The organism is Paenacidovorax caeni (assembly GCF_001298675.1).
Classification (GTDB): domain Bacteria; phylum Pseudomonadota; class Gammaproteobacteria; order Burkholderiales; family Burkholderiaceae_C; genus Paenacidovorax; species Paenacidovorax caeni.
In genome coordinates this window covers 1-111,404 of sequence record NZ_CYIG01000030.1, presented here as the reverse complement: position 1 = coordinate 111,404, position 111,404 = coordinate 1, and the positions used below count along the sequence as shown (strand labels likewise).

Annotated in this window: 92 protein-coding genes, 2 rRNA genes and 2 pseudogenes; 58 read left to right on the top strand and 38 right to left on the bottom strand. The window is 63.3% G+C overall.

Features of this window, described 5'->3' with window-relative positions:
- The 3 genes from BN2503_RS12875 to BN2503_RS12865 all read left to right on the top strand — a co-directional run.
- Window positions 1-77 (top strand): 23S ribosomal RNA (locus BN2503_RS12875); the annotation flags it as partial.
- 108 nt (window positions 78-185) lie between these two features.
- Window positions 186-298 (top strand): 5S ribosomal RNA (gene rrf / locus BN2503_RS12870).
- A gap of 83 nt (window positions 299-381) precedes the next feature.
- Complete coding sequence (locus tag BN2503_RS12865; protein ID WP_054257067.1) at window positions 382-1,050, top strand: MarC family protein; 669 nt, start codon at window positions 382-384, stop codon at window positions 1,048-1,050.
- 53 nt (window positions 1,051-1,103) lie between these two features.
- On the opposite strand, the gene BN2503_RS12860 is transcribed toward BN2503_RS12865, so the two are convergent.
- The 4 genes from BN2503_RS12860 to BN2503_RS12845 are packed head-to-tail and all read right to left on the bottom strand — an operon-like array spanning window position 1,104 to window position 5,913.
- The gene (locus BN2503_RS12860; protein ID WP_054257057.1) at window positions 1,104-2,678 is read right to left on the bottom strand and encodes a DHA2 family efflux MFS transporter permease subunit; all 1,575 of its coding nucleotides are present in this window, start codon (window positions 2,676-2,678) and stop codon (window positions 1,104-1,106) included.
- Between the two features lie 23 nt (window positions 2,679-2,701).
- Window positions 2,702-3,937 carry an HlyD family secretion protein gene (locus BN2503_RS12855; protein ID WP_054257056.1) on the bottom strand — a complete coding sequence of 412 codons (1,236 nt, stop codon included), beginning with the start codon at window positions 3,935-3,937 and terminating at the stop codon, window positions 2,702-2,704.
- Window positions 3,938-3,955: 18 nt separating this feature from the next.
- Window positions 3,956-5,410 (bottom strand): efflux transporter outer membrane subunit, encoded by a 1,455-nt coding sequence (locus tag BN2503_RS12850; RefSeq protein ID WP_054257055.1) that lies wholly within the window; start codon window positions 5,408-5,410, stop codon window positions 3,956-3,958.
- Between the two features lie 11 nt (window positions 5,411-5,421).
- The gene (locus tag BN2503_RS12845; RefSeq protein WP_054257054.1) at window positions 5,422-5,913 is read right to left on the bottom strand and encodes a MarR family winged helix-turn-helix transcriptional regulator; all 492 of its coding nucleotides are present in this window, start codon (window positions 5,911-5,913) and stop codon (window positions 5,422-5,424) included.
- Window positions 5,914-6,066: 153 nt separating this feature from the next.
- On the opposite strand from BN2503_RS12845, the gene BN2503_RS12840 reads away from it, so the two are divergent.
- Window positions 6,067-6,726, top strand: a complete 660-nt coding sequence (locus tag BN2503_RS12840) for a DsbA family oxidoreductase (RefSeq protein WP_054257053.1) — start codon at window positions 6,067-6,069, stop codon at window positions 6,724-6,726.
- Window positions 6,727-6,787: 61 nt separating this feature from the next.
- Here BN2503_RS12840 and BN2503_RS12835 read toward each other — a convergent pair whose 3' ends face one another.
- The 3 genes from BN2503_RS12835 to BN2503_RS12825 all read right to left on the bottom strand — a co-directional run bounded on the left by BN2503_RS12835 (window position 6,788) and on the right by BN2503_RS12825 (window position 12,259).
- A complete protein-coding gene (locus BN2503_RS12835; RefSeq protein ID WP_054257052.1) occupies window positions 6,788-7,270 on the bottom strand; it encodes a CreA family protein in 483 nt (160 codons plus the stop codon).
- Complete coding sequence (gene cphA / locus BN2503_RS12830) at window positions 7,270-9,843, bottom strand: cyanophycin synthetase (RefSeq protein ID WP_054257051.1); 2,574 nt, start codon at window positions 9,841-9,843, stop codon at window positions 7,270-7,272. Before cphA ends, BN2503_RS12835 begins: the two co-directional genes overlap by 1 nt.
- Window positions 9,844-10,093: 250 nt before the next feature.
- Complete coding sequence (locus BN2503_RS12825; RefSeq protein ID WP_054257050.1) at window positions 10,094-12,259, bottom strand: cyanophycin synthetase; 2,166 nt, start codon at window positions 12,257-12,259, stop codon at window positions 10,094-10,096.
- 146 nt (window positions 12,260-12,405) lie between these two features.
- Here BN2503_RS12825 and BN2503_RS12820 point away from each other — a divergent pair, with 146 nt between their 5' ends.
- The 3 genes from BN2503_RS12820 to BN2503_RS12810 all read left to right on the top strand — a co-directional run bounded on the left by BN2503_RS12820 (window position 12,406) and on the right by BN2503_RS12810 (window position 16,066).
- Window positions 12,406-14,724 carry a cyanophycin metabolism-associated ABC transporter gene (locus BN2503_RS12820; protein ID WP_054257049.1) on the top strand — a complete coding sequence of 773 codons (2,319 nt, stop codon included), beginning with the start codon at window positions 12,406-12,408 and terminating at the stop codon, window positions 14,722-14,724.
- An 8-nt stretch (window positions 14,725-14,732) separates the two neighbouring features.
- Window positions 14,733-15,209, top strand: a complete 477-nt coding sequence (locus BN2503_RS12815) for a cyanophycin metabolism-associated DUF1854 family protein (RefSeq protein WP_054257048.1) — start codon at window positions 14,733-14,735, stop codon at window positions 15,207-15,209.
- A 413-nt stretch (window positions 15,210-15,622) separates the two neighbouring features.
- Complete coding sequence (locus BN2503_RS12810; protein WP_054257047.1) at window positions 15,623-16,066, top strand: hypothetical protein; 444 nt, start codon at window positions 15,623-15,625, stop codon at window positions 16,064-16,066.
- 91 nt (window positions 16,067-16,157) lie between these two features.
- On the opposite strand, the gene BN2503_RS12805 is transcribed toward BN2503_RS12810, so the two are convergent.
- The 3 genes from BN2503_RS12805 to BN2503_RS12795 all read right to left on the bottom strand — a co-directional run bounded on the left by BN2503_RS12805 (window position 16,158) and on the right by BN2503_RS12795 (window position 19,838).
- The gene (locus tag BN2503_RS12805) at window positions 16,158-17,360 is read right to left on the bottom strand and encodes an ammonium transporter (RefSeq protein ID WP_054257046.1); all 1,203 of its coding nucleotides are present in this window, start codon (window positions 17,358-17,360) and stop codon (window positions 16,158-16,160) included.
- Between the two features lie 196 nt (window positions 17,361-17,556).
- Window positions 17,557-18,783 (bottom strand): type II secretion system inner membrane protein GspF, encoded by a 1,227-nt coding sequence (gspF, locus tag BN2503_RS12800; protein WP_054257045.1) that lies wholly within the window; start codon window positions 18,781-18,783, stop codon window positions 17,557-17,559.
- Between the two features lie 56 nt (window positions 18,784-18,839).
- Window positions 18,840-19,838 carry an LLM class flavin-dependent oxidoreductase gene (locus tag BN2503_RS12795; RefSeq protein WP_054257044.1) on the bottom strand — a complete coding sequence of 333 codons (999 nt, stop codon included), beginning with the start codon at window positions 19,836-19,838 and terminating at the stop codon, window positions 18,840-18,842.
- Window positions 19,839-20,028: 190 nt separating this feature from the next.
- On the opposite strand from BN2503_RS12795, the gene BN2503_RS12790 reads away from it, so the two are divergent.
- A complete protein-coding gene (locus BN2503_RS12790) occupies window positions 20,029-20,547 on the top strand; it encodes a CZB domain-containing protein (RefSeq protein WP_054257066.1) in 519 nt (172 codons plus the stop codon).
- Here BN2503_RS12790 and BN2503_RS12785 read toward each other — a convergent pair.
- The 10 genes from BN2503_RS12785 to gspG form a co-directional block, all read right to left on the bottom strand.
- Window positions 20,534-21,931 carry a GspE/PulE family protein gene (locus BN2503_RS12785; RefSeq protein WP_054257043.1) on the bottom strand — a complete coding sequence of 466 codons (1,398 nt, stop codon included), beginning with the start codon at window positions 21,929-21,931 and terminating at the stop codon, window positions 20,534-20,536. The genes BN2503_RS12790 and BN2503_RS12785 overlap by 14 nt on opposite strands.
- Window positions 21,932-21,940: 9 nt before the next feature.
- On the bottom strand, window positions 21,941-24,310 hold the full coding sequence (gene gspD / locus BN2503_RS12780; RefSeq protein WP_054257042.1) for a type II secretion system secretin GspD: 2,370 nt from the start codon (window positions 24,308-24,310) through the stop codon (window positions 21,941-21,943).
- 6 nt (window positions 24,311-24,316) lie between these two features.
- A complete protein-coding gene (gene gspN, locus BN2503_RS12775; RefSeq protein WP_082366592.1) occupies window positions 24,317-25,060 on the bottom strand; it encodes a type II secretion system protein N in 744 nt (247 codons plus the stop codon).
- 59 nt (window positions 25,061-25,119) lie between these two features.
- Entirely contained in the window at window positions 25,120-25,668 is a 549-nt protein-coding gene (locus tag BN2503_RS12770; RefSeq protein WP_054257040.1) for a type II secretion system protein M, read from the bottom strand.
- Window positions 25,665-26,900: a type II secretion system protein GspL gene (gene gspL, locus BN2503_RS12765; RefSeq protein WP_054257039.1), complete on the bottom strand. Its 1,236-nt coding sequence runs from the start codon at window positions 26,898-26,900 to the stop codon at window positions 25,665-25,667. The genes BN2503_RS12770 and gspL overlap by 4 nt, the downstream gene beginning before the upstream one ends.
- Window positions 26,901-26,919: 19 nt before the next feature.
- Window positions 26,920-27,915 (bottom strand): type II secretion system minor pseudopilin GspK, encoded by a 996-nt coding sequence (gspK, locus tag BN2503_RS12760; RefSeq protein WP_054257038.1) that lies wholly within the window; start codon window positions 27,913-27,915, stop codon window positions 26,920-26,922.
- On the bottom strand, window positions 27,912-28,577 hold the full coding sequence (locus BN2503_RS12755) for a PulJ/GspJ family protein (protein WP_054257037.1): 666 nt from the start codon (window positions 28,575-28,577) through the stop codon (window positions 27,912-27,914). The genes gspK and BN2503_RS12755 overlap by 4 nt, the downstream gene beginning before the upstream one ends.
- A gap of 162 nt (window positions 28,578-28,739) precedes the next feature.
- Window positions 28,740-29,099, bottom strand: a complete 360-nt coding sequence (gspI, locus tag BN2503_RS12750; protein WP_054257036.1) for a type II secretion system minor pseudopilin GspI — start codon at window positions 29,097-29,099, stop codon at window positions 28,740-28,742.
- Complete coding sequence (locus BN2503_RS12745) at window positions 29,096-29,509, bottom strand: prepilin-type N-terminal cleavage/methylation domain-containing protein (protein ID WP_054257035.1); 414 nt, start codon at window positions 29,507-29,509, stop codon at window positions 29,096-29,098. The genes gspI and BN2503_RS12745 overlap by 4 nt, the downstream gene beginning before the upstream one ends.
- Before the next feature lie 101 nt (window positions 29,510-29,610).
- On the bottom strand, window positions 29,611-30,057 hold the full coding sequence (gene gspG, locus BN2503_RS12740; RefSeq protein WP_280522188.1) for a type II secretion system major pseudopilin GspG: 447 nt from the start codon (window positions 30,055-30,057) through the stop codon (window positions 29,611-29,613).
- 114 nt (window positions 30,058-30,171) lie between these two features.
- On the opposite strand from gspG, the gene BN2503_RS12735 reads away from it, so the two are divergent.
- Window positions 30,172-30,669, top strand: coding sequence for a type II secretion system protein N (locus tag BN2503_RS12735; RefSeq protein WP_054257034.1), 498 nt, complete (start codon window positions 30,172-30,174; stop codon window positions 30,667-30,669).
- Between the two features lie 7 nt (window positions 30,670-30,676).
- On the opposite strand, the gene BN2503_RS12730 is transcribed toward BN2503_RS12735, so the two are convergent.
- Genes BN2503_RS12730 through ilvA form a run of 3 tightly spaced genes read right to left on the bottom strand, consistent with a single transcriptional unit; the run spans window position 30,677 to window position 33,635 of the window.
- A complete protein-coding gene (locus tag BN2503_RS12730) occupies window positions 30,677-31,225 on the bottom strand; it encodes a histidine phosphatase family protein (RefSeq protein WP_054257033.1) in 549 nt (182 codons plus the stop codon).
- Entirely contained in the window at window positions 31,222-32,028 is an 807-nt protein-coding gene (locus BN2503_RS12725) for an adenosylcobinamide-GDP ribazoletransferase (protein WP_054257032.1), read from the bottom strand. Before BN2503_RS12725 ends, BN2503_RS12730 begins: the two co-directional genes overlap by 4 nt.
- A gap of 47 nt (window positions 32,029-32,075) precedes the next feature.
- On the bottom strand, window positions 32,076-33,635 hold the full coding sequence (gene ilvA / locus BN2503_RS12720) for a threonine ammonia-lyase, biosynthetic (RefSeq protein WP_054257064.1): 1,560 nt from the start codon (window positions 33,633-33,635) through the stop codon (window positions 32,076-32,078).
- A 253-nt stretch (window positions 33,636-33,888) separates the two neighbouring features.
- On the opposite strand from ilvA, the gene BN2503_RS12715 reads away from it, so the two are divergent.
- The 10 genes from BN2503_RS12715 (at window position 33,889) to BN2503_RS12670 (ending at window position 45,296) form a co-directional block, all read left to right on the top strand.
- The gene (locus tag BN2503_RS12715) at window positions 33,889-34,338 is read left to right on the top strand and encodes an OsmC family protein (protein ID WP_054257031.1); all 450 of its coding nucleotides are present in this window, start codon (window positions 33,889-33,891) and stop codon (window positions 34,336-34,338) included.
- A 292-nt stretch (window positions 34,339-34,630) separates the two neighbouring features.
- A complete protein-coding gene (locus BN2503_RS12710; RefSeq protein ID WP_054257030.1) occupies window positions 34,631-35,731 on the top strand; it encodes a porin in 1,101 nt (366 codons plus the stop codon).
- 331 nt (window positions 35,732-36,062) lie between these two features.
- On the top strand, window positions 36,063-37,283 hold the full coding sequence (locus BN2503_RS12705) for a porin (RefSeq protein WP_054257029.1): 1,221 nt from the start codon (window positions 36,063-36,065) through the stop codon (window positions 37,281-37,283).
- A 142-nt stretch (window positions 37,284-37,425) separates the two neighbouring features.
- The gene (locus BN2503_RS12700) at window positions 37,426-38,406 is read left to right on the top strand and encodes an ABC transporter permease (RefSeq protein WP_054257028.1); all 981 of its coding nucleotides are present in this window, start codon (window positions 37,426-37,428) and stop codon (window positions 38,404-38,406) included.
- 1 nt (window position 38,407) lies between these two features.
- On the top strand, window positions 38,408-39,625 hold the full coding sequence (locus BN2503_RS12695; protein ID WP_054257027.1) for a M20 aminoacylase family protein: 1,218 nt from the start codon (window positions 38,408-38,410) through the stop codon (window positions 39,623-39,625).
- 94 nt (window positions 39,626-39,719) lie between these two features.
- Window positions 39,720-40,640, top strand: a complete 921-nt coding sequence (locus tag BN2503_RS12690) for an ABC transporter permease (RefSeq protein WP_054257026.1) — start codon at window positions 39,720-39,722, stop codon at window positions 40,638-40,640.
- 1 nt (window position 40,641) lies between these two features.
- A complete protein-coding gene (locus BN2503_RS12685) occupies window positions 40,642-41,622 on the top strand; it encodes an ABC transporter ATP-binding protein (RefSeq protein WP_054257025.1) in 981 nt (326 codons plus the stop codon).
- The gene (locus BN2503_RS12680; RefSeq protein WP_054257024.1) at window positions 41,619-42,650 is read left to right on the top strand and encodes an ABC transporter ATP-binding protein; all 1,032 of its coding nucleotides are present in this window, start codon (window positions 41,619-41,621) and stop codon (window positions 42,648-42,650) included. The genes BN2503_RS12685 and BN2503_RS12680 overlap by 4 nt, the downstream gene beginning before the upstream one ends.
- A gap of 102 nt (window positions 42,651-42,752) precedes the next feature.
- Entirely contained in the window at window positions 42,753-43,250 is a 498-nt protein-coding gene (locus tag BN2503_RS12675; protein WP_054257023.1) for a YbhB/YbcL family Raf kinase inhibitor-like protein, read from the top strand.
- 453 nt (window positions 43,251-43,703) lie between these two features.
- Window positions 43,704-45,296 (top strand): methyl-accepting chemotaxis protein, encoded by a 1,593-nt coding sequence (locus BN2503_RS12670; protein WP_054257022.1) that lies wholly within the window; start codon window positions 43,704-43,706, stop codon window positions 45,294-45,296.
- Window positions 45,297-45,487: 191 nt separating this feature from the next.
- On the opposite strand, the gene BN2503_RS12665 is transcribed toward BN2503_RS12670, so the two are convergent.
- Window positions 45,488-46,333, bottom strand: a complete 846-nt coding sequence (locus BN2503_RS12665; protein WP_054257021.1) for a MurR/RpiR family transcriptional regulator — start codon at window positions 46,331-46,333, stop codon at window positions 45,488-45,490.
- Between the two features lie 104 nt (window positions 46,334-46,437).
- Between BN2503_RS12665 and tal the strand changes: the two genes are divergently transcribed.
- The 3 genes from tal (at window position 46,438) to pgi (ending at window position 50,298) form a co-directional block, all read left to right on the top strand.
- The gene (tal, locus tag BN2503_RS12660; protein WP_054257020.1) at window positions 46,438-47,385 is read left to right on the top strand and encodes a transaldolase; all 948 of its coding nucleotides are present in this window, start codon (window positions 46,438-46,440) and stop codon (window positions 47,383-47,385) included.
- 57 nt (window positions 47,386-47,442) lie between these two features.
- Complete coding sequence (locus tag BN2503_RS12655; RefSeq protein ID WP_054257019.1) at window positions 47,443-48,561, top strand: beta-ketoacyl-ACP synthase III; 1,119 nt, start codon at window positions 47,443-47,445, stop codon at window positions 48,559-48,561.
- A 177-nt stretch (window positions 48,562-48,738) separates the two neighbouring features.
- Entirely contained in the window at window positions 48,739-50,298 is a 1,560-nt protein-coding gene (pgi, locus tag BN2503_RS12650; RefSeq protein ID WP_054257018.1) for a glucose-6-phosphate isomerase, read from the top strand.
- Between the two features lie 137 nt (window positions 50,299-50,435).
- Here the strand turns inward: pgi and groL are convergent, their stop codons facing one another.
- Together groL and groES are read right to left on the bottom strand one after the other, a co-directional pair.
- On the bottom strand, window positions 50,436-52,073 hold the full coding sequence (gene groL / locus BN2503_RS12645; protein ID WP_054257017.1) for a chaperonin GroEL: 1,638 nt from the start codon (window positions 52,071-52,073) through the stop codon (window positions 50,436-50,438).
- Window positions 52,074-52,157: 84 nt separating this feature from the next.
- Window positions 52,158-52,448 carry a co-chaperone GroES gene (gene groES / locus BN2503_RS12640; protein ID WP_054257016.1) on the bottom strand — a complete coding sequence of 97 codons (291 nt, stop codon included), beginning with the start codon at window positions 52,446-52,448 and terminating at the stop codon, window positions 52,158-52,160.
- 341 nt (window positions 52,449-52,789) lie between these two features.
- Here groES and BN2503_RS12635 point away from each other — a divergent pair, with 341 nt between their 5' ends.
- From BN2503_RS12635 to BN2503_RS12595, 13 genes and pseudogenes are all read left to right on the top strand, one after another.
- Window positions 52,790-53,158 (top strand): DUF2304 domain-containing protein, encoded by a 369-nt coding sequence (locus BN2503_RS12635; RefSeq protein ID WP_054257015.1) that lies wholly within the window; start codon window positions 52,790-52,792, stop codon window positions 53,156-53,158.
- Window positions 53,155-54,627, top strand: a complete 1,473-nt coding sequence (locus BN2503_RS12630) for a mannose-1-phosphate guanylyltransferase/mannose-6-phosphate isomerase (RefSeq protein ID WP_054257014.1) — start codon at window positions 53,155-53,157, stop codon at window positions 54,625-54,627. The genes BN2503_RS12635 and BN2503_RS12630 overlap by 4 nt, the downstream gene beginning before the upstream one ends.
- Before the next feature lie 53 nt (window positions 54,628-54,680).
- Window positions 54,681-55,772 carry a GDP-mannose 4,6-dehydratase gene (gene gmd, locus BN2503_RS12625; protein ID WP_054257063.1) on the top strand — a complete coding sequence of 364 codons (1,092 nt, stop codon included), beginning with the start codon at window positions 54,681-54,683 and terminating at the stop codon, window positions 55,770-55,772.
- Between the two features lie 9 nt (window positions 55,773-55,781).
- Window positions 55,782-56,876: a DegT/DnrJ/EryC1/StrS family aminotransferase gene (locus tag BN2503_RS12620; RefSeq protein ID WP_054257013.1), complete on the top strand. Its 1,095-nt coding sequence runs from the start codon at window positions 55,782-55,784 to the stop codon at window positions 56,874-56,876.
- Window positions 56,873-58,330 carry a hypothetical protein gene (locus tag BN2503_RS20080; protein ID WP_139235431.1) on the top strand — a complete coding sequence of 486 codons (1,458 nt, stop codon included), beginning with the start codon at window positions 56,873-56,875 and terminating at the stop codon, window positions 58,328-58,330. Before BN2503_RS12620 ends, BN2503_RS20080 begins: the two co-directional genes overlap by 4 nt.
- Window positions 58,288-59,109 carry an ABC transporter permease gene (locus BN2503_RS12615; protein ID WP_139235430.1) on the top strand — a complete coding sequence of 274 codons (822 nt, stop codon included), beginning with the start codon at window positions 58,288-58,290 and terminating at the stop codon, window positions 59,107-59,109. The genes BN2503_RS20080 and BN2503_RS12615 overlap by 43 nt, the downstream gene beginning before the upstream one ends.
- Window positions 59,106-59,867 carry an ABC transporter ATP-binding protein gene (locus tag BN2503_RS12610; protein ID WP_054257012.1) on the top strand — a complete coding sequence of 254 codons (762 nt, stop codon included), beginning with the start codon at window positions 59,106-59,108 and terminating at the stop codon, window positions 59,865-59,867. Before BN2503_RS12615 ends, BN2503_RS12610 begins: the two co-directional genes overlap by 4 nt.
- On the top strand, window positions 59,864-60,994 hold the full coding sequence (locus tag BN2503_RS19440; protein ID WP_074930270.1) for an acyltransferase family protein: 1,131 nt from the start codon (window positions 59,864-59,866) through the stop codon (window positions 60,992-60,994). The genes BN2503_RS12610 and BN2503_RS19440 overlap by 4 nt, the downstream gene beginning before the upstream one ends.
- Window positions 60,994-63,288, top strand: a complete 2,295-nt coding sequence (locus BN2503_RS12605; protein ID WP_199445256.1) for a glycosyltransferase — start codon at window positions 60,994-60,996, stop codon at window positions 63,286-63,288. Before BN2503_RS19440 ends, BN2503_RS12605 begins: the two co-directional genes overlap by 1 nt.
- Complete coding sequence (locus BN2503_RS19435) at window positions 63,285-64,934, top strand: glycosyltransferase (RefSeq protein WP_074930268.1); 1,650 nt, start codon at window positions 63,285-63,287, stop codon at window positions 64,932-64,934. Before BN2503_RS12605 ends, BN2503_RS19435 begins: the two co-directional genes overlap by 4 nt.
- A complete protein-coding gene (locus tag BN2503_RS19430; RefSeq protein WP_074930266.1) occupies window positions 64,931-65,566 on the top strand; it encodes a NeuD/PglB/VioB family sugar acetyltransferase in 636 nt (211 codons plus the stop codon). The genes BN2503_RS19435 and BN2503_RS19430 overlap by 4 nt, the downstream gene beginning before the upstream one ends.
- 219 nt (window positions 65,567-65,785) lie before the next feature.
- A pseudogene (locus BN2503_RS12600) lies at window positions 65,786-66,145 on the top strand (IS66 family transposase); the annotation flags it as partial.
- Window positions 66,146-66,186: 41 nt separating this feature from the next.
- Window positions 66,187-66,840 (top strand): annotated as a pseudogene (locus tag BN2503_RS12595) (transposase); the annotation flags it as partial.
- Between the two features lie 348 nt (window positions 66,841-67,188).
- On the opposite strand, the gene BN2503_RS20075 reads toward BN2503_RS12595, so the two are convergent.
- From BN2503_RS20075 to metK, 6 genes are all read right to left on the bottom strand, one after another.
- Window positions 67,189-67,515 (bottom strand): hypothetical protein, encoded by a 327-nt coding sequence (locus BN2503_RS20075; protein WP_139235476.1) that lies wholly within the window; start codon window positions 67,513-67,515, stop codon window positions 67,189-67,191.
- A gap of 12 nt (window positions 67,516-67,527) precedes the next feature.
- The gene (locus tag BN2503_RS19425; protein ID WP_074930358.1) at window positions 67,528-69,825 is read right to left on the bottom strand and encodes a S8 family serine peptidase; all 2,298 of its coding nucleotides are present in this window, start codon (window positions 69,823-69,825) and stop codon (window positions 67,528-67,530) included.
- A gap of 318 nt (window positions 69,826-70,143) precedes the next feature.
- Window positions 70,144-71,982, bottom strand: coding sequence for a glycosyltransferase (locus tag BN2503_RS12590; protein ID WP_054257009.1), 1,839 nt, complete (start codon window positions 71,980-71,982; stop codon window positions 70,144-70,146).
- Between the two features lie 15 nt (window positions 71,983-71,997).
- Window positions 71,998-74,004: a tetratricopeptide repeat protein gene (locus tag BN2503_RS12585; RefSeq protein ID WP_054257008.1), complete on the bottom strand. Its 2,007-nt coding sequence runs from the start codon at window positions 74,002-74,004 to the stop codon at window positions 71,998-72,000.
- A complete protein-coding gene (locus BN2503_RS12580) occupies window positions 74,001-75,101 on the bottom strand; it encodes a bifunctional nicotinamide-nucleotide adenylyltransferase/Nudix hydroxylase (RefSeq protein WP_054257007.1) in 1,101 nt (366 codons plus the stop codon). The genes BN2503_RS12585 and BN2503_RS12580 overlap by 4 nt, the downstream gene beginning before the upstream one ends.
- Before the next feature lie 71 nt (window positions 75,102-75,172).
- The gene (gene metK, locus BN2503_RS12575; protein ID WP_054257006.1) at window positions 75,173-76,354 is read right to left on the bottom strand and encodes a methionine adenosyltransferase; all 1,182 of its coding nucleotides are present in this window, start codon (window positions 76,352-76,354) and stop codon (window positions 75,173-75,175) included.
- Window positions 76,355-76,487: 133 nt separating this feature from the next.
- Here metK and BN2503_RS12570 point away from each other — a divergent pair, with 133 nt between their 5' ends.
- Both BN2503_RS12570 and BN2503_RS12565 read left to right on the top strand, forming a co-directional pair.
- Entirely contained in the window at window positions 76,488-77,324 is an 837-nt protein-coding gene (locus BN2503_RS12570; protein WP_054257005.1) for a lysophospholipid acyltransferase family protein, read from the top strand.
- Complete coding sequence (locus BN2503_RS12565; protein ID WP_054257004.1) at window positions 77,321-78,187, top strand: lysophospholipid acyltransferase family protein; 867 nt, start codon at window positions 77,321-77,323, stop codon at window positions 78,185-78,187. Before BN2503_RS12570 ends, BN2503_RS12565 begins: the two co-directional genes overlap by 4 nt.
- Before the next feature lie 40 nt (window positions 78,188-78,227).
- Here the strand turns inward: BN2503_RS12565 and BN2503_RS12560 are convergent, their stop codons facing one another.
- Window positions 78,228-79,136, bottom strand: coding sequence for an alpha/beta fold hydrolase (locus BN2503_RS12560; protein ID WP_054257003.1), 909 nt, complete (start codon window positions 79,134-79,136; stop codon window positions 78,228-78,230).
- A gap of 44 nt (window positions 79,137-79,180) precedes the next feature.
- Window positions 79,181-79,939, bottom strand: coding sequence for a ribosome biogenesis GTP-binding protein YihA/YsxC (yihA, locus tag BN2503_RS12555; protein ID WP_054257002.1), 759 nt, complete (start codon window positions 79,937-79,939; stop codon window positions 79,181-79,183).
- Between the two features lie 75 nt (window positions 79,940-80,014).
- Here yihA and BN2503_RS12550 point away from each other — a divergent pair, with 75 nt between their 5' ends.
- The 3 genes from BN2503_RS12550 (at window position 80,015) to ccsB (ending at window position 84,262) form a co-directional block, all read left to right on the top strand.
- Window positions 80,015-80,638 carry a c-type cytochrome gene (locus BN2503_RS12550; RefSeq protein ID WP_054257001.1) on the top strand — a complete coding sequence of 208 codons (624 nt, stop codon included), beginning with the start codon at window positions 80,015-80,017 and terminating at the stop codon, window positions 80,636-80,638.
- Window positions 80,639-80,762: 124 nt separating this feature from the next.
- A complete protein-coding gene (locus BN2503_RS12545) occupies window positions 80,763-82,913 on the top strand; it encodes a cytochrome c biogenesis protein ResB (protein ID WP_054257000.1) in 2,151 nt (716 codons plus the stop codon).
- Window positions 82,910-84,262, top strand: coding sequence for a c-type cytochrome biogenesis protein CcsB (gene ccsB, locus BN2503_RS12540; RefSeq protein ID WP_054256999.1), 1,353 nt, complete (start codon window positions 82,910-82,912; stop codon window positions 84,260-84,262). Before BN2503_RS12545 ends, ccsB begins: the two co-directional genes overlap by 4 nt.
- 127 nt (window positions 84,263-84,389) lie before the next feature.
- On the opposite strand, the gene BN2503_RS12535 is transcribed toward ccsB, so the two are convergent.
- From BN2503_RS12535 to lptM, 3 genes are all read right to left on the bottom strand, one after another.
- Complete coding sequence (locus BN2503_RS12535; protein ID WP_054256998.1) at window positions 84,390-85,223, bottom strand: oxygen-binding di-iron domain-containing protein; 834 nt, start codon at window positions 85,221-85,223, stop codon at window positions 84,390-84,392.
- A 96-nt stretch (window positions 85,224-85,319) separates the two neighbouring features.
- The gene (gene lysA, locus BN2503_RS12530) at window positions 85,320-86,597 is read right to left on the bottom strand and encodes a diaminopimelate decarboxylase (RefSeq protein ID WP_054256997.1); all 1,278 of its coding nucleotides are present in this window, start codon (window positions 86,595-86,597) and stop codon (window positions 85,320-85,322) included.
- On the bottom strand, window positions 86,594-86,797 hold the full coding sequence (gene lptM, locus BN2503_RS19420) for an LPS translocon maturation chaperone LptM (protein ID WP_074930356.1): 204 nt from the start codon (window positions 86,795-86,797) through the stop codon (window positions 86,594-86,596). The genes lysA and lptM overlap by 4 nt, the downstream gene beginning before the upstream one ends.
- 11 nt (window positions 86,798-86,808) lie before the next feature.
- On the opposite strand from lptM, the gene cyaY reads away from it, so the two are divergent.
- The gene (gene cyaY, locus BN2503_RS12525) at window positions 86,809-87,138 is read left to right on the top strand and encodes an iron donor protein CyaY (protein ID WP_054256996.1); all 330 of its coding nucleotides are present in this window, start codon (window positions 86,809-86,811) and stop codon (window positions 87,136-87,138) included.
- A 38-nt stretch (window positions 87,139-87,176) separates the two neighbouring features.
- Here cyaY and BN2503_RS12520 read toward each other — a convergent pair whose 3' ends face one another.
- Complete coding sequence (locus BN2503_RS12520; protein ID WP_082366586.1) at window positions 87,177-89,573, bottom strand: penicillin-binding protein 1A; 2,397 nt, start codon at window positions 89,571-89,573, stop codon at window positions 87,177-87,179.
- A gap of 252 nt (window positions 89,574-89,825) precedes the next feature.
- Between BN2503_RS12520 and BN2503_RS12515 the strand changes: the two genes are divergently transcribed.
- The 17 genes from BN2503_RS12515 to BN2503_RS12435 all read left to right on the top strand — a co-directional run bounded on the left by BN2503_RS12515 (window position 89,826) and on the right by BN2503_RS12435 (window position 111,182).
- On the top strand, window positions 89,826-90,896 hold the full coding sequence (locus BN2503_RS12515; protein ID WP_411914296.1) for a pilus assembly protein PilM: 1,071 nt from the start codon (window positions 89,826-89,828) through the stop codon (window positions 90,894-90,896).
- On the top strand, window positions 90,893-91,504 hold the full coding sequence (locus BN2503_RS12510; protein ID WP_054256994.1) for a PilN domain-containing protein: 612 nt from the start codon (window positions 90,893-90,895) through the stop codon (window positions 91,502-91,504). The genes BN2503_RS12515 and BN2503_RS12510 overlap by 4 nt, the downstream gene beginning before the upstream one ends.
- A gap of 8 nt (window positions 91,505-91,512) precedes the next feature.
- Window positions 91,513-92,193 (top strand): type IV pilus inner membrane component PilO, encoded by a 681-nt coding sequence (locus BN2503_RS12505; protein ID WP_054256993.1) that lies wholly within the window; start codon window positions 91,513-91,515, stop codon window positions 92,191-92,193.
- Entirely contained in the window at window positions 92,190-92,735 is a 546-nt protein-coding gene (locus BN2503_RS12500) for a pilus assembly protein PilP (protein WP_054256992.1), read from the top strand. The genes BN2503_RS12505 and BN2503_RS12500 overlap by 4 nt, the downstream gene beginning before the upstream one ends.
- Window positions 92,732-94,882 (top strand): type IV pilus secretin PilQ, encoded by a 2,151-nt coding sequence (locus BN2503_RS12495; protein WP_054256991.1) that lies wholly within the window; start codon window positions 92,732-92,734, stop codon window positions 94,880-94,882. The genes BN2503_RS12500 and BN2503_RS12495 overlap by 4 nt, the downstream gene beginning before the upstream one ends.
- Before the next feature lie 22 nt (window positions 94,883-94,904).
- Window positions 94,905-96,461, top strand: coding sequence for an Ig domain-containing protein (locus BN2503_RS12490; protein ID WP_054256990.1), 1,557 nt, complete (start codon window positions 94,905-94,907; stop codon window positions 96,459-96,461).
- A 93-nt stretch (window positions 96,462-96,554) separates the two neighbouring features.
- Window positions 96,555-97,100 (top strand): shikimate kinase, encoded by a 546-nt coding sequence (locus BN2503_RS12485; RefSeq protein ID WP_054256989.1) that lies wholly within the window; start codon window positions 96,555-96,557, stop codon window positions 97,098-97,100.
- 20 nt (window positions 97,101-97,120) lie between these two features.
- Complete coding sequence (gene aroB, locus BN2503_RS12480) at window positions 97,121-98,227, top strand: 3-dehydroquinate synthase (protein WP_054256988.1); 1,107 nt, start codon at window positions 97,121-97,123, stop codon at window positions 98,225-98,227.
- 49 nt (window positions 98,228-98,276) lie between these two features.
- Window positions 98,277-99,437 (top strand): deoxyguanosinetriphosphate triphosphohydrolase, encoded by a 1,161-nt coding sequence (locus BN2503_RS12475; RefSeq protein ID WP_054256987.1) that lies wholly within the window; start codon window positions 98,277-98,279, stop codon window positions 99,435-99,437.
- Between the two features lie 70 nt (window positions 99,438-99,507).
- Entirely contained in the window at window positions 99,508-100,104 is a 597-nt protein-coding gene (locus BN2503_RS12470) for a DUF1415 domain-containing protein (protein ID WP_054256986.1), read from the top strand.
- 50 nt (window positions 100,105-100,154) lie between these two features.
- On the top strand, window positions 100,155-100,991 hold the full coding sequence (locus BN2503_RS12465; RefSeq protein ID WP_054257060.1) for a class I SAM-dependent methyltransferase: 837 nt from the start codon (window positions 100,155-100,157) through the stop codon (window positions 100,989-100,991).
- Between the two features lie 99 nt (window positions 100,992-101,090).
- A complete protein-coding gene (gene msrP, locus BN2503_RS12460; RefSeq protein ID WP_054256985.1) occupies window positions 101,091-102,086 on the top strand; it encodes a protein-methionine-sulfoxide reductase catalytic subunit MsrP in 996 nt (331 codons plus the stop codon).
- Complete coding sequence (msrQ, locus tag BN2503_RS12455; protein WP_074930354.1) at window positions 102,087-102,713, top strand: protein-methionine-sulfoxide reductase heme-binding subunit MsrQ; 627 nt, start codon at window positions 102,087-102,089, stop codon at window positions 102,711-102,713.
- 130 nt (window positions 102,714-102,843) lie between these two features.
- A complete protein-coding gene (locus BN2503_RS12450) occupies window positions 102,844-103,557 on the top strand; it encodes a transposase (RefSeq protein WP_054256984.1) in 714 nt (237 codons plus the stop codon).
- 175 nt (window positions 103,558-103,732) lie between these two features.
- A complete protein-coding gene (locus tag BN2503_RS12445; RefSeq protein ID WP_054256983.1) occupies window positions 103,733-108,466 on the top strand; it encodes a glutamate synthase-related protein in 4,734 nt (1,577 codons plus the stop codon).
- Window positions 108,467-108,502: 36 nt separating this feature from the next.
- Complete coding sequence (locus tag BN2503_RS12440) at window positions 108,503-109,981, top strand: glutamate synthase subunit beta (RefSeq protein WP_054256982.1); 1,479 nt, start codon at window positions 108,503-108,505, stop codon at window positions 109,979-109,981.
- 112 nt (window positions 109,982-110,093) lie between these two features.
- Entirely contained in the window at window positions 110,094-111,182 is a 1,089-nt protein-coding gene (locus tag BN2503_RS12435) for a lipid A deacylase LpxR family protein (RefSeq protein WP_082366585.1), read from the top strand.
- Window positions 111,183-111,404 lie beyond the last annotated feature (222 nt).

Below are 111,404 nucleotides of genomic sequence, written 5' to 3'. Positions count from 1 at the left end.
GACGTTGATAGGCTGGGTGTGGAAGCGCAGTAATGCGTTAAGCTAACCAGTACTAATTGCTCGTGCGGCTTGACCCTATAACTTTGACATACCGTCAAATTGTTATGCCAAGCACGCAATCAAATTAATGATTCGTCTCTATGAATTCGCTTGTATGGCTAAAACCATCCAAGCAAAAGTTTAAGCCTGATGACCATAGCAAGTTGGAACCACTCCTTCCCATCCCGAACAGGACAGTGAAACGACTTCGCGCCGATGATAGTGCGGATTCCCGTGTGAAAGTAGGTCATCGTCAGGCTAATATTGTGAAACCCCCGTAGCTAACAAGCTGCGGGGGTTTTCGTTTTGGAAGAAAATATTCCTGCTGAAATCAAGGGGCGTATGCAAGTTGTGATCGATTTCTTTCAGGCTTTCATCATCGTTCCGCTGACGTTGTTGCCAATCATTAATCCATTGGGTACGGCACCGATCTTCACGGCAACGGCCGGGGGCAACCCGCTGGTGACGCAACGCTTGGCACGCCAAGTCGCCATCAATGGCTGGATCATCCTGATCGTCTCGATGCTGGTGGGCACTTATGTGCTCGAGCTTTTCGGCATTTCGCTGCCAATCGTGCGTATCGGCGGCGGCTTGCTGGTGGCGGCGACTGGCTGGCGGATGTTGAACAGCAGTGCAGAGGATGATGTGACAGCCGCCGTAGCCCGTGAATCTTTGCCGCTGTCGGACGAGGAGATCGTACGGCGCAGTTTTTTTCCGTTGTCTTTTCCATTGACTACAGGCCCGGGCGCCATTGCTGCATCGATTGCACTAGGCGCCAAGCTTCCTAAAACCCCGGCGCTGTATCTGCTGGGTGCCGTCGTCGCAGTGCTGGGGGCCACGCTCACGATGGCCGTGGTGTATCTGATTTACCGTAACGCCTCGACCTTGCTGCGGCGCCTTGGGCCCGTGGGCACATTGGTCATGATGCGCCTGGTGGCGTTCATTCTCTTTTGTATTGGCATTGAAATTCTCTGGACGGGCTGGTCCGAGCTGAATGCGCACGCATCATGAAAAAGCCCCGGCGGTGCCGGGGCGGAGCGGTGGAAAGTCTGGGAGGGTGGCGCTCAGTGTGCGCCACCCGCGTCGGGGGGAGCTGCGCCCGTGACCTTCGAGGGCCGCTGCGTCAGCCAGATCAAACTGATCAGTGCGATGAAGAGGTAAGCGGAGCCGAGAAAAATATCGTCCACAGCGCGCGTGTACGCTTGCTGGTCGATCAGCCGGTTGATCTGCGCCAGCGCTTGCTCCGCACTCAGGCCAGCAGCCCGCAGGCTGTCGAGAGCCAAGGCGAAAGGGCCTTGTCCCTGTACAAGCGGTTCGGTCATATGCGCGTGGTGCATTGCTGCACGGTCATCCCACAGGGTCGTTGCGACGGACGTGCCCATGGCACCTGCAGTGATGCGGGTGAAATTGCTCAGGCCTGCTGCGGCGGGGATGCGATGAGGCGTCAGCCCTGCCAAGGTGATGGTGGTGAGTGGAATAAAGAAAAATGCCATCGCCGCACCTTGAATGAGTGTGGGGATCAGCACATGCATGAAATCCGTCTGCACCGTGAATTGAGAGCGAAGCCAAAGCACCAGGGCAAACACCAGGAAGGCACCCGTGGCCATGCGGCGCGGATCCCATTGGCCGACCTTGCGGCCAACCAGCGGCGTGAGAAGAATGGCGAACAACCCGACGGGCGCGAGGGCCATGCCGGCCGATGTCGCGGTGTAACCCATCCACTGCTGCAGCCACAGTGGCATGAGGACCACGTTGCCAAAAAACAGTGCATAGGCCACGGACAACGCTAACGCACCAAAGGCGAAATTGCGGCGCTTGAAAAGGCGCAAATCCACCACGGGATGCTCCTCCGTCAGCTCCCACACCAGGAACACCGCGAAAGCTACGACAGCCACAACAGCCAGGGCAATGATTTCGCCAGACGCGAACCAGTCCAGCTCCTTGCCCTTGTCGAGCATCAGCTGCAACGCCCCCACCCAGAGTACCAGCAGGGTGAGTCCCACGGTGTCGATGGGCAGCTTGCGTGTGGGCGTTTCCCGGTGGCGGTATATGCTCCAGGTCAGCAGCGCAGCTACCAAGCCGATGGGTACGTTGATGTAGAAGATCCACGGCCAAGAAATGTTGTCGGTGATCCAGCCGCCCAGCAGGGGGCCAACCACGGGCGCTACCAAAGTGGTAACCCCCCAGAGTGCCAGGGCTGTGCCGGCCTTGGCCCGTGGGTAGCTGGCAAGCAGCAGGGTTTGCGACAGTGGAATCATCGGCCCGGCGACCAGGCCCTGCAGCACCCGAAAGAACACCAGCATGTCCAGCGAGGGGGCGAAGCCGCACAGCCAGGAGGTCAGCACGAAAAGCAGAACGCTCAGGGTGAACAAGCGTACCGCGCCGAAGCGTTGGGTCAGCCATCCCGTCAGCGGGACCGAGATGGCGTTGGCCACGCCAAAGCTGGTGATCACCCAGGTGCCCTGGTTAGGGCTGACGCCCAGATCCCCGGCGATTGCTGGCAGGGACACGTTGGCGATAGAGGAGTCGAGCACGTTCATGAACGTGGCCAGGGACAGCGACAGGGTGCCCAGCAGCAGCTGTGCGCCATGCAGCGGCGTGGGCTCCGTGTGCGGGCTCGCCGTGGTGGAGTTAGACATCGTATGCGGCTTCCTGCACGCGCTCAGTGCAACTGCGTGCCGGTTGGGGCTGCTGCGATTTGTCTGCGGCCCAGGTTGGCGCTGATGATCTTGGAAACGTAAGCGTCGGCGTCGCGCATCTGGTCATCGAACACCGTCGTAGCGGCGACCGGTGTGGTACGCGGTATGTCCGACAGGCTCTTGCCCTCCTGGTCGCGAATATCCACGGTGGCTTCCATCGACAGGCCCACGCGTAGCGGGTGGCTGGCCAGTTCCTGTGCGTCAAGGGCGATGCGCACGGGCACGCGCTGTACCACCTTGATCCAGTTGCCTGTGGCATTTTGTGCTGGTAGCAGCGCGAAGGCAGCACCGGTGCCTGCCCCCAGGCCAACGACGGTGCCGTGGTAGATCACCTTGGTACCGTACACGTCGGCGTGCAGCTCGGCCTTTTGCCCGATGCGGAGCTGCTGCAGTTGGCTTTCCTTGAAATTGGCGTCCACCCAGAGCTGGTCCAGCGCCACCAGGGTCATCAGCGGCGCCCCGGCCGCGATGCGCTGGCCAATCTGCACGCCGCGCTTCGCCACATGGCCATCCAGCGGCGCGAGCAGCGTGGCCCGCTGCAGGGCCAGATAGGCTTCGTGGACTTTGGCTGCAGCGCGTAGGACGTTGGGGTGTGCCTCTACCGTGGTGCCTTCGGTCTGCGTTTGGCTGGCGGCCAGCTGTTCGCGCGCAGCCTGCACAGCGGCTTGGGCGGCGGCTTGGGCGCTGCGCGCCGCCGCCAGTTGGGACTGGGTGTGCTGGAACTCTTCCTTGCCGACGGCCCCGGTGCTTACCAAGGGTGCGCGCCGGTTCACGTCATCCTGTGCGCGTGCCAAATCCGATTGCAGGCGCGCCAGGTCGGCTTCGCGCAGGCTGACTTGCGCCTTCAGTGCCGCGTTGTTGGCGAACAGCGTGCGCACCTCGCGCACGGTCTGCGCCAGCTGGGCGCTGGCCTGCTCGAGTGCCACCTGCATGTCCGCCGTGTCCAACCGCACCAGGGGCTGCCCAGCCTTGACGAAGTCAGTGTCGTCGGCGGCAATGGCCACGACCGTCCCTCCGATCTGTGGGGTGATCTGCACCACGTTCCCGGCCACGTAGGCGTTGTCCGTGGTTTCGAAGTGGCGCGCATGCATCCAGTGCCAGCCGCCCCAGGCCAGGCTTGCCACGGCGACGGCGGTAGCGATCACAGAGAGACCACGGCGGCGCGTGGTGGCGGGGGTGTGCTTGGGGGTATCGCTCATAGTGGTGGGTGTCCAGAGTTACTCGGCGGCAAGGGCGTGCGGTTGCAGGGCGGTGTCGTTCCAGCCGCCCCCGAGGGCTTTCATCAAAGCCAGATAGGTATCGAACTGGCGTGCGCGCAGATCCGCCGCCAGCCGGCGCTGGGCCAGCACCTGGGATTCGGCGTTGAGCACGACCAGATAGCTGTCCAGGCCCGCGCGGTAGCGCTGCAGCGCCAGCGCGTAGGCTTGCTCCGCGCCGTCCAGTGCTTGCCCCTGTTCGGCATGTTGGCGTTCCAGCGATTGGCCCGAGGCAATGGCGTCGCCTGCTTCCTTCACCGCGTCGAGCACCGTGGCGTTGTACTGGGCGATGGCCACGTCCAGGTCGGCGCGCTTGCCGCCCAGCTGTGCGCGTAGCCGGCCGCCGTCAAACAGCGGCAAGCGCAGTGCCGGGCTTACGCCAATCTGGCGGCTGCTGGCTTGCAGCAACTGGTCCATGCCCAGCGCGTTCAGGCCGATGAAGGCACTGAGGTTGACGTTGGGGTAAAACTGCGTACGCGCCACGGCCACATCCTGCGTGGCAGCCTCCACCCGCCAGCGGGCGGCCACCACGTCGGGGCGCCGGCCCAGCAGGTCCGCGCCCAGGGCCTGCGGTGGCGTTTGTAGGGTCAGCGCCGCCAGCCGTGGCGCCAGGGCACGGAGTGCATCCGGGGGCTGGCCTGCCAGCACGGCCAGCTGGCGCCGGGTCAGCACCGCCTGTTCCTGCAGGGCTTCGATTTGCGCGCGCATGTCGGGCAGGGCTGCGGCGGCCTGGGTGTCTTGCACGCGGCTGTCCAGGCCAGCGCCCAGGCGCTGGTGCGTGATGTCGCGGATTTCCTGGCGCTGCGCCAAGGTGCGGCGGGCCAAGTCTTGTTGCGCCAGCGTGCGCGCCAGTGCCACGTAGCCACGGGCCACCTGCAGCGCCAGCAGCGTTTCGGCGGCGGCGGCGTCGGCCTGCGCGGCCTGGGCTTGGCCCAGGGCCGAGGCCTGTTCAGCGGCGTGCTGGCCAAAAAAGTCGGGCGACCACGCCAAGCCCGCCTGCACCGAGGCGCTGTTCCACCAATGGCCTGCCACGGGCGGTGGCACCAGCCCGTTGGCGGTGTAGCGCTGGCGCGAGGCGTCCCCCCCCAGGGTGGCCTGCGGGCCGTTGGCGGCTTGGAGTGCCTGGGCCAGGGCCTGTGCGCGCTGGGTGCGCGCGCGGGCCACGGCCAGGTTCGGACTGCCTTGCAGGGCCTGGGCCACCAGCGTGTCAAGCTGGGCGTCGCCCAGGGAGCGCCACCACTGCGGCTGTATGTCAGGGCTGGGCTGCGTGGTCAGCGCCAGCTGTGCTGGCGTCAGCGCGTCCAGCGGCCGGGTATCGGCCCCGGGGCTGGCGCAGGCCCCGAGCAGAAGGGCCGTGGCCAGGGCCGCAGCCAGCGGGCGCAAACGGGCGCCCCGGACGGTAGGGGATGAAGGCATGGTTTTGGGGCTCAGTCGGTGGGGGCTTGGCGCAGGGCCTCGCCGTTGGCCTGCATGCGCTGCAACAGGTGCAGCAGCTGGCGCCATTCAGCGTCGGAAAAGCCGTGCAGGTGGGCGTTGAGCACCTCGGACAGCACGGCCGGCACGCGCTGCGCTGCGCTGCGGCCCTCGGCGGTCAATTCCAGGTGCACGACGCGCCGGTCCTGCTGCGAACGTTCGCGCCGCACCAGCCCCTTGGCGACTAACCGATCCACCGAGCGCGTCATGGCACCGGGGTCGATGGCCAGCTCGCGCGCCAGGCTGGCCGTGGTCGCGCCTTCCTGCAGCATCAGCTTGTACAGCGGCAACCACTGCACGTAGGTCATGTCGCAAGAGGCCAGGCGCGCATCCGCCTGGGAGCGGATCGAGTTCAGCACCTGGCGCATCAGGTAGCCCACGCTCTGGTCGGGTGTGAATGTGCCGGCTGCGTAGGGGCCGGAGGATATGGCGGGGTTGTCGTTCACGCAGTGTAATTTAATTGACTAGGCAACTATTGTCTGGTCATGTATGTGACTCCCCTGAGCCCGTCAGGGCTATGTGGGCAGGGCCTGGCCTGCGCGGCACGTGTGGGCATGCCGGGCTACCATGGGGCTTTTCCTGCCCGGTGGGCTGCTGCCATGACTTCTTCCGCACTCTCGATTGATTTCGTCTCCGATGTGTCGTGCCCCTGGTGCGCGATTGGTCTGCAGTCGCTGGACCAGGCACTGCAGCGCCTGCCTGCGGACGTGGCGGTGACGCTGCGCTTTCAGCCCTTCGAGCTGAATCCGCGCATGGCTGCTGCTGGACAGGACATTGGCGAACACTTGCAAGAGAAGTACGGCCTGACGCCAGAGCAGGTGCGCCAGAATCACGACGCCATCGCGGCGCGGGGCGCTGCGCTGGGTTTCGTCTTCGGCAGCGCGCGCCGCCGCATCTACAACACGTTCGATGCGCACCGCCTGCTGCACTGGGCTGCGGTGTGTGGCGTGCCGGGCGCGCAGAAGGCGCTGAAGCAGGCCTTGTTCAAGGCCTACTTCACCGACGGCCTGAACCCGTCCGACCATGAGGTGCTGGTGCGTCTTGCGGCCGATGCGGGGCTGGATGGCGACCAGGCCCGCCAGGTGCTGGACAGCGACGCCTACGCCGACGAGGTGCGCACGCAGGCGCAGTTCTGGCAGGCCAACGGGATCCGCTCGGTGCCCTCGATCATCGCCAACGGGCGCCACCTGATCCAGGGTGGCCAGCCGCCCGAGGTATTCGAGCAGGCGCTGCGCCAGATTCTTGCAGAGCCGGCTTGAATGCTCTTCTTTTAATAGCTGCCAGCGCTTGCTGAATAAGCGCCAGCAGCTGTTTTTGTTACTAATTCTTCACGGGGATCGGCGTGCCCCGGTCCACCGGCACGGCGGTGACGCTGTTCTGCGGCGATCCGTCGATGAGTTTGTCTGAGTAGGTCAGGTAGACCAGTGTGTTGCGCTGCACGTCCACCATGCGCACGATGCGCAGGCGCTTGAACAGCAGGGACATGCGCTCGCTGAACACTTCCTCCTGCTGCTTCACCGGGGGCTTCGGAAAGCTGATGGCACCGACCTGGCGGCAGGCGATCGAGGCCTCGGCCCGGTCCTCGGCCAGGCCCAGCGTGCCCTTGATACCGCCCTTGCGTGCGCGCGAGACGTAGCAAGTCACGCCCTGCACGGCCGGGTCGTCGTAGGCCTCGACGATGATGTCGTGGTCGCGGCCAATCCACTGGAAGGCCGTGTCCACGGTGCCGATCTTCTCGCCCGCAGCCCACGCGCCGTGGGCGGCCAGTAGCAGTGCGGCGGCAGCGGCGCGTGGGCTGCGCATTACGCGGCCTCCGCGCAGCGCCGGGCCAGATGGGCCAGCGCTTCTTCCACCTGGTCCACCAGCACCAGGCACAGGTCGCCGGGTGCGAGGCGGGCCAGTGCGTGGTCAATGGCCAGGAACTCGCCGTGGATCTCCGTGACGTAGCGCGTGCGTGGCGCGCCCTCCAGGCCTTGGCGTAGCAGCGCCAGCACCTCGCCGTCGGCACGGCCACGCTGGCAGGCGTCCTGGTAGAGGATGACGTCGTCAAACGCTTCCCCCAGGATGCGCGTCTGCTCGGTGATGTCCTGGTCGCGCCGGTCCCCCGCGCCACTGATGACCACGCTGCGTTTCTCCCCGGGCATGGCCTGGACGGCCTGCACCAGGGCACGGATGGCGTCGGGGTTGTGGCCGTAGTCGGCAATCAGGGTGGCGCCGCGGTAGTCCATCACGTTGAAGCGGCCGGGTGCGTTGTCGCTGTCGTTCACAAAGCCGGCCAGGCCGCGGCGGATGGTGTCCCACGGCAGGCCAATCGCCCAGGCCGCGCCAATCGAAGCCATGGCGTTTTCCACCTGGAAGCCGATGGTGCCATTGCGCGTGAGGGGAATGTCGCGCAGCGCGATCTGCTCGCGCCAGGAGTCTTCCGCCGCCACGATGTGCTCGCCGTCCACGTACACCACGCGCTGCCCCTGAGCGCGGTGCGTGGCCATCACCGGGTGGTGGCGGTCGAGTGCGAAGAAGATCACCTTGCCGGGGCAGGCGCTGGCCATGGCGGCCACGTGCGGGTCGGCCGCGTTGAGCACGGCGTAGCCGTCATTGGCCACGTTTTGCACGATGACGCGCTTGAGCACGGCCACGTCATGCACCGTGGTGATGAAGTTCAGGCCCAGGTGGTCGCCTTCGCCCACGTTGGTGACCACGGCCACCTGGCAGCGGTCAAAACCCAGGCCTTCGCGCAGCAGGCCGCCGCGCGCGCATTCGAGCACGGCGGCGTCGGTCTCGGGGTGGGCCAGCGCATTGCGTGCGCTGCGCGGGCCGGAGCAGTCGCCGCTGTCGATCTGGCGGCCGTTTACGTACACGCCGTCGGTGTTGGTCATGGCCGTGCGCCAGCCGTGCGCGGTGAACAGGTGCGCGATCAGGCGCGTAGTGGTGGTCTTGCCGTTGGTGCCGGTGACCGCCACCAGGGGCACGCGGCCATCTTCGCCGGGCGGGAACAGTGCATCGGCCATGGGCACGCCCACGGCGCGCGGGCGGCCGAACGAGGGCGCCAGGTGCATGCGCAGGCCGGGTGCGGCGTTGACTTCAACGATGCCGCCGTTTTGCTCCTCCAGTGGGCGCAGGATGCTTTCGCAAATCACGTCCACGCCGCAGATGTGCAGGCCAATGGTTTGCGCCGCCTCAATGGCGCGTGCCGCCACCTCGGGGTGCACGTCGTCGGTCACGTCGGTGGCGCTGCCGCCGGTGGAGAGGTTGGCGTTGTTGCGCAGCACCACGCGCTGGCCCTGGGCCGGCACGGAGTCGGGGGTGAGCCCCTCGGCGGCAATGCGCGCGATGGCGATGTCGTCCAGCCGGATCTTGGTCAGTGCCGTGCCGTGGCCGCTGCCGCGGCGCGGGTCCTGGTTGACGATGTCCACCAGCTGCGCGATGGTGTGCACGCCATCGCCCAGCACCTGCGGCGGCTCGCGCCGTGCGGCGGCCACAAGCTGGTTGCCCACGACCAGCAGGCGGAAGTCGTGCCCGGGCAGAAAGCGCTCCACCATCACCTCGTCGCTGTAGCTTTGCGCGGTGGCGTAGGCGGCTTCAAGCTGGGCGCGCGTGGTGATGTTCACCGTCACGCCCTTGCCCTGGTTGCCGTCTTGCGGCTTGACCACCACGGGCAGGCCCACTTCCTCGGCCACCTTCCAGGCGTCCTCGACGTCCGTCACGGGGCGGCCCAGCGGCACGGGCACGCCGGCGGCGTGCAGCAGGCGCTTGGTCAGATCCTTGTCTTGCGCGATGGACTCGGCCACGGCGCTGGTGGTGTCCAGTTCAGCGGCCTGGATACGGCGTGCCTTCGAGCCCCAGCCGAGCTGCACCAGCGAGCCGCTGGTCAGGCGCCGCACCGGAATGCCGCGTGCCACGGCGGCGTCGACGATGGCGCCGGTGGAGGGGCCGATGCGCTCGTCCTCGTCCAGCTCGCGCAGCTGGGCGATCACGGCGTCAGCGTCGAACGGGGTGTCGGCCAGCGCGGCCTGCACCAGCCTGTCGGCCTGCTCCATGGCCTGCAGGCCCACGGCCTCCTCGGTGTACTCGACGACGACCTGGTACGTGCCTTGCTCCACGGTGGCATGGCTGCGGCTGAAGGTGACGGGGCAGCCGGCCAGCGCCTGCAGCGACAGCGCCGCAGCCTCCAGCACATCGGCCAGCGCCACGGGCTGGCCCGCGCCTTCGGGGCGCAGCGCGCCGATGCGCGGGAAGCGTGCACGCAGGCGGTCTTCAAAACCGGGCAGCAGGCTGATGTCGCGCTCTGCGGCATCGCATTGCACGATGGCCTCGACAGCGGTGCTGCGGGTCCAGATGTTGGGGCCGCGCAGGGCGCGGATACGGGTGATCTGCATGGGGTGTTCTTTCAGCAAATTTCACGCCAAATTGGCATCTAAGGCTTATCTGGCAAGCGCTTGTAGCTATTGTTTTTGAATCGGTTATCCATGATGCTGCGCGCCACCCACAGCACCTAAAACTGGCGCGTCCCAAGTCAGGCAGCCGCGCAAGGGCCGCCCCGCAGCGCTGGCTGCGTCCCCCTCCCGGAGCGCGCAGCGCGCAGAGAGAGGGGGAAGGCGCCGCAGGCGACTCAGGGGGGGCTTCATTTCAATACTCGAAGGTCTTGATGCCCGCGGCAATGAGGTCGGGCGTAATGTCCATGGCCCAGGCCGCGGCGATGGCGGCCAGCAGTGCCGCCGTGTCCGGCTGCGTGCCGCCCGCCAGGCTCAGGCTGGACAGGCGGCCCAGCACGCGTTCCTTGGCGCCGGTGGCCAGCACCACCTGGCCGTCGCGCACAAACACGGCGCGGCCATCCTTTTCGGCGCGGTGCGCGGCCACGAACGGGTTGTCGCCGGCCAGGCTGTAGAACAGCACCTCGCCGTCGCACAGGCGCGCCAGGTCGGCCACCTGGGCGTCGTCGGCGTTGAGTACACCCGCGCCTTCGTCCAGCACCACGTCGATCTGGGTGCGCAGCACGCGCGTCATTTGCTTGGCTTCACGCACGTCGTGGTCGGCCAGGTCTTCCCAGCCCTGCATGTCGGTCACGACGCCGACCAGGCAGCGGTCGTAGGCCAGGCCTTCCTCCAGGATGGAGCGTGCCGTGGTCTGCACCACGGCGGCCTGCGCCAGGCGGTTGGTCAGCAGGCGGTGCGCGCCGGCCCAGTGGGCGGCGTTGGTCTTTTGTGTCTGGCGGTTGGCCAGGAACATACCCTCGCTGCTGGCCACGCCCGTGAGCTTGCCCGACAGCTGCAGCAGCCAGCCCACCAGGCGCGCGATGAAGGCGTTGCCCTGCGTGCCCACAATGCCCACCAGCGGAATGCGGCCCGCGCCGGTACCCTCTTCGGTGCGCGGAAACAGGTGGTCCACGATGGCCATGCCCACCGGGCGCGGCGTGCCGCTGGTCGGCTTGAGGTGCATCAGCAGGCCCGGGCCGGCATTCACTTCGAGGATGGCGCCGCCTTGCTCCTTCATGGGGCGCGACACGTCCTGGAGGATCATGTCCATCCCGGCGATGTCCAGACCGACGATCTTGGCCGCCAGCTGGGCGTAGTAGGCCACGTCGGGGTGCACGTCCTCGGTGCAGTCGATGGCCATGTTGCCGTTGCGCTGCAGCAAGATGCTCTGGCCCTGCGGGATCACGCTGTCGGGCGTGACGTGCTGGCGCTTCAGCTCCAGCTGCACGGCGCCGGATTCGAGGTTGATCCAGTCCAGCGGGTATTCCTGCTCGGGGCCGCGGCGCGGGTCCTGGTTCAGCACCGCCACCAGTTCGCGCAGCGTGGCTTTGCCGTTGCCGTGCACGCTGACCGTTTCGCCCTTGGTGGCGGCCACCACCTTGCCGCCCACCACCAGCAGGCGGTGTTCCACGCCGTCGATGAATTTCTCGACGATGACCTCCGAGCCCTCGGGTTCTGCCAGCGCGAAGGCTGCCTTGATTTCAGCCTCGCCCGTGAGCTCCAGCGTCACGCCGCGCGCGTGGTTGCCGTCCGAGGGCTTGACGGTGACGGGGCCACCGATGTCCTGGGCCACTTCCCAGGCTTCCTCGGCATTGGCCACCACGCGGCCCTCGGGCACAGGCACGCCGCAGGCCGCGAGCAGGCGCTTGGTGAAGTCCTTGTCCTGTGCAATCCCTTCGGCGATGGCGCTGGTCTGGTCGCTTTCTGCCGTCCAGATGCGGCGCTGCGCTGCGCCGTAGCCCAACTGCACCAGGTTGCCGTCGTTCAGGCGAATGTGCGGAATGCGCCGCTCACCCGCGGCGTCGACGATGCAGCCCGTGCTGGGGCCCAGATACCGGTCGTTGATGCTGGTTTTGATGGCCTGGATGGCGGGCTTGAGGTCAAACGGCTCGTCGTTGATGGCGGCCATGAGCAGTTTGTGGCCCCAGGCCAGCGCGGTGCGCGCCACGTCCTCCTCGGGGCAGCGGAACACCATGCGGTACACGCCGCGCTGCGAGATTTCGCGTGTCTGGCCGAACTCGGCCGGCATGCCAGCGAGGTTCAGCAACTCGATGATGACGTGCTCCAGCACATGGCCCATCCAGGTACCGCCTTCCAGGCGCTGGATGAAGCCGCCGCGCTCGCCCACGCCGCAGTGGTGCTCGACCAGCGCGGGCAGCCAGGCGGTGAGGCGCTCGTTAAAGCCGGGGAGCTTGTTCGAGGGCCAGTCTTCCAGCTCGCCCAGATCCAGCCAGACTTCGAGGATGGGACGGTAGGTCCAGACGCTGGGGCCGCGCAGGTAGGTGGTGCGCAGCAGTTGGATGTCGTTGAATTTCGCCATGGATTAAAGCGGTTGAGGAAGAGGTCGGCTCGAATGCTTCATTGTGCGCCCAGCCGGGTGGCTGCGCGCCGTGTCAGCGCGTCGGCGGGTTGCGGCGTTAAGCTGGGAGCAGGCCCGCCTGCTGCCGCACACGAATACCAAACACAATGCAACATCACCATTCAGTGGACGCCTCGGGTGTCTTTCAGGGGCTGTCGGAAACCGGGCTGGGCGCCGAATTGCGCGCCCAACTCGCTACCCAGGAGAACGTCCAGGCCGCCCTGGCGGTTGACCTCTCCGACACGCTGCAGTTCGGCAGCGGCCTGGTGGCCCTTACGTCGGAGCGTTTGCTGGCACGTGCGCCAGGGGCGTTGGCATGGCAGAGCTGGCCCCTGCAGCCTGGCATGGTGCTGCGCATGCTCGACCATGGCGGCGTTGGCACGCTGGAGCTGCACGACGCCAGCCGGCGCCTGCAGCTGTGGCGCTTCACGCTGGGCGCACAGGCCCAGGCGCTGCGGTTGGTGCAGCGCTTCGAGCAGCACGTGGAGCGCCTGGGCAGCGCCAGCGCGGCGCCGGTGGCGCCGGAGGAAGAGGCCCTGTGCCCCGTCTGCCACGCGTCCCTGCCACCTGACAGCGAGGAATGCCCGGCCTGCGCCCGCGCGCAGCAGCCGCACACCTCCACCTGGGTGCTGCTGCGCCTGTGGCGCTTCGCGCGGCCGTACAAGAAGCAGCTGGCAGCGGGTTTTGCGCTCACGCTGGCCTCCACGGCGGCCTCGCTGGTGCCGCCGTACATGACGATCCCGCTCATGGACGACATCCTTATCCCGTACCAGAGCGGCCAGCAGATTTCGGCCTCCCTGGTGGCCATGTACCTTGGCGGGCTGCTGCTGTCGGCGCTGCTGGCCTGGGGCCTGGGCTGGGCACGCACCTACATTCTGGCGCTGGTGTCCGAGCGCATTGGTGCCGACCTGCGCACCACCACCTATGAGCACCTGATGCGCCTGTCGCTGGACTACTTTGGCAGCAAGCGCACGGGTGACCTGATGGCGCGCATCGGCTCTGAAACCGACCGTATCAACGTCTTTCTCTCGCTCAACGCGCTCGATTTTGCGACCGACGTGCTCATGATCTGCATGACCGCGGCGATCCTGTTCTCTATCAATCCGTGGCTGGCGCTGGTGACGTTGGTGCCGTTGCCGTTCATCGCCTGGCTGATCCATAACGTGCGCGACCGCCTGCGCACCGGCTTCGAGCGCATCGACCGCGTGTGGAGCGAGGTGACCAACGTGCTCGCCGACACCATTCCTGGCATCCGCGTGGTCAAGGCCTTTGCGCAGGAAAAGCGCGAGGCGCAGCGCTTTCGCGCGGCCAACCAGCACAACCTGGAGGTGAACGACCGCCTGAACAAAACCTGGAGCCTGTTCTCGCCCACCGTTTCGCTGATGACGGAAATCGGCCTGCTGGTGGTGTGGGGCTTCGGCATTTGGCTGGTGGCGCACAACCAGATCACCGTGGGTGTGCTGGCCGCCTTCATTGCCTACATCGGGCGCTTTTACACACGGCTCGACTCCATGAGCCGCATCGTCTCGGTCACGCAAAAGGCCGCAGCCGGCGCCAAGCGCATCTTCGACATCCTGGACCACGTGAGCAACGTGCCCGACCCGGCCCATCCGGTGAAGGTCGATGACGTGCGCGGCGCCATCGAGATGCGCGACATCGGCTTCCGTTACGGCAGCCGCACGGTGGTGCGCAACCTGTCCTTGCAGATTCGCCCCGGCGAGATGATCGGCCTGGTGGGCCACAGCGGCTCGGGCAAAAGCACGTTGGTCAACCTTATCAGCCGCTTCTACGACGTGAGCGATGGCGCCATCCTGGTCGATGGCGTGGACATCCGCCGCATGGCCGTGGCCGACTTCCGGCGCCACATCGGCCTGGTGCTACAGGAGCCGTTCCTGTTCTTTGGCACCGTGGCCGAGAACATCGCCTACGGCAAGCCCGACGCCACGCGCGAGGAAATCGTCGCCGCCGCGCGTGCTGCGCACGCGCACGAATTCATCCTGCGTCTGCCGCACGGCTACGACTCGCTGGTGGGCGAGCGCGGCCAGGGCCTGTCGGGCGGCGAGCGCCAGCGCATCAGCATCGCGCGCGCGCTGCTCATCGACCCGCGCATCCTGATCCTGGACGAAGCCACCTCGGCCGTCGATACCGAGACGGAGAAGGAAATCCAGAAGGCGCTGGACAACCTCGTGAAAGGCCGCACCACCATCGCCATCGCCCACCGCCTGTCCACGCTGCGCAAGGCCGACCGGCTGGTGGTCATGGACCGCGGCGAGATCGTCGAAGTCGGCCCCCACGATGAATTGATGGCACAACAGGGCGCCTACTGGCGCTTGTACGAGGCCCAGGCCCGGCGCGCCGAGGAAGACGCACAGGCGGCCGGCATTCTGCCGTCGCCCCATTCCGCCCACCCGGCAGGCAAACTTTAAGGGCAGCCATGCATACTCCTTCCCAATTCACCTTGCAACGCAATGCCCACGGGCGCCTGGAGCTTGTACTGGAGGGTAGTACCCAGCCCGAGGAAGTGACGCCGGTGCGTGCCTTTCCTATCGCGGCGCCAGACGAGGGGCTGTCCCTGGTCGGCGGCGACGGCCACGAGCTGCTGTGGGTGCCGCGTCTCGCGCAGTTGCCCTCCGAGGCCCGCGCCCTGGTCGAGGAAGAACTGGCAGTGCGCGAATTCGTGCCGGTGATCGAGAAGATTCACGGTGTGTCGAGCTTCTCGGTGCCCAGCACCTGGGAGCTGCTGACTGACCGCGGGCCCGCGCGCTTGCAGCTCAAGGCCGAGGAAGATATCCGCCGCCTGCAGGGGCGCACGCACCTGCTCATCGCCAGTGCCGACGGCGTGCAGTACCGCGTGCGCGATGTCTCGGCCCTGGACAAGCATTCACGCAAGTTGCTGGAGCGTTTCCTGTAAGAGCCTGTTCACGATCTTTTCATAGTGCCCGCAAGGCAGCAAAAAGCCGCAATCCAGGCGCGCGCCGCAGGCCATGCTGGCGGCCTGGTCAAGGTGCGCAACGCCGAGTGCGGCTTTTTGCTGCCTTGCCCTTCGGGTTGCCCCGCACAAGTGGCATCTGCGGCGTTGCAAAGGCTCACCGGGCCACCAGCCCGGCTGCGCTTTGCGCCTTGCATCTGCCACTTGTGCGGGGCAACGGGCACTATGAAAAGATCGTGAACAGGCTCTAAGTCGGTAGTGGCAAATCAGGGTTAACCCTCAGTTTGCGTGTGATCGCGTAAAAAGGCCTAAATTCCCCCTTCTTTTTGCCGTTATGGCATACGAGAGGGGTGGAATGCCACCCTGCTGTCCCACCAACACCAAGGGCCACTGCCATGCAATTGCCACCCGTAGACCGATCGCCGTATTGGCGTCCTCAGGGCGCCGATTTGTATTCCACGGGCGCCTCGGGGGCTGTGCCTGTGCGACCCGTCAATGCGCCCAACCCGGTCGAGTCCATGGACCGTCTGGGTGAGGGCGCCATTGTGCGTGAGCCTGACAAGCCGTCCAACGCCGACAACACCAACCGCGACTGGACCATTCCCGAGGCCCAGAAAAAGAAAGACGCCAAGAGCGAGGAAGAGGCCCAGCCGCCGAAGGAGCCTTTGTACAAGCAGTTGCTGGAAGTCATTCATTCCATGTGGCGGGCCAGCACCATGGCGGTCGACATGGCTGACAAGGTGACCAAAGATGGTCTGCAGGAACGCATGGCGCAAGAGATTCCGAAAGAGTCCCCGACCTACTCGGACCCGAAGGTCAAGCGCACCGGTGGTCCGTAGCAGGGATTGAGGGCTAAAAGTGCCCTCAGCCCTTTGCAGGCAAGCGCAAGCAGCTATCGAATAAAGAGCGCTCGTACCGCCTGCGTCTGGCTCACCAGTTGGCCTCGCGCTCTGGCGTGGCGCTGATGCGGTGAATCGACAAATCCGCGCCGTCGAACTCCTCTTCCTGGCTCAGGCGCAGCCCCACGGTGGCTTTGAGCGCACCGTAGACCATGAGCCCGCCCGCTGCAGCCCAAAGCACGCCCATCGCTGTGCCTATGAGCTGGGCGCCCAGGCTCACCCCGCCCAGCCCGCCCAGGGCCTGGCTGCCAAAGATGCCGGCGGCTACGCCACCCCAGGCGCCGCACAGACCGTGCAGCGGCCACACGCCCAGCACGTCGTCGATCTTCCACTTGTTTTGCGTCAGGGTGAACATGGCCACGAAGATTGCGCCCGCCACGGCCCCCACCACCAGTGCCCCCAGCGGATGCATCAGGTCTGAACCTGCGCACACCGCCACCAGACCGGCCAGCGGGCCGTTGTGCACGAAGCCTGGGTCGTTCTTGCCCAGCAGCAGGGCGGCGAGCGTACCGCCCACCATGGCCATCAGCGAATTCACTGCCACCAGGCCGGAGATCTTGTCCAGCGTCTGCGCACTCATCACGTTGAAGCCAAACCAGCCCACGGTGAGAATCCAGGCGCCCAGCGCCAGGAAGGGGATGCTGGACGGCGGGTGGGCCGAAATGGTGCCACCCTGCCGGTAACGGTTGCGGCGCGCGCCCAGCAGCAGCACGGCACCCAGGGCGATCCAGCCGCCGACGGCATGCACTACCACGCTCCCCGCGAAGTCGTGGAACTCCGCACCCGTGAGCGCCTGGATGCCGGCCTGCACACCAAAGTGCTGGTTCCAGGCAATGCCCTCGAAGAACGGATAGACGAAGCCGACGATGACCGCCGTGGCCACCAGCTGGGGCCAGAACTTGGCCCGTTCGGCAATGCCGCCGGAGATGATGGCCGGGATGGCGGCGGCAAAGGTCAGCAGAAAGAAGAACTTGACCAGCGCATAGCCGTTGTGTGCCGCCAGCTGCCCTGCGCCCACGAAGAACCCCGTGCCGTAGGCTACGGCGTAACCCACCGTGAAGTACACGATGGTGGAGACCGAGAAATCGACCAGGATCTTCACCAGTGCGTTGACCTGGTTTTTGCGCCGCACGGTGCCCAGTTCCAGGAAGGCAAAGCCCGCATGCATGGCCAGAACCATTACGGCCCCTAACAAAATGAACAGGGCGTCCATGCCCTGTTTCAGTGCTTCCATAAGAGCGCTCCCACTGAATTTGCCTTGGTTTGGTGCGAAATTGCAAGCCACAGGCGATGCACCAGATAGAAGCAAAAAATGCGCCAAAGACGAGGGGTGGCCGCTAGGGTGTCCGTTTCCCGTGCATCACGGGCGGCGCGGGGGGCTCCCGGCGGTGTCTGCCGCGCCATGCTGGTGCATGGGCGCCGGGCCGTGCTTACTTCACCAACTGGTTTAGCTGAATGATGGGCAGCAGCACTGCCAGCACGATGAGCATGACCACCAAGCCCATGGTGACGATGAGCAGGGGCTCCAGGAGCGTGGCCAGCTGCAGGGCGCGACGCTGCACTTCGGTGCTGAGCTGGTTGGCGGCACGCTGCAGCATCAGGGGCAGCTGGCCCGTCTGTTCGCCCAGCCGGGCAAACATGGCGACCAGGCCGGGAAAGCGTTTCTTTTGCGCCAGCGCCGAAGCCAGGGGCGCGCCCTCGCGCACCAGCACCAGCGCATCCAGCGCGTCGGCGCGCAGCGCGCGGTTGTTCAGCGTCTCCGCGGCAGATTGCAGCGCCTTGAGGATAGGCACCCCGGCGCCCGCAAGCATGGCCAGGGTGCCAGCGAAGCGCGCGGCGTTGTAGCTGCGCGCCAGGCGCCCGATCAGCGGCAGACGCAGCCAGGCAGCGTCGAACCTCAGGCGTACATGCGGCTGGGACAGTGCCAGCCGTGCGCCAACAGCTATCAATACCAGAGCGATGAGCATCAGCCAGCCGTAGTGGCGCACGGTGTCGCTCACAGCCATCATGGCCACGGTGAGGAAGGGCAGGGCGCGCTTGGTACCTGCGAACACGCCGGCCACCTGCGGCACCACGTAGCCCACCAGGAACAGCACGATGACCACCGCCACCACCGTGACAATGGCCGGGTACAGCGCAGCACCGATAATTTTGGCGCGCAACTGCTGGCGTTCCTCCAGGTCGTCGGCCAGGCGCTCCAGCACCAGGCCCAGGCTGCCGCTGGCTTCGCCTGCACCGATCACGGCGCAGTAGATATCAGAGAACTCGCGCGGGTGCTGCGTCAGCGCACGTGCGAAGGTGGAGCCGGCGTTCACCTCGGCACGCAGCGCGGCCACCAGATGGTGCTGGCGCTCGTCCTCGGCTTCGTCGGCCAGCGCGGTGAGCGCACGCTCCAGCGGCAGGCCCGATGCCACCAGGCCCGCGAGCTGGCGCGTCCACACCGCCAGGCCCGTGGCATTGAACACCGGGCGCGTGAACAGGCGCTGCCCCCAGGCCGATGCGCCGCCCGCAGGCGGGACGGCCACGGGCTCCACCGCCAGCGGCACCAGCGCCTGGGCGCGCAGCAGGCTGCGGGCGGCGCGGGCTGTGTCGGCCTCGATGGTGCCCTTGCGGGACTGGCCCTGGGCGTCCAGGGCTTCAAACGAAAACGCGGGCATGCAGATAGGGGCGGCGCGGCCGCCGCAGGGAATTCAACCCGCCATGGTAGCGGTTCTTACGCCCATGCCTGGGCCGTGATGTCGAGCGAGCGCAGGCGCAACTGCGGGTCGAACACGTCGCTCACCAGCATGAACTCGTCGGCCTGCGTGGCGTCGGCCAGGGCTTGCAGGCCCGCGCGTACCGTGGCCGGGCCGCCGACCACACCGGCCGCGAGGAAGTCGGTGATGGCCGCGCGCTCGTGTGGCTGGAGCTGCGCCATGTAGTCCGCGGCCGGTGGGCGCAGCAGCCCGCGCTGGCCCGTGAGAATGCCCAGCACGCGCTGGTAGGTGCTGCTGGCGAGGAACTGCGCCTCCTCGTCCGTGGGCGCTGCGACCACGGGCACGCCGACGATGGCGTAGGGCCGCGCCAGCCGTGCCGAGGGTTGGAACAGGCGGCGGTAGATGTCCAGTGCCTGGTGCAGCATGCGCGGTGCGAAGTGCGAGGCGAACGCATAGGGCAGCCCCATGTGCGCGGCCAGCTGGGCTGAGAACAGGCTGGAGCCCAGCAGCCAGATGGGCACGTTGGTGCCCGCGCCGGGCACGGCCACGATACGTGCGCCCGGCTGGGCTGGGCCCAGCAGGCGCTGCAGTTCAGCCACGTCGCGCGGAAAGTCCTCCTCGGTCTCTGCGCGGTCACGGCGCAGCGCACGCATGGTTGGCCCGTCGGTGCCGGGTGCGCGGCCCAGGCCCAGGTCGATGCGGCCCGGATACAGCTCGGCCAGCGTACCGAAGGCCTCGGCCACCACCAGCGGTGCGTGGTTGGGCAGCATGATGCCGCCCGAACCGACGCGGATGGTGGAGGTGCCTCCGGCGATGTGGCCCACCAGCACCGCCGTGGCAGAGCTGGCGATGCCGGGCATGTTGTGGTGCTCCGCCAGCCAGTAGCGTGTGAAGCCGAGTGCTTCGGCGTGGCGGGCAGTGGCCAGGGCGGTGGCGAGCGCGTCGGCGACGCTGCCGCCTTCGCGCACGGCCACCAGATCGAGCATGGACAGGAGGGGACGGCGTGGTGTGGTCATGCGTTCATTGTGAGCGGAGGGGCAAGTCCGTGCAGGGTCCTGACAAATCATTGTTGACACTATCGTGAGCGCGCGTGAATGATGCAGGGGCGAAGCCTTCAGATAATCGTTGCAACGACACAAGAAGCACATGAAGGCTGCGTTTGCCCACAGTTCCGCTGTGGCAGTACCGTTGCCGATGGAGGTAAGCATGGGATTTTTTAGCCGCCTGTTCCAGCCCAGGGCCGATGGGCAGCCCGTCACGGACGATTGGACCTCGCTGCCCGACAGCCAGGCCAGCGAACTCGTCCTGATGGACGAGGAGGCGGTGCGTCTCATGGCGGAGTTCGACATCGACTCCGCCATCGCCAGCCACGAGCGCTGGCTGCCCTGGCTCTCCCAGGCGCTGCAGGGTGTGCACGATGAGCGCCTGCGTCCCGAGGTGGTACGTGACGACAGCTGCTCCGAACTTGGCCAGTGGCTGCATGGCAATGGCCGCATTGCGCTCGGGCATTTTCCCGCTTTCGACATGCTGATGCGGCGCAACCGCTATTTCCATCAGCAGGCGGCCATGATGCTGCTGCATGCCGAGGCGGGCGAGATGCAACTGGCCGAGCAGGCCTTCAAGGGCTGCCAGCACGCCTCGCGCCAAGTGCTGCTACTGCTCAAGGAACTCAAGCGCGGCCTGGCAGCGAGCCGCCGCCGACCGGCGACCCTCAATCGCGCGTAACGCGCAGCACTTCCTCGCGGCTGGTGATGCCAGCGGCAATCAGGCGCTCGGCATCCTGGCGCATCAGCGCCATGCCCCCCGCCATGGCCTGGGCGCGAATGTCGGCCTCCGGCGCCTGGTTGTGGATCTGCGCGCGAATGGCGTCGTCCACCACCAGCAGCTCGAACACCCCGGTGCGCCCGGCATAGCCGGTGTGGCTGCACTGCGCGCAGCCTGCGCCACGGCACGCGCCGCAGTACTTGCGCACCAGGCGCTGTGCCAGCACCCCGAGCAGCGATGAGGACAGCAGAAACGGCTCTACGCCCATGTCCGTCAGGCGCGTAATGGCGCTGGTGGCGTCGTTGGTGTGCAGCGTGGCCAGCACCAGGTGGCCAGTGAGCGATGCCTGGATGGCGATCTGCGCGGTCTCGAAGTCGCGTATTTCGCCGATCATGATCACGTCCGGGTCCTGGCGCAGGATGGCGCGCAGCGCCTTGGCGAAGGTCAGGTCGATCTTGGCGTTCACCTGCGTCTGGCCGACGCCGGGCAGTTCGTACTCAATCGGGTCTTCCACCGTCATGATGTTGCCCTGGGTCGCGTCCATGCGCTGCAGCGCAGCGTACAACGTGGTGGTCTTGCCCGAGCCCGTGGGGCCGGTCACCAGGATGATGCCGTGCGGCTGTACCACCAGTTGCTCGAAACGCGCCAGCGTCTCGCCCTGCATGCCCACCGATTCAAGCGTGAGCTTGCTCTCGCTCTTGTCCAGCAGGCGCAGCACGGCGCGCTCGCCGTGCGCGCTGGGCAGGGTGGAGACGCGCACATCAATGGCGCGTGTGCCCAGGCGCAGGCTGATGCGGCCGTCCTGCGGCAGGCGCTTTTCGGCGATGTCCAGGTCGGCCATGATCTTCAGGCGCGAGATCAGCGCCGCGTGCAGCGCGCGGTTGGGCTGCACCACCTCGCGCAGCGTGCCATCGACGCGAAAGCGCACGCTCGAATGCCGTTCGTAGGGCTCGATGTGGATGTCGCTGGCGCCGTCGCGCGCTGCCTGGGTCAGCAGCGCATTGAGCATGCGGATGATGGGTGCGTCGTCCGCGGTTTCCAGCAGATCCTCCACGGCAGGGAGCTCCTGCATCATGCGCGAGAGGTCGGCGTCGCTCTCGACCTCGCTCACCACCATGGCCGCGCTCGACTCGCCCTGCGCATAGGCCGCGCTGATGCGCTGCGCCAGTGAGGGCGCGTCCAGCGCCTGGAACTGGTGCACCGGGTACTTGCGCAGCACCTCGGAGAGCGCCTGCAGCGACTCTGTGCCGGGCTGCGTGCCGTGCCAGAGCAGAAGCTGCTGGCCATCGTCCTCCAGCAGCAGTTGCGCGCCGCGCGCGAAGGCATAGGGCAGGGGGTAGCGCATGGGCGGGGCTTAGTTCGGGGGCAGTGGTGCCTGCACGTCCGTAGTGAAGGGTGCTGCTGGGGCAGGCGCGGGGGCGAGCGCCGGCGCGGTGCCTGCTTGGGGCTGCGAGGTCAGCATCCGGGGCTGTGCGCCAGCGTCGCCGCGTATGGCGGGCAGCACCGGGGCTTCGGAGACGCCGCGCAGCATCACGCGGTCTTCCGGCTGCGTGTTTTGCTGCAGCGCACGGATGGCCTCGTAGCGGTCCAGCATGAGAGCGTCGCTGACCTGCGTGTCACGCACGACGATGGGGCGCAGGAACACCATCAGGTTGGTTTTGGTGCGCTTGCGGTTCTCACTGCGGAACAGGTTGCCAAACACGGGGATGTCTCCCATCACCGGCACCTTGTCCTCGCCCTGGGAATAGTCGTCTTCCAGCAGACCGCCGATGACGATGATGCCGCCGTCCTCGACCAGCACGTTCGACTCGATGGAGCGCTTGCTGGTGGTCGCGCCGTTGGGATCGTTGCGTGTGGAGTCGTCGATTTTCGATACCTCCTGGTACACGGCGAGCTTGACGGTGCCGTTCTCATTGATCTGCGGGCGCACCTTGAGCACCAGGCCCACGTCCTTGCGCTCAACGGTATTGAACGGGTTCACCGTGCCGCTGGTGCTGGTGGCATTGGCGTACGAGCCGCTCAGGAAGGGCACGTTGCTGCCGATGAGGATCTTTGCTTCCTCGTTGTCCAGGGTCAGCAGGTTGGGGGTCGAGAGCACGTTGGCCTCGCCGCTGTTTTGCAGGAAGTTGGCCAGTGCGCCCAGGTAGTACTGGCCGTTGATGCGCGGCGCCAGCCCGATGTTCAGGCCGCCGCCGATGGTGCTCAGCGGGTTGGTGGCGGTGGTGCCAGTGCCGGTGCCGGTGGCCACGCCGGCCAGGGCCCCCGTCAGGGTAATGATGTTGCCTCCGGCTGCGCCGGAGTTGGTGCCGATGGCACCGAGCACACCGTCATTCTTGCTGCCGAAGGCGCCCTGCCATTGCACGCCGAACTGCGCCAGCTTGTTTGACTTGACCTCGACGATCATGCTTTCCACCAGCACCTGCGCACGGCGGCCGTCCAGCTTGTCGATCACGGCGCGCAGCTGGCGGTACAGCGGATCGGGCGCGGTGATGATGAGCGAGTTCGTCGATGGGTCGGCCTGGATGAAGCCACCGGTGGACGGTTGGTTGCTGGCGTTGGCGCTGGTCACCGTGGCACCGCTGCCCAGCCCTGCCGAACTGCTGCCGCCGAGCGCGCTGCCGCTGTTCGAGAGCCCCATTCCCTGGCTCGCAGGGGTGCTGGTCTGCAGCGCCGAGGCCAGGCCGCTGGCACTGCTGGCGCCGCCGCCCCCCACGTTGCCGCCGCCCATGGCGCCCACGGCGGCGCGCAAGGTCACGGCCAGCTTCACCGCGTCGGCGTTCTTCAGGTACACCACGTGGATGTTGCCGGTGGCCGCGCTGCTGCCGGGCGCGGCAGGCTGGTCGAGCCGGGCCACCAGCGAGCGGATCTGCGCCACGCGCGCCGGGTTGGCGGCGCGCACCACGATGGCGTTGCTGCGCGGTTCGGCCAGCAGCGTGGTCTTGAACGAGGTGTCGCTCTGGCCTGGTACAGCAGCGCTGCCAGTGCCCCCGGCCGTGGCGGTGCCGCCCTCCACCAGGCGCGTGAGCAGCGGCAGCAGGTCACTGGCCACGGCGTGGTGCAGCGGGATGATTTCCACGTCGGTCGCGTTGGCCACGTCCATGGCCGCGACGATGCGGGCGATGCGCTGCAGGTTGTCGGCGTAGTCGGTGATGACCAGCGAGTTGTTGCCCGGGTTGACGTTGATGGTGTTGTTCGGGCTGATGAGCGGGCGCAGCACCGGCACCAGGTTGTTGGCGTTCTCGAAGTTGAGCTTGAAGATCTGCGTGGCGATCTGCCCGCCCTGCAGCGTGGTGCCCGTGCCGCCCTGCGACACGCCCACGCTGGCCGCCTGCAGCTTGGCATCGGCTTCGGGGACGACCTTGTACAGCCCGGCCGCCTCGACCACGGTGAAGCCCTGCAGGCGCAGCGCCGCCAGGAACTGGTCGAACGCCACAGCCGGCGGCACGGGGCGCTCGGCCACCAGGTTGATCTGGCCCTTGACGCGCGGGTCCACCACCACGTTGCGCCCGGTGATGGTGGCCATGGTGCGCGCCACGGCCTCGATCTCGGCGTTGGCGAAGTTCAGGGTCACCGGCTCGGCGGTGGCTGTGGCCGGCGCGGTGGCGGCTTTCTTGGCCTTCTTCGCGGGTTGTGCATGAATTTGGCCGCTAGCGCTTGCCAGTAAAGCGCCAGCAGCTATCGAATGCAGAGCGAATCGGAGAATGCGCGGGGTCTTGGAGAACATGTGGAATCAACCCAGGGAGATGACGGAGCGCGATCCCGCGCGCCGTCCGATGATGTTGAGCAGGTTGGACAGCTGCGCCTCGTGGTCGGGTGCGGCGCTGGCCTCGCCCGTGAAGCGCAGGCGCTGGCCCACCCACTGGCCGCTGCCACTGAGCAGCAGCAACCCTTCGAGGGTTTGCAGCGTGAGCGTGGGCGCGGCGCCGCCCGTGAGTTGCAGCCGGTAGCTGCCCATGGGGCGCAGCGTGGACAGGCGCGAGGACATGGCCAGCATGTCGAGTTGTGCCTGCCCGGTCATTTGCAGGCGTCCTGCGGCCCACTGCAGCGCCAGGGCCTGCGTGTGCAGGGCCAGGCGCCCTTGGGGCTGCAGGGTGTTCCAGGGCGTACCCAGGCCGGTGAGCACGCTGGCCGGCCATTGGCTCTGGCTGTCGGCCACGGCCACCGTGGCACCGCCCCAGCGTGGGGCGATGGTCAGCTGCAGCGGTGTGCGCGTGCAGCAGTCGGCCTGCAGGGCCACCCCCAGACCCGCGCCCGCGGGGCGCAGGCGCCATTGCAGCCGCCCGGGCAGGGCGATGCGATCCTGGCTTTGCGCGCCGCCTGTGAGTACGAGCTGGGCCGAGCCGGTCCACACTGTGCCGCGAGCCTGTGCCAGCAGTACCTGCCCACCGCTGGCACGTGCCAGGCCAGATGCGAGCCATTGCGCCGGGGCAAAGGCCACGAGTGCACCCAGCGCGCCCAGCAGTGCGCCCGCCATGGCCCAGCCGCGCGGCGAGCGCGGCGCCTGGGGGCGCGGGCGGGGGGCGGTGCGTGCGATCACGGCGCGCGGCCCTGGTCAGAAGGTTTGTCGGCAGGGGCTGGCAGCGACAGCACCAGCGTGCCATTCCAGCGCGCCTCGCCCGCCGGCGCTGCGCGGGCAGCGTCGGCGCTTTGTGCCAGGCGGGCTTCAAGTGGCGCGGCGTGGGCATTGCTGCGGGCCTGTGCCAGCCACTGCGCCAGCACCGAGGCGCTGGCGCCCTTCAGTGTGACGGTGGCGCGGTCGCCGGTGAACTGAATTTGTGCCGTGTCGCCGAGCTGCTGCGCCAGCGTGTTTTGCAGGCTGCGGCGCGCATCGGCCGGGCGCATCGGGGGCGCGTCGCGCAGCTGTTGGGCTTCGGCCTGCAGCGCCTGCAGGCGCTGCAGCTGGGCGTCGAGCGCGGCGTGGCGCGCCGGGGCGCTGCGCAGGGTCTGCAGCGCCGGTGCCAGTGCCAGCCACCACAGCAGCGCGATGGCCAGCAGTGCGCCGGCCGCCAGCACCAGGTTCTGCTCGCGCGCTGCCAGCGCTTTCCAGCGCACCTGCAGCGGGGCCAGGGTATCGGTGCTCATTGTCCGTCCTCCACACGCACCACAAGGGCGCTGTCATCGGCCTGTGCCCGGTAGCCCGCCGTGGCCAGGCGCTCTTGCAGGGTGGCCAGGGCGTCGTCCGCGGGGTCGATACCGCGCAGGCGCAATTCGTTATTGGCGTATTCCAGGGCCTGCGGGCGTACGCCCGGCAGGGCCGCCTGCAGTGCCTGGCCGGTGGCGGCCATCATGGGCTCCAGGTCGCCAGGCCCGAGGCTGCCGGCGCTCTGGCGCAGCGCGGCCAGTTCGCGTTCCATTTGCACCGGGGCATCCACCACCACTTTGACCTGGGGGAAGGTCTGCGTGAGTACGCCGCGCACGCTGGCCTGTTTGGCCGCCAGGGACTGGCGCTCTTGCCAGGCCCAGGCGTTCAGCCCCACCAGGTGCACTGCCGCCAGCAGGCCCACGGCCCAGCGCGCGGCGCGCCACTGCGGTGCGCGCAGCAAGGCGCCTGCCAGGCTGCCCGATTTGCGCATCAGCCGTGCGCGTCCCCGGCTGGCCAGGTCGAGCTGCGCCAGATCCCAGGTGCCGCGTGCAGCGCGCAGCGCACGCTCGCCCGCGGTGGCCAGGGCCACGGTGCGGCCCAGCGTCTGTTCGGCCAGCGCCGCTACGGCGGGGTCGGCCAGCACGGGGGGCGGCTCTTCGTCCGCCGCCGTGGGCGGGAGCAGTGCAGGCGCGGCCGCCAGCGGCAGCAGCGCCACGCCCTGCCCGGCGCCAAAGTTGGTCGTCAGCAGCCAGGCGGCATCGGGCGTGCCCAATGCGCAGTAGGTGGTGCTGTCCGCGAGCGGTGCGAATTCGGGCACCACGCGCGCGACCGGGCGGCCCGCGGCCTCCAGCAACTGCAGGTGTTGCTGCAGCCAGGCACGGTCGCACACGGCAACCCAGGCAGCCTCGCCAGCGCGGGCGCCGGGCTGCAGCGCGAAGTGCAACTGCGCCGGGTCATCCAGCAGGCGGTCTTCCAGCAGGCCTTCGAGGACGGCACGCAGGCGTGGGGTGTTCCCCAGGGGCAGGTTTTGCGGCAGCGTGACGCGCTGCCACGACAGCGCCTGCACGGGCACCACGGCCACGGTTTCGCCCGCGCGCCCGGGCGTGGGCAGCAACGCGGGCGCGGCGTTGCCCTGGCGCTCGATCTGGTGGCCGTCGGGGCTGACCAGGTAGCCAAAGGAGGTATGGGGCCCCGGCGGCGTGGGGGGCAGGATCAGGAGGAGGGTGCTCATGGGCGGTGTGCGGGCGATTCTAGGGGAGCACCTTGACAGTGGCAGCCTGGGCCATGCCCAGGGCACTGCCGGGCGTGGCGGGCGGCAGCGCGCTGCGCTGGCGCCACAGCACGAAGACCTGGCCGTTGCGGCGCTGCACCAGCGAACGCTCTTCCACGGTGGTGTTGTCCAGGCGCAGGCGCCCGCGCACCTCGAAGAAGCTGGTTCTGGTGTCGATGGCGTTGTTGTCCCGGAACTCCCAGTTGGCCCCGAGCGCCTGTTTGACGTCTTCCACGGTGCGGAAGTAGCGCGACTCGCGTGCCTGCACCAGGCGCAGCGCGCCGGCCTGGTCCAGCCCTTCGATGGCGGCCCACAGCACGTCGGCGCTGGCGGTGTTGGCGTTCACCGGCGTGGCCGTGGGCAGCAGGGCGACATGCGGCGCCAGCCGGGCGACGGTTAGGGGCGAGAGGCCGAGCCAGCCGAGCTGTTCGGGCGTGGGGGGCAGCAGCGGGGCGTTGTTGCCCGTGCCTTTGTATGCGCTGCGCAAGCCATCCACCAGCAGGCTCAGTTCTTGCGCGGGCAGGCCCAGGCGCTCGAACAGGCGGGCGAGCTGGCGTTGCGCCGCCTTGCCCTGGGTGTCATCGCCCAGCAGGTTGCGCAGGTTCAGGCGTGCCTGCATGTCGGTGATCTGGCCCGAGAGGAAGGCGTTGGTGGTGTCCACGCTGGCGTCGTCGAACTGCGCCACGTTCTTGTCGGCGGCCAGGAAAGTGGACAGGCGCGCTTCCTCCAGCGGCACGGCCCAGGGCTCTGCCAGGTGGTCGGCGCTGCTGCCGCGTCCGTCTTCCACCAGGATGAGACGCGACCAGTCAAGCGCACCCAGCAGCAGCCAGCCCGATTGCACGCGCGTGCGCTCGGCACTTTCGACCTCGACGGCGCGCCACTGCTGCCACAGCGCGGCGGCGGCGAACCCCGCCACCAGGGTGACGGTGAGCATGGCCGCGAGCAGCGCGGCACCACGTTGGCGCAGCGCGGTCATGGTTGCCGGTCCCTTACCACGGGGTTGACCCAGTCGCGCGCCAGCGGACCGGCCACGCCGGCCCCCGGGGGCAGCGTGATTTCGAGGCGGATGCCCTCAGGCAGCGCTGCGCCAGGGTCGCTGGCCGTGCTGGCCTTGTCCTGGCCGCTGCTGGACTGGGGGTTGGTCCAGGCGCCGTCGCGGTAGAACAGCAGGCGCCATTGCGCCAGCGGCAGCAGCGCCACTTCGCCGCGGCGCTCGGCGTCGCCGGGGTTGCGCGCCCATTGGGAGGCGGTCTGCCAGGCCTGCTGCCACTGCGCCAGGGTGCGCAGCGGGGGCGATTGCCAGCGCAGCCACAGGTCGGTGCCGTCGACGTTGCGCCGCGTCCAGGCCACCACCAGGGCGCCCGGGTCGGGCCAGAGGCTGGCGCGGCGCGTCATCCGTAGCACCTGGCCGTCCCAGTCGATGGGGGTGGTGTGCAGCAGCGGCTGCAGGGCGTCCAGGTCGGCGTCCCATTGCGCCAGGGTGGTTTGCAGCACCAGATGGGCTTCGGCGCGCGCGCGGGTCTGCTCCTGTGCGCGCACCATGCCGTCGAGGCCGCGCCAGCTCAGGATGGCGATCAGCGCCATTACGGCAATCGCCACAAGCAGTTCGATGAGCGTGAAGCCACGGTGGGTTTTCATCACACGCACCCGCGGCGCGCGCCACGGCCTGTGAAACTGGCGCGCCCCAGTCCAGCGGACGCCGCGCAAGGGCCGCCCCGCCGCGCTGGCGTCGTTCCCCTGCCCGCGCGAAGCGCGAGAGCGGGAGGAAGCGGCGCAGCCGCTCAGGGGGGTGTACTCCATTCAGCGGCCCTGGATGGTGGAGATGCGCAGCACCGGGTAGCCTTCGGCGAACACCTGGGCATCGACGCGCCGAAACAGCGGATTGGGCGTGGGCCGCACGTGGATCTCCAGCGCGAACGCCTGCCCGGCCTGCGTGCAGGTCTGCGCGGTATCGCCGATGGCGGGCAGCTGGCGCAGCAGACGCAGTTGCGCCAGCGCGTTATCGGCGCACAGCTGGGCCAGCAGCACGTCGCTCTGGCGCGTGGCGTTGCGCGTCAGGGCGCCCGTGGCCTGCAGTCCGGCCATGAGGGCGATGGCCGTGATGGCCAGGGCCACCATGACCTCGATGAGCGTGAAGCCGTGGGGGCGGCGCACGGTCATTGCAGCGCCTCGGCGGTGAAGGGGCGCAGCCCGTCGGTGGCCACGCGCAGCTGCCGCCCTGGCAGATCGGCCAGAGTGAGCACCACCTGCTGTGGAGCAATCAGCGGCTCGGGCCCGAGCACCAGCACCGGCGTGCCCAGCGTTTGCGCCGCGGGGTCGAGCCAGTCCTGCGGCAGCTGGCCGGGCTGCAGCCCTTCAAAGCGAAAGCCCTGCGCCTGCACGCGCCAGCGCACGGGTATGCCGCTGGCGCGCGAGTGGGCGCGGGCCGCTTCCAGCAGGGCGGCCAGGCGCTCGCCCTCGCGCTCCAGGCGGCTGGCGCCACTGTCGCGCAGCGCCAGACCGACGCCCGCCGTGGCCAGGGCGATGATGCTGAGCACCACGAGCAGCTCCAGCAGCGTGAAGCCCCGCATCGCCTGGGCGGCAAAAGGCGATGGGGTGCGAATTTTGTAGCTGCCAGCGCTTACTGGACAAGGGCTGGAGGCAGATTGGGCTTGTATTCGCTTTGCCGCTGTCACTGCCAGCTGCCGATGTCGCTGTCCTTGCCTTCGCCGCCGGACTGGCCGTCCGCGCCGAAGGACATCACGTCCACGGCGCCCTTGATGCCCGGGTTCAGGTACTGGTACGGGCGGCCCCAGGGGTCGTTGGGGAGCTTCTCCAGATAAGGTTTCCAGTTGCTGGGGATGGGGCCGCTGGTGGGTTTGGCCACCAGCGCCTGCAGGCCCTGCTCGGGCGTGGGGTAGCGCTGGTTGTCCAGGCGGTACAGCTTGAGCGCCTGCATGATGTTGGTGATGTCGGTGCGCGCGGCGGTCATGCGGGCATCGTCGGTGCGCTCCAGCACGTTGGGCACGATGAGCGCCGCCAGCACGCCGATGATGACCAGCACCACCATCAGCTCGATCAGGGTGAAGCCGGCGGCAAGGCGCGCGCGCAGCGTGGGCGCGGTGCGCGCGGTGGCCAGGAGGCGTTGGGCCGTCGTGTGCGCAATGGTGTGGGCGGGGGGGCGAAGGAAGAAGGTCACGGCAGGGTTGGGGGTGTGGTGGTCGGCGTATCCGGTCAATCATAATCGCGCGCTATGGCAACCGCTTTGCTTCCTTCTTCCCCGCAGTCCGGCGCGTCCTGGGGCCTGCGCCTGGCCACTTTCGCGCTGTGGGTGCTGGCGGGCGCCAGCCTGGTCTACTGGGGCCTGCGCCTGACGCAGCGGCCCTTGCCGCCGGCGGCGGCCGTTGCCCCTCCCGCTGTGCCCGCGCCGGACGCGCAGGCGTTGGGCGTGCTGCTGGGCGTACCCAGCGCCGTGGCGGTAACGTCGGCTGCCGCGCCCGAGGCCGTGCCCGGCAGCCGCTTCGCCCTGGTCGGCGTGGTGGCTGGACGCCACAGCGGAGGCGGTGCGGCGCTCATCGCCGTGGACGGCAAGCCGCCCAAACCGTACCGGGTGGGCATGCAGGTGGAGCCGGGGCTGGTGCTGCAGAGCGTGGGCGCGCGCGAGGCGCGTCTGGGTGCAGCGCTGGGCGGGGCGAGTGCGCATGTCTTGTCCATGCCGGTGCCGCCGGGCGGCATGGCGGCGCAGCGCTAACGCAGCGCTAAATTTCCCAGGACTGCCACGCACCAAAAGAGGGCGCGGGCATGCTCCAATCCGAGGCGCTGGGCCAGGTGCCGGTTGGCGTCTGCAGCAGCCAGTGCACGCAACGTGCCACGCCCGCGTGGGTGATCCAGGCTTCTTCTGCGCCGCCGCTGCGCGCGGCGGCCAGCGCATCCTGCACGCGCTCCAGCAGCGCGGCCAGGCTTTCGCCGCCACCGGGGCGGTAGTGGGCGAAGTCCGCCGTCCAGGCGTCGTAGGCGGCGGGGGCAATGGCGTCCCAGCGCAGCCCTTCCCAGGCGCCAAAGTCCAGTTCTGCCAGCCGCGCATCGGTGGTGCAGGCCAAATCAGGCCGCAGCCCTTGCAGCGAGAGCGCGAGCTGCTCGCATCTTCGTAGCGGCGAGGCGCGCAGCCGCACCCCCGCGGGCAGTGCCGCGGCCAGGGCTTGCGCGGCGGTGGCGGTGGCGCTGGCGTCGGCCGCCACATCCAGGTGGCCGTAGCAGGTGCCGGGGGGCACCAGGGGCGTGGCGTGGCGGACCAGCCAGAGCTTCACCGCGGCCCCAGTGCCAGGGCGGCGCCGAGGTAGAAGGCGATTTCGCCCACCTGCTGGGTGGCGCCCAGGCAGTCGCCGGTAAAGCCGCCCAGGCGGCGCGCGAACAGGCGCCACATGCGCCAGGCGGCGAACAGGCTGGCGGCCATGCCTGCTCCTAAAAAAAGAGCTGATGGCGCTTGCTGCATAAGCGCAAGAGCCGGAAAACACCACAAAAATGCCGCAGCCAGCGCGGCGCCGCTGATTTGGTCGGCCAGCGGCTTGCTCTTGGAGCGCGCGGTGTCGCCCACGTGCGGCAGGGTGCGCACGATGCACAGCGGCCACAGGCGCGAGAGCACATGCGCGGCCGCCAGTGCCGTCAGCGCTGCTGCCAGGCTGTGCGTGCCCAGCAGCGCCAGCAGCGTGCATTTGGCCAGCAGCGCCAGCACCAGCGCCAGCGTGCCGTAGGCGCCGATGCGCGAGTCTTTCATGATGTCGAGCGCGCGCTCGGTGTCGGCGCTGCCGCCCAGGCCGTCGGCCACGTCGGCCAGGCCGTCCTCATGGAAGCCGCCGGTGAGCAGCACCGTGGCCACCGTGCAGCCCACGGCCGCCACGGCGCTGGCCCAGGGGCTGGGCGCGAGCAGCAGTGCCAGCGCGGCGTAGCTGGCCGTGGCCACGGCAGCGGCAATCCAGCCCACGCCGGGGAAGTGCGCACTGCTGGCGCGCAGCATGGCCGGGCTGTAGCCCACCCAGTCGGCCAGCCGCCCGGTGATGGGGATGCGCGTGAAGAACTGCACGGCCAGCAGGTAGTGGCGCAGGGCTTGCATGCTCTTTATTTGATAGCTGCTGGCGCTTGTTCAGTAAGGCCTGAAGGCTATTTTGTCTGTAGAAAAAGGCGGTACGCCGGGTTCTGCGTTTCCTCGGCATAGGGGTAGCCGAGGGTGGCGAGGAAGGCGTCGAACGCGGCCGAGTCCTCGGGCGGCACCTGGATGCCGACGAGGATGCGGCCGTAGTCGGCGCCCTGGTTGCGGTAGTGGAACAGCGAGATGTTCCAGCTCGGCTGCATCAGGCTCAGGAACTTGAGCAGCGCGCCGGGGCGCTCGGGGAACTCGAAGCGCAGCAGGCGTTCGTCCTGCGCCAGCGGCGAGCGCCCGCCCACGAGGTGGCGCAGGTGCTCCTTGGCCAGTTCGTCGTGCGTCAGGTCCAGCGCCTCGAAGCCCTGGCGCTGGAAGGTCTTGGCGAGCTTTTCCGACTCGCCCTTGCCGTGGGTCGTCATGCCCACGAACACATGGGCGCGCGCGCTGTCGCCGATGCGGTAGTTGAACTCGGTGACGTTGCGCGGGCCGCCGGGCAACTGGCCAATGAGCTCGCAAAAGCGCCGGAAGCTGCCGCGCTCCTCGGGGATGGTGACGGCCAGCAGCGCCTCACGTTCCTCGCCCACCTCGGCGCGCTCGGCAACGAAGCGCAGGCGGTCGAAGTTCATGTTGGCGCCGCACAGGATGGCGGCGTAGGTCTCGCCCTTGGTCTTGTGCTGCGCTACGTATTGCTTGATGGCCGCCACGGCCAGCGCGCCTGCGGGCTCGACGATGCTGCGCGTGTCCACGAAGATGTCCTTGATCGCGGCGCACACGGCGTCGGTGTTGACGGTGACGTAGTCGTCCACCAGTCCCTGGGCGATGCGGAAGGTTTCCTCGCCCACGAGCTTGACGGCGGTGCCGTCGGAGAACAGGCCTACGTCTTGCAGCGTCACGCGCGCGCCGGCCTGCACGGACTGGACCATGGCGTCGGAGTCGCTCATCTGCACGCCGATCACCTTGATCTCGGGGCGCACGGCCTTGATGTAATTGGCCACGCCGCTGATCAGCCCGCCACCGCCGATGGCGACGAATACCGCGTCGAGCCGCTGGCTGCCCAGGCTTTGCAGCTGGCGCAGTATCTCCATGGCAATGGTGCCCTGGCCGGCTATCACATCCGGATCGTCAAAGGGGTGTACAAAAGTGAGCCCCTGCTCCTGTTGCAGCTTCAGCGAGTGCTGGTAGGCATCGGTGAAGCTCTCGCCGGCCAGCACCACCTCGCCGCCCAGCGCCTGCACGGCGTCGATCTTGACCTGCGGGGTGGTCGTGGGCATCACGATCACGGCGCGCACGCCGAGCTTGCGCGCGCTCATGGCCACGCCCTGTGCGTGGTTGCCGGCTGAGGCGCAGATCACGCCCTTTTGCAACTGCTCGGGTGTCAACTGCGCCATCTTGTTATAGGCGCCGCGCAGCTTGAAGCTGAACACCGGCTGCTGATCCTCGCGTTTGAGCAGCACCTTGTTGTGCAGGCGCCGGCTCAGTGCGCGCGCCGGCTGCAGGTCGGACTCGACGGCCACGTCGTACACGCGCGCCGTGAGGATTTTCTTCAGGTAGTCGAACGGTGAAAGAGGCTGGGTCATGGTGGGCACCATCATAGGACGGGCGCTGGAGCGTCCAAGAAAGCCAAAAAAAAGCCCCGAGCTGTGAGGCTAGGGGCTGAATCCACCGTTAGAGGAGGTGGAGGAGACAAACGGCGCGCAGACCTTGCTGTGCATGGATTCCATTGTAGCGCGACGATGTTGCATCGCAACATTAGGAAACCATATCCCCACAAAGGGCTGTTTTTTTGCTGCAATCACGCTCCCTTATTGCTCAGTCAGAGAAAGACCTCTTATGGAATGCACAGTCAGCTGGACCGGCGCGAGCGGCACACGCTCGGGCATGGGCTTTGTCGCCGAAACCGGCAGTGGCCATGTCCTGGCCATGGATGGGGCGCCCGATGCGGCCAAGCCGGAGCTAGGTGGCTTGAATCTTGCTCCTCGCCCCATGGAGACGCTGCTGGCTGGCACCGGTGGATGCACTGCGTACGACGTGGTGCTGATCCTGCGCCGCGGGCGCCACGATGTGCGCGGCTGCAGTGTCAAGTTGACATCGGAACGTGCCGATACAGAGCCGAAGGTATTCACCAAGATACACATGCATTTCACCGTTACGGGCAAGGGCATTCCGGCCACCGCCGTCGAGCGGGCCATCGCCCTGAGCCATGAGAAATACTGCTCCGCCAGCATCATGCTGGGCAAAACGGCGCAGATCACCACAGGCTTTGATCTGATCGAGGTCTGAGGGCTGGCCAAGGCCGGCGAACGACATGGAGGGCAAAAAAGCTTCGGCGGGCCCTTGTTGTCATACTGGTGAAAACCCCCTGGTGCAGGGGGTGGCTGCTATGTTGCATTACAACAACGAAATGTGCCCTTGGACGCACCAGTGAGGGGATTTCCTTTGCGAAACAGGGTGGCGTCTGGTGCAATGGGGGGAACTTCCCCATCAGGAGGTTGGCCCGGGACCGGCGGGGGCATGTCAGTGCCGCACCCACAACGCCGTCGGCGCCCTCTAGTTAAACCTTGGAGTACTTGCAATGAAAAAATCCCTGCTCGCCCTGGCTGTGCTGGCTGCTTCTGGCGCCGCCATGGCCCAATCTTCCGTGACCCTGTACGGCGTGGCCGACGCTGGCGTGACCTATGCCAATGGTGAAAAGAACTGGTCCGGCGTGACCTCCGGCAACAACCTGACCAGCCGCCTCGGTTTCCGCGGCGTGGAAGACCTGGGCGGTGGCCTGAAGGCCAACTTCGTGCTCGAAGCCGGCCTGAACCTGGATAACGGCGACGGCAACTCCGGCTACGACATTAGCGCTGCCACCAACGGCTTCGCCTTCAAGCGCCAGGCCACCGTGGGCCTGGAAGGCGGCTTCGGTGAAGTGCGTCTGGGCCGCGAGCTGACCGCTGCCTACCGCGCCACCGCCCGTTACGACGTGTTCGGCTCCGTCGGTATTGGTCAGTCCTACCTGTGGGGCAACGGCAATGGCATCGCTGACGGCACCGTGCCCGAAGGCACTGGCGCCTACGCCACGGCCAAGACGACCAACCAGCGCGTGAGCAACGCCGTGACCTACGTGTCGCCCAACTTCAGCGGCTTCAAGGGTTCTGTGAACTACGGCTTCGGCGAAGTGGCCGGCGCCAACAGCGACCGCCAGTACCTGGGCGCTGGCCTGACCTATGACAACGGCCCCCTGAGCCTGGGTCTGGGCCTGGAGCGTCTGAGCAAGGAGGAAGCCACTGCTTCCGGCAAGATCACCGTCTGGAGCCTGGGTGGTTCGTACGACCTGGGCGTGGCCAAGGTGCTGGCTGGCTATCGTGACTCCAAGGCCGAGCGCGTGAACGGCGACGACAAGACCAAGGGCTACATGCTGGGTCTGACCGCCCCCGTGGGCCCTGGCCTGGTGCGCGCCTCGTACAACCGCTACGAAACCACGCCTGCTGGCGGCATCAAGGCCAAGGCTGACCAGTTCGCGCTGGGCTATGTGTACAGCCTGTCCAAGCGTACCTCTGTGTACGGCACTTACGCCTACATCAAGAACAAGGACAACGGCAAGACCTGGAAGCTGGGTGGCACCAACGCTACGCTCAAGGACAACGGCAACCAGCAAGGCTTCCAAGTGGGCGTGAGCCACTCCTTCTAATGCCGGGCTGGCGTGAGCCAGCTTGTCATGGAAAAACAAACCGCTGCATTCGTGCAGCGGTTTTTTTATTGGCGAATCTGTCGCGTGTGTGACTGCGTTCGGGGTTAACCCCTGTGGCAGGAATGCGATAAGCCCTTGCCTGGATTGTTTCGTCTTTTAACAATCAAGGTTCCCCGCCCCCCTGTCAAAAAACACGATTTGGCCGCAGGGCCTCCTTGGGAGGAAGAGTTTAGAGCGGTGAATCTAACGGCATTGCATGGTTCGGAGCGTTTGATTTTTAGAATGGCTGCGAATTATGAAACCGGTTATCAATCCTAGAGGAGTTTATCTAATGCAGAAGAACATTATTGTGGCGGCCTTGGCCTTGTGCGGTGCAGGCGCAGCAATGGCCCAGACCGCCCCGGCCAGCAAAGTGGAACTGTGGGGCATCGTGGATGCGGCTGTGCGCCACACCAATAACGAAGGCGTAGGCCAAAAGAGCAAAACCGAAATGATTGGCGGCGGTATGTCGCAAAGCCGCTGGGGTATCAACGTCACGGAAGACTTGGGCGGTGGCAATACGGCGTTGGTGGTGCTGGAAAACCGTTTCGATGCCGATGCGGGTAATTCTGCCGTGAACGCACCTTTCTTCCAATTGGCGCATGTGGGTCTGCAAACTCCTTATGGCCGCTTGACTGCTGGCCGCCAGTGGAACGTGCTGTTCGATGTGGTGACCAGCACCTATGCCTCTTTCCCCTATTCTCCCTACATGGAAGCCTACAAGCCCGAGCTCGGCATGGCCATGGGGGCGCGTACCAGCAATATGCTGAAGTACACATTTGCGACCCAGGATCGCAGTCTGGTTGGCTCGCTGCAGTATTCGTTTGATGAAAATAACGATACCAAAGATATCGAGGCAGGTTTACCCGGTAATGCGGCCCAATTGCCGGCTTTGATTGGTGCCAAGGCGCTGAGCACCATCAACGGTGGTGCATGGAAGACGGTCGGCGGCTATCTGCGCTACGCCCCTGGCAACGGTCTGGCTGTCGGCGGCGGCTATCTGCGTAGCACGCTGCCCGGCGGCACCGATGTCGATGCGTGGACCCTGGGTGGTTCGTATCGCACCGGCCCCTGGTATCTGACGGCTGGCTACGGCTTGAACAAGGCCAAGTTCACGGCTGCAGGTGCCAATCCCATCCAGACTATTCGCAATCAATTGGATGGTGCGATTCTGGGCGTGTTCTGGGCCGGTCAGACCAACGGCGGCTTCGTTCCGGGTGATGCCGACAAGCGCCAGATGGTCAAGCTGGGCGTGGGCTACCAGGCCACGCCGCAGCTCAACGTGGGCCTGCACTACTTCCACGGCAAGCAGTCCGGCTCGGCTACCGGCCTATCCAACGGCAAGGCTAATTTCGTCGTGGCCGTGGCCGACTATGCCTTCAGCAAGCGCACCGATGCTTACGTTGGTATCGACAACACGCGCCTCAGCGGCGGCGACAACGTGTACTTGGACGCTGCCAGCAAGGCCCGCAGCCGCACCGGCTTCACCATCGGCCTGCGCCACCGCTTCTGATCCCCGGGCGGCCTTGCGGCCTGCCTCCGGAAAAGCCCCTGCTCGCAGGGGCTTTTTTTCTGGGTGTTTTCTCCGGTCGAACGAAGCGCGCCAGGGGCGCAGTGCCTGCTAGCATGGGAGCGGTTGCATTGCCTCGCTTCCCATGCTCGCTTTCATCCTCCGCCGTTTGCTCCAGGCGGTGATCGTGATGGTCACCGTGGCCTTTCTGGCCTTCCTGCTGTTCCAGTTCGTGGGCGATCCGGTGCTGATCCTGCTGGGCCAGGACGCGACGCCGGAGCAGGTGGCGGCGCTGCGCGCGGCCCTGGGGCTGGATCGTTCGTTCGTCGTGCAGTTCGGGCATTTCCTGTGGAACGCCGCGCAAGGCGAGTTCGGCATCAGCCTGCGCCAGGGCGCGCAGGTGTCGCGCCTGATTGCCGAGCGCTTTCCGGCGACGCTGGAACTGGCGCTGGCGGCGGCCGTGCTCGCGCTGCTGGTGGGCATTCCGATGGGGGTGTATGCGGCGCTCAAGCGTGGCACGTTTACCAGCCAGGTGTTCATGGCGCTGTCGCTGCTCGGCGTGTCGTTGCCCACGTTCCTGATCGGCATCCTGCTGATCCTGGTGTTCTCGGTCACGCTGGGCTGGTTTCCGAGCTTTGGCCGGGGCGAGGTGGTGCAACTGGGCTGGTGGAGTACCGGGCTTCTCACGGCGAAGGGGTGGCACCATCTTGCGCTACCCGCCGTCACCCTGGCCATCTTCCAGCTGACGCTGATCATGCGCCTGGTGCGCGCCGAGATGCTGGAAGTGCTGCGCACCGACTACATCAAGTTCGCGCGGGCGCGCGGGCTCACTGACCGGGCGATCTACTTCGGCCATGCGCTCAAGAACACGCTGGTGCCGGTGCTGACCATCACCGGGCTGCAGCTCGGCGGCCTGATCGCCTTCGCCATCATCACCGAGACGGTGTTCCAGTGGCCTGGCATGGGGCTGCTGTTCATCCAGGCCGTGACCTTTGCCGACATTCCGGTGATGGCGGCCTACCTGTGCCTGATCGCGCTGATCTTCGTCGTGATCAACCTGGTGGTGGATTTGTTGTATTTCCTGGTCGATCCGCGCCTGCGCGTCGGCCGGGCGGGAGGACATTGAGATGCAGGCACCGCGCTTCAAGGCGGGCGGGCGGGCGTTCGCCCAGATCGCCCAGTTTCATCCCGAGCTGGCCGCGCTGCGCCGCGACCTGCACGCCCATCCGGAGCTGGGCTTCGAGGAGCATTACACGGCCGCCCGCGTCAAGGAGGCGCTGCAGGCCTGCGGCGTTGACGAGATCCACGAAGGCATCGGCCGCACCGGCGTGGTGGCGGTGGTGCGCGGGCGCGGGCAGTCCAGCGGCTCCATGCTTGGCCTGCGTGCCGACATGGACGCATTGCCCATGACCGAGCACAACGACTTCGCCTGGAAATCGTGCAAGAACGGCCTGATGCACGGCTGCGGGCACGACGGCCACACCGCCATGCTGGTGGGCGCGGCGCGCTACCTGGCGGCCACGCGCCATTTCGACGGCACGGCCGTGCTGATCTTTCAGCCGGGCGAGGAGGGCTGCGCGGGTGCGCGCGCAATGATCGAGGACGGGCTGTTCGAGCGCTTCCCCGTGCAGTCGGTCTACGCCATGCACAACTGGCCTGCCATGAAGTCCGGCACCGTGGGGCTGAACGGCGGCGCCATGATGGCGGCTGCCGACCGCATCACCATCGAGGTCACCGGCCGCGGCGGCCATGGCGCGCATCCGTACCAGACGACGGACGTGATCCTGGCGGCGGCGCACATCGTCACCGCGGTGCAGAGCATCGTGGCGCGCAACGTGCGCCCGCTTGACAGTGCTGTCATCAGCCTGTGCGCGGTGCAGGCGGGCGACCTCGGGGCCTTTAGCGTGCAGCCCGGCAGCGCCACGCTGGTGGGCACCGTGCGCAGCTTCGATCCCGCCGTGCAGGACATGGTGGAGGCCCGCCTCAAGGAGCTGTGCAGTGCCGTGGCGCTGGGGCTGGGCGTCACCGCCGTCGTGCGCTACGAGCGCATGTACCCCGCCACCATCAACACCGAGAGCGATGCGCGCTTCGCGGGCGACGTGGCCGCGTCCATCGTGGGGGCCGAGAACGTGGTGCGCGACCTGGAACCGAGCATGGGGGCCGAGGATTTTTCCTTCATGCTGCAAAGCAAGCCCGGCGCCTACCTGCGCCTGGGCCAGGGCAACGGTGTGGGCGGGGCCGCGTTGCACAACAGCCGCTACGACTTCAACGACGAGGTGCTGCCCCTGGGTGCAGCGTTGCATGCGGGCTTGGTGGAGCAGGCCATGCCGATGGTGGAGGTTTGATGCTAAAAAGTGCCTGTAACGCACAACTGGCAAGCGCTATCAGCTATCGTTTCAGGAGTTCTTGCGCGCGTGTGAATGCCTTTGGAAACGCTGGATGAAAAATACCCTGTACCGCTGGTTTGACGGTGACGTGGGCCACAGCCTGCGCGCGTCCCCCCTGGCCATCGGCGCGGCCTGCGTCGCGGCCGTGTGCGTGTTTTGTGCGCTGTTCGCGGGCTGGGTGGCGCCGCACAATCCGTTTGACCTGGCGACGCTCGAACTCTCGGACGCGCGCTTGCCGCCTGCCTGGAGCCCCGAGGGCTCGGCCAAGTACCTGCTCGGCACCGACGACCAGGGGCGCGACATCCTTTCGGCGCTGATCTACGGCACGCGCATCTCGCTCATCGTGGGCCTGGCAGGCGTGGCGCTTTCGCTGGTGATCGGTGTGGCGCTGGGCTTGCTGGCGGGCGCCACGGGGGGCTGGGTGGACGGGCTGGTGATGCGCGTGTGCGACGTGGTCTCGTCCTTCCCGGCGATCCTGGTGGCACTGCTCATCGCGGGCGTGGCGCGGGCGCTGTACCCGGACGCCCCCGAGGGCATTGCCTTCGGCGTGCTCATCCTGGCCATCGCGTTCGCCGGCAGCAATGGCTGGGTGCAGTACGCGCGCACCGTGCGCGCGAGCACCATGGTCGAGCGCGGCAAGGAGTACGTGCAGGCCGCGCGCGTGACCGGTGTGCCGCCTGCGCGCATCATGTTCCGCCACATCCTGCCCAACGTCACCGGCCCCGTCACGGTGCTGGCCACCATCCAGGTGGCCACGGCCATCATCACCGAGGCCACGCTGTCCTTCCTCGGCGTGGGCGCGCCGCCCACCTCGCCCTCACTGGGCACGCTGATCCGCGTGGGCAACGATTACCTGTTCTCGGGTGAGTGGTGGATCACCGTCTTCCCCGGCATCATGCTGGTGCTGATCGCGCTGTCAGTGAACCTGCTGGGCGACTGGCTGCGCGATGCGCTCAATCCACGGCTGCGCTGACATGGCATTACTCGAAGTCCAGAACCTCGTTGTCGAATTCCCCACCCGGCGTGGCGTGCTGCGCGCGCTTGACGGTGTTTCCTTTGCCATCGCGCCGGGTGAGATCCTCGGTGTGGTGGGCGAATCGGGCGCGGGCAAGTCGCTCACCGGTGCGTCCATCATCGGCCTGCTGGAGCCGCCGGGGCGCATTGCCGCAGGGCAGATCCTGCTGGAAGGCGAGCGCATCGACCACCTGCCGCACGCGCAGCTGCGGCGCATTCGCGGGCGGCGCATCGGCGCCATTTTTCAGGACCCGCTGACCTCGCTGAACCCGCTCTATACCGTGGGCCAACAGCTTGTCGAGACCATCCAGACGCACCTGCCGGTGAGCGCCGCCGAGGCGCGCCAGCGCGCCGTGCAGCTGCTCAAGGACACGGGCATTCCGGCGGCGGAGCAGCGCATTGGCCACTACCCGCACCAGTTCAGCGGCGGAATGCGCCAGCGCGTGGTCATTGCGCTGGCGCTCGCCGCCGAGCCCCAGCTCATCGTGGCCGACGAACCTACCACGGCGCTGGACGTCTCCATCCAGGCGCAGATCATCCAGCTGCTCAAGAGCATCTGCAAGACGCGCGGCGCGGCCGTCATGCTCATCACGCACGACATGGGCGTGATCGCCGAGACCTGCGACCGCGTGGCGGTGATGTACGCCGGCCGCATCGCCGAAATCGGCCCGGTGCACGACGTCATCAACCACCCCGCGCACCCCTATACCGCGGGGCTGATGGCGGCCATTCCCGACATGGAATCGGAGCGCGACGCGCTCTACCAGATTGACGGTGCCATGCCGCGCCTGGACGCCATCCCCCAGGGCTGCGCCTTCAATCCGCGCTGCCCGCGCGGCTTCCAGGCGCGCTGCCGCACCGAGCGCCCTGGACTGATCGCCGCAGGCGCCACACAGGCCGCGTGCTGGCTGCACGACCCGGCGAGCGGGGTGACCGCATGAACACACCCGCGCAACCCCTCGTGCCCTCGGTGGCCTCCCCCCTGGTACGTGCACACGACCTGGCCAAGACCTTCGACGTCTCGGCCCCCTGGCTCAACCGCGTGATCGAGCGCAAGCCGCGCGCACTGCTGCACGCCGTGGATGGCGTGGGCTTTGAGATCGCGCGCGGCCAGACCCTGGCGCTGGTGGGCGAATCCGGCTGTGGCAAGAGCACCGTGGCGCGCCTGCTGGTGGGCCTGTACGCACCCACGCGCGGCGGCTTCACCTTTGACGGGCAGGACGCGCACGCCGCCTTCCAGGGCAAGGAGGCGCGCGCCCTGCGCCGCCGCATCCAGATGATCTTCCAGGACCCCTACGCCAGCCTGAACCCGCGCTGGCGCGTGGCGGACATCGTCGGCGAGCCGCTGCGCGAACACGGCCTGGTGACCGGCAAGGCGGCGCTGGAGGCGCGTGTGGACGAGCTGCTCACGTGCGTCGGCCTGTCGCCGCAGGACATGGCGAAGTACCCGCACCAGTTCTCGGGCGGGCAGCGCCAGCGCATCTCCATCGCGCGTGCGCTGGCCACGGCGCCCGAGTTCCTGGTGTGCGACGAGCCCACCAGCGCGCTCGACGTCTCGGTGCAGGCGCAGGTGCTCAACCTCATGAAGGACCTGCAGCGCAAACAGGGGCTGACCTACCTTTTCATCAGCCACAACCTGGCCGTGGTGCGCCACGTGAGCGACCACGTGGGCGTGATGTACCTGGGCCGGCTGGTGGAGCTGGCGGACAAGCGCACGCTGTTCAGCCAGCCGCGCCACCCGTACACGCGCATGCTGCTCGATGCCATTCCCAAGATGCACGACACCGGCCGCGCACGCACGCCCGTGCAGGGCGAGGTGCCGAACCCACTCGACCCACCGCCCGGCTGCGCCTTCAACCCACGCTGCCCGCACGCCAACGCGCGCTGCCGCGCCGAGCGACCCGCGCTGCACGATGCCGGCACGGGCACGCGCGTGGCGTGCCATGCGGTACAGGAGGGGCGGCTCTGATGTGCTATGTAAAAAGGAGCTGCTAGCGCTTGAATGGTAAGCGATAGAGCCGTTTTTGACTTATTTTTTCTCACCCGTAGTTTCTACCCCATAGGAGCACGCATGACCGCATTCACCCTTTCCAGCCCCGACATTCCAAGCGGCGGCACCGTGCCGCAGCAGTTCGAGTTCGACGGCTTTGGCTGTTCCGGCCAGAACCGCTCGCCCGTGCTGCAGTGGAGCGGGGCGCCGTTGGAGGCCAAGAGCTTCGCCGTCACCGTCTACGACCCGGACGCGCCCACCGGCTCGGGCTGGTGGCACTGGTTCGTGGTGGACCTGCCCGCAGGCACCACGCAACTGGCGGCCCACGCGGGTGCGCAGGGCGGCCAGGGGTTGCCGGCTGGTGCACGCCAGATCCGCAACGACTACGGCGTCCACGCCTGGGGTGGCGTGTGCCCGCCGCCGGGCGACAAGCCGCACCGCTACGTTTTCACCGTGCACGCGCTGTCGGTGCCCCGGCTCGACATTCCCGACGACGCCACCGCAGCCCTGGCAGGCTTCATGGTGAACGCGCACACGCTGGCCAAGGCGTCTTTCACCGCGACCTACGGCCGGCCCTGAGCCCGGCGGCGGCCGCACCCTGCGGGGTGCGCTGGGCTGGCGGGGCTTTTTCGTTGATGCACGTCAAGCTGTGCCAGGGAAGTGGAGCGGTGGTGAACCCCCCTTCCTAGAATGGGCTTCAAGGGTTAAGAGCCTGTTCACGATCTTTTCATAGTGACCGCAAGGCAGCAGAAAGCCGCAATCTAGGCGCGTGCCGCAGGCCATGCTGACGGCCTGGCCAAGGTGCGCAACGACGAGTGTGGTTTTTTGCTGCCTTGCCCGAAGGGTTGCCCCGCAAAAGTGGCATCTGCGGTGTTGCAAAGGCTCGCCGGGCCACCAGCCCGGCTGCGCTTGGCGCCTTGCACCTGCCACTTTTTCGGGGCAACGGGCACTATGAAAAGATCGTGAACAGGCTCAAAGCCCTGCAGCGCGCCAGCACCGTCTGGCGCGGACTTCCGACCCACTCTTCTCCTTATGCACAAACTCTCCATAGGCACCCGGCTGGCAGTGGGTTTCGGCCTGTTGCTGTTTTTCGCCTTGCTCAACAGCGCCCTGAGCATCTGGCAGCTGCAAGCATCTAGCCAAGGCGCGCAGGCCATCATCGAAAAACCGCTGGCCAAGGAGCGCTTGATCTCCGACTGGTACCGCTTCATCCACACGGCGGTGCGCCGCACCACCGCCATTGCCAAGAGCAGCGACCCCAGCCTCGCCACGTATTTCGCAGCCGAGCAGAAGGAGTCTGCCGAGAGCACCACGGCCATCCATAAGCAGGTCGAGACCCTGATGGTCACCGACGAGGAAAAGCGCCTGTTCGGTGACATCACCGCATTGCGCGCGAACTATGTGGCTGCGCGCGACGAAGTCATCCGCCTCAAGCGCGAAGGCCGTGCAGAGGAATCTGCGCGCCTGCTTGAAGCCACCTTCGTGCCGGCAGCCAAGGTGTACGTGGAGCGCGTCAACGACCTGCTCAAACTGCAGCGCCACGCGCTCGACCAGGCGGCCGAGCCAATCCGCGAGGCCAACAACCGCACCAGCCTGGGCATCCTGGCCCTGGGGCTGCTCACCCTGGCCTTGGGCGTGGTGGCATCCCTGGCCATCGCGCGCGGCATCGTGCGTCCGCTGGGGCGCTCGCTGGGGGTGGCGCGCCAGGTGGCGGCCGGGGACTTGAGCCCCGTCGTTTTCGATGCGCAGCAGGAGACGCGCGATGAATCGAGTGCCCTGCTGCAAGCCCTGGGCAGCATGCAGCAATCGCTGACCCGCGTCATCCTGACCATCCGCGAGGCGGCCGAGAGCATGGCGACGGCCAGCGCCGAGATTGCCACTGGCAACCTGGACCTCTCGCAGCGTACCGAGCAGACGGCCAGCCACTTGCAGACCACGGCGGCGTCGATGGAAGAATTGACAGGCACCGTGGAGCATACGGCCCAGGCGGCGCGCACCGCCAGCGCGCTGGCCGGCTCGGCCGCCACCGTGGCGGGCCGCGGCGGCGCGCTGGTGGAGCAGGTGGTGCACACCATGGAGTCGATCGACGGTAGCGCACGGCGCATTGCCGACATCACGGGGGTGATCGACAGCATCGCCTTCCAGACCAACATCCTGGCCCTGAACGCCGCCGTGGAGGCAGCCCGCGCCGGTGAACAAGGGCGGGGCTTCGCCGTGGTGGCGGGTGAGGTGCGCAGCCTGGCGCAGCGCAGCGCAGCGGCAGCGCGCGAGATCAAGGACCTGATTGCCGACAGCACGCGGCGGGTGGGAGAGGGCTCGCGCCTTGTGCGCGAGGCGGGCGACACCATGCGCGAGATCGTCTCCGCAGTGCAGCGCGTCACGGATGAGGTGGCGGGCATTGCGGCGGCGGCAGGCCAGCAGTCGGCAGGTATCGCACAGGTGAACGCCTCGGTCAGCCAGCTCGACCAGATGACACAGCAGAACGCCGCGCTGGTGGAAGAAAGCGCCGCCGCCGCGCAAAGCCTGCGCGAACAGTCCGAGCGCCTGAGCCATGCGGTGGCAGCCTTCGTGCTCGTGCCCACCGAGGCAGCGGTGCGCGGGCGTGCCCTGGCGCTGCCGGCCTGATCGGCTGTTATGAGGTAAAACGGCCTTCGGGCTATACGCAGCAAGCGCTAGCAGCTCTTTATTTGGTAGCGCTTGGTGCGCTGGCTGCAGGGCTGCTGGTGAGGTGCGTGCATGCGGTGGCAGGGCGCCCTCGGCATGGGGCACGCCCGGCTGCTGGCAAGCGGCGTGAGAGCCTGTGAACGAATCCGTCGTCAGGCGTAGCGCTTGGCGTGCAGGTTGTCCTTCATCTGCTGCAGCAGCGGCTGCAACTGCGGGCCGATGCGCAGCGCCACGCAGGTGGCGACCACGTCGATGACCAGCAGGTGCAGCAGGCGCGACACCATGGGGCTGTAGCGGTCGTAGCCTTCGGGGTGGTCGGCGGCGAGGTGGATGGCGCAGGCGCTGGCCAGCGGCGAGCCGCTGGCGGTGATGGCGATGGTCGTGGCGCCGTTTTTGCGCGCGATGTCGGCGGCGTCCATCAGGTCGCGCGTGCGCCCGGAGTTGCTGATGATGACGGCGCAGTCGCCCGGCCCGAGCAGGGTGGCGCTCATGACCTGCATATGCCCGTCGCTGGCCGAGATGCTGGTGATACCCAGGCGGAAGAATTTGTGCTGCGCATCCTGCGCGACGATGCCGGAGTTGCCTGCGCCGTAGAACTCGATGCGCCGCCCTGTCTGCCAGGTGGCGGCGATGGCCTCGGCTGCGCGCTCGACGGCCGAGGTGCTGGCCGCGTTGCGGTACTGCAGGAAGGCTGCCACGGCGTTGTCCACCACCTTGACGAGCACGTCGCTGGTCTTGTCGTCGGCGTCCACGCTGCGGTGGATGAAGGGCACGCCTTCGCTCACGCTGCCGGCCAGCTTGAGCTTGAAGTCGGCCAGGCCGTCGTAGCCCATGCTGCGGCAAAAGCGCACCACGGTGGGCTTGCTCACGTGCGCACGTGCTGCCAGCTCGCGCACCGGCAGGCGTGCGAAGGCGCGCGCGTCGTGCAGCACGAGCTTGGCCACGCGCTGCTCGGCGGGCGCCAGGGAGGGCAAAGAGGCAGTGATGCGGTCGAGCATGGCGTGAATGTAACGCGGTTTCCTCACCACTTGTAACGTCCGCGCGGCATACACTCGCAGGTTTGGCCTGCGGGCCGCAGCATCGACCAACGAGGGAAATCCGCATGCACCAGCTCGACGCACTCAAGCAGTTCACCACCGTGGTTGCCGACACGGGCGACTTCCGGCAACTGGCCCAGTTCCAGCCGCGTGATGCCACCACCAACCCCTCGCTCATCCTCAAGGCGGTGCAGAAAAGCGAGTACGCGCCGTTGCTGCAGGCTACCGTTGAGCGGCACCGTGGCGCGCCCATGGAGGAGGTCATCGACCGGCTGCTGGTGCGCTTTGGCTGCGAGATTCTGTCGCTCATTCCGGGGCGCGTTTCCACCGAGGTGGATGCGCGCCTGAGCTTCGACACCAGCGCCACCGTGGCGCGCGCCGAGCGCATCATCGAGCTGTACCAGGCCGAGGGCATTCACATCGACCGCGTGCTCATCAAGATTGCCGCCACCTGGGAAGGCATTGAGGCGGCGCGCCAGCTGGAGCGCCGGGGCATCCACACCAACCTGACGCTGCTGTTTTCTTTCGCCCAGGCCGTGGCCTGCGGCCAGGCCAGGGTGCAGCTGATCTCGCCGTTCGTTGGGCGCATTTACGACTGGTACAAGAAGCAGGCGGGCAGCCAGTGGGACGAGGCGGCCATGGCCGGTGCCAACGATCCGGGCGTGCAGTCGGTGCGACGGATCTTCAACCACTACAAGCGCTTCGGCATCGCCACCGAGGTCATGGGGGCGAGTTTTCGCAACCTGGGCCAGATCGTGGCGCTGGCAGGCTGCGACCTGCTGACCATTGCGCCTGACCTGCTGGCGCAACTCGCGCAGTCTGACGCACCGGTGGTGCGCGCGCTCGACGCCGAGGCGGCTCGCACCATGGATTTGCCGGCGGTGCAATACGACGAAGCGGGCTTTCGCTACGCGCTCAACGAAGACGCCATGGCGACCGAGAAGCTGGCCGAGGGCATCCGCGCCTTCGCCGCCGATGCGGTGAAGCTGGAGCAGCTCATCCAGCAAGCCTGACCGGCCCGTCGTTACACTTGCGCCTCGCGCCCGCACCGCGGGCCTCGGAAAATTGCCATGCATTCAGTCGTCATCACCGGCACGGGCTTGCACCAACCGCCGTACACCATTACCAACGCCGAACTGGTCGAATCCTTCAACCGCTATGTGGCGCAGGAGAACACGCGCCATGCGGATGCCATCGCCGCGGGGACGCGCGCACCGCTGCAGCCGTCGAGCGTGGAGTTCATCGAGAAGGCTTCGGGCATCAAGCAGCGCTATGTGTTCGAGAAGGAGGGCATCCTCGATCCCCAGCGCATGTATCCGCGCTACCAGGAGCGGTCCGACGACCAACTGTCGATGATGGCCGAGCTGGCGGTCGCCGCCGCCCGGCAGGCGCTGCAGCAGGCGGGCCGGCAGGGGGTGGACATCGACGCCGTGCTGTGCGCGGCCTCCAACATGCAGCGCGCTTATCCGGCCATGGCCATCGAGATCCAGCAGGCGCTGGGCGCCGGGGGCTATGGCTTCGACATGAACGTGGCCTGTTCCTCCGCCACCTTCGCCATCGAGCAGGCGGTGAACGCCGTGCGCACCGGCAGCGCCCGGTGCGTGCTGGTGGTCAATCCTGAGATCACCTCGGGCCACCAGGCCTGGAACGACCGCGATTGCCACTTCATTTTTGGCGACGTGTGCACGGCCATCCTGGTGGAGCGCGCGGACAGCGCCACGGCCCCCGTGCAATGGGAGGTGCTGGGCACGCGCCTGGCCACGCAGTTCTCCAACAACATCCGCAATAACTTCGGTTTTCTCAACCGCAGCGAGGACAGCGACCCGCAGGCGCGCGACAAAACGTTCCGCCAGGAGGGCCGCAAGGTGTTCAAGGAGGTCGTGCCGATTGCAGCGGCCCATATCGAGGGCCACCTCGCCGACCTGGGGCATGTGCCTGCCGCTGTGCGCCGCTACTGGCTGCACCAGGCCAACGAGGGTATGAACCAGTTCGTCATCAAGAAGCTGGTGGGCGAGGCCGACCGCGAGCGCGCACCACTGATCCTGGACGAATTCGCCAATACCGCTTCTGCGGGCTCGGTCATCGCCTTCCACAAGCACCGCGACGATCTGGTTGCCGGCGACATAGGCGTGATTTGCTCCTTCGGCGCCGGCTATTCTGTCGGTAGCGTGGTGGTACGTAAGCGCTGAGATGAAGCGACACCCCCCTGAGCAACTGCGCCGCTTGCCCCGGCTCTCGCCACGCTGCGCGCGGCGGGCAGGAGGGCGACGCCAGCGCGGTGGGGCGGCCCTTGCGCGGCGTCTGCTGGCCTGGGCCACGACGGTTGCAGGGGCTGTGGGGGGCGCGTGCGCCATGCGAGACTGACTATGCATCCCCGCTGCGACGAAACGCCCCAGTGGGCGCAGCTGCAAGCGCATCGCGCGGCTTTGGGCGCGGAGTTCGACTTGCGCGGGGCGTTTGCGCGCGACGCACAGCGTTTCGCGCATTTCAGCCAGGAAGCCCCGCATGTGTTCGCCGACCTGTCGAAAAACCTGTGGGACCGGCAGGCTGAGGCCCTGCTGCTCGGCATGGCGCAGGCCAGCGGCCTGGCGCAGCGCCGCGACGCCATGCTTGGAGGCCAGCCAGTCAACACCACCGAGGGCCGGGCCGCGCTGCATACCCTTTTGCGCCGTCCTGCCGGGCTGGCCCTGCCGGGCGATACGCCCGAAATTGCCCCCGCGCTGCAGGGCGTCCACGCAACGCTGGATGCCATGCTGGCCTACGCCGACCAGGTGCGTGCAGACGCGGCGATCACCGACATTGTGAACATTGGCATCGGTGGCTCGGATCTTGGGCCGCAGATGGTGGTGCGAGCGCTCGACGCTTTCCGCATACCCGGCAAACGCTTTCATTTCGTCTCCAACATCGACGGCCACGAACTACATGCGGTGCTGCGCACATTGCAACCCGAGCGCACGCTGTTCCTGGTGGCGTCCAAGACCTTCACGACGCTGGAGACCATGACCAACGCCCGCTCGGCACTGGCATGGTTCCAGGCGCAGGGCGGGTGCGACGTGGCGCGCCACTTCGTCGCGCTGACGGCCCGTGCCGACGTGGCGCGTGCCTGGGGCATGACCACAGCCTTCGGCTTCTGGGACTGGGTGGGCGGCCGCTATTCGCTGTGGTCTGCCATCGGGCTGCCGATCGCGCTGGCCATCGGCGCCCAGGGATTCCGGGAACTGCTGGCGGGTGCACACGCCATGGACGAGCATTTCCGCACGGCGCCGCTGCATGCCAACCTGCCGGTGCGCCTGGCGTTGCTCGACATCTGGTACCGCAATTTCCTTGGCTTTTCGAGCCGCTGCGTCGCGCCTTACCACGCTGGGCTGCAGCGCCTGTCGGCTTACCTGCAGCAGTTGGAAATGGAAAGCAACGGCAAGCGCGTGGATCTGGAGGGGCGTACCTTGCCCATTGCCACCGCACCTGTGCTGTGGGGTGAGCCCGGCTGCAACGGCCAGCATGCTTTTTTCCAAATGCTGCACCAGGGCACCGATGTGCTGCCGCTGGAGATCATCGCCGTGCGCCAGTGTGCGCACCCTCTGGAGGGGCACCACGATCTGCTGCTGGCGAATGCCCTGGCACAGGCGCAGGCGCTGATGCAAGGGCGGGCCAGCGATTGCGGCCACCGCCACTTCCCGGGCAACCGGCCCAGCACCTTTGTGCTGCTGGAGGCGCTGACGCCAGGGGCCTTGGGGGCTTTCCTGGCCTTGCAGGAACACCGGGTGTTCGTTTCCGGTAGCCTGTGGGGTATCAACAGCTTTGACCAGTGGGGGGTGGAGCTGGGCAAGCAGCTGGCACAAGACCTACTTCAGCGTATGCACTCGGGCGACAGGAGTGGTCTGGATGCTTCTACCGCCGGGTTGTTGCAGCGCATGGGTTCGCAGTAAAAAGGCTTCCAGGCCAGATGCAGCCTGCGCAAGCTGCTATCAAAAAGTAAAGCGCAAAAACAAAAAGAAAGGGCCGTTTGCACGGCCCTTTCTTTACTGGCATCACCGAAGGCGTTGCCGCCTTCAGTGCCGGGCAATTACATGCCCATGCCACCCATGCCGCCCATGTCGGGCATGGCGGGCGCAGCGGCCTCGTCCTTCGGCGCCTCGGCCACCATGCACTCGGTGGTCAGCAGCAGCGAAGCCACAGAGGCGGCGTTTTGCAGGGCCGTGCGGGTCACCTTGGTCGGGTCCAGAATGCCCATTTCCAGCATGTCGCCGTAGGTGTCGTTGGCGGCGTTGAAGCCGTAGTTGCCCTTGCCGTTCAGCACTTCGTTCACCACCACGCTGGCTTCGCCGCCGGCGTTGTTGACGATCTCGCGCAGCGGCGCTTCGATGGCCTTCAGGATCAGCTTGATGCCGGCGTCCTGGTCGGCGTTGTCGCCCTTGATGGTGCCCACGGCCTGCTTGGCGCGCAGCAGCGCCACGCCACCACCGGCCACGATGCCTTCTTCCACGGCAGCGCGGGTGGCGTGCAGGGCGTCTTCCACGCGGGCCTTCTTTTCCTTCATTTCGACTTCGGTGGCAGCGCCCACCTTGATCACGGCCACGCCGCCAGCCAGCTTGGCCACGCGCTCTTGCAGCTTCTCGCGGTCGTAGTCGCTGGTGGCTTCTTCGATCTGGATGCGGATCTGCTTGACGCGTGCTTCGATGTCAGCGGCAGCGCCGGCGCCGTCGATGATGGTGGTGTTTTCCTTGCCCACTTCGATGCGCTTGGCCTGGCCCAGGTCGGCCAGGGTCACCTTCTCCAGCGACAGGCCCACTTCTTCAGCGATGACCTTGCCGCCCGTCAGGATGGCGATGTCTTCCAGCATGGCCTTGCGGCGGTCGCCGAAGCCAGGCGCCTTGACGGCCACAACCTTCAGGATGCCGCGGATGGTGTTCACCACCAGGGTCGCCAGGGCTTCGCCCTCGACTTCTTCGGCAATGATCAGCAGCGGACGGCCGGCCTTGGCCACGGCTTCCAGCGTGGGCAGCAGGTCGCGGATGTTGCTGATCTTCTTGTCGAACAGCAGCACGAAGGGGTTGTCCAGCAGGGCAACTTGCTTTTCGGGGTTGTTGATGAAGTAGGGCGACAGGTAGCCGCGGTCGAACTGCATGCCTTCCACAACGTCGAGTTCGTTGTTCAGGCTCTTGCCGTCTTCCACGGTGATCACGCCTTCCTTACCCACCTTGTCCATCGCGTCAGCGATGATCTTGCCGATGGATTCGTCGGAGTTGGCCGAAATCGAACCCACTTGGGCGATTTCCTTGGAGGTGGTAGTGGGCTTGGAAGCCTTCTTCAGCTCTTCCACCAGGGCAGCCACGGCCTTGTCGATACCGCGCTTGAGGTCCATGGGGTTCAGGCCGGCGGCCACGTACTTGGAGCCTTCGCGCACGATGGCTTGGGCCAGCACGGTAGCGGTGGTGGTGCCGTCACCAGCGTTGTCGCTGGTCTTGGAAGCCACTTCCTTCACGAGCTGCGCGCCCATGTTCTGCAGCTTGTCCTTCAGTTCGATTTCCTTGGCCACGGACACGCCGTCCTTGGTCACGGTGGGGGCGCCGAACGAGCGCTCCAGCACCACGTTGCGGCCCTTGGGGCCCAGGGTCACTTTCACTGCGTTGGCGAGAATGTTCACGCCTTCCACCATGCGAGCGCGGGCTTCGCCGCCGAAAACTACGTCTTTTGCTGCCATGTTTGGCTCCTACAAAATTTTTGAATCAAATCAACTTCCAGCGCCCGCCTGGCAAGCGCAAGGAGCTATGAAAATGTGAGTGAATTACTTCTCGACGACCGCGAACAGGTCGTCTTCCTTCATCACCAGCAGCTCGTCGCCGTTGACCTTGACGGTCTGGCCCGAGTACTTGCCGAACAGCACGCGGTCGCCGACCTTCACGCCCATGGCGATCAGCTCGCCCTTGTCGTTCTTCTTGCCGGGGCCCACGGCCAGCACTTCGCCCTGGTCGGGCTTCTCGGCGGCGTTGTCGGGGATGACGATGCCCGAGGCAGTCTTGGTTTCGTTTTCGAGGCGCTTGACGATCACGCGATCGTGCAGAGGACGCAGGTTCATAGCATCTCCTTGAGATAGACAAACAAGTGGGAGGATGAAGGCCGCCCAAGAGGCGGCCCGGGAATCAGTGGATGGCGCTTGTTAGCACTCAGGTCCAACGAGTGCTAATGATAAGGGCAATCGTGGGCACTTCAAGGGGTGCTGGCCGAAGGGCTGATGCAGCGTTCGGCAATGATGGAAGATGTATTGATTGGGTTTTTGTATCGGGGCAATAAACAGGGATAGATAGAATCGCTCCCCAAAACCCCTCCTGCAGTGCTATGCGAGTTTTTGTGCGCGTTCGTGCACGGCTTGCGCACTTTCCTTTCTCCCCCAATGTCGAAAAAGAGTGGACAGGCCCCATGGCGTCCTTGCAAGCAACCACGGCCTTGATGGGGGTCAGCTTGGCAGTGCTGATCCTTTACCTGATACGCCGCGATCACCTCTACCTCATGCACGGCCTGTTCTGGGTTGCGGTGGCCGTAGCCGCCGCCGTGCTGGGTGCATGGCCAGGCTTGATCGACCGACTGGCTCTTTGGACGGGAGTCGCCTATCCACCAGCGCTGCTCCTGCTGTTGGCCTGCATGGTGCTATTGCTCAAAGCGTTGCATGCCGACATGGTCAACACGCGCATCGAGCGTGACGTGCGCAGACTGAACCAGCGCTTGGCTATGTTCGAGGCAGATATAGAACAACAGGCAAACAACACTTCGGACGCACCGAATCCATGATCCATCCCTCATTGCTCCCTGTCATTCTGTGCGGAGGCTCTGGCACACGCCTGTGGCCCCTTTCGCGTGAAACTTACCCCAAGCAGTTCCTGGCCCTCGGCGGCGATGGCGTGTCCATGCTGCAAGATACGGTGCGCCGCCTGGACGGCGTGGCATCGCATGTGCCCAAGGAGGCCCCCATCGTGGTGTGCAACCACGAACACCGCTTTCTCGCGGCGCAGCAACTGCAGGAGGCGGGTGTAGAGGGCGCCCGGTTGATCCTGGAGCCGTGCGGACGCAACACCGCCCCCGCGCTGACCCTGGCGGCCTTGGTGGCCGACCCGCAAGCCATCCTGCTGGCCATGCCGGCGGATCACGTCATCACGCAAGCCGCGCAACTGCACGCTGCCGTGGAAACGGCATGGCAACTCGCCAGGGATGGTGCCATGGTGACCTTCGGCATCGTCGCCGACCGGCCGGAAACCGGGTACGGCTACATCCAGAAGGCGCAGGCAGTGGAAGGAGGCCATGCGTTCGCCATCCAGAGCTTTGCCGAAAAGCCCAGCCTGGAAGTTGCCCAGGCCTATGTGGAGAGCGGCGACTATCTTTGGAACAGCGGCCTGTTCATGGTGCAGTCCAGCCAATGGCTGAAAGCCATGGCCGCGCTGCAGCCGCGGATGCTGCGCGCGTGCCAGGACGCCATTGCTAAGTGCGCGCAGGACATGGATTTCATCCGCCCCCATGGCGACACGTTTGCCAACTGTCCGGCGGACTCCATCGACTATGCCGTTATGGAGCACCTGCCTGGCAACCCGACGCTGGGCATCCATGCTCGCGTCGTTCCCCTGGATGCCGGCTGGTCCGACCTGGGCGCCTGGGATGCCCTGTGGGACGTGCTGCCGCACGACGCTCAGGGCAACGCCCATACCGGCCAGACTCTGGCCATCGACACCCGCGACAGCCTGTTGTTTTCCGAGACCTGTTTGGTTGCCACGGTGGGCGTGGACAACCTGGTCGTCGTCGAAACCCCCGACGCCATCCTGGTGGCTGACAAGCGCAAGACGCAAGACGTGAAGAAGATCGTTGCCGAGCTGAAGGCTCAGCAGCGCCCCTTGGCCTTCACCCACCGCAAAGTGCATCGTCCCTGGGGCTGGTACGACAGCATCGACAGTGGCGAGCGCTTTCAGGTCAAACGCATCGTGGTTAAGCCTGGCGCCAAGCTGAGTCTACAGATGCATCACCACCGGGCCGAGCACTGGACCGTGGTAAGGGGAACGGCCGAAGTAACCAACGGCGAAAAGACATTCTTGCTCGCTGAGAATGAATCGACCTTCATCCCGCTAGGCCACACCCATCGTCTTGCCAACCCTGGCAAGGTACCTCTGGAGATCATTGAGGTGCAGTCGGGCAGCTACCTAGGTGAAGACGATATTGTCCGTTTCGAGGACACCTATGGCCGCACCGGCGAAATGGACCGCGCGGGCCCCTAGACGTCTGCGCTGGGTTCCCATGTTTCTATAAATTTCAATTCTAAATGCAGAAAATGAGCAAAAAAATCGCGTTGATTACAGGTATCACTGGGCAAGATGGGGCATATTTGGCTGAATTTCTGTTGGCTAAAGGCTATCAGGTGCATGGCATTCGGCGTCGTGCATCGCTTTTCAATACGGATCGCATTGATCATTTGTATCATGACCCTCACAAGAAGGGCTATGACCTGACGCTGCATTATGGGGATTTAACCGACTCATCCAGTCTGATTCGCATCATTCAGCAGGTGCGGCCGCATGAGATTTATAATCTGGCGGCACAGAGCCATGTGGCCGTTTCTTTTGAAGAGCCAGAATACACCGCCAATTCGGATGCTCTGGGTGCCTTGCGTATTCTTGAAGCCATGCGCATTGCAGGCATTGAAAGAACAGCAAAGTTCTATCAAGCATCGACCTCCGAATTGTATGGCTTGGTGCAGGAGATACCTCAGAAGGAAAGCACTCCTTTCTACCCTCGGTCCCCCTATGCCGTGGCGAAGATGTATGCCTATTGGATCACCATTAATTACCGCGAATCCTATGGTATCTATGCGTGCAACGGTATTCTTTTCAACCATGAATCCCCGATCCGTGGCGAAACCTTCGTGACCCGGAAAATCACCAGGGCACTTGCTCGCATCAAGCTGGGGCTGCAAGAGTGCCTGTATCTTGGGAACATGAATGCCTTGCGCGATTGGGGGCATGCCCGGGACTACGTGGAAATGCAATGGCTCATGCTGCAGCAAGACACGCCGGAAGACTTCGTCATTGCTACCGGGCAGCAGCACTCCGTGCGTGAGTTTGTCGAACTGGCAGCCAAGGAGATTGGTATTCAAATCCGATGGGAAGGCACGGATGCTGAGGAAAAGGGCTACGACAGTGCATCTGGTAAATGTATCGTTGCGGTAGATCCCCGCTACTTCCGTCCTGCTGAGGTAGAAACCCTGCTGGGTGATGCCACCAAGGCGAAGGAGAAGCTTGGGTGGGTGCCGAAAACCACCTTTCAGGAACTGGTAGCCGAGATGATGCGCGAAGACATGAGGGAGGCTCAGCGCGACGAACTGGTGAAGCAGCACGGCTTCAAATACTTCAACTATCACGAATGAGGGTGCTGCATGATTCCGGTATACCAGCCCCTCTTCTTGGGTCGCGAAAAAGAATACGTCAACCAATGTCTGGATTCCACTTGGATTTCTTCCAAAGGTGAGTTCATCGGTCGCTTCGAACGTGGCTTTTCAGAATATATTGGCGCGAATCACGCCACCACGGTTAGCAATGGAACGGTCGCTATCCATTTGGCGCTGGAGGCCCTCGGTATCGGCCCTGGCGATGAAGTCATCGTTCCCACCCTAACCTACGTTGCCTCGGTCAACACCATCATCCAAACGGGGGCTACCCCTGTGTTCGTTGATTCGCTGGAGCAGTCGTGGCAGATTGACCCTCAGGATGTAAGGCGCAAGATCACACCGCGCACCAAGGCCGTCATGGCTGTTCACCTTTATGGGTTGCCCTGCGATATGGCGGCATTGGTGTCAATATGCGAGGAGCACCGCCTGTTCCTGGTTGAGGACTGTGCAGAAGCCTTTGGCTCCCGCTACGAGGGGCAGCATGCGGGTACTTTCGGAGACATTGCGACTTTCAGCTTCTTCGGCAATAAAACCATTACGACTGGCGAAGGCGGCATGGTCGTGGCGAAGGAAAAGGCGTTGATCGAAAAAGCCTTTCATCTGAAGAACCAGGGTGTTTCTCAGAGCCGTGAATACTGGCACGATACCGTGGCATACAACTATCGCATGACCAACATCTGTGCAGCCATCGGTCTTGCCCAATTGGAAAAAGCCGATGAAATTATTGCAAAGAAACGGCAGATTGCCGCATGGTATCGTGAGGCGCTGAATGGGTTGCCGTTGAAAACGCACGACGAATTGCCCCATACCGTCCACTCGTTCTGGATGTGCTCCGTCGCCGTCAATGACCCGATGGTGCGGCAGCCGTTGCGCGACCATCTGAAAAAAGCGACGATTGAAACACGCCCCGTATTTCATCCCGCCCATACCATGCCGCACTGCGCTGTGGCCCAATCCTTTCCTATTGCCGAATCTTTAGGGGCCCGTGGCATCAACCTGCCGAGCTACCCAGCGTTGAGTCAGGGTGATGTGGAGCAAATCGCTGGTGCCATTCGCTCTTTCTTCGATGAACCATCCCTATGAGATATGTAATTGTCGCGACCTCGGGTTGGCTCCTGCTGGTTGATTTGCAATCCAGACAGGTTCAGCCCCTAGAGCAGGGGCGCCCGGAATATTACGGAGTCTCTTGGTTTCCTGGCCAGAAGGAGCTTGTACTCTCGCATTCTGGATTGAACAATGCGGACTTGGTGGATATTAACGGGTATGCGCAATCGGAACGAGGCTGGCTATCGATGGGGGACATCTCCAGCCGCCCTTTCTTGTCGGCACCGCATCAAATACTTTGTGCCCCAGATGGTCGTGTCATCTGCACCAATACAGGGCGAAATGTCATCAGCGTATTCGATTTCCTGAAACCGAATAGTTTTCAGGAGGAAGGGGTTGGCACGGCACGCTGGGATCGCCTGTCCCTGGCGCAAGTCACGGGAGACCATCTGAATTCGGTTTTACTGCATAAGGATCAGCTGTTCGTCATTGCCCATGGCCATTCACATGGGGCAAAGCTTGCGATTTTTTCTTATCCTGATCTAAGTTTGCTATCTGTTCAGAAGCTGGGAAAAAAAACAGGGTTGCATAACATTCTAATTACCAATGAAGGCCAGCGCATCAGTTGTCACTCAGAGAGTGGTAGCGTGATTGATCTGGATGAGGAGTCTCCGCTATGGGAATCTGGCGTAGCGATGTATACACGCGGACTGGCAGTTTCGGGAGATTTTGTCATTGTTGGTGAAAGCCAGAAAACAGGCCGGGATCTGCGTCGCAGTTCGCTCAGTGGGTTATGGATTCTGGACAGGAGCAACTGGCAGGCTGTCGATTACCTTTGCTTGGGCCCCTATGGAGCGGTCAACGAAGTTCACGTACTGGACCAGGGCGACGATGCCCATCATGGGCATCCATTTGCCGGGCTTTCATCTTTGCTGGCAAAGGATATGCGTCAGGAAATTTCGGATACGCGCCTTTCCTCTGCAAATGCAGCCGCCCGTAGTCGGAGCGAGTGGAATGACTATAAAGCAGTGTTTGGTTCGCCCTCCATCATGAATGATGGTGCCAAACAGGTCTCTGTGGATCAACTGTGCCTGTTCGTGAAAAAAAATAAGGAAGCCTCTGAATTGGTATTCACATATGTACTGGAACACTGTGAAGGGGCTCATGTTTCAGCTGTCCTGGGATACTGTGGCGAGGGTGGTGACTGCTATATGGCAGCTGTGTTGCTGCAATCAAATGGAAAGGATGGCATCCTTTCCATCTGGAAGCACGATGGCCAAGCATGGGCTTCTCTCCCTGATATTCATGTCCCCAACTTACCGCTGCAAGGAACAATGCAGCTTGTCACCAGCAAAGACAATGCGCTTTTATCAATTGATCGCATGGAGGTCGTCTCACTGACTGCCAAAATGCTGGATTTGGAGCGTTGTGATCGGAATTTAGGGATTCGATGGACCGGAGGCATCGTCCGGCCAATGGAAATGGCCGTGTAATGGAGTATTTCAAAGGGATATGGCGTGCTCGCTACTTCTGGAGCCACTTGGCACGCTCTGATCTTCGTTCCCGGTGGCGCAGATCGTTCTTCGGGATGCTCTGGTCCATTATCCAGCCTCTTGGAATGACGTTGTTGCTGGCACTCGTATTCAGCAAGATGTTCAAGACAGATATTCATGCATATGCACCTTATATCTTGTCCGGTATCATCGTTTGGGAATGCATCATTGCTTGTGTCACTGGGGGATCACTATCCTTCGTGCAGGCGGATGCTTACATCAAGCAATACAGACACCCTCTCGCCATATATACGTTGCGGACCGTATTAACGAGCCTGATCGTTTTATTGTTGGCCAGTGTGGCACTGTTCGGCTGGGCGGCTATCGTGTTGCCGCAGCATATCGGCTGGCATTGGTTGGCTGCACTCTCCGTTTTCCCGATGTTGTGGCTAATCCTCTGGCCACTTTCGACATTGCTGGCTTATGTGGGTGTGCGGTTCCGAGATGTGCCCCATGCTACAGGTCTTGTTATGCAGGCGCTGTGGTTCATTTCCCCAGTTTATTTTGAAGTCAAGATGTTTCGCCAGGGCGGGTTGGACGCACTAGTGGACTACAACCCTATTTATCATTTGCTGCAGTTATTCCGTGCTCCCTTGCTTGATGGCCAATGGCCCACGCTGGAAAATTACAGCTTCACTCTGGCGAGTGCGGTAGTGATGGCTCTCCTGGCGTGGATGGTTGGCCGAGAGGCGGAACGAAAGGTTATCTTTTACCTATGAAGCAGCCCATCATCCGTCTGCAATCCGTGAATCTACACTACGCCTCTGTTGCTTACAAAGAGCGATCGCTGAAGACCCTGCTTTCCAGGGCCTTCCACAGGGGAGCCCCACGCTTCACAGTGCAGGACGTGCATGCGCTCAAGAACATCACGCTCGAAATCAAGGGCGGTGAGCGCGTAGGGCTTCTGGGGCACAACGGAGCTGGCAAGAGCACGTTTCTTAAAACCGTCGCAGGCCTTTACCCCGTATCCAGCGGCCACGTGCAGGTAGAGGGGGAAATCCGCTCCCTGTTCGACCTGAGTATGGGCTTTGAGCCAGATGCTACCGGGCGCGAAAACATTCTTTACCGCGGGCTTCTGCTTGGTCTATCGCCTACCTTCATGCGTTCCAAGGTGGCAGAGATCATTGATTTCGCCGGACTGGGTGAATTCATTGACTACCCCATCAAGACCTATTCCGCAGGCATGCAGGTCAGGCTGGCATTCGCTATATCAACTGCAGTAGGTGGCGATATTCTGCTTCTTGATGAAGTGATTGGTGCGGGGGATGCCAACTTTATGACGAAGGCCCGCCAGCGGATTGCTAGTCTGATCGAAAGAGCAGAAATACTTGTGCTGGCATCTCACGATTTTAATGCCTTAAAGAGCCTATGCGTTCGAGGGGTCGTTTTTCATCATGGAGAAATCGTATTTGATGGATCTATCAATGAAGCGCTGATTGAGTATAAGAAAGTTAATGAGATGAAGGATGTTTTATGAGTAATCCCTCTGTGGATAGCCAGGGAGACTATCGCCGTGCTCATATAAAGGCATTGGATGGCCTGCGAGGTTATGCAGCCATAATAGTGTGTTTTTTTCATGCGATACTGCATATCGACTCTACGGCTGTTGATCGGATATTGTCCCCGGCGATAGACAAAATAGGAACTGGCGATCTGCTGCTAAAGATTGTTTTGATGTTCTTCAATGGAACAACCGCTGTCATGCTCTTTTATGTATTAAGCGGCGCAGTTCTATGTCAGTCTCTCTTGAAGAATGATTTGAGCGTCATGCGGATCCTACTTTTCTTGGCGCGCCGTGTTCTTCGTTTGTTTCCTGGAATGATGGTATGCATCGGGGCGGTGTGGCTAACCTCTGCTGTCTTGAGGTGGGCGGGACTGTCCTTTCCTGTGGTTGAATTTAAAGATGCGCTTTTAAATGCCTTCTTGATTGAGATTAAGGTGCTTGGACCTACTACCAGTATACAGATTGAGGCACTTGCGACGCCATTCATCTTGTTGTTTTTCTTATTGTATCGAAAATACTCGGTGATGGCAGTTGTTTTGTTATTCTCTCTTTCTATTGTTGCAATATCAAGGCCGGAGCTTGTTTTTTTCCTTCCGAATATGAGGGGCAGCGTGTTTGTCTTCCTTGCTGGCATGTTGGTTGCAATGCCTGAGTCTCGCGCGTTATTTTCAGGGGTGAAGGGTTGGCAAATTCTGGTGCTTGTCATTTTTGCCTTTATCGTTCGTCATTTTACCCCTCTCGAGGCTGACTTGATGGGTTTTATTGCTCAAATCATACTGCTTGCCGCTATCGTCGGGTTTATTCGTTGGTCAGAAGTGCAGACGACAGTCCACAGATTTCTTGAGATTCCGTTATCTCAATTTTTCGGAAAGATTAGTTATAGTTATTATTTGTGGAACGTTCCAGTGCTTTGGTTTGTTTGGTGGACAATGTCTCTTGAGTCGTATTTCGCTGGGTTAGGGCAAATTTATGGGGGACTCATGTATGGAATGGTTGCGGCAATAGCAACCATTCCTTTTGCATATCTAAGTTATCGATATGTGGAATTGCCATTTATGCGCATTGGAGGAAAAGTAACGGCTCATTTTTCAAGAGGATGATGGCGATGAATTTGCGTGTTATGTGGTTGTTGAACCATTCTTCGGCTAGAAAATTTGAAGTGCCGATGCTCAAAAAAATCGGGATCAACCAAATATTTACGCCGAAGAAATATCCAGACGAGGTGGGATTTCGCAGTGCTAGTGTGGATTTTTCCGAGGATGAGAGTCTTGATATCCCGGTAGCTGATCTTAAAATTCTGAATGCAGCGGAGTGGCATTTGGGAGCAGATGCAGAGGCATGGCGGATCGCGAATAAATATTTTGATGTCGTTTTTTTTATGTTTCACCGACCAGAGTTGCTGGAAAATGCGGCGCGCTATTTCGGTGGGGCAGTCATTCTGCGAGCCTATGGTGTGGAAAAGGAGTCTTCATATGGGCGAGTGGCAAGAATTTTTAATAATACACGCCATATAAAAAAAATCGGGAAAAGATTTTATTTTGGCGAGGCCTATTCGCATTTGGCTGACTCGGATTCGGATTATTTAAAGGCGAGACGAATTTTTCTGCCGCTTGGTTTGAGTGATGCATCTCTTCGTGATGTATGGCAAGGGGGTGAACCGCAGATTTATTTTGTGTGTCCGGATATTTGTACAAATATATATTATCAAAATATATATGATGAATTTTGCCGAAATTTCACTGGGTTTAAATATGTCATAGCTGGGGCGCAGGCAATCAAGGTCGATGACCCTCAGGTGCTGGGTTATGTAACGAATGAGCAGCATGCGTACAATATGGCTCAAAGTCGTGTGATGTTCTATCATTCCAGTGAGCCTAATCACATTCACTATCATCCGTTCGAGGCAATTCGTGCAGGTATGCCCCTGGTTTTCATGGCGGGTGGTATGTTGGATCGTATGGGCGGAGCGGACTTACCTGGCCGTTGCAAAACAGTGTCAGAGGCACGTCACAAGATCCAGCGAATTCTCGGGGATGATCGGCGGCTGATCGACCGCATTCGATCAAGCCAAGCTGTGCTCCTGGAATCCATGAAGCCGGAAAATTGCGAGCAAGCTTGGCGTGATGGATTCGCACGTATTGATTCAGAACTGGCAGCTTGGCGTACCGGACAGGCTGTCCGCTCTCAATGGCAAAAAAAACGCAAACGCGTGGCGGTTGTCTTGCCCGTGGAATACCGTGGAGGCTCTCTCAGGGGAGCACTCGAACTGGTCAAGGCTCTTTATATTGGTAGCCGCCAAGCAGAGGACGCCGCGGATATTGTTTTCATGCATCTAGATGACTCCGCACTTTACCAGGATGAGGATTTCTCGGGTCTGCCAGAAGGGGTTATGCGGCGCCCCTTCAAATGGAGAATATTGTCTCAACCTGAAGCTCGACGCGCCATGTATTATGCTGGGTTCGTGGATTGGATTCCAGTTGCGGATAATTATATAATTCCTGATGATGGGGTGCAGCAATTGGCGGATTGCGATGCTTGTTTGATTGTAAGTGATAGGCTGGCTTATCCTGTATTGCCCATAAAACCGATTGCACTAATGGTTTATGATTATGTGCAGCGCTATATCCCTCATTTTATCGGTAATGAGGAGCAGAGTTTTTTGGCTGCTGCGCGGTCGGCAAACAAAGTTTTTGTGACTACGGAATTTACTCATCAGGATGCGCTTCAATATGCGGGAGTGGAGCCTGGACGGCTGCGTAAGGTCCCAATGCTAATTCCAGAATTCTCGGTATTCCGTGATTCTTTGGATGTTAAAAAATCGTGTGGTCACTATTTTCTTTGGACGACCAATGCGGCACCGCATAAAAACCATAAGAATGCAGTCCAAGCATTGGAAATATATTATGAAGAGCTGGATGGGCGGTGGGACTGCAAAATAACAGGCGCCAACACAAAAGGAATTTTGGATAGCCGACTGCCTCATCTTCAGGCCTTGGCTGAGATATTTAAGCGTTGCGCAGTACTGCGTAGGCGTGTGAAATGGTTGGGGGAATTGCCCGATTGCCAGTATAAGAAGGTCTTGGCTGAGGCGGAGTTTTTGTGGCATGCCGGACGTATCGATAACGGAACTTTCAGCGTGGTCGAGGCTGCGTTTGCTGGCGTGCCTGCGCTCTCCAGTGACTACCCTGCAATGCGGGAAATGAACGCTGAGTTCGGATTGAATATGCTTTGGATGGATCCCGCTTCACCAAGAGACATGGCTAGGAAACTCAAGGATATGGAGCAGGAAGCTAACATGCGCCGGGCAATGCTTCCCGGTGAAGCCGAATTGCGTATGCATGGTGTAGATCATTATGCGAAAGCGTATTGGCAGGAATTGCACGAAATTATATGAAGCACTTTGGTATTTTTCTCGCATTTCCTCCCTTGGTGGATTTGCGCTCCCAGGGGTTGGGGCGGTATTTGGCGATGTTTCTCAAGGGGGGTGAGGAAATTCCAGATATTCGCTTCACTATTGTTTGTCCGAGTTGGAATAAAGAGGCGCTAATAGAGTTGTTTCGCAGCGAACGAGTCCCATTACATGCTTTCGACATTATTTCTCCGGAAGGGAAGCCGTTTGCGTTGCGGATTTTTGAGGCACTTAAAACCTACCGGGGTCGGGGGGGGCGGAGAGCCGAGTGGGTTGTGAGGCTCGCTGGGAGTGCGAAAGAGCTGAGTCTTGCCTGTTTGAAACATCTAATGAGACGCGCAGTTCAAGTTCATAATCTTGCTTCGGCTGTTAAATTTTTCCTGCAGTCTTTCATCGCTTTGCCCATCGCAGTGGTGAGTCTGCTGGTTCTTGGCGTCTTCTATTGTGTTCGGTACATTTCAGTGCTAAGTCAAGCTTTGGCACTTCGCCTTCTCTCGAGCACTTCCGCGCAAATAAAACAGGCGATTACCAAATTTCTTGCCTATCCGCAGAATCAGGATTGGGTGGTTCAGCTTTTTGATGAGATGCAAAGGCATGAAATAGAGCGCATGCTGCAGAAGATAGGTGAATTAAGTAAGGTACAGGCGTGGTACTGCCCTACAGCTTTCTGGCCGGAATTTCAAAGCATAAATAAACCGCGGCTTCTGTGTGTTCCTGATGTTGTGCTTTCTGACTTCCCCGTTGGATTCTCGCGCGTGAATGGTGACCGTTTTTTGAGTGTTTTCAAGAATGTGGAGGATGCAATTGCTAATGGAGAGCGTTTTGTAACTTATAGCGAAAATGTCAAGTGGGGAACCCTGGTTGATCGTTATTCTGTTGCAGAAGGTGATGTGTCGGTTATTCGGCATGCGCCAAATACTTTGCATCAATATGTCAGTGTAAGCGGGTTTGCTGATTCGGAAGCAGCTTCGCTGCATATGTGTTCTGTATGGTTGAGACAGGCCTTTCAGCGGAGTACAAACGCTATTTATACTTCGGATTTTAGAAATAATCGTTTGAAATTTATTTTTTATGCCAGTCAATTTCGACCTAATAAGAACATTCTTGTGCTTCTCCGTGCGTTTGATTTTTTGCTGAGAAAGCGGTTCATTGGGTATAAATTAATTATGACGGGGAATCCTATTCATTTGCCAGAGGTGGGCGATTTTGTGCGGAACAGTGGCCTTGAACGGGATGTGATTTTTTTGCGAGAAATCAGTGTTTCGGAACTGGCTGCGTGCTACAAGCTTGCCGATTTGGCGGTGAATCCTACTCTAAGCGAAGGAGGGTGCCCATTTACGTTCACAGAAGCGCTTTCTGTGGGAACCCCGGTAGTGATGTCCAGGATTCCTGTGGCAGAGGAGGTATTGACAGATCCTGTGCTACAGGAGATGACATTCTTTGATCCTTATGATTGGAGAGATTGTGCCAAGCGTATTGAATGGGCGCTTGGCCATCGTGAGGAATTGTTGGCTACTCAGCGTAAAACCTATGCCCAGTTGTCGCAACGCACTTGGACAGATGTCGTGAACGAGCACATTCGTGTTCTGGAGGAAATTTCCACTCCTGATTTGAAGGATGCAGTTGTGTGACACCAAAGAAACTATTAATCATGGGTTTTGGTGGTCATGCTCGAAGCGTGGCGGACGTGGCCTTGGCTTGTGGTTATACGCAACTGTTATTTGTTGATGAAGATGCACAGCCCGGTGAAAATTTCCTTGGGCATCCAGTGCTAAGCTCGTTGCACGAACTGGATGTTTTACGGTGCGATGCATTTGCCGCCTCTGGTGATGCAAGAATGCGACAACAGCAATGTCTGGCTTTGGAGAATGCCGGGTTATCTCCGGTTTCGTTGATTGCCCCGTCGGCCAGTATTGGCGTTGGGTGTATTATCTCGCCAGGCTCTTTTGTAGGGCATCAGGCGCATGTGGGCCCTATGGCGATGGTTGGTAAATTCTGTATTATTAATACAGGTGCGGTGGTGGAGCATGAATCCAGTGTTGGAGATTATTCCCATGTTTCTATCAATGCAACCATTGCCGGGCGCAGTCATCTTGGGGCGTTTTCCATGCTTGGGGCAGGTGCGGTTATTATTGATCGGGTTACAGTAGGGGATGATGTAATTATTGGGGCTGGTGGAGTTGTTGTTTCTCCAATTTCCTATCCGGGTATTTACATCGGCGTTCCAGCAAGGAGAGTGAATAATGGTGCGGTATTAGGCTGATAGATTCTCCGCGGCGATTGCGTGGCATCTGCGTGAAGGGTTGGTGTTTATAGGATTGTGATTGGAAATTGGATGCGAATACTGTTGCGGGAAATTTGGTTTTCTCTCTGGGAAATGGTGGGGTGCTCTGATTATGGGGAGAATAAATGAAAGCCAGGGTTGATTTTTCCAATACATTGTGTGGGTTTGCGGCCTTGGCTGTTGTTGTATCTCATTAGGATGGTGCTGCAACGCCAGCAGGTGGCGGGCAACTCGGCCACGGCCAAGGCCCTGGACTACAGCCTCAAGCGCTGGACGGCACTTACGCGCTTCGTCGATGACCCGCAGTTGCCGCCCGATAACAACTGGATCGAGAATCAGATCCGGCCCATTGCCCTTGGGCGCTCGAACTGGTTGTTCGCCGGCAGCTTGCGCGCGGGCCAGCGGGCGGCCGCCGTGATGAGCCTGATCCAGTCAGCGCGCATGAACGGGCATGACTCGTATGCTTACCTCAAGGATGTGCTGACCCGGCTGCCCACGCACAAGGCCAGCCAGATCGGAGAGCTGCTGCCGCATCGCTGGCAGCCCACCGACCTCTGATCGTCAGCCATAGCCGCCAATAGCGGTCAACATGGGTTTGCCGTGCGCTTACCATCCGCACCCAGCAACCCAAAGACAAGAACAAGCTGTATGCCATGCACGCACCGGAGGTCGAGTGCATTGGCAAGGGCAAGGCCAGGAAACCTTACGAGTTCGGCGTGAAGGTCAGCGTGGCGGTAACGCACAGGCAAGGGCTGATGGTGGGCGCACGCAGCTTTACCGGCAACCCCTATGACGGCCACACCTTGGCGGAGCAACTCGAGCAGGTAACGATCCTGACCGAAGACACGGGCCGCAGCCCCAAGCAGGTGGTCGTCGATTTGGGCTTCAGAGGGGTGGATGCACACAACCCGGACGTTGAAATCATCCACCGGGGCAAGTTCAAAAGCCTCACCTCAGCGCATCGGCGCTGGCTCAAGAGAAGGCAAGCGGTAGAGCCTGCGATAGGGCACTTGAAACACGACAACGGCATGGATCGGTGCTGGCTCAAGGGATCCATGGGCGATGCGTTGCACGCGGTGCTGTGCGCAGCCGGCTACAACATCCGCTGGCTGCTGCGGGCGATCGTGCGTTTGAGCCTCGAGGGGCTTTTTGCGCCCCTGCTCGCACGACTGTGGATCTGGGCTGCGGCGCTGGCTATGGCCACGCAGGCGCGCAGAACCCGCTGTGGATCGCTGGGTTGGATGTTGCGGTGAATTTTGCAGGGCCGACTAAATAGCCCCGCCGCAAGGCGGGGGAGGCAAACTACGAACTCAACCGGGGACTTGCGCGTTTTATGCAGGGCGGACTATCGAGGCCAGGCCAGGAATGCCGCGCCTGACGATGCAGTTTGCGCTGGGCCATCCGGGTATGGCGCCCAGGCAAGAATCCTGATAGGGTGCGCCTGGTGCGGCGCCGAAGGGGCCGCCGTGAGGCATGTACAAACCCGCCTTGGAGGCGAAGCAGGCGGGTGGAAAGCAGATTGGCGAAAAGGCGTTTACCTCTGACGTGGCGTCGGGTGGGTCCACTGAACGGGGTGCAGTCTGCCCTGACCCGGGCCAGTTTCAATTTATCATGCCGTACAGCACGTCTTCCCGGTCTCCCCATTCATTGCAGGTGTTATTTCCGTAGATTGTTACGGATTTGTCCTGCATTTGCGCGGCAAGAAGCATTGCATAGATTGACTTGCCTTTAGCCGTGCTAAGGTTAATGGCCCATTGATTATTATTGCCACATCCTGGCGAGCCCGTTTTGGTGCCAGCAGTGAAGAAGAGGAAATTACTGGAGTTCACGATCATCGTAGTCACCTTCCCCGTCGAAGTGCCTGCGTGTGCGTGGCCAATAATCATCGTGGATGCGATGGCAATAAGCAAATATTTGATGTTTTTCATGATGATCCTTTGTTAATCAAAGAGGAGATTCAATATCGGAATGATGCTTGGCATGCTCTTTTCATGGCTGACGCTAAGCGTGGTGCCTGAATATGATGAATATCCATAAATAGATATATAGTACACACCTGCTTGTGGGACCGGAATCGAGCAGCTTTCATTGTTTCCGCCTAGCAAGGGGCGGCAATCATATTCAGCCAATGTCGGGGCGGCGCCATACCTGACATACAGATCCGCATCGCCTGTGCCGCCACTGATCTGGATAAGCAGATTCTTGGCACCGTATGGGACAGAGACGCTGAAATTCTGCATGCTATATTGCGTGCCAGACAAGTTCGTTTGGAGCAGGGGGGTCACACTGCGCGCCGAACCAGATTTTTGGAAGACTGCGGTCACGGTTGTGTTGGCGTTGATCGTAAACACGCATGTTCCCGTCCCTGTGCAGGAACCCCCACTCCAGCCAACGAAAATACTATCCGATGCCGGCGTGGCCGTGAGTGTGACAATGGAACCTACGGCAAGGCTCTCGTTGCAAAGGGATCCGCAATAGAGTGTTCCGCCGGTGCGCGCAACCGTTCCCGTACCGTTGCCTACATTCGCGACAGACAGTGCCGCCTGAGGCGTATAGGCAAACGTGGCGGTCACGCTCTTGGCTGCGTTCATTGCCACCGAGCAACTTGTTGCGCTACCCGCACACGCGCCGCTCCACCCCGTAAAGGTATGGCCCGCACTGGGAGTCGCTGTCAGCGTGACACTGGTTCCCGCGGGGTAGCTTTCCGAGCAATCGCTTCCGCAATTGATGCCGCTGGGGGAACTGGTCACTGTTCCGGTGCCTGTTCCGGATTTTGCGACTGACAAGGTATAAAACGTACCACCCCCCAGGACATTCACTGCAGCCGCCACATTGATGCGCGGCTTGGAAATGCCATTGCGGTAATCGACAACAGGTGTTCCTGTTGAGGTGAGTGCAGATAACACTGAATCAACCGATGACGCGGGTGATTTCTGTTTCAGCACAGCCCAGGCCCCGGCCACATGGGGCGCCGCCATGGATGTGCCGTTCCAATTGCCGTAACCGCCATAAGGGATGGGCGCGTAAATGAGTGAACCAGGCGCAAGCAGATTCAGGAACGATGCAGAATTGGAATAGCATGCGACCGAGTCGATTGCAGATGGAGGCGCGCTACTACATGAACCAAGTGTGTAGCCCGCGGCATCCCAGGTGGCGCCAACGCTGACGGCGGAGGAAATGCATCCGGGAGCGCCCATGCTGTCGGTATATCCATCGTTTCCGGATGAAATTACCGTGGCAATGCCATTGGACCGCAAGGTATCAATAATGGCCTTTTGCGAGCTGTTGGCGGCGTCGCAGTTTGCGGAATATCGCCCGCCTCCCAGGCTCATATTCACAGATGCAATATTGTAGGAGGCTCTTAGTGCGTTTACTCGCTCCAATCCCCTGATCTGGTCGGAGGTCCAAGTCAGTGCGCATGCCGACCCTCCGCAAGAGGGATGTGTAGAAGGGAACGCGGAAAAAACCTGTATTGCGATGATATTCGCGCCTCGCGCCACCCCCTGCGCACCTGCCGCGATGCCTGCGACATGGGTTCCGTGGTCACATTCGCTAGGCGCACAGACGCCGCTCGCATAAGGCATGGCGGAATTGGCGGCGGTGGATTCATTGCCCCCGCCCGGGCAAATGGATTGGCTTGTGGCGTTGCTTGTCGAATAGCAGGCTTCCGAGACAACCCGGCCGGCCAGGTCCGGGTGGTTCTTATCCACACCGGTGTCGAGAATGGCCACGGTCTGGCCGTTTCCACTGTAGCCGTTGAAACTACCGCCACTGAGGCCCACCAGTGGAACGCTTTGGGCCAAAGTGGCTTTCGCGGCCCTGTCCTCCTCAATGGAAATGACCTCCGTCATTTTGGTGAGTTCATCCAGCTCGGCTTCTGTAACCTCCAGCCCCATGAACGGGATGGTGCTGAACGGTTTGGGCTGGCGGTTTGACTCCGCGAGCAAGGGGAGCTTGGAAAGTACCGTTCTTTGAGCGGCAGCGATTTCCGACCGCTGTGCAGCTTGTTCCGCTTGTTCCAGTTTGCCTTCGGGGGCAAATGGCACCCTGATGCCCACGATGACCCGCACCGTGCCGCTTTCCTTGGCCTCGCTCTTGAGTGCAGAGAGGGTGGCCGTGATATTCGAGTCCCGTGTAGCCGATAACGGAGCGGCTTGCGGGTTGCCCAGAATGATGCGCTCGGCGGACAAGGCTTGAGAGCCGGTGAATGCCGCGCCCGCAATGATGGCTGCTTGCAAGGGTCTCAAAAGGCATTTTCTTATATTCTGGATACATTGCATGATTGTGGCCCTACATGTATTTGCAAATTACATCGGTGCAGAACGAATGACCTTTTGGTCGCCTCTTCTGGGTCAGATGGGAAAATCGGATATTTGAATTCTGGGAGATATTGGTGTTGGTGCAACACCCCATGCCGCCTGAAAAGTGGTGCACCTGGCTCTCGATCGTTAATGTAACAAAAAATTCGAACTGCGCCGAGATATGGTGGTGTTGGGGCATCAAGGGCACATGCCGGCTTTCGGTTTCCGCAGGGCGGGGGGGAGCGGAAGCCTCCCTTATCGTGGGAGACGCGTGGGCCGGATCTGCCAGCGCGCCAGGCACAGCAGGGTTGTGGCCGTCATGTACTTGGCCACACTGAGCCAAGAATTGAAAATGCGTGACTCGCCCACCAGACGCATGTTCATAGAGACTGGTACTTCCATGATGCATAGCCCGGCGCGGCGCGCCATGAGCAGTGCGCCGAGGTCCTGGTGGTCCAGCAGGGTTGCCTCGCGTGAGGCCAGGACGGCCATCGCGTCGCGGTTGTACAGGCGGAATCCCGAGGTGAGGTCGCGCAGATCAAACCCGGCGAGCTGGCGAAACCAGTGCCAGGCCAGCTGGCGCAGTCGGCTGGCGCGTTCTGGAAAGGCGCCAATCACCAGGTCGGCCTGGTCTCTTGCATTCAGCAAGGTGGGAATTTCGTCGACTTCATGTTGCCCATCGGCGTCCATGGTGATAACAGCCTGGTAGCCATTGCGCAAGGCGTAGCGGATGCCAGCCTGCATACCGCCCCATGCACCCACGGGCAGTACGGGGGTGAGTACCCGCGCACCAGCGGCCTTGGCGATGGCACCTGTGTCATCGGTACTTTGGTCGTTGACGACCAGCACGTCATGCCAGCCTGCTGCGCTGAGGCTTTGCAGCACGCTGCCTATGGTGGCTGCCTCGTTTCGTGCGGGAATGACGATGAGAATCTCTTTGCTTGAGCGAGAGGGCAAGGGGTCTGGCAGCGCGAGTGCGTACTGACCTGCTATGCGCCGTGCGCAGGCGGCCATGGAGAAGTGTTGCTGTAGGGCTTTTTGGCCAGCGCACCCCGTGCGGGCGCGCAACGTGGCGTCGTTTTGCATCTGGGCGATGGCGGTCTGCCATGCTGCCACGTCTTCCGGTGGGGCGAGCAGGCCAGCACCTGCCGTGCGCACCACCCAGGGCATGCCAGAGCCTTCAAGGTCAGAAACGATGCAGGGCTTGGCGTGTCGCATGGCTTCGAGAATTGCGATGCCGAAAGCCTCGGTGCGCTCGCGTGATGCGAGGCAAAAAACGTCGCATTGGGCTAGCAGCGCATGTTTCTCTTCGTCGTCCACATTGCCCAGGAGGCGAATTTTGCAGGGGCCATCGGCCGGTTGGCTGGCGTCAATCAGGGCCTGCAGTTGACCACGCAATTCACCTTCGCCAATGATGAGAAGTTGCACATTTGGCAGGGGGGCCGCTGCCTGAATGAGAGTTTCAAACCCCTTGTAGTAGGTGAGTCGGCCAATCGACAGCAGACGCAATGCGCCGTGGTGCCAGTGGGGTGTGTCTGCGGTTGCCGTGTCTGGTCGGGTGTCCACATTGCCCAGGCCCAGCGGTACGACAGCGCAGCGGTCATGCCAAGCCCGCAAGGGCTCACTGTATTGCAGATAGGGGGGGGAGGTGACGACGATGCGCGCAGACCGTCGCAGTAGGGCTTGCTCAAATGGCCGGTAGAGCCGGTATGCGAGCGCGACAGCAAAACTGATCTTGGAAACCACCACGTCGGAATGCCAGTGCACGACCCACGGCACCTTGTGCGCGCACACAAGGGTTAGCACCCACAAGGCAGAGTTATTCGGCATGTGCAGGTGCAAGACGTCTGGCCGGAGTTGGCGTATGGCGCGACTCAGTGCGCGCCTGAAGCCCAGTGCGATGGGGGCATAGGTCACGTTGAATTGCACCGGAACCCGCGTCAGCCAGGCTGGGTCGCCTGGCTGGGGCGTGCCATGCACCAATGCGTGGGCCTCGATGCCCTGGCGTTGCTGTGCGGCAATGAGGTCGGCCAGGACGACTTCCATGCCGCCGCGGTGCGGGGGGAAGAATTTGCCCACATGGAGTACGCGCATGGGATGCAAAGCGCTTCAGCGCCGGGGTGTAGGAGGAGGAGATGCCAGTTGGTTTCTGACAGCACGGTATTGGGCGTTGCGGGGATCAAGGGCAATGGCCTGATCCAGATCGCCCAGTGCGCTGTCGCGCTCCCCCCGGTTGTAGTGCACCATGGCACGCCCGTAGAAAGCGAGCGCAGAGGGGGACCGTGCAATCAGCTTGTCCAAGAGCTCCATGGCTTCGGCGGATTGGCCCGCGCGCCCGAGTGCAATGCCCAGTTTTAGGCGGAGCTCGGTGTCATTCGGGTTCCGGGCCAGCAGGTCGCGGTAGTCATCGATGGCGATCTTGAATTGCTGTGCTGCCTGAGCAGCCTCGGCACGCCGTTGCCGGATCGTTGGTTCCAGGTGGCGGTTGATCGGGTCCGCGTCGAGCTGTACCAGCGCGTTGCTCAGGTTGGTCAGTGCGTGGTCAATTTGGCCCAGGGCCAGTTGAGATTCGCCGATATGGTAGGTCAGCGCAGGGCTGCGGTTGCCCATGGCTTGGGCGGCTGCGAGGTATTTCAAGGCTTCCAGATGCTGGCCTTTGTGCTGCAGCGTGGCACCCATGTTCAGATTGGCCATGGCCCCTATGCCGCCCAAGTCATTCAGCAACAGCGCGGTCTTGAAATTGCGTTCAGCCTGGTCAAAAAGCCGTTGTTGCAGGTAATAGTTACCGAGGTTGTTGAATGCGCGGCTGCGCCCCACGGCATTGGCGGGTGCGTCGAGGGCTACCTTCTCCGTTGCGTCTTGCCAGGCGGTGCCTTCGTCTTTCAGCGACCAGGCCCTTTCAAAAGCCAGGGCACCCAGCATCAACCCCAGAACGATGCCCAGTATGTAAATAGTGCGGGGCTTGAGCCCCGTCATGACAATGGCCAACAAGCCTGGCAGTGCCACCGCCCAAAGGTAGCTGCGGTAAAGCACGAACGGATCCTGAATCCATACCGTAGAAAACTCGGTGACATACCACAGGACCGGGAACAGTGTGAACAAGCCCACGGCAGACCAGATGTCTCGCCGCTGCAGCAAAGCCCAAAGGGCGGCTACCCCCAGGCCGACATACAGCAAGGCACCGGCCAGGTGCCAGGGCGAGGTGAAACCCAGAGGAAAGGGAGGGCGCAGGTCGACAGACATCCAGCCTGCATAGGGCAGCACCCAGCGCACGCCATAGGCGATGAATAGCGCGGCCTCGTTGAGGATGCTCAAGGGATAAATCGTTTCAGAAATCCCGGGGCGAATGGCTTCCAGTTGCTGAACGAAGGCCATCGATTGGCCGTCGAAAGGTTTCCCAATCAGATGGCCGTAAATCTGAAAAAATGCTGTGGCCGCTAACGCCGAGATGGCCAGAGCGATGGCGGTGGCAATAGCCAGTGTTTTTTTATTCGGGCGGCGGATAAAGATGTAGATCGGCACCATCAAGGAGAGGGTGGCCAGCGCATATTCCTTCGAGAGGATGGCAAAGACAAAGGCACAGGCTGTCAGGGCAATCCATCCGGGCTTTCTGGATTCAAGCCAGCGCACGAAGGCCCAGCATGCCACCACGGAAAAGAGCGTGGCCATCAGGATGGAGCGCTGGATCAGGTATGCCACGGCATAAACGGCGACCGGGTTGAGCGCAAAAATGACCAGCGCAACCTGGCTGGCGGCGCTGCGCGAGGCTGTGAAATGCGGTAGCGCAGCGGTGTCCTCGGAAAACTGCGCATGACTGAGGATGCGACTGACCAGGGCTTGAATAGCGAAGATGTTGGCCAGGTGGATGGCGATGTTAAATAGCCGCTGCTTCCACCAACCTTCGCCAAAAATTCCATCGATCCAAACAAAGCTCCCGTAGGAGAGCATGCGCTGCTTGAATTCGGTCAGGCTGCCATAGCCCGAGAAGATGGTTCCGTTTTTGAGCAGGTTGTCGTCAAAAAGCAGGGTGTTTTGCAGACCGGGAAGGTAAATTCCCAGCGTCACAACAACCAAGAAGAGGGCGAACCCGTAGCGCGCCTGGAAAAATTGCTTCATCGTAAGCGTTGGCATTCAGTGGTTGGGATGCCCCGCAGAGGGCTTGGCGAAGGGGCGATGGTACCGCCGGAGTGTGACGTGAAATGCCGCAGGATGTGGAAGTGGTCTTCAAAGAAGACCTCCTCCAGCGCCGCCACGTCATGTAAGGGAACCCAAGTGGCCTGTGCTGCATCGTCTCCGCCTCGCACTGCGGGCTGGGGCAAATCGTCAGAGAGCACGAAGTAATGCGCATGCGTGATGGTGCGCCCGCGCTGGCTGCGGTCCGGGTGGTCGAACACGGTGACCTGTTGCAGCGCGGCGCGCCAGGTGGCCTCGGGCAAGGCGCAAGCGGTTTCTTCCGCCAGCTCGCGCAGGCACGATTGCCAGAGTGTGTCGCGTGGCTCGAGGAATCCACCGGGCAGAGCCCACAGGCCTTTGCCCGGGGCGTGGGCGCGGCGTATCAGCAGCACATGGTTCTGGCTGCGCACGACGGCATCGACGGTGACGAAGACCGGGGGGTAGGGCGCGCCCGCCCAGGCAGCGCGGTAGCCGCGCAGTGTCTGCCATTCCTCTTGCAGCACCAGATAGCCAGGTTGGCGGGCGAACTGCGCCAGCAGCGCTTGTGTTGCCGGGGGAATGTCCGCCGCAAGGGGCGCGATTGCGGCGGCGATGGTCTCGGGCGTGGCGCCGAAGTAGGCGTCGCGGATCGTGGTGGCGTCGATGCTGCCTTGGCGCTCCATGCGGATCAGCGGCCAGCCGGGAAAGGCATGCAGGTAATCGCTGCTGGCGTCCTTGAAGTGGCCCACGAGCCCAATGCTCGCCTGGGGTGCTGTGTGGCGCGCCACTGTCTCGCGCACGGTCTGCGCCCAGACCGGCTCGTCGTAGCAGTCGCGCACGGGCAGTACGGTCAGGCGTGCGGCATCGTGCGCAGGCAGGGCGTCGCGCAGCATGGCCGCGCGTTCCTGCCAGGTGAAGGGGTTCTTGGCGGAGCGCGCCTGGTAGGCCGATCCGACGATGGCGATCGCGTGGTGCGCGCGCGCGAGCGCCTCGCGCAGCAGGGCGACATGGCCGGCGTGAACCGGCTGGAAGCGGCCGATGAGGATGGCGGCGTCGTACATGGGCGCGCTCGTTGCTATTGAAAAAAGAGCTGCTAGCGCTTGCTGGAAGGGCGCTAGCGACCGATTTCTTCTTAAAGTCCTGCGGCGGCGCGCAGCGCGGCGGCCTTGTCCGTCTTTTCCCAGGTGAATTCGGGCTCCTCACGGCCAAAGTGGCCGTAAGCCGCCGTTTTGGCGTAGATCGGGCGCAGCAGGTCAAGCATCTGGATGATGCCCTTGGGGCGCAGGTCGAAGTGCGCCGCCACCAGCTTGGCGATCTCTGCGTCGGGAATCACGCCCGTGCCTTCGGTGTAGACCGTGATGTTCATGGGGTGCGCCACCCCAATGGCGTAGGCCACCTGGATCTGGCACTGGCGCGCCAGACCGGCGGCGACGACGTTCTTGGCCACGTAGCGTGCGGCGTAGGCGGCGCTGCGGTCGACCTTCGTCGGGTCCTTGCCGCTGAACGCGCCGCCGCCGTGCGGGCAGGCGCCGCCGTAGGTGTCCACGATGATCTTGCGCCCGGTCAGGCCGCAATCGCCCTGCGGCCCGCCGATGACGAAGCGGCCCGTGGGGTTGATGAGGTACTTGGTGTCCTGCAGCCAGGCCGAAGGCAACACGGGCTTGATGATCTCCTCGATGATGGCTTCGGTGAAGCTGGCCTTCATCTTGGTGGCCGTCTCGCTCTGGTCTGGGCTGTGCTGGGTGGAGAGCACCACGGTGTCGATGCTGTGCGGCTTGCCGTCCACGTAGCGCATCGTCACTTGCGACTTGGCATCGGGGCGCAGGAAGGGCAGGCGGCCGTCCTTGCGCAATTGGGCCTGGCGCTCGACCAGGCGGTGCGCGTAGTAGATGGGCGCGGGCATCAGCTCGGGCGTTTCGTCGCAGGCGTAGCCGAACATCAGGCCCTGGTCGCCAGCGCCGGTGTTCAGATGGTCGTCGCTGGCGTGGTCCACGCCCTGGGCGATGTCATTCGATTGCTTGTCATAAGCCACCAAGACCGCACAGCCTTTGTGGTCGATGCCGTACTCGGTGTTGTCGTAGCCGATGCGCTTGATGGTGTCGCGCGCCACCTGGATGTAGTCGACGTGGGCGTTGGTGGTGATCTCGCCGGCCAGCACGACGAGGCCGGTGTTGGTCAGCGTTTCGGCCGCTACGCGCGAGCGCGGGTCTTGTTCAAAGATTGCGTCGAGGATGGCGTCCGAGATCTGGTCTGCGACCTTGTCGGGATGGCCCTCGGAGACGGATTCGGAAGTGAAGAGAAAGTCGTTCGCCATTTGTGAATAAACTCCGGTGTTCTGGCATTTGGGGCGTTGCCCTCGGCCTTTGGAGCTTTGGCGAACGCTTTAGCAGTGTTTTTTACCGTCGCCCTGCAAGTTGCTCAGTTAACTCAGCGACCTTTCTATTCTAATGCCAACGCTGTTGCGCCTCTTCTCCGTGCTGCCTTTGTGGCTGCTCCATGGCCTGGGCTGGACTATGGGGTGGCTGGTGTTCGTGCTTTCGCCCCGCTACCGTCACCGCTTCGTCGAGAACGCGGCCCGCGCGGGCTATGCTTTTGCCCAGGTGCGGGCGGCCGTGGGGCATGCCGGGCGCATGGCCGCCGAGCTGCCGCGCCTGTGGCTGGGCGAGCTGCCCGCATGCCGTTTTGAGAACGCGGAATGTGTCGAGCGTGCCTGGGCCGCGGGCAAGGGCATTGTTTTCCTGACGCCGCATATCGGCTGCTTCGAGCTGTCCGTGCAGGCAGCGGCGCAGCGCTGGTCGTCTGTGCATGGACCGATCACCATTCTTTACCGGCCGGCGCGTCAGCCCTGGTTGGCGCGGGTCATGCGCACTGCGCGCAACCGCCCCGGTGTGCAGGCCGTGCCCACCGAGCTGACGGGCGTGCGCCGCATGATCAAGGCGCTGCGCCGGGGCGAAGCCGTGGGGCTGCTGCCTGACCAGGTGCCGCCGCAAGGGCAGGGCCTGTGGGCCCCTTTTTTTGGCCGCGATGCCTACACCATGACGCTGGCCGCCCGGCTGGTGCAGCAGACCGGTGCAGCCGTGGTGTTGGCGCGTTGCGAGCGCGAGCCCTGGGGGCGGGGCTACGTGCTGTATCTGGAGGAGTTGTCGGTGCCCCTTTCTGAATCGTTGGACGCTGCCGTGTTGCAGATCAACCAGGCCATGGAGCGCGTCGTGCGCGCCTGCCCGGCGCAATACCTGTGGGGCTATGCGCGCTACAAGCAGCCGCGCGGCGAGGCCAAGCCATGATGTCGCGTCTGGGCGTCTGGCTCATGCGGCGCATGGCGGTGCTGCCGCTGCCGGTACTGCGTGCGCTGGGATGGCTGCTGGGCCAGCTGCTGTACGTGCTGGCCGCACCGCGCCGCCGCATTGCCTTGCGCAATCTGGAACTGTGCTACCCCCAGGCCAGCGCTGCGCAGCGCCGCGCCTGGGCGCGCGAGACCTTTGTGCGCTTTTGCCAGGCCTGGCTCGACCGCAGCTGGCTCTGGTCGGCACCGCAGGCCGTAGTACGCGCGCGGGTGCAATTGCACGGTGCGCTGCATGAGCTGGAGGGCGATGCGCCCACCATTTTGTTTGCGCCGCACTTTTACGGCATGGATGCAGGCGGGCTGGCGCTGCCGCTGCACACCACGCGGCCATTCACGTCAATCTTCTCCACGCACCCCGATCCGGTGGTGGACGCCTGGTTCATGGCGGGGCGCCAGCGTTTTGGCGACGTGCGCATGCTCAACCGTGCCGATGGCGTCAAACCCATCATCGCCAACCTGCGCAAGGGGGGATTGCTGTACCTGCTGCCGGACATGGACTTTGGCCGCAAGGAGTCCATCTTCGTGCCCTACTTCGGCGTGCCGGCGGCCACGGTGCCCTCGCTGTCGCGCTTCGCGCGCCTGGGGCGGGCCAAGGTGCTGGGCATGTACACGCGCATGACCCCTACGGGCTACGTGGCAGAGATCACGCCGGCCTGGGAGGGCTTCCCGACCGACGACGTGGACGCCGACACCGCGCGCATGAACCGCGAGTTGCAGGCCGTCATCGACACCATGCCGGGCCAGTACTACTGGGTGCACAAGCGCTTCAAGACGCGGCCTGAGGGTGAAGCGTCGGTTTATTGATGTTTTTGGCCTCTAGCCCTTGAGGGGCGAGCGCTAGTAGCTATTTATTTTGGAGCAAAAAGCGGCCCAGCTCCTGTGCCACGCGGGCGGGCTGCTCATGCACGATCCAGTGCGATGCACCCTCGGCGGGCCGCAGCTGCAGTTCAGGCACCCAATCCGGCAGTCCATCAAGCAGGCCGGGCAGCAGTGCGGGATCGTCCATGCCCCAGAGCACCAGCGTCGGCACGGATACCGTGAGCATCTCTGGCGGCAGGGTCAGCGCCATCACGCTGTCGTCCCCGGGGCGCGGTGGGCGCAAGGGGCTGGCGCGGTAGTAGTTGCAGGCACCCGTAAGACCCTGCGCCCACAGGTCGCGGTACTGCGCGCGGACGGCGTCGGTCAGCCAGGCCGGGGGCTGGCCCGCAGGCGTGTCGAAAAAGCCGAACAGGCGTTGGTAACCGTTGGCGGACAACAGGGCTTCGGCATCCGGGCGGCACAGGAAATGCATGTACTGGCTTGCATCCTGCTGCGCCGGGCTGTGCTGCAGCTCGCGCAGGAACGCGCCGGGGTGGGGCGAGTTGATGATGGCCAGGCGCTCCATGCATTGGGGCTGCTGGTTGGCCAGGTTCCAGGCCACGGCGCCGCCCCAGTCGTGGGCCACCAGCGCGGCCAGTGGGGCATTCGGACTTTCGAGGGCAATCAGCGCGGCAAGGTCGCGCACCAGGTGCTTGGCGCGGTAGGCCTCGACCTCGGCGGGGGTGCTGGAGCGCCCAAAGCCACGCAGAAAGGGGGCCACGCAGCGGTAGCCACCGTGTTCGGGGCGGGCGAAGTGGGCCAGGAGTTCGTCCCAGATGAAGGCGCCCTCGGGAAAACCGTGCAGAAACAGCAGCACGGGGCGGCCCGGTGCGCCGCTGGCATGGCAGTGCAGGTGGATGCCGTGCGGCAGCGGATGGACGATGGATTCGATCATGGCGCTATGCTTTCAGGAGCTTCTAGCGCACATGGAGTGGGCGCTCAGCTGGGTTTTGATGGGGAATCAGTGTCCGCTTCGGCTTCGGCTTGGGCTTCGGCGGCATTCACTGGCACGTCGCCGGCCTGGGCGCCTGTGGGGTGAGACCACTGCCACAGCAGCTCCGCCACCTCGTCCACGCCTTGCCGTTTCAGCGCGGAGAACATCTTCACCTCGCCGCCGCCTGCTTGCAGTCGCGCGATCGACAGTGCTTTGGCCTGCTCCGCGCGGGTGAGCTTGTCGGCCTTGGTCAGGAGCACGAGGAACTTCAGGCCCTCTTCCACGCGCGGACGCACGACTTCGAGCAAGGCTTCGTCGAGCTCGGTCATTCCCAGGCGTGGGTCACACAGCAGCACGATGCCGGTCAGGCCCTTGCGGCTTACCAGGTAGTTGGCCATGACCTGTTGCCAGCGCTGCTTGTCGCTGCGCGACACGGCAGCGTAGCCATAGCCTGGCAGGTCGGCCAGCACTGCGTCCATCTGGCCCTGCTTGCCCAGGGCGAACAGGTTGATGTGCTGCGTGCGCCCTGGCTTCTTCGAGGCGAAGGCCAGCTGGCGCTGCTGGGTCAGGGTGTTGATGCAGGTGGATTTGCCCGCGTTGGAGCGGCCCACGAAGGCGATTTCGGGCACCTCGACGGCAGGCAATTGGTGCAACTGGGCGGCCGTGGTGAAGAAACGGGCCGTGTGCATCCAGTTCACGGCCAATTTGGCTTGCGAAGTGGGCGTAATCGAAGCCGCTTTAGATGCAGCGCAAAGCTTGGTCATGGAAGATGGAGGTGCTGTAATCCCTCATTGTAGAATCGCGCAGATTTTTGCTGACATAACCAGACGTCCCTCGATATGAAGTTGCTCGCCTCCCTGCTGACGGCTGCCGTGCTGGTAGCTCCCGCTTTCCCGGTCTTTGCGGCAGATCCCGCACCCGCCAAGCCTGACTTGGTCAAGGGCGAGGCCAGCTACTCCGCAGTCTGTGCCGCCTGCCACGGCGTGGACGGCAATTCGTCGGTCGTGACCCAGCCGAGCCTGGCGCAGCAGCATCCTGAATACCTGGTCAAGCAGCTGCAGGAATTCAAGTCCGGCAAGCGCGCCGATCCCATCATGGCTGGCATGGCCGCCATCCTGTCCGACGAGGACATGAAGAACGTCAGCTACTGGCTCGCGTCCCAGAAGGCCAAGCCGGGTGCCGCCAAGGACAAGGAGCTCGTCTCCCTGGGTGAGCGCATCTACCGCGGCGGCCTGCAAGACCGCCACATCGCTGCCTGCGCAGGCTGCCACAGCCCTAATGGCGCTGGCATTCCGGCGCAGTACCCGCGCCTGTCAGGCCAGCACGCTGACTACACGGTGACGCAGCTGGTCGCTTTCCGCGACGGCAAGCGCGCCAACAGCGCCCAGATGGCGGGTGTGGCAGCCAAGATGAGCGACCGTGAAATCAAGGCCGTGGCCGATTACATTGCTGGTTTGCGTTAATTGATATAAATCAACGTTTCGGGCGCTGCAGTCATCGGCCCCGGAACCTTTCGCCCACGCACAACCCCAAAAAGGGCGGGCCCATCGCAAAAGATGGCCCCGCCTTTTTATTTTGGCCTCCGCCATGACCGACTCCACCCACGGCCTACGCATCCAATCCCGTTCGCAGGCGCTGCGCGCTGCCGTGGAGCTGCTGTCTTCGATGCGTTTTGCCATCGCGCTCTTGACGGTGATCTGCATTGCCTCGGTCATCGGCACGGTGTTCAAGCAGCAGGAGCCGGTCAACAACTATGTGAACCAGTTCGGCCCCTTCTGGGCCGAGCTGTTTCTGGCGCTCAAGCTCAACGCTGTCTACAGCGCCTGGTGGTTCCTGCTGATCCTGGCCTTCCTGGTCGTCAGCACGTCCCTGTGCATCGCACGCCACACGCCCAAATACCTGGCCGATCTGCGCAACTACAAGGAAAACATCCGGGTGCAGAACCTACAGGCCTTTCACCACAAGGCCCAGGCGGACCTTGAGGGCGAAACTGCCGAAGTGGCAGCGCGCCGCATCGGCGGCATGCTGGTGGGGGGCGGCTGGAAGGTGCGCCTGCAGCAGCGCCAGACGCCGCAGGGCGAGGGCTGGATGGTGGCCGCCAAGACGGGGGGCGCACACAAGATCGGCTACATCGCTGCACACAGTGCCATCGTGTTGATCTGTCTGGGGGGGCTGCTCGATGGCGACCTCATCGTGCGCGCGCAGATGTGGCTGGGCGGTAAGACGCCCTACGCGGGCGGCGGACTGATTTCCGAGGTAAAGCCTGAGCACATCCTGTCCGAGCGTAATCCCACTTTCCGCGGCAATCTGCTGGTTGCCGAAGGCACGCAGTCGAGCACGGCCATCCTGGCGCAGTCCGACGGCGTGCTGCTGCAGGAACTGCCTTTTGCCGTGGAGCTGAAGAAGTTCATCGTTGAGCACTATTCCACCGGCATGCCCAAGCTCTTCGCCAGCGAGGTGGTGATCCACGACAAGGCGACGGGCGAGCAGGTGCCCGCGCGCATCGAGGTCAACCATCCTTTCGGCTACAAAGGCATCGAGATTTACCAGTCCAGCTTCGACGATGGCGGCTCCCTGGTAAAGCTGCGCGCCGTACCCATGGCAGCGGGCGTACAGCCTTTCGACGTGCAGGGCACGATTGGCGGGCAGACGCGTCTGACCAGCGACGAGGCCGGCCAGGCGCTGACGCTGGAGTTCACCGCGCTGCGCACCATTAACGTGGAGAACTTCGGCGATGACGGCACCAGCTCCGGCGCCGATGCGCGCAAGGTTGACTTGCGCTCGTCCATCGACGCGCGCCTGGGCGCGGGCAATAAGACCGTGAGCAAGAAGGAGCTGCGCAACGTCGGGCCCAGCATCAGCTACAAGCTGCGCGACGCGGCGGGGCAGGCGCGCGAATTCCACAACTACATGCTGCCCGTGGACATGGGGGACGGTGGGTCTGTCTTCCTGCTGGGTGTGCGCGAGACCCCGGCCGAGCCTTTCCGCTACCTGCGCGTTCCTGTCGATGACCAGGGCAGCATGCAGGGCTTCGTGCAGTTGCGCGCCGCGCTGAACGATCCCGCCCTGCGTGAGCGGGCTGTGCGCAACTACGTCGGGCGTGCAGTCGATGGCACGCGCAAGGAGCTGGCCGAGCAGCTCACCCTCTCGGCGCAGCGTGCCCTGGCTCTGTACGCCGGCGGGCGCGGCGAGGACGGCAAGTGGCGCGGCGGCTTTCCGGCGATTTCCGATTTCATGGAGGCCAACGTGCCTGAGGGCGAGCGTGAGCGTGCTGGCGAGGTGCTGGTGCGCATCCTCAATGGTGTGCTGTACGAGTTGGCGCAGCTTGCCCGCGAGCGCGCAGGCCTGGCGCCCATGGAGCCTGGTGCGCAAACCCAGACCTTCATGACGCAGGCAGTGTTTGCGCTCAGCGATGCCCAGATCTACCCCGCACCCATGGCGTTTGAGCTGCAGGACTTCAAGCAGGTGCAGGCCAGTGTGTTCCAGGTGGCACGTGCCCCTGGCAAGAACGTGGTGTACCTGGGGTGTGCCTTGCTCATCCTGGGCGTCTTTGCCATGCTCTACGTGCGCGACCGGCGCATCTGGGTGTGGCTGGCGCCGCAAGGCGGCCGTACCCACGCCACCATGGCCCTGTCGTCGAACCGCAAAACGTTTGACGGCAACCGGGAATTTGCCCAGCTCAGCCAGAAACTCATCGGCACCCCGCCACCGTCTTCACCGCCAGGAGCCTCCGCATGAACACCGCGACCACCACCACGCTGACCCTGAATGAAGGCTATTTCGCGCGCCGCAACGGGTTTGATTGGCTGTTCGCCGTACTCGTCGTGGCGGGGGGGCTGTGGGCGCTGCAGCGCTACGGTGCGTACATGGACGTGTACGAGAAGGGCATTCTGCTCGGCTCCATTCCCTGTGCCATCTGGCTGGGATGGTTCTGGCGCCCGCTGTCGGTGCTCATGCTGGGGGTGGCCGCGCTGTCGCTGCTGGCTGTGGGCCTGTACCAGCAGGACGGTGCGGGCAGCCTGGCGCGCGCCGACACCGTGTTCGGGCTCAAGTACTTCCTGTCGAGCCAGTCCGCCATCCTCTGGATGAGCATGCTGTTCTTCATGAGTACGCTTTTCTACTGGATCGGAATGTTCACGCGCGGCAGCCAGGGGCAGGGCAGTGGCGAGGTGATGGCGTTGATCGGCTCGCGCCTGGCCTGGGTGGGCGTGACGTTGGCGCTCATTGGCACCATGGTGCGCTGGTACGAGAGCTACCTGGTCGGCCCGGACGTGGGCCACATCCCGGTGAGCAACCTCTACGAGGTGTTCATCATGTTCTGTTGGATGACGGCGCTGTTCTACCTGTACTACGAGCAGCACTACGGCACGCGCGCGCTGGGTGCCTTCGTCATGCTGGTGGTCAGCGCGGCGGTGGGCTTCCTGCTGTGGTACACGGTGGTGCGCGAGGCGCACGAGATTCAACCGCTGGTGCCTGCGCTCAAGAGCTGGTGGATGAAGCTGCACGTGCCGGCCAACTTCATCGGCTATGGCACCTTCGCGCTCGCGGCCATGGTGGCGTTTGCCTACCTCATCAAACAGCAGGCTGGCGAGACGCGCTGGTACAAGCTCGCGCCGCTGTGGTTGCTGGGCGTGGTGCTGTGCTTCGAGCCGATCGTGTTCCGCCAGGGGGCGGCCGATGGCGGCAGCAGCTACTGGATGGTGTACTTCGGCATCTCGGCGTTGATCGTGGGCGGCATCCTGTTGGCGCGCAAGCGCATTGCGGCGCAACTGCCGGGTTTTGAGATCCTGGACGACCTGATGTACAAGTCGATCGCCGTCGGGTTCGCTTTCTTCACGATTGCCACCGTGCTGGGGGCGCTCTGGGCGGCCGAAGCTTGGGGCGGCTACTGGAGCTGGGACCCGAAGGAAACCTGGGCGCTGATCGTCTGGCTGAATTACGCCGCTTGGCTGCACATGCGCTTGGTCAAGGGGCTGCGTGGCACGGTGTCGGCGTGGTGGGCGCTCACGGGGTTGGTGGTGACGACGTTCGCTTTCCTTGGCGTGAACATGTTCCTCTCGGGCCTGCACAGCTACGGCACCCTGTGAGGCATGTCCCTCGGCAATAAAAAGGCCCTGCAGTGCAGGGCCTTTTGTTATTCTTTTGATAGCTGCTAGCGCTTTCTGGATAAGGGCTAGGGCCGTATTTTATTAAATGTCTTAATTGCTGCCTTGATCAGGCCGCCTGGGCCGGGCGCAGCGGCGCGCGCATCTGGCGCGTTACCGGGTCGATGTGGCCCGTGGGGATTTGGTAGGCCCGCTCGTCGAACAGATCAATGCCGCAGGGCAGGTTTTCCAGCCAGTCGAAAAAGGCGTTGATGGCGGGCTTGCCCAGGATCGGTGCGCCGTGCTGCGGCACGAGCATGGCAATGTCGAGCTGCCGCGCCATGCGCACCCACAGGCGCAGGATCTTGTTGGAGACCATGTAGCGGCGATGGAAGCCTTCCATGCGCGGGATGTGTGCCGCCAGGTCCGTCACGGGCACGCGCGCTTCGGCACCGGTGGTGAGCGACACGCCCAGGTCGCCGGTGAAGAGGATACGGCTCACCGGGTCGTAGAAATGGAAATTGCCTTCCGAGTGCATGAAGTGCGCGGGCAACAGCACCAGTTCATGGCGCCCCAGGGGCAGGTGACCGCCGCTGTCGGGCACGCCGATCACGCGGTTCTCGGTCTTGCCGGCTTTGGTGAAGTGGGGGGCAAAGCGTTCCCAGATGCGCGAGATCACCAGGGTGGCGTTGGTGCTGGTCAGCCAGCGGTCGAGCGAGGCAATGATGTCGGGGTCCGCGTGCGAGGCGATCACGTACGAGAGCTTCTGTGGCGAGAAGTAGCGCCCCATGCCCATGAACAACTCGTTGAATGCCAGGTTGCCGCCCGGATCGATGACGGCGCCGGTGTCGCCGTCGACGATGAGAAACTGGTTGGCCTGAATTGCCTGCCCGTCCTCTTCAATGAGGTCGGTGAACATCAGGCAGGCGTGGTTGCTGTCGCGGTAAAGCTCAATCGGGGCCATGGTGCGGGAGGAAGCGCAAGAATGACCCTAATGTATGACAAGCATCAAAAGTTGATTTGATGCGAGTCAATCGAAGCCCGGGTTTTCACCTATTTGTCACGAAGGCAGTATCTCGTTTTTGAAGGTGTCGGCGGCACTTTCGCGTGGGCGGATGAGTACCGCCTGGCTGCCGTCAACGAGGATCTCTGCTGCGCGGCCCCGGGTGTTGTAGGTGCTGGCCATGGAGGCGCAGTAGGCGCCAGCGGACAGCACGGCCAGCAGGTCGCCGCTGTGCACGGCGAGCGCACGGTCGCGTCCGAGCCAGTCGCCACTTTCGCAGACGGGGCCGACGACGTCGTAGGTGGTGGTGGCGCCAGAGCGTGCATGCAGGGGCACGATGCCATGGAACGCCTCGTACATGGCGGGGCGCGGCAAGTCGTTCATGGCGGCATCAACGATGCAGAAGTTCTTTTGTTCGCCCGGCTTGAGGTATAGCACTTCGGTCAGGCAAACGCCGGCATTGCCCACCAGGGAACGGCCGGGCTCGATCATCAACTGGCGGTCGCCATAGCCGCGTGCGTCGAGCTTGGCCAGTAGCTGTTGCCAGAGCGCATCGGCGGCGGGTGGCGTTTCACCGTTGTAGGTAATGCCGAGGCCACCGCCAAAATCAATGTGGTGGATGGCGATACCTGCGGCCTCGATACCTTGCACCAGATCCAACACGCGGTCCACGGCGTCGAGGTAGGGGCTGACCTCGGTGATTTGCGATCCGATGTGGCAGTCGATGCCCACGACACGCAAGCCTGGCAGCGCTGCGGCACGCTGGTAGGTGGCCAGCGTGCGCTCATGGGCCACGCCGAACTTGTTGCCTTTGAGGCCGGTGGAGATGTAGGGGTGGGTCTTGGCGTCGACGTTGGGATTAACGCGGATGCTCACGGGGGCCTGCGCGCCCATGCCTAGGGCCACCTCGTTGAGTACTTCCAGCTCGGCTTCGCTCTCAACGTTGAAGCAGCCGATGCCGGCGGCAAGCGCTTGGCGCATTTCGGCGCGTGTCTTGCCGACGCCGGAGAAGATCACCTTGCTGGCATCACCGCCTGCGGCCAGAACGCGCGCCAGCTCTCCGCCTGAGACGATGTCGAAGCCGCAGCCCGCGCGCGCAAAGAGCTGCAGTACGGCCAGGGAGGAGTTGGCCTTCATGGCATAGCAAATCTGCACCTTGCGGCCAGCGAAGCCGCGCTGATAGGCCGCCAGCGCATCGAGCATGGCGGCCTTTGAGTACACGTACAGCGGGGTGCCATGGGCTTGTGCCAGGTCGGCGAGGCGAACCTGCTCGCAAAACAAGTCTGTGCCACGGTAGGCCATATGGGGATGGCCAGGCAGGAGGGGAGCGTTCATGGGGTATCGGCAGAGGGAGGGGAGCCTTTGGAGGCGGGGGCGCTGGCAGGCGTGAGTGATTGCGGGAGGCTGGCGCGCTCGTTCGCGGCGGGGTCTGTGGGCAGGTACAGCGGGCCGCGCTGCCCGCAGCCTGCGAGGAGGGCCGCCGCACTGGCAGCAAGGGCAAGCGCCCTGACTAGAATTTGGGTGGCTCTCAACATATATAAATTGTATGACCGACCTTGAATTCATGGACCGTGCCGAGCGACTGCTGCTGGCGGTGGAGCAGACATGCGACCGCCTCAACGAAGAAACCGACGCGGACTTGGATGCGCAACGCTCGGGTGGCATGGTCACCTTGACCTTTGCTAACCGCAGCCAGATCGTGATCAACTTGCAGAAACCGCTGCACGAGGTCTGGATGGCAGCGCGCTCGGGCGGCTTTCACTACCGTTTTGATGGCCAGCGTTGGCTGGACACCAAAGGGGCCGGTGAATTCTTTGCACACCTGAGCCAATGTGCAAGCGAGCAAGCCGGGCAGACCCTGGTGTTTAGCGCTTAAGGGTGCCCGATCCGACCCGTGCGGATCGGGTATCGGGGTTAGTTGCGGAACAGGTCAAGAATGCGGTTGCGCTCTTCCGGCGCTGGTGTGGTGACCTGGCCGGGGGCTGAGCCCCCCGTTGCTGCGCCGCCGTCGCCGAGGCCCAGGTTCGCGACGCCTGCGTTGCGGGCGTATTCCTCATAGAACCATTCGCCGCCCACATTGACCACGCCAGGCGGCACAGCGGTTTCCGCGACGGGAACGCCTTTGAGGGCCTTTTCCATGAAATTGATCCAGATGGGAAGGCTCAACCCCCCGCCGGTTTCGCGGCTGCCCAGGTTGCGTGGCTGGTCGTAGCCAATCCAGGTCACGGCGGTCAGTGTGGGCTGGAAGCCTGCAAACCATGCGTCCACGGAGTCGTTCGTTGTGCCCGTCTTGCCGTACAGGTCGGGACGCTTGAGCGTGGCCTGTGCACGGGCTGCGGTGCCGGCGCGCGTGACTTCCTGCAGCAGGCTGTCCATGATGAAAGCGTTGCGTGCATCAATGGCGCGCGGTTGCTCGGTGAGTGGCGGAGGCGTGAACTCAGAGAGCGCTTTGCCCTTATGGTCTGTCACGCGGGTGATGAGCCAGGGGGTGACACGGTAGCCCCCATTGGCGAACACGGAGTAGGCTGTGGCCATCTGCATCGGTGTGACCGAGCCGGCCCCCAGCGCCATGGTCAAGTAGGGCGGGTGTTTGTCGGCGTCGAAGCCAAATCGGCTGACCCATTCCTGCGCTGTTTTAGGGCCAACAGCCTGCAGCACGCGGATCGAAATCATGTTCTTCGACTTGGCCAGGCCGGTGCGCAGGGTCATGGGGCCGTCGTACTTGCCGTCGTAGTTCTTCGGCTCCCAGGCCTGACCGCCGGTCGTGCCGGCATCAAAGAACAGCGGAGCATCGTTGACTACCGTGGCGGGGGTGAAGCCTTTCTCCAGGGCGGCCGAATAGATGAAGGGCTTGAAGCTTGACCCCGGTTGACGCCAGGCTTGCGTCACATGGTTGAACTTGTTCTTGTCAAAGTCGAAGCCGCCAACCAGGGCGTGGATCGCACCATCACGCGGATCGAGTGCAATGAAGGCACCTTCCACCTGGGGCAGCTGAGTGATTTCCCATGTGTTCTTTGCCGTCTTGGCCACCCGGATGATGGCGCCGCGACGAATCTTGATGTTGGGCGGAGCCTTGTCGCTCAGGCCTGACTGCGCTGGCTTGAGGCCATCGCCAGTGATCTCGATTTGCTCGCCATCGGCGCGTGCTGCCATGATCCTGCGCGGGTTGGCGTCCAGCACCACTGCAGCCAGCAGATCGCCGTTATCAGGGTGGTTGGCCAGGGCATCGTCTATGGCATCTTCGGCATCCTCAGCGGACGTGGGCAGCTGGATGAATTGTTCCGGCCCGCGGTAATGCTGGCGTCGCTCGTAATCCATGATGCCCCGGCGCAGCGATTGGTAGGCGACATCCTGCTCGCTTGCTCGGAGGGTGGTGTAGACGTTGAGGCCGCGCGTGTAGGCCTCGTTGCCGTACTGCGCAAAGATCAACTGACGCGCCATTTCCGCCACGTACTCGGCGTGCACTCGCGTGCTGTTCGCATTGGTGCGAATCTTGAGATTTTCCTGTTTGGCTTCTTGGGCTTGCGCAGTGGTGATGAAGCCGTTTTCCTCCATCCGCTCAATGATGTACAGCTGGCGCACGCGTGCACGTTTCGGGTTGCTGATGGGGTTGTAGGCAGAAGGGGCCTTGGGTAAGCCTGCCAGCATGGCCGCCTCGGCAACGGAGATGGATTTAAGCGGCTTGCCGAAATAGGTTTCGGCGGCTGCGGCAAACCCGTAAGCGCGGTTGCCCAGATAAATCTGGTTCATGTAAATTTCGAGAATCTGATTTTTCGTAAGCAGATGTTCGAGTTTGAATGTGAGTAATATTTCGTAAATTTTCCGCGTGAATGTTTTCTCCGAAGAAAGGTACACATTCCGCGCTACCTGCATGGTGATGGTGGAGGCACCCTGGCTCTTGGCCTTGCCCAGATTGGCGAGGGCGGCACGCAGCAGGCCCTTGTAGTCCACCCCGCCGTGCTCGAAGAACCGAGAGTCTTCGATGGCCAGCACGGCATCCTTCATGACTTGCGGGATCTCATCGATCGGGGTCAGGTTGCGCCGCTCTTCGCCGAACTCCCCTAGTAGGGCGCCCTCGGCCGAGTACACGCGCATCGGCAGCTTGGGCCGGTAGTCCGCCAGGTCAGAGACATCGGGCAAGTTCGGATAGGCCATGGCCAACGCCACGGCGATAGTGAGGGCCAGTGCCAAGGCCCCTGCCGTCGCCAAGCCTGCAATCCAAAACAGAGCCTTGAGGAGCCAGCGTGGCCAAGAGGTGCGCGCTTTTGTACGTGCTGACGTGTTTTTTTCCGGGGCTTGAGAGGGGGGCATGGCGCGCTTGGCAGCAAAGGAAAGGCATTATAAAAACGTCTCCTTTGTGCCGTCGGGCGGCTGCGCGGTGCTCTGAAGCAGTTGCCAGGGGCATCGGGAGGTTTTGTCCAACGTCTGCTTTTGACAACGTCTGGCGCAGCGCGCCAGTCTGAAAATCTTGGTTGGATAACTATCTTACTGATAGTATTCATGTGAAGTATTAAGTATCGCTGCGCTTCCTGCGCACATTTCGGAGGGCCAATCTTGATCTCAATGGGGACTTTGTTCAGTCGCCAGCCCGCGCCGCTGCTGGGTATCGACATCAGCTCCTCAAGCGTCAAGCTGGTCGAGTTGGGGCGCGACAAGGCCGGTGCGCTGGTGCTTGAACGCTGTGCGATCGAGCCCTTGGAGCGCGGCTGGATCACGGATGGCAACATCGAAAAATTCGATGAAGTCGCAGAGGCGCTGCGTCGTCTGGTGAAGAAGAGCGGCACGCGCACCAAAAACGTCGCCTTGGCACTTCCGCCGTCTGCGGTCATCACCAAGCGCATTTCCTTGCCGGGTGGAATGACCGAGCAGGAACTCGAAGTCCAGGTCGAGTCCGAGGCCAACCAGTACATCCCTTTCTCGCTGGAGGAAGTGAGTCTGGATTTTTGCGTGATCGGGCCGACCAAGAACTCGCCTGGCGACGTCGATGTGATCATCGCAGCTTCGCGGCGTGAGAAAGTGCAAGACCGCCAGGGTCTGGCAGAGGCCGCGGGCCTCAAGCCAGTCATCCTGGATATTGAATCCAACGCCGCCCGGTTGGCCACGGGGCGCCTCATCGAGGCGCTGCCCAACAAGGGCGTGGATGCACTGGTGGCATTGTTCGAGGTTGGTGCTTTGACCACGAGCATGCAGGTCATGCGCAATGACGAGGTGCTTTACGACAGAGACCAGGCTTTTGGGGGGGCACAACTCACCCAACTCATCGTGCGCCAGTATGGTTTTTCCACGGAGGAGGCAGAAGCCAAGAAGCGCAGCGGAGAACTGCCAGACGACTACCAGTCGGCAGTGCTGCGTCCTTTTGTCGAGAGTCTGGCGCAGGAAATTGGCCGGGCGCTGCAGTTCTTCTTTACCAGCACGCCGTATAACCGGATCGATCACATCATGCTCGCCGGAGGCTCGGCACCTTTGGCAGGTTTAACGGAGGCGGTGACCCAGCAAACAGGGTTTGCCTGCAGCACGATCAACCCGTTTGATGGCATGGAGATCGGCAGTGGTGTGCGGCTGAAAAAAATGGTACGTGAAGCGCCCTCATACCTCACGTCCTGTGGCTTGGCCATGCGGAGGTTCTTGCAGTGATCCTGATCAATCTGTTACCGCACCGTGAGGCCGCGCGCAAACGTCGCAAGGAGATGTTCCAGGCGACGATGTTCGCCTCTTTCCTGGTTGGCCTTTTGATTGCAGGGGGTATCTATTCATGGTTCCAGGCCATGATCGAGCAGCAGCAGCAGCGCAATAGCTTTTTGGCGGGCGAGATCAAGGTCTTGGAAGGGCAGATCAAAGAGATTGCCACGATTGAGGACGAAATTACTGCGCTGCGTGCACGGCAAAAGGCGGTGGAGGATCTCCAATCTGACCGCAACCTGCCCGTTCATTTGTTGAACGAACTTGTCAAGCAGTTGCCTGACGGTGTCTATATCACCAGCCTCAAGCAAACGGACCAAGTCGTTGCCATGCAGGGGATGGCCCAGTCGAACGAGCGCGTGTCAGAGATGCTGCGCAATCTTGCCGATAACACGCCATGGATTTCCAAGCCTGAACTGGTGGAGATCGTTGCTGCCAATGTCGCGTTGACGCCGCGCGACCAGCGTCGTGTCGCTTCCTTCAATCTGCGTTTTCGCCTGATGCGCACCAGTGAAGCGCAGAAAGCAGCCGATGCTGCCAGTGCTGCTGGCGGTGGCAAATAGGGGGATACATGGCCAAGAAAGACAAACTTCCCTCTATCAATGTGGCCGAACTGGCGCAGCAAGTGCAGCGCCAGTTCACAAATTTGGATCCTAAGGACCCATCACTGTGGCCCATCATTCCGCGTGTATTTTTGTGCGCAATGATTGCGATCGGCGTCGCTGCCGCTTTGTGGTTCGCTTTGCTGTCTGATTATGAAGTGGAATTGGAAGCGGAGCGTGCCAAGGAAGCAACCTTGCGAGACGATTACCAAAAGAAGCTGCAAAAAGCGGTGAGTCTCGATTTACTGAAGAAGCAACGCGAGCAGATTCAGCAATATGTGATTCAGCTGGAAAAACAGCTGCCCAGCAAGGCGGAGATGGCAGCATTGCTTTCTGATATCAACCAGGCGGGCTTGGGCCGCAGTCTGCAGTTTGAGCTTTTTCGTCCTGGCCAAGTGGTTGTGCGTGACTATTATGCGGAGTTGCCGATTGCTGTGAGGGTGACGGGTAAATACCATGACATCGGCGCTTTCGCTTCGGATATTGCCCATTTGTCACGCATCGTTACCCTTAATAACTTATCGCTGGCACCCACAGCCAAAGATGCCTCGGGAATGCTGTCTTTGGACACCACCGCACGCACTTTCCGATATTTGGATTCTGAAGAAATCCAAGCGCAGCGCAAAGCGACTGAGGGGAAGAAGAAATGAACCGCTTCTTTAAAGTAAGTTTGCTCTTCGGTTTGCTGGCGCTGCTGACAGCCTGTGGGACGTCCGGAGAAGAGGAACTGCAGGAATGGATTGCTGAACAACGGGCAACTGCCCGGCCACGGGTTACCCCGCTGACGGAGCCTAAAGATTTTAAGCCGCAGGGGTATGGCGGTGATGGGGCGCTGGATCCGTTCGCTGCTGGAAGACTGACCCAAGCATTGCGACGCGATTCAGCGCAGATTGCTTCGAACGCTGCGTTGATTGCACCTGAGATGGCGCGCCGTAAGGAACCGTTGGAAGCATTTCCTCTGGATACCATGGCTATGGTCGGGTATCTTGACAAAGCGAGCGGGCCGACTGCTTTGTTGAAGGTGGATGGCCTTATTTATCCCGTGAAGCTTGGAAACTACCTTGGATTGAATTACGGGAAGATTGTCAAGATTACCGAAAATGCAGTCCAGCTCCGGGAAATCGTTCAGGATGCATCCGGGGATTGGGTGGAACGTCAGGCAACGCTTGATTTGCAAGAGGGGAAAAAATGATCAATAAAAATACAAGCCGTATGCTTACGCGCTGCGCTGCTGCCGTTGGTTTATTTGCCTTGGGTGCAATGCCTTTTTCTGCGTGGGCGCAGAATAAAATCCAGTCTATTGCAGGCGCACTGCAAGGTGGTACGGAGATTGTTCGTATCGAGTTGGCGGAGCCTTTGAGTGTGCTTCCCACGGGTTTTGCAATCCAAGCGCCTGCGCGCATCGCCTTGGATATCCCGAATGCAACGAACTCCCTGGGCAAGACCTTGGTGGATGTCAACCAGGGGAACTTGAAAACCATCAACGTCGTTGAAGGTGGCGAGCGTGCCCGCCTTGTACTGAATTTGAAGCAGCCGACTTCGTACAAGGCTGAATTGCAAGGAAAAGTGCTGCTGATCATTTTGGATCCTGTAGCCAGCACTGCGAGTGCATCGACGGCAACGCGGGTTGGCACGCTGTTTGCCCAGGATGGTAATAACGAAACATTGCCTTTGCGTGACGTCGATTTCCGTCGCAGTCCCGATGGTGCAGGGCGTATTGTGGTCAATCTTCCCAATAGCCAGGTCGGAGTTGACTTGCGCCAAGAAGGCAAGGGGTTGGTTGTCGATTTCCTGCACTCTTCTTTGCCTGAGGGGCTGCGCCGTAAATTGGATGTGGCGGACTTTGGTACGCCTGTGCAAGTTGTCACCACTGCTCAGCAGGGCGACAGGGTTCGGATGCATGTGGAATCTGCAGGAGAGTGGGAGCACAACGCATACCAAAGTGATACCCAGTTTGTGGTGGAGGTGCGGCAGAAGAAAGTTGACCTGAATAAGCTCACCCAGGGGCCAGGTTTTAATGGTGAAAAGCTGTCACTGAATTTTCAAAATATTGAAGTTCGCTCTTTGTTGCAGGTAATCGCTGATTTTACCAACTTCAATATTGTGACGTCCGATACGGTCACGGGTTCTTTGACGTTGCGGTTGAAAGATGTTCCTTGGGATCAAGCACTGCAGATTGTCATGGACTCCAAGGGTTTGGGGATGCGCAAAACAGGGTCTGTGCTCTGGATTGCCCCTAAAGATGAAATAGACGAGCGGGCAAAAAAAGATTATGAGGCCCTACAAGCAATTCAAAAGCTTGAGCCCTTGCGTACGGAAGCATTTCAACTGAACTATGCCAAGGCATCTGACCTTGCTCTGCGTTTGACGGCTTCAGCACCGGGCGCGGCGACTGGTGGTAACCGTGTTCGTTTTCTTACTGAGCGTGGCTCCGCAATTGCAGAGCCGCGCACCAATCAGCTGTTTGTTACGGATACACCAAGCAAGCTTGAAGAAATCAGAGCGCTTCTTGCAAAGTTGGATATTCCGGTTCGGCAAGTTTTGATCGAGGCGCGTATCGTTGAGGCGCGAGAAACTTTTGGCCGCTCGTTGGGCGTGCGTCTGGGTGCGTCGGACTTGCGCGCCAACCGTGGTGGCGATGGAGGCTATGCGCTCGGTAATGGTGGAAACCGGGTTGCATGGGGCACGGACTACAGCAATGCTGTCAGTTCTAGTGGGGCTGGTGGAACCACAAATTCACAGGGGAATTTCGTGAATCTACCGGCGGTACTCTCCAGTGTTCCTACGGTTGCCTCTTTTGCGCTTTCAATTTTCAATTCGGCAGCCAATAGATTCCTCACGCTGGAACTTTCTGCAATGGAGGCGGATGGTAAAGGTAAGGTGATTTCTAGCCCGCGGTTGATTACGGCGGATCAAACGAAAGCGATTATTGAGCAGGGTAACGAGTTTCCGACGCAGGCGTTTGAAAACAATACTTACAAAATCTTGTGGAAGAAGGCTGTATTGAAGCTGGAGGTAACGCCGCAAATTACACCCGAGGGAAATATTATTATGGATCTTGATATCACGCGAGATAACCGTGGCGATATTACGCCATGGGGTATTTCTGTGAATACGCGCCATGTACAGACGCAGGTTCTGGTTGAAAATGGTGGAACTGTGGCTATTGGTGGTGTTTTTGAAATGGAAGAAACCAACACGGAAAACAAGGTTCCTGTTTTGGGCGATGTGCCTGTGGTGGGGAATCTTTTCAAGAGTCAAACCAAAGAGGCAGAGAAGCGTGAGCTGTTGATTTTTGTAACGCCCAAGGTTGTAACCGATCGCGTGGCGGCCAATTGATTTGATTCTGATGAGGTAAGTAATGAAAAAAACTTGGAAATTTTTCTCCCTGGTGGCGATCGCTGCTGCAGTTTCTGCGTGCGGTGGTGGTGGTGGGAGCTCGGGCTCGACTTCTGCGGAATATCAAATTACGCTTTCCGCTGATAGAACGGAATTGCCTTTGAATGTCGCAGGTTTTGTTCCTGGGCGCAATGGGTACACGGGTTTTGGTGTTTATAGTCGATATACCACTGTTTTGCATGTGAATGCAACGGTTGGTGTTAATGGTCCTCCTATTCCAAATCAAGGTGATGATACGTTTGCGTGCAATCATGGTGCCGGCCTGAAAGATAACTCGCTATATTATCTTGATGGTAGAGATGACCATACGATCGAAGTTGATGATGGTGTGGGTGGGAAAATAAAAGTACCCGCTGCCTATCGTTCAATTACATTGCCTGCTAATGCGGGTGGCGCATCGTTCCATTTCCATTCAGGCGATGAGGCGGGAGTGGCGCGTATTGAGTGTGCTGTCAAAGATCCACGTGATGGTCTGTATAAAAAGGCGACGGTTAATATCACCGTAGGTGGGGCTACAGGCAAGCCCGCCAGCGTGCGTTTGGAAGCCGCCATTCCTGGCTATGTCGGTACCAAAGGCAATACCAATGGGGTGCTTGGCCAGATGGCCGTGCAGGCGCTTGTGATGGACGACGCCAACCAGCCCACCCCTAGCACCTCTGGTAACAATGTGCAGGTGCGTATTCTGGGTGGTACGGCCGCAACAGGTGGTGCACGTTTGGTGGCTGGTGCGCAATCAGGCAGTGTGCTGCAACTGCCTTCTGTGGGTGGCGTGGCAACGTTCTCGCTGCTCGGCGGGGAAGAGGCGGGTACGCTCTTCCTGGAGATGACGGCGGATCGCTTTGACAATAACGTTAGCAACGGTATTCAGGACCCGATCAGCGCCATCCGCGCGGTTCAGGTGCTGGAGGCGCTGACGGGTCTCCCTGTCGTACAGAGCCAGGATCTGGGTGAAGTGACCAAGGGCACCACCTTCACGGCCTTGCTGAGTGCCACAGGCGGTTTGCCGCCCTACGTCTGGTCTGCTACCGGCCTGCCGAATGGCCTGTCGATCGATGCTGGTTCGGGCATGATCAGCGGTGTAGTGGCGCAGGATGCGGCTGAGCGTGACTACAACGTCACCGTGACTGTCACCGACAAAAACAAGCTGTCGTCCTCGGGCACGATTAAGCTCAAGGTGGTGGGTGGTGTGCCAGAAGATTTGGCGATTGGTACGTGCAACCCTAACCAGGTGTGTGACATTGGTGTGGCGCCAGTAGGCGTGAATTTCACCTATTCCTTTGTGGCCTCGGTCAAGGATGCCACCTGGACCTTCAATGAACTGCCGTCTTGGCTGTCGGGTAGCGTGAGCGGCTCCGCCGGGGTGCTCAATGGCAAGCCAAAGGTTGCCAACTGCGGCGCACACACCTTCACCGTGACCGCGAAGAAGGGCAGTTCTTCTGTCACTCGTCTCATGCGCGTGCGGGTGGTTACCGGGGCCGTGCCTGCTGGTGGGGCGGCGGAAGATTACACCTGCCCGTGAGAGGGGGCGCTGAATGCGTAAATCACGCATTCAGACGCCAATCTGAGAAATAGTGCTTTGACTTTCATCCCCGGCCTGCCCGGGGATTTTTTTATGATCGTTCTTATTGGCATGCCCGGTTGTGGCAAATCCACCATTGGCCGGTTGCTTTCCCGCAGGTTGGGGCAGGATTTTGGCGATTCCGACCAGGTGATCGAGCAGCGGCTGGGTTGTGCCATTCGCAGCTATTTCGATGTGCACGGCGAAGAGGCCTTTCGTGACGTCGAGCAGGCGGTGCTTGCCGATTTGCTCGGCGAGGGCGCTGTCGGTGTGCTCGCCACGGGGGGCGGGGCCGTGCTGCGCCCCGCCAATCGTGAGGCCATGCGCCGGGCTGCGCAGGTGGTGTACCTGCGCGCGACGCCCGAAGAAATCCTGCGGCGGGTCAAGCACGATACCAAGCGTCCATTGCTGCAGGTGGCGAATCCATTGCAGAAGCTGCGCGAGCTGTATGCGGTGCGCGATCCGTTGTACCGCGAGGTGGCGCACATGGTGGTGGATGCCGGGCATGGTACCGCCGCTTCGGTCGTCAACCTCATTGGCATGCAGCTGGAGCAGGCACAATGGGCTGGCGGCGGCGGTATGCCGCCGTCCCATTCCTGAACGCGTCAATACACACCCTCATGTCCCAGATTGCCCAAGAAGTCGCCATCGACCTGGGCGAGCGTAGCTATCGCATCGCCATTGGCGGTGGCCTGCTGGCTGACGCCGCCACCTACGACGGTTTGCCCCGTGCCAGCGCTGCGCTGATCGTGAGCAACACCACGGTTGCCCCTTTGTACGCCGCAGCCCTGCGCGCGGCGTTGGCGGGGCGTTTCGCGCAGATCCATGAGGTACAGCTTCCCGATGGCGAGGCGCACAAGAACTGGCAGACCCTGCAGTTGATTTTTGATGCCCTGCTGGCGCACGGCTGCGACCGCAAGACCGTGCTGTTCGCCCTTGGCGGCGGCGTGGTGGGCGACATGGCGGGCTTTGCTGCGGCCAGCTACATGCGCGGCGTGCCGTTCGTGCAGGTGCCCACGACCTTGCTGGCCCAGGTGGACTCGTCGGTGGGTGGCAAGACGGCCATCAACCACCCGCTGGGCAAGAACATGATTGGCGCCTTTTACCAGCCACAGCGGGTGGTGTGCGATCTGGACGTGCTCGGCACCCTGCCGGCGCGCGAGTTCAGCGCCGGCCTGGCCGAAGTCATCAAGTACGGGCCCATCGCCGACATGGCCTTTTTCGATTGGCTGGAGCAGCACATCGACGCGCTGATGGCACGTGACCGTGCAGCCCTGGCCCATGCGGTGCGCCGCAGTTGCGAGATCAAGGCCGACGTGGTCGGCCAGGACGAGCGTGAGTCGGGCCTGCGCGCCATTCTGAATTTTGGCCACACCTTTGGCCACGCCATCGAGGCGGGCATGGGCTACGGGGCCTGGCTGCACGGCGAGGGCGTGGGCGCTGGCATGGTGATGGCGGCCCGTCTGTCGCAGGCGCTCGGCCTGGTCGATGCGGTCTTTGTGCAGCGCCTCACCGACCTGGTGGCGCGTGCCGGCTTGCCGGTGCGGGGTGCCGTCATCGACGCCACCGACAACGCCGGACGCTACCTGCAGCTGATGCGCGTGGACAAGAAAGCCGAGGGCGGCGAGATCCGCTTCGTCGTCATCGACGGCCCCGGCCAGGCCGCCGTGCGCCCTGCGCCTGACGCGCTGGTGCGCGCGGTGATTGACGCCAGCTGTGCTCCTTGATTGATAGCTGCTTGCGCTTGCTGCATAAGCGCTGGAGCCTGATTTGACCATGAATCCCCTGGCGCCCTACGCCTGCGATCCCGCGCGCTCGCGCGGGCGTCGCTACCCCGAGCCCGTGGCGCCCACGCGCACCGACTACCAGCGTGACCGCGACCGCATCGTCCACTCCACCGCATTCCGGCGTCTGGTCTACAAGACCCAGGTGTTCCTGAACCACGAAGGCGACATGTTCCGCACCCGCCTCACGCACTCGCTGGAGGTGGCGCAGCTCGGGCGCTCCATCGCGCGCTCGCTGGGGCTGAACGAAGACCTGGTCGAAACCATCGCCCTGGCGCACGACCTGGGCCATACGCCTTTCGGCCATGCCGGGCAGGATGCGCTCAATGCCTGCATGGAAGGCCATGGCGGCTTCGAGCACAACCTCCAAAGCCTGCGCGTGGTGGACCATCTGGAGGAGCGCTACCCCGCGTTCGACGGGCTGAACCTGACCTTCGAGACGCGCGAAGGCATCCTCAAGCACTGTTCGCGCGCCAATGCCGAGCTGCTGCAGGCGCGTGAGCCCGGCGGGGTGGGGCAACGCTTTCTGCTTGGGCAGCGTCCGAGCCTGGAGGCGCAGCTGTGCAATCTGGCCGACGAAATCGCCTACAACGCGCACGACATCGACGACGGCGTGCGCTCCGGGCTGCTCACGCTGGAGCAGTTGCAGGAAGTGCCCCTGTTCGAGCGCTACCGCGCCCAGGCGCTGGTGGACCATCCGGCGCTGGCGCGCGCGCCGCGGCGCCTGCTGTACGAGGCCATCCGGCGCATGCTCAGCGACCAGGTGTACGACGTGATCGACGCTACGCGGCAGGCGCTGGCCCAGGCCAACCCGCAGCAGGTGGACGACGTGCGCGCCGCCCCCGCGCTGGTGTGCTTCAGCGCCGCCATGCGCGAGCAGTCGCTGGGGCTCAAGCGCTTCCTGTTTCGCAACCTGTACCGGCACCCGCAGGTCATGGCCACCACGGCGCGCGCGCAGCAGGTGGTGCGCGAGCTGTTCGCGGCGTACCTGGCCCAGCCCGCGCAGATGAAGCCTGCTTTCGCAGCCCGTGCCCAGGCCAGCGACGGCGACAGTGCCCGTGCCCGCGTGGTGGCTGATTTCATCGCCGGCATGACCGACCGCTACGCGGCCAGCGAGCACGCCCGCATCACCGGCCAGCAGTTGCTGGTGTAGGCCGGCGAAGGGCGCAGGGGCAGAGGGTGTGCCCGGTAAAATCGGCCCCTTTCCTCCACTTGCCTGCGCCATGTCCACTTCCGCTGAATTCCCCCCTGAAACCGTCATCGCGGACACCGTGCGCTGGCTGGAGCGTGCCGTCATCGGGCTCAATCTGTGCCCGTTCGCCAAGGGCGTGCACACCAAGGGGCAGATCCACTACGTGGTGAGCGAAGCCACGGATGCGCGCGGCCTGCTCGAAGACCTGCAGCGCGAGCTGGAGGCGTTGGCCGAAATCTCGCCAGAAAAGCGCGACACCACGCTGCTCATGGCGCCGCAGTGCCTGGAGGACTTCCTCGACTTCAACGACTTTCTGGAGTTGGTGGACGAGCTGGTGGAGGCCATGGACCTGGGCGGCATCCTGCAGGTTGCGTCGTTCCACCCGCGCTTCCAGTTCGACGGCACGGCCGAGGACGACGTTACCAACGCCACCAACCGCGCGCCCTATCCCACGCTGCACCTGCTGCGCGAGGACAGCATCGACCAGGCCGTGGAAGCCTTCCCCGAAGCTGAGACCATCTACGAGCGCAACATGCAGGTGCTGGGCGAACTCGGCGCGCAAGGCTGGGCGGCGCTTGACGTGGGGCCGCGCTGCCCCGTCACCGGCGCCAAGGCGGGCGGGCAGTGAAGGGCGCTGGCCGCACCACGCGCGGCGGCACGAACGCGCCCGCGCCTTCGGTGGCCGAGCAGCTGGAGCTGCGTCCCGGCCAGTCGCTGGAGCTGCTCAAGGCGCTGCACATCCTCACGCGCGACGGGCGCATCAACCAGGACTCGCGCCGCAAGCTCAAGCAGGTGTACCACCTGTTCCAGTTCATCGAGCCGCTGCTGCAGGAGCTGTCCGCCGACGGCCACGCGCCGCTGCTGGCTGACCATGGCGCGGGCAAGTCCTACCTGGGCTTCATTCTGTACGACCTGTACTTCCGCGCGCTCGGGCGCGGCAGCATCTACGGCATCGAGACCCGCGCGCCGCTGGTCGAGGCGTCGCAGGAGCTGGCCGCGGCGCTGGGTTTCGAGCGCATGCATTTCCTGAACATGTCCGTAGCCGAATCGGCCCAGCTCGCGGCCATGCCCGAGCGCTTCGACATCGTGACCGCGCTGCATGCCTGCGACACCGCCACCGACGACGCGATTGCCTTCGGCCTGCAAAAGCGCGCCCGCGCCATGGTGCTGGTGCCCTGCTGCCAGGCCGAGGTGGCCGCCTGCCTGCGCCAGACCAAGGCGCTGCAGCTGGCGCGCACGCCGTTGGCCGAACTGTGGCGCCACCCTCTCCACACGCGCGAACTGGGTAGCCAGCTGACCAACGTGCTGCGCTGCCTGTATCTGGAAGCCAGTGGCTACCAGGTGACCGTGACCGAGCTGGTGGGCTGGGAGCACAGCATGAAGAACGAGCTCATCATCGCGCGCTACACCGGCCAGAAAAAGCGCAGCGCCGCCGAGCGGCTGCGCGCCATCCTGGCGGAATTTGGCCTGCTTGAAGCGCTGGGCCCACGCTTCGGCGTGCCGCAGGGCGCCTGAACGGGCGTTCAGCCGCGGCGTGGGGCGTAAATCCCCGGAGCCACAGGGGTGGCGTGGTGTCTCTACCATCACACCAGACACCACACCGAGCGCCCACCCATGCTGATACCTCGCCGCGATACAGGCTTTGTCCACCCGCAAGGCAGCGAAATTACCCCGCGTGCCGTTTATGAAAGCCGCCGCACCTTGCTGCGCCAGTTGGCTGGCGGCGCCGCCGGCGCCGCCCTGGCCGCCTGGGCCGCGCGCGATGCGCTGGCCGCCGCCACGCCGCCTGGCAAGCTGGCACCACTGCCGGGCGCTCGGTCGGCCGTCGATGGCGCGGTGACCATGGAAAACGCCACCGCCTACCAGGACGCGACGGGCTACAACAACTTCTACGAGTTCGGCACCGACAAGTCCGACCCCGCGCGCAACGCCCACACGCTCAAGACCCGGCCCTGGACGGTGGAGGTCGAAGGCCTGGTCAAGAAGCCAGGCACATGGGGCATCGACGACCTGATTCGCCTCAGTGCGCAGGAGGAGCGCGTCTACCGCCTGCGCTGCGTCGAAGGGTGGTCCATGGTCATCCCGTGGGTGGGCTACTCGCTGGCCCAGCTGATCCGGCGCGTCGAGCCCCTGGGCAGCGCCAAGTACGTGGAGTTCGTCTCCCTCGCCGACAAGGCCACCATGCCCGGCGTGAACTCCCGCGTGCTCGACTGGCCCTATACCGAGGGCCTGCGCATGGACGAAGCCATGCACCCGCTCACGCTGCTGGCCTTCGGCATGTACGGCGAGGTGCTGCCGCACCAGAACGGCGCACCCGTGCGCCTCGTTGTACCCTGGAAGTACGGCTTTAAAAGCGCCAAGAGCATCGTCAAGATCCGCTTCACCGAGAAGGAGCCCGCGACCGCCTGGAACAAGGCCGCGCGCAACGAGTACGGCTTCTATTCCAACGTCAACCCGCAGGTCGACCACCCACGCTGGAGCCAGGCCACCGAGCGCCGCATTGGCGAGGGCGGCCTGTTCGCCAAGCGCCGCAAGACGCTCCTGTTCAACGGCTATGAAGCCCAGGTCGGCCAGCTGTACGCGGGCATGGATCTGCAGAAGTTCTATTGAATGGCGGGGCTGCCGGTGTTGCGTGCGGCGCTGCAGCGCCCCTGGGCCAAGCCCGTCCTGTTTGTGCTCTGCCTGTGCCCGCTGGCCTGGCTTGTCGCGGCGGCGTTTACCGACCAGCTGGGCGCCAACCCGGCCGAGGCGCTGGAGCGTGCGCTCGGGCGCTGGACGCTGCGCTTCCTGTGCCTGGCGCTGGCCGTGACACCCCTGCGTGTGCTCACCGCCACGCCGCAACTGGCGCGCTTTCGGCGCATGCTGGGGCTGTTCGTGGCCTTCTATGCGCTGCTGCATCTGCTGGCCTACGCATGGTTCGACATGGGGCTGGAGCTGGCTGAGGTGCTGCACGACATTGCCAAGCGGCCGTTCATCCTCGTCGGCACCCTGGCGCTGGCGCTGCTGGCGCTGCTGGCCGCCACATCGTTCCAGGGGGCCATGCGCTGGCTTGGGGGCGCGCGCTGGCGGGCGCTTCACCGCAGCGTGTACGTGGTGGCCTGCCTGTCGCTGCTGCATTTCTTCTGGATGCGCGCGGGCAAGAATGATTTCAGCGAGGTTGCCGTGTACGCGGTCATCCTGGGGCTGCTGCTGGGCTGGCGCGTGTGGCACGCCTACAAGCCTGGGGGACGGCGCTGATTGCTCCTGAAAACGTAGCTTCTAGCGCTTGGCGGTAAAGAGTTTCATGCACTTTTTGCTATGAATTCAAGGCGTAGCAGGCGCCAGCAGCTCTGGAAACAGTAGCGCTGCGCTACGCGACAATTGCGCCATGGCCCGCCTTCCCCGTCTCACCGTTCCTGGATTCGTGCACCACGCGCTGCAGCGGGGCAACAACCGCGAGGCCATCTTCCGCGATGCGCAGGACTACGAGCACATGCTGGCGCTGCTGGCCAGCCAGTCGCGCAAGCACCGCGTCGCGGTGCATGCCTACGTGCTCATGCCCAACCATTTCCATCTGCTCGCCACGCCGGCCACGGCCGAGGGCCTACCCGCGATGATGCAGGCCGTGGGGCGCGACTACGTGCGCTACTTCAACCAACGCCACCAGCGCACCGGCACCCTGTGGGAGGGCCGCTACCGCTGCACCGTGCTGGAGCCCGAGCGCTACCTGCTGCCCTGCATGGTTTACATGGACTGGAACCCGGTGCGCGCCGGCCTGGCGCAGCAGCCGGGCGATTACCCCTGGTCGAGCCACGCCCATGGCCTGGGCCTGCGCGCAGACCCGCTGGTCACGCCCCATGCGCTGCTTTGGGGGTTGGGCAATACGCCGTTCGCGCGCGAGGCCGCCTACGCCGCCTTGGTGCGGGCGGGCATTGGTACGCAAATGGCCGAGCAACTGGGCCGCGCGGCCCACACTGGCTGGGTTCTGGGGGGGGCGGAATTCGTGGCCGCGTTGCAGCAACGCACCGGCCGCCGCGTGGCCAAGGCGCGTGCCGGACGCCCCCGTATCGCGGACAGCGCTGAAGAAAACGCGGCCGAATAGGCCGCAAGGCCTTTCACAAAAAGCGCTAGCTGCTCCTGAATTTGATGTGTCCCTTATTAATATGCAATGAAATTGCTTGGTATTTAATTTGTATCTGACCCTAATTATTATGCTTGCAGTGCATGGGTTGATGCATTACGCTGCGTTCCTGAGAATTTTCAATAAGGAAAGCCCCATGACAACGGCAACCGAAATCCAGCATCTGCAAAAGCACGGCCTGTATGCCTCCAGCAACGAACACGATGCCTGTGGCCTGGGCTTTGTCGCCCACATCAAGGGGCACAAGCGCCATGACATCGTCACGGGCGCGCTGAAGATCCTGGAAAACCTCGACCACCGCGGCGCCGTGGGGGCCGACAAGCTCATGGGCGATGGTGCAGGCATCCTGATCCAGATCCCCGACCAGCTGTACCGTGAAGAGATGGCCAAGCAGGGCGTGGAGCTGCCGCCCGCCGGCGAATACGGTGTGGGCATGATCTTTTTGCCCAAGGAGCATGCCAGCCGCATGGCCTGTGAGCAGGAGATGGAGCGCGCCATCAAGGCCGAAGGCCAGGTGCTGCTGGGCTGGCGCGATGTGCCGGTGAACCGCGACATGCCCATGTCGCCCACCGTGCAGGAAAAGGAACCCATCCTGCGCCAGGTGTTCATCGGCCGGGGCACCGATGTGATCGTGCAGGACGCGCTGGAGCGCAAGCTGTACGTCATCCGCAAGACCGCCAGCGCCGCCATCCAGGCCCTGGGGCTCAAGCACAGCAAAGAGTACTACGTGCCCAGCATGAGCAGCCGCACCGTGGTCTACAAGGGCCTGCTGCTGGCCGACCAGGTGGGCGTGTACTACCTCGACCTGGCGGACGAGCGCTGCGTCTCCGCCATCGGCCTGGTGCACCAGCGCTTCTCCACCAACACCTTCCCCGAGTGGCCGCTGGCCCACCCCTACCGCTACGTGGCCCACAACGGTGAAATCAACACCGTGCGCGGCAACTACAACTGGATGCTGGCACGCGAAGGCGTGATGGCCTCGCCCGTGCTGGGCGAAGACCTGAAGAAGCTCTACCCCATCAGCTTCGCCGGCCAGTCCGATACCGCCACGTTCGACAACTGCCTGGAACTCCTGACCATGGCTGGCTACCCCATCAGCCAGGCCGTGATGATGATGATCCCCGAGCCCTGGGAGCAGCACGAGGCCATGGACGAGCGCCGCCGCGCCTTCTATGAATACCACGCCGCCATGATCGAGCCCTGGGACGGCCCGGCCTCCATTGTGTTCACCGACGGTCGCCAAATCGGCGCCACGCTGGACCGCAACGGCCTGCGCCCCTCGCGCTACGTGGTCACTGAAGATGACCTGGTGATCCTGGCGTCGGAAGCGGGCGTGCTGCCCGTGCCGGACGGCAAGATCGTGCGCAAGTGGCGCCTTCAGCCCGGCAAGATGCTGCTGATCGACCTGGAGCAGGGCCGTCTGATCGAAGACGACGAGCTCAAGGCCAACATCGTCAACACCAAGCCCTACAAGCAGTGGATCGAGAACCTGCGCATCAAGCTCGACCAGGTGGAGGTGCCGGCCGACTTCCAGGCGCCGGCCGCCTCGCAGCTGCCGCTGCTGGAGCGCCAGCAGGCCTTCGGCTTCACGCAGGAAGACATCAAGTTCCTGCTGGCCCCCATGGCCAAGAACGGCGAGGAAGGCATCGGCTCCATGGGCAACGACAGCCCGCTGGCCGTGCTGTCGGACAAGAACAAGCCGCTGTACAACTACTTCCGCCAGATGTTCGCGCAGGTGACCAACCCGCCGATCGACCCCATCCGCGAAGCCATCGTGATGAGCCTGGTGTCCTTCGTCGGCCCCAAGCCCAACCTGCTGGACATCAACCAGATCAACCCGCCGATGCGCCTGGAGCTGCACCAGCCGGTGCTGGACTTCGAGGGCATGGCCAAGCTGCGCCAGATCGAGAAGTTCTCGCACGGCAAGTTCAAGAGCGCCACCATCGACATCACCTACCCGCTGTCCTGGGGCAAGCAGGGCGTGGAAGCCAAGCTGGCGTCGCTGTGCGCGCAGGCCGTGGATCAGATCAAGGGCGGCGCCAACATCCTGATCGTCAGCGACCGCAACCTCTCTGCTACGCAGGTCGCCATTCCGGCGCTGCTGGCCCTGTCGGCCATCCACCAGCACCTGGTGCGTGAGGGCCTGCGCACCAGCGCCGGCCTGGTGGTGGAAACCGGCACCGCGCGCGAAGTGCACCACTTCGCCGTGCTGGCCGGCTATGGCGCCGAGGCCGTGCACCCCTACCTGGCGTTGGAAACGCTGGTGGACATGCACAAGGACCTGAGTGGCGAGCTGTCGGCCGACAAGGCCATCTACAACTATGTCAAGGCGGTGGGCAAGGGCCTGTCCAAGATCATGTCCAAGATGGGCGTGTCCACCTACATGAGCTACTGCGGCGCGCAGCTGTTCGAGTGCGTGGGCCTGAACAGCGACACCGTGGACAAGTACTTCACCGGCACCGCCAGCCGCGTGGAAGGCATTGGCGTGTTCGAGATCGCCGAAGAAGGCATCCGCAACCACGTGGCCGCTTTCGGCAACGACCCGGTGCTGGCCACCATGCTGGACGCCGGGGGCGAGTACGCCTGGCGTGCCCGCGGTGAAGAGCACATGTGGTCGCCCGACGCCATTGCCAAGCTGCAGCACTCCACCCGTTCGGGCAACTTCAGCACCTACAAGGAATACGCCCAACTCATCAACGACCAGAGCAAGCGCCACATGACGCTGCGCGGCCTGTTTGAGTTCAAGGTGGACCCGGCCCAGGCCATCCCCGTGGAAGAGGTGGAGCCCGCCGCCGAGATCGTCAAGCGTTTTGCCACCGGCGCCATGTCGCTGGGCTCGATTTCCACCGAAGCGCACGCCACCCTGGCCGTGGCCATGAACCGCATTGGCGGCAAGAGCAACACCGGCGAAGGCGGCGAAGACCCGGCGCGCTACCGCAAAGAGCTCAAGGGCATCCCGATCGTGCAGGGTGAAAGCCTGGCGTCGATCATCGGGGCCGACAAGGTCGAGAGCGACATCGCGCTGCGCGATGGCGACTCCCTGCGCTCCAAGATCAAGCAGGTGGCTTCGGGCCGCTTCGGTGTGACGGCCGAGTACCTGTCGTCCTCCGACCAGATCCAGATCAAGATGGCCCAGGGCGCCAAGCCCGGTGAAGGTGGCCAGCTGCCTGGCGGCAAGGTGTCCGACTACATCGGCCAGCTGCGCCACTCCGTGCCGGGTGTGGGCCTGATCTCGCCGCCGCCGCACCACGACATCTACTCCATCGAAGACCTGGCGCAGCTCATCCACGACCTGAAGAACGTGGCTCCGCACGCCGACATCTCGGTCAAGCTGGTGTCCGAAGTGGGCGTGGGCACCATCGCGGCCGGCGTGGCCAAGTGCAAGAGCGACCACGTCGTGATCGCTGGCCATGACGGCGGCACGGGCGCCTCGCCCTGGTCGTCCATCAAGCACGCTGGTTCGCCGTGGGAAATCGGCCTGGCCGAAACCCAGCAGACCCTGGTGCTCAACCGCCTGCGCGGCCGCATCCGCGTGCAGGCCGACGGCCAGATGAAGACCGGCCGCGACGTGGTCATCGGCGCGCTGCTGGGTGCCGACGAATTCGGCTTCGCCACCGCGCCGCTGGTGGTCGAGGGCTGCATCATGATGCGCAAGTGCCACCTGAACACCTGCCCGGTGGGCGTGGCCACGCAAGACCCGGTGCTGCGCGCCAAGTTCTCGGGCAAGCCCGAGCACGTGGTGAACTACTTCTTCTTTGTTGCCGAAGAGGCGCGCCAGATCATGGCCCAGCTGGGCATTCGCAAGTTCGACGACCTCATTGGCCGCACCGACCTGCTCGACATGCGCAAGGGCCTGCAGCACTGGAAGGCGCAGGGCCTGGACTTCTCGCGCCTGTTTGCCCAGCCGCAAGTCGCTGCCGATGTGCCGCGCTTCCATGTCGAGTCGCAAGACCACAAGCTGGACCAGGCGCTGGACGTGAAGCTGATCGAGCGCTGCCGCCCCGCCATCGAGCGCGGCGAGAGCGTGCGCATCATGGAAGTGGCCAAGAACGTGAACCGCTCCGTCGGCGCCATGCTGTCGGGCGCGGTCACCAAGGCACACCCCGAGGGCCTGCCGGAAGACACCATCCGCATCCACTTCGAGGGCACGGGCGGCCAGTCGTTCGGCGCCTTCCTGTGCAAGGGCATCACGCTGAACCTGACGGGCGAGGCCAACGACTACACCGGCAAGGGCCTGTCGGGCGGCCGCGTCATCGTGCGCCCCAGCCACGAGTTCCGCGGTGAGGCCTCGGCCAACACCATCGTGGGCAACACCGTCATGTTCGGTGCCACCAGCGGCGAGGCGTTCTTCGCCGGCGTGGCGGGCGAGCGCTTTGCGGTGCGCCTGTCGGGTGCCACCACCGTGGTCGAAGGCGTGGGCGACCACGGCTGCGAGTACATGACGGGCGGCACCGTGGTGGTGCTGGGCAAGACGGGCCGCAACTTCGCGGCAGGCATGAGCGGCGGCGTGGCCTACATCTACGACGAGGACGGCCGCTTCGACTCGCGCTGCAACCTCTCCATGGTGTCGCTGGAGCGCATCCTGCCGGCCGAGGAGCAGATCGCCAGCGTGGGCCGTGGCACCTGGCACCGTGGCCAGACCGACGAAGAGCAGCTCAAGAAGCTGCTGGAAGACCACAGCCGCTGGACCGGCTCGCGCCGTGCCCGCGACATCCTGGACAACTGGGCCGCTTCGCGCAGCAAGTTCGTCAAGGTCTTCCCAACCGAGTACAAGCGCGCGTTGTCGGAAATTTATGAGCGTAAAGTGCTGCAAGAGCAGGCCACACCTGCGGTAGCAGCTCCTAAAACAGAAGCGGTTGCGTCCCGCTGAGGCGCCCTCCCACCACAAGAACAGGACACCACGATCATGGGCAAGACCACCGGTTTCATGGAATACGAGCGCATCGAGGAGGGCTACGCGCCCGCCGCCGAGCGTGTGAAGCACTACAAGGAGTTCGTTATCGGCCTGGACGCCGAGCAGGCCAAGACCCAGGGCGCGCGCTGCATGGACTGCGGCACGCCGTTCTGCAACAACGGCTGCCCGGTGAACAACATCATCCCGGACTTCAACGACCTCGTTTACCACCAGGACTGGAAGAGCGCCATCACGGTGCTGCACAGCACCAACAACTTCCCCGAGTTCACCGGCCGCATCTGCCCCGCCCCGTGCGAGGCCGCCTGCACGCTGAACATCAACAACGACCCGGTGGGCATCAAGAGCATTGAGCACGCCATCATCGATCGCGCCTGGGAAGAGGGCTGGGTGCAGCCCCAGCCCGCGGCGCACAAGACCGGCAAGAAGGTGGCCGTGGTGGGCGCGGGCCCCGCAGGCTTGGCAGCGGCACAGCAGCTGGCGCGTGCCGGCCACGACGTGACGCTGTTCGAGAAGAACGACCGCGTGGGCGGCCTGCTGCGCTACGGCATCCCCGACTTCAAGCTGGACAAGGCGCACATCGACCGCCGCGTGGCCCAGCTGGTGGCCGAGGGCGTGCAGGTGCGCACCGGCGTGTTCGTCGGTGCGGCCAAGGATGGGCTGGGCAAGGGCTCCAAGGTCACCAACTGGGCCAAGGAAACCGTCACCCCCGAGCAGCTGAACAAGGACTTTGACGCCGTGCTGCTCACCGGCGGCGCCGAGCAAAGCCGCGACCTGCCGGTGCCCGGCCGCGACCTCGATGGCATCCACTTCGCCATGGAGTTCCTGCCGCAGCAAAACAAGGTCAACGCGGGCGACAAGCTCAAGGGCCAGCTGCGTGCGGACGGCAAGCACGTCATCGTCATCGGTGGCGGTGACACCGGCAGCGACTGCGTGGGCACCAGCAACCGCCACGGCGCCGTGAGCGTGACCCAGTTTGAGCTGATGCCCATGCCGCCCGAGCAGGAGAACAAGCCCCTGGTGTGGCCGTACTGGCCGACCAAGCTGCGCACCAGCTCCAGCCACGAGGAGGGCTGCACGCGCGAGTTCGCCATTGCCACCAAGGAATTCATCGGCGACGGTAAGAAGGTCACCGGCCTGAAGACCGTCCATGTCGAGTTCAAGGACGGCAAGTTTGTGGAAATCCCCGGTACCGAGAAGGAATACAAGGCCGACCTGGTGCTGCTCGCCATGGGCTTTGTGAGCCCCGTGGCCGCCGTGCTCGACGCCTTCGGCGTGGACAAGGACGCGCGCGGCAACGCCCGTGCCAGTACCGACTTCACGGGCGGCTACGCCACGAATGTGCCGAAGGTGTTCGCGGCGGGCGACATGCGCCGGGGCCAGTCGCTGGTGGTCTGGGCCATCCGCGAAGGCCGTCAGGCAGCGCGCGCGGTGGATGAGTTCCTGATGGGGGCATCCGACCTGCCGCGTTGAGCTGGATACAGGGCGCAGCAGCTTCACTTTTGATAGCTGCTAGCGCTTTCTGAGAAAGGGCTAGAGCCCATTTTGCCCAAGATTTCTTGGCCAGGCGTTAAGCGCTTTCTTCATGACCACGCTCTCTCACGGAAAACTGTCCACGCCCTGGGCCTGGGGCCGCGCGCTGGCGCTTGCCGCCGCGTGCCTGCCGTGGCCTGCCCAGGCGCAAGGCCACGAGCCGCCGCACGAATGCCCCGGCCCTGGTGCGGGCGCCACGTTCAACCTGCGCATCGACAACGACATGTTTGGCGGCGTGGGGCAGGACCAGGGCTACTCCAACGGTTTCCTGGCCACCTGGGTTTCACCCAATCTCGCGCGTGATCTGGACGATCCTTGCCTGCCCGAGGCCGTGCGCAGCCTGAACAAGCACCTGTCCTGGCTGCGGCACAGCGGGCAGGATGAGCAGAACATGGTGCTCGGCTTCGGCCAGGTGCTTTTTACCCCCACGGATCGCACACGCACCGACCTGATTGCCGAGGACCGGCCCTACGCCGCAGCCCTGCTGTTCAGCGTGGGCTACAACGCCCGGCGTGACGGCACGCTGCACACCGCCCAGTTGCGCCTGGGCATCGTGGGTCCGTCGGCGCGCGGGCGGCAGGTGCAAAACGGCTGGCACCACATCATCGGCGTGGACCCATTCGACGGCTGGGACAACCAGCTGCGCGACGAGCCGGTGGCGCAACTGCTGTACGAGCAGCGCCAGCGCGGCCTGCGCCATGTGGCCCCCAGCGGGTGGGGCTGGGACGCCACAGGCCACTGGGGCGCCAGCCTGGGCAATTTCGCCACCTATGCCAATGCCGGGGCCGAGCTGCGCTGGGGCTACCGCCTGCCTGACGATCTGGGCACGGCGCCGCTGCGCCCGGCGGGCGAGAACACCACGCCGCTGCGGGCGGCCGGGCGCTCGCAGGGCTGGGCGGGGCACCTGTTCGTGGCGGCCGACGCCCGCTGGGTGCTGCGCGACATCAGCCTGGACGGCAACACCTTCAAGTCCAGCCACCACGTGGACAAGCGCGCGCTGGTGGCGGATGTCGGCTACGGCGTGGCGGTGACCTGGGACGCGTGGAAGTTCGCTTTCGCACGCTACCACCGCAGCCGCGAGTTCCGTGGGCAGCAGGAGGTGCCGGTGTACGGCAGCTTCACCATCAGCCGGCGTTTCTGAGGCAGTGAGTGCTTTGTTTTTGATAGCTTCTAGCGCTTGTTGGATAAGGGCTAAAAGCTATTTTTACCTGATTAGCTACTTACCTCAGAAACGCGCAGCAGCGTCAAAGGCAGCGGCCCAGTAGTCACCAAAGCCTTCAACAGCCTAGGCAGCATGGCAGGCAGATCAAACCGACGGTTGAATCGCCAGCAAAACTCGGCCAAGTAGCGCTGGGCATACCTG

What these genes read in the sequence shown, in the direction of transcription:
- BN2503_RS12670 (WP_054257022.1), top strand. Translation starts at nt 43,704, where the DNA reads ATGCACAAACTCTCCATAGGCACCCGGCTGGCAGTGGGTTTCGGCCTG.
- BN2503_RS12585 (WP_054257008.1), bottom strand. Translation starts at nt 74,004, where the DNA reads ATGAAGCAATTTTTCCAGGCGCGCTACGGGTTCGCCCTCTTCTTGGTT.
- ilvA (WP_054257064.1), bottom strand. Translation starts at nt 33,635, where the DNA reads ATGACCCAGCCTCTTTCACCGTTCGACTACCTGAAGAAAATCCTCACG.
- gspD (WP_054257042.1), bottom strand. Translation starts at nt 24,310, where the DNA reads ATGTTCTCCAAGACCCCGCGCATTCTCCGATTCGCTCTGCATTCGATA.
- BN2503_RS12470 (WP_054256986.1), top strand. Translation starts at nt 99,508, where the DNA reads ATGTCCACTTCCGCTGAATTCCCCCCTGAAACCGTCATCGCGGACACC.
- BN2503_RS12770 (WP_054257040.1), bottom strand. Translation starts at nt 25,668, where the DNA reads ATGAGCACCGATACCCTGGCCCCGCTGCAGGTGCGCTGGAAAGCGCTG.
- BN2503_RS12635 (WP_054257015.1), top strand. Translation starts at nt 52,790, where the DNA reads ATGGCGTCCTTGCAAGCAACCACGGCCTTGATGGGGGTCAGCTTGGCA.
- BN2503_RS12490 (WP_054256990.1), top strand. Translation starts at nt 94,905, where the DNA reads ATGAAAAAAACTTGGAAATTTTTCTCCCTGGTGGCGATCGCTGCTGCA.
- BN2503_RS20075 (WP_139235476.1), bottom strand. Translation starts at nt 67,515, where the DNA reads ATGAAAAACATCAAATATTTGCTTATTGCCATCGCATCCACGATGATT.
- BN2503_RS12570 (WP_054257005.1), top strand. Translation starts at nt 76,488, where the DNA reads ATGCCAACGCTGTTGCGCCTCTTCTCCGTGCTGCCTTTGTGGCTGCTC.
- BN2503_RS12580 (WP_054257007.1), bottom strand. Translation starts at nt 75,101, where the DNA reads ATGTACGACGCCGCCATCCTCATCGGCCGCTTCCAGCCGGTTCACGCC.
- BN2503_RS12815 (WP_054257048.1), top strand. Translation starts at nt 14,733, where the DNA reads ATGCATACTCCTTCCCAATTCACCTTGCAACGCAATGCCCACGGGCGC.
- BN2503_RS12515 (WP_411914296.1), top strand. Translation starts at nt 89,826, where the DNA reads ATGGGGACTTTGTTCAGTCGCCAGCCCGCGCCGCTGCTGGGTATCGAC.
- BN2503_RS12665 (WP_054257021.1), bottom strand. Translation starts at nt 46,333, where the DNA reads ATGCTCGACCGCATCACTGCCTCTTTGCCCTCCCTGGCGCCCGCCGAG.
- msrQ (WP_074930354.1), top strand. Translation starts at nt 102,087, where the DNA reads ATGGCGGGGCTGCCGGTGTTGCGTGCGGCGCTGCAGCGCCCCTGGGCC.
- metK (WP_054257006.1), bottom strand. Translation starts at nt 76,354, where the DNA reads ATGGCGAACGACTTTCTCTTCACTTCCGAATCCGTCTCCGAGGGCCAT.
- gspK (WP_054257038.1), bottom strand. Translation starts at nt 27,915, where the DNA reads ATGACCGCGCTGCGCCAACGTGGTGCCGCGCTGCTCGCGGCCATGCTC.
- BN2503_RS12700 (WP_054257028.1), top strand. Translation starts at nt 37,426, where the DNA reads ATGCTCGCTTTCATCCTCCGCCGTTTGCTCCAGGCGGTGATCGTGATG.
- BN2503_RS12445 (WP_054256983.1), top strand. Translation starts at nt 103,733, where the DNA reads ATGACAACGGCAACCGAAATCCAGCATCTGCAAAAGCACGGCCTGTAT.
- BN2503_RS12790 (WP_054257066.1), top strand. Translation starts at nt 20,029, where the DNA reads ATGGGATTTTTTAGCCGCCTGTTCCAGCCCAGGGCCGATGGGCAGCCC.
- BN2503_RS12855 (WP_054257056.1), bottom strand. Translation starts at nt 3,937, where the DNA reads ATGAGCGATACCCCCAAGCACACCCCCGCCACCACGCGCCGCCGTGGT.
- aroB (WP_054256988.1), top strand. Translation starts at nt 97,121, where the DNA reads ATGTCCCAGATTGCCCAAGAAGTCGCCATCGACCTGGGCGAGCGTAGC.
- BN2503_RS12610 (WP_054257012.1), top strand. Translation starts at nt 59,106, where the DNA reads ATGAAGCAGCCCATCATCCGTCTGCAATCCGTGAATCTACACTACGCC.
- groES (WP_054257016.1), bottom strand. Translation starts at nt 52,448, where the DNA reads ATGAACCTGCGTCCTCTGCACGATCGCGTGATCGTCAAGCGCCTCGAA.
- BN2503_RS12565 (WP_054257004.1), top strand. Translation starts at nt 77,321, where the DNA reads ATGATGTCGCGTCTGGGCGTCTGGCTCATGCGGCGCATGGCGGTGCTG.
- BN2503_RS12860 (WP_054257057.1), bottom strand. Translation starts at nt 2,678, where the DNA reads ATGTCTAACTCCACCACGGCGAGCCCGCACACGGAGCCCACGCCGCTG.
- ccsB (WP_054256999.1), top strand. Translation starts at nt 82,910, where the DNA reads ATGAACACCGCGACCACCACCACGCTGACCCTGAATGAAGGCTATTTC.
- BN2503_RS12505 (WP_054256993.1), top strand. Translation starts at nt 91,513, where the DNA reads ATGGCCAAGAAAGACAAACTTCCCTCTATCAATGTGGCCGAACTGGCG.
- BN2503_RS12865 (WP_054257067.1), top strand. Translation starts at nt 382, where the DNA reads ATGCAAGTTGTGATCGATTTCTTTCAGGCTTTCATCATCGTTCCGCTG.
- BN2503_RS12630 (WP_054257014.1), top strand. Translation starts at nt 53,155, where the DNA reads ATGATCCATCCCTCATTGCTCCCTGTCATTCTGTGCGGAGGCTCTGGC.
- BN2503_RS12535 (WP_054256998.1), bottom strand. Translation starts at nt 85,223, where the DNA reads ATGGCCCCGATTGAGCTTTACCGCGACAGCAACCACGCCTGCCTGATG.
- BN2503_RS12745 (WP_054257035.1), bottom strand. Translation starts at nt 29,509, where the DNA reads ATGCGGGGCTTCACGCTGCTGGAGCTGCTCGTGGTGCTCAGCATCATC.
- BN2503_RS12735 (WP_054257034.1), top strand. Translation starts at nt 30,172, where the DNA reads ATGGCAACCGCTTTGCTTCCTTCTTCCCCGCAGTCCGGCGCGTCCTGG.
- BN2503_RS12820 (WP_054257049.1), top strand. Translation starts at nt 12,406, where the DNA reads ATGCAACATCACCATTCAGTGGACGCCTCGGGTGTCTTTCAGGGGCTG.
- cyaY (WP_054256996.1), top strand. Translation starts at nt 86,809, where the DNA reads ATGACCGACCTTGAATTCATGGACCGTGCCGAGCGACTGCTGCTGGCG.
- BN2503_RS12675 (WP_054257023.1), top strand. Translation starts at nt 42,753, where the DNA reads ATGACCGCATTCACCCTTTCCAGCCCCGACATTCCAAGCGGCGGCACC.
- BN2503_RS12520 (WP_082366586.1), bottom strand. Translation starts at nt 89,573, where the DNA reads ATGCCCCCCTCTCAAGCCCCGGAAAAAAACACGTCAGCACGTACAAAA.
- BN2503_RS12840 (WP_054257053.1), top strand. Translation starts at nt 6,067, where the DNA reads ATGACTTCTTCCGCACTCTCGATTGATTTCGTCTCCGATGTGTCGTGC.
- groL (WP_054257017.1), bottom strand. Translation starts at nt 52,073, where the DNA reads ATGGCAGCAAAAGACGTAGTTTTCGGCGGCGAAGCCCGCGCTCGCATG.
- BN2503_RS12550 (WP_054257001.1), top strand. Translation starts at nt 80,015, where the DNA reads ATGAAGTTGCTCGCCTCCCTGCTGACGGCTGCCGTGCTGGTAGCTCCC.
- BN2503_RS12850 (WP_054257055.1), bottom strand. Translation starts at nt 5,410, where the DNA reads ATGCCTTCATCCCCTACCGTCCGGGGCGCCCGTTTGCGCCCGCTGGCT.
- BN2503_RS12500 (WP_054256992.1), top strand. Translation starts at nt 92,190, where the DNA reads ATGAACCGCTTCTTTAAAGTAAGTTTGCTCTTCGGTTTGCTGGCGCTG.
- BN2503_RS12755 (WP_054257037.1), bottom strand. Translation starts at nt 28,577, where the DNA reads ATGAAAACCCACCGTGGCTTCACGCTCATCGAACTGCTTGTGGCGATT.
- gmd (WP_054257063.1), top strand. Translation starts at nt 54,681, where the DNA reads ATGAGCAAAAAAATCGCGTTGATTACAGGTATCACTGGGCAAGATGGG.
- BN2503_RS12795 (WP_054257044.1), bottom strand. Translation starts at nt 19,838, where the DNA reads ATGACCACACCACGCCGTCCCCTCCTGTCCATGCTCGATCTGGTGGCC.
- pgi (WP_054257018.1), top strand. Translation starts at nt 48,739, where the DNA reads ATGCATCCCCGCTGCGACGAAACGCCCCAGTGGGCGCAGCTGCAAGCG.
- BN2503_RS12475 (WP_054256987.1), top strand. Translation starts at nt 98,277, where the DNA reads ATGAATCCCCTGGCGCCCTACGCCTGCGATCCCGCGCGCTCGCGCGGG.
- gspN (WP_082366592.1), bottom strand. Translation starts at nt 25,060, where the DNA reads ATGGCGGGCGCACTGCTGGGCGCGCTGGGTGCACTCGTGGCCTTTGCC.
- BN2503_RS12680 (WP_054257024.1), top strand. Translation starts at nt 41,619, where the DNA reads ATGAACACACCCGCGCAACCCCTCGTGCCCTCGGTGGCCTCCCCCCTG.
- BN2503_RS12710 (WP_054257030.1), top strand. Translation starts at nt 34,631, where the DNA reads ATGAAAAAATCCCTGCTCGCCCTGGCTGTGCTGGCTGCTTCTGGCGCC.
- BN2503_RS12695 (WP_054257027.1), top strand. Translation starts at nt 38,408, where the DNA reads ATGCAGGCACCGCGCTTCAAGGCGGGCGGGCGGGCGTTCGCCCAGATC.
- lysA (WP_054256997.1), bottom strand. Translation starts at nt 86,597, where the DNA reads ATGAACGCTCCCCTCCTGCCTGGCCATCCCCATATGGCCTACCGTGGC.
- lptM (WP_074930356.1), bottom strand. Translation starts at nt 86,797, where the DNA reads ATGTTGAGAGCCACCCAAATTCTAGTCAGGGCGCTTGCCCTTGCTGCC.
- BN2503_RS12605 (WP_199445256.1), top strand. Translation starts at nt 60,994, where the DNA reads ATGGCGATGAATTTGCGTGTTATGTGGTTGTTGAACCATTCTTCGGCT.
- BN2503_RS12545 (WP_054257000.1), top strand. Translation starts at nt 80,763, where the DNA reads ATGACCGACTCCACCCACGGCCTACGCATCCAATCCCGTTCGCAGGCG.
- BN2503_RS12615 (WP_139235430.1), top strand. Translation starts at nt 58,288, where the DNA reads ATGGACCGGAGGCATCGTCCGGCCAATGGAAATGGCCGTGTAATGGAG.
- gspF (WP_054257045.1), bottom strand. Translation starts at nt 18,783, where the DNA reads ATGCCCGCGTTTTCGTTTGAAGCCCTGGACGCCCAGGGCCAGTCCCGC.
- BN2503_RS12450 (WP_054256984.1), top strand. Translation starts at nt 102,844, where the DNA reads ATGGCCCGCCTTCCCCGTCTCACCGTTCCTGGATTCGTGCACCACGCG.
- gspI (WP_054257036.1), bottom strand. Translation starts at nt 29,099, where the DNA reads ATGACCGTGCGCCGCCCCCACGGCTTCACGCTCATCGAGGTCATGGTG.
- BN2503_RS12835 (WP_054257052.1), bottom strand. Translation starts at nt 7,270, where the DNA reads ATGCGCAGCCCACGCGCCGCTGCCGCCGCACTGCTACTGGCCGCCCAC.
- BN2503_RS12810 (WP_054257047.1), top strand. Translation starts at nt 15,623, where the DNA reads ATGCAATTGCCACCCGTAGACCGATCGCCGTATTGGCGTCCTCAGGGC.
- BN2503_RS12485 (WP_054256989.1), top strand. Translation starts at nt 96,555, where the DNA reads ATGATCGTTCTTATTGGCATGCCCGGTTGTGGCAAATCCACCATTGGC.
- BN2503_RS12655 (WP_054257019.1), top strand. Translation starts at nt 47,443, where the DNA reads ATGCATTCAGTCGTCATCACCGGCACGGGCTTGCACCAACCGCCGTAC.
- BN2503_RS12705 (WP_054257029.1), top strand. Translation starts at nt 36,063, where the DNA reads ATGCAGAAGAACATTATTGTGGCGGCCTTGGCCTTGTGCGGTGCAGGC.
- BN2503_RS12785 (WP_054257043.1), bottom strand. Translation starts at nt 21,931, where the DNA reads ATGCGCTACCCCCTGCCCTATGCCTTCGCGCGCGGCGCGCAACTGCTG.
- BN2503_RS12620 (WP_054257013.1), top strand. Translation starts at nt 55,782, where the DNA reads ATGATTCCGGTATACCAGCCCCTCTTCTTGGGTCGCGAAAAAGAATAC.
- BN2503_RS12495 (WP_054256991.1), top strand. Translation starts at nt 92,732, where the DNA reads ATGATCAATAAAAATACAAGCCGTATGCTTACGCGCTGCGCTGCTGCC.
- BN2503_RS20080 (WP_139235431.1), top strand. Translation starts at nt 56,873, where the DNA reads ATGAGATATGTAATTGTCGCGACCTCGGGTTGGCTCCTGCTGGTTGAT.
- BN2503_RS12825 (WP_054257050.1), bottom strand. Translation starts at nt 12,259, where the DNA reads ATGGCGAAATTCAACGACATCCAACTGCTGCGCACCACCTACCTGCGC.
- BN2503_RS12805 (WP_054257046.1), bottom strand. Translation starts at nt 17,360, where the DNA reads ATGGAAGCACTGAAACAGGGCATGGACGCCCTGTTCATTTTGTTAGGG.
- BN2503_RS19440 (WP_074930270.1), top strand. Translation starts at nt 59,864, where the DNA reads ATGAGTAATCCCTCTGTGGATAGCCAGGGAGACTATCGCCGTGCTCAT.
- BN2503_RS19435 (WP_074930268.1), top strand. Translation starts at nt 63,285, where the DNA reads ATGAAGCACTTTGGTATTTTTCTCGCATTTCCTCCCTTGGTGGATTTG.
- BN2503_RS12590 (WP_054257009.1), bottom strand. Translation starts at nt 71,982, where the DNA reads ATGCGCGTACTCCATGTGGGCAAATTCTTCCCCCCGCACCGCGGCGGC.
- BN2503_RS12685 (WP_054257025.1), top strand. Translation starts at nt 40,642, where the DNA reads ATGGCATTACTCGAAGTCCAGAACCTCGTTGTCGAATTCCCCACCCGG.
- BN2503_RS12690 (WP_054257026.1), top strand. Translation starts at nt 39,720, where the DNA reads ATGAAAAATACCCTGTACCGCTGGTTTGACGGTGACGTGGGCCACAGC.
- yihA (WP_054257002.1), bottom strand. Translation starts at nt 79,939, where the DNA reads ATGACCAAGCTTTGCGCTGCATCTAAAGCGGCTTCGATTACGCCCACT.
- BN2503_RS12715 (WP_054257031.1), top strand. Translation starts at nt 33,889, where the DNA reads ATGGAATGCACAGTCAGCTGGACCGGCGCGAGCGGCACACGCTCGGGC.
- BN2503_RS12725 (WP_054257032.1), bottom strand. Translation starts at nt 32,028, where the DNA reads ATGCAAGCCCTGCGCCACTACCTGCTGGCCGTGCAGTTCTTCACGCGC.
- cphA (WP_054257051.1), bottom strand. Translation starts at nt 9,843, where the DNA reads ATGCAGATCACCCGTATCCGCGCCCTGCGCGGCCCCAACATCTGGACC.
- msrP (WP_054256985.1), top strand. Translation starts at nt 101,091, where the DNA reads ATGCTGATACCTCGCCGCGATACAGGCTTTGTCCACCCGCAAGGCAGC.
- gspL (WP_054257039.1), bottom strand. Translation starts at nt 26,900, where the DNA reads ATGAGCACCCTCCTCCTGATCCTGCCCCCCACGCCGCCGGGGCCCCAT.
- tal (WP_054257020.1), top strand. Translation starts at nt 46,438, where the DNA reads ATGCACCAGCTCGACGCACTCAAGCAGTTCACCACCGTGGTTGCCGAC.
- BN2503_RS12435 (WP_082366585.1), top strand. Translation starts at nt 110,094, where the DNA reads ATGACCACGCTCTCTCACGGAAAACTGTCCACGCCCTGGGCCTGGGGC.
- BN2503_RS12440 (WP_054256982.1), top strand. Translation starts at nt 108,503, where the DNA reads ATGGGCAAGACCACCGGTTTCATGGAATACGAGCGCATCGAGGAGGGC.
- BN2503_RS12560 (WP_054257003.1), bottom strand. Translation starts at nt 79,136, where the DNA reads ATGATCGAATCCATCGTCCATCCGCTGCCGCACGGCATCCACCTGCAC.